This window comes from Allocoprobacillus halotolerans (assembly GCF_024399475.1).
Taxonomy (GTDB): domain Bacteria; phylum Bacillota_I; class Bacilli_A; order Erysipelotrichales; family Coprobacillaceae; genus Allocoprobacillus; species Allocoprobacillus halotolerans.
The window spans coordinates 2,647,476-2,762,355 of the sequence record NZ_CP101620.1; the positions used below are offsets into that span (position 1 = coordinate 2,647,476).

141 protein-coding genes, 1 other RNA gene, 11 pseudogenes and 1 riboswitch (1 of these 154 running past the window's edge) are annotated in these 114,880 nt (G+C 30.7%); of the genes and pseudogenes, 24 read left to right on the forward strand and 129 right to left on the reverse strand.

All coding sequences use genetic code 11. The features are described 5' to 3' along the window. The 5 genes from NMU03_RS15630 to NMU03_RS15650 form a co-directional block, all read right to left on the reverse strand. On the reverse strand, positions 1–903 hold the 5' portion of the coding sequence (locus tag NMU03_RS15630) for an ABC transporter ATP-binding protein (protein ID WP_290139716.1). The gene continues 228 nt to the left of window position 1, outside the view; only the first 903 of its 1,131 coding nucleotides appear in the window; the start codon lies at positions 901–903; the stop codon falls past the left edge of the window. Positions 904–913: 10 nt separating this feature from the next. Next, entirely contained in the window at positions 914–1,081 is a 168-nt protein-coding gene (locus NMU03_RS15635; protein WP_290139718.1) for a DUF6903 family protein, read from the reverse strand. Between the two features lie 12 nt (positions 1,082–1,093). Beyond that, positions 1,094–1,966: a carbohydrate ABC transporter permease gene (locus NMU03_RS15640; protein ID WP_290139719.1), complete on the reverse strand. Its 873-nt coding sequence runs from the start codon at positions 1,964–1,966 to the stop codon at positions 1,094–1,096. A gap of 10 nt (positions 1,967–1,976) precedes the next feature. Beyond that, the gene (locus NMU03_RS15645) at positions 1,977–2,873 is read right to left on the reverse strand and encodes a carbohydrate ABC transporter permease (protein WP_290139721.1); all 897 of its coding nucleotides are present in this window, start codon (positions 2,871–2,873) and stop codon (positions 1,977–1,979) included. A gap of 62 nt (positions 2,874–2,935) precedes the next feature. Continuing rightward, positions 2,936–4,333 carry a carbohydrate ABC transporter substrate-binding protein gene (locus NMU03_RS15650; protein ID WP_290139722.1) on the reverse strand — a complete coding sequence of 466 codons (1,398 nt, stop codon included), beginning with the start codon at positions 4,331–4,333 and terminating at the stop codon, positions 2,936–2,938. Between the two features lie 152 nt (positions 4,334–4,485). Here NMU03_RS15650 and NMU03_RS15655 point away from each other — a divergent pair, with 152 nt between their 5' ends. Further along, positions 4,486–5,364, forward strand: a complete 879-nt coding sequence (locus tag NMU03_RS15655; RefSeq protein ID WP_290139724.1) for a helix-turn-helix transcriptional regulator — start codon at positions 4,486–4,488, stop codon at positions 5,362–5,364. A gap of 12 nt (positions 5,365–5,376) precedes the next feature. On the opposite strand, the gene miaA is transcribed toward NMU03_RS15655, so the two are convergent. From miaA to NMU03_RS15760, 20 genes and pseudogenes are all read right to left on the reverse strand, one after another. After that, a complete protein-coding gene (gene miaA / locus NMU03_RS15660) occupies positions 5,377–6,303 on the reverse strand; it encodes a tRNA (adenosine(37)-N6)-dimethylallyltransferase MiaA (RefSeq protein WP_290139726.1) in 927 nt (308 codons plus the stop codon). After that, positions 6,296–6,541 (reverse strand): phage holin family protein, encoded by a 246-nt coding sequence (locus tag NMU03_RS15665; protein WP_290139728.1) that lies wholly within the window; start codon positions 6,539–6,541, stop codon positions 6,296–6,298. Before NMU03_RS15665 ends, miaA begins: the two co-directional genes overlap by 8 nt. Positions 6,542–6,653: 112 nt before the next feature. Then, positions 6,654–8,458 (reverse strand): annotated as a pseudogene (gene mutL / locus NMU03_RS15675) (DNA mismatch repair endonuclease MutL). A 9-nt stretch (positions 8,459–8,467) separates the two neighbouring features. Then, positions 8,468–10,956: pseudogene (mutS, locus tag NMU03_RS15680) on the reverse strand (DNA mismatch repair protein MutS). A gap of 96 nt (positions 10,957–11,052) precedes the next feature. Then, positions 11,053–11,217: pseudogene (locus NMU03_RS18275) on the reverse strand (outer spore coat protein CotE); the annotation flags it as partial. A 14-nt stretch (positions 11,218–11,231) separates the two neighbouring features. After that, on the reverse strand, positions 11,232–11,558 hold the full coding sequence (cotE, locus tag NMU03_RS18280) for an outer spore coat protein CotE (RefSeq protein WP_494337159.1): 327 nt from the start codon (positions 11,556–11,558) through the stop codon (positions 11,232–11,234). Positions 11,559–11,618: 60 nt separating this feature from the next. Beyond that, on the reverse strand, positions 11,619–12,245 hold the full coding sequence (locus NMU03_RS15690; protein WP_290139732.1) for a CatA-like O-acetyltransferase, family 2: 627 nt from the start codon (positions 12,243–12,245) through the stop codon (positions 11,619–11,621). A 40-nt stretch (positions 12,246–12,285) separates the two neighbouring features. Further along, a complete protein-coding gene (locus NMU03_RS15695; RefSeq protein WP_290139733.1) occupies positions 12,286–13,794 on the reverse strand; it encodes an IMP dehydrogenase in 1,509 nt (502 codons plus the stop codon). Positions 13,795–13,966: 172 nt separating this feature from the next. After that, positions 13,967–14,194: a YlbF family regulator gene (locus tag NMU03_RS15700; RefSeq protein WP_290139735.1), complete on the reverse strand. Its 228-nt coding sequence runs from the start codon at positions 14,192–14,194 to the stop codon at positions 13,967–13,969. Next, positions 14,187–15,629, reverse strand: coding sequence for a tRNA (N6-isopentenyl adenosine(37)-C2)-methylthiotransferase MiaB (gene miaB / locus NMU03_RS15705; protein ID WP_290139737.1), 1,443 nt, complete (start codon positions 15,627–15,629; stop codon positions 14,187–14,189). Before miaB ends, NMU03_RS15700 begins: the two co-directional genes overlap by 8 nt. Before the next feature lie 79 nt (positions 15,630–15,708). Then, positions 15,709–15,954, reverse strand: coding sequence for a hypothetical protein (locus NMU03_RS15710; RefSeq protein ID WP_205089026.1), 246 nt, complete (start codon positions 15,952–15,954; stop codon positions 15,709–15,711). A 61-nt stretch (positions 15,955–16,015) separates the two neighbouring features. After that, the gene (locus NMU03_RS15715) at positions 16,016–16,276 is read right to left on the reverse strand and encodes a stage V sporulation protein S (protein ID WP_290139741.1); all 261 of its coding nucleotides are present in this window, start codon (positions 16,274–16,276) and stop codon (positions 16,016–16,018) included. Between the two features lie 48 nt (positions 16,277–16,324). After that, positions 16,325–17,107 (reverse strand): TIGR00282 family metallophosphoesterase, encoded by a 783-nt coding sequence (locus tag NMU03_RS15720; RefSeq protein ID WP_290139743.1) that lies wholly within the window; start codon positions 17,105–17,107, stop codon positions 16,325–16,327. 41 nt (positions 17,108–17,148) lie between these two features. Then, positions 17,149–18,702 (reverse strand): ribonuclease Y, encoded by a 1,554-nt coding sequence (gene rny, locus NMU03_RS15725; RefSeq protein WP_290139745.1) that lies wholly within the window; start codon positions 18,700–18,702, stop codon positions 17,149–17,151. Positions 18,703–18,861: 159 nt separating this feature from the next. Continuing rightward, positions 18,862–19,893: a recombinase RecA gene (gene recA / locus NMU03_RS15730; RefSeq protein WP_290139746.1), complete on the reverse strand. Its 1,032-nt coding sequence runs from the start codon at positions 19,891–19,893 to the stop codon at positions 18,862–18,864. A 44-nt stretch (positions 19,894–19,937) separates the two neighbouring features. Continuing rightward, positions 19,938–20,393, reverse strand: coding sequence for a CinA family protein (locus tag NMU03_RS15735; protein ID WP_290139748.1), 456 nt, complete (start codon positions 20,391–20,393; stop codon positions 19,938–19,940). A gap of 1 nt (position 20,394) precedes the next feature. Then, positions 20,395–20,987, reverse strand: a pseudogene (gene pgsA / locus NMU03_RS15745) (CDP-diacylglycerol--glycerol-3-phosphate 3-phosphatidyltransferase). Position 20,988: 1 nt separating this feature from the next. Then, positions 20,989–21,927: a helix-turn-helix domain-containing protein gene (locus NMU03_RS15750; RefSeq protein WP_290139754.1), complete on the reverse strand. Its 939-nt coding sequence runs from the start codon at positions 21,925–21,927 to the stop codon at positions 20,989–20,991. 225 nt (positions 21,928–22,152) lie between these two features. After that, positions 22,153–22,468: RNase P RNA component class B (gene rnpB, locus NMU03_RS15755), an RNA gene on the reverse strand. Positions 22,469–22,508: 40 nt separating this feature from the next. Next, a complete protein-coding gene (locus NMU03_RS15760; RefSeq protein ID WP_290139756.1) occupies positions 22,509–22,841 on the reverse strand; it encodes a DivIVA domain-containing protein in 333 nt (110 codons plus the stop codon). A gap of 149 nt (positions 22,842–22,990) precedes the next feature. Here NMU03_RS15760 and recU point away from each other — a divergent pair, with 149 nt between their 5' ends. The 4 genes from recU to NMU03_RS15780 are packed head-to-tail and all read left to right on the forward strand — an operon-like array spanning position 22,991 to position 26,380. Continuing rightward, positions 22,991–23,584 (forward strand): Holliday junction resolvase RecU, encoded by a 594-nt coding sequence (gene recU, locus NMU03_RS15765; RefSeq protein WP_290139758.1) that lies wholly within the window; start codon positions 22,991–22,993, stop codon positions 23,582–23,584. After that, on the forward strand, positions 23,584–24,003 hold the full coding sequence (locus NMU03_RS15770; protein ID WP_290139760.1) for a hypothetical protein: 420 nt from the start codon (positions 23,584–23,586) through the stop codon (positions 24,001–24,003). The genes recU and NMU03_RS15770 overlap by 1 nt, the downstream gene beginning before the upstream one ends. Further along, complete coding sequence (locus tag NMU03_RS15775; protein WP_290139762.1) at positions 23,940–25,736, forward strand: transglycosylase domain-containing protein; 1,797 nt, start codon at positions 23,940–23,942, stop codon at positions 25,734–25,736. Before NMU03_RS15770 ends, NMU03_RS15775 begins: the two co-directional genes overlap by 64 nt. Further along, positions 25,733–26,380: a hypothetical protein gene (locus NMU03_RS15780; RefSeq protein ID WP_290139764.1), complete on the forward strand. Its 648-nt coding sequence runs from the start codon at positions 25,733–25,735 to the stop codon at positions 26,378–26,380. Before NMU03_RS15775 ends, NMU03_RS15780 begins: the two co-directional genes overlap by 4 nt. A gap of 32 nt (positions 26,381–26,412) precedes the next feature. Here NMU03_RS15780 and nth read toward each other — a convergent pair whose 3' ends face one another. The 6 genes from nth to spoIVA all read right to left on the reverse strand — a co-directional run bounded on the left by nth (position 26,413) and on the right by spoIVA (position 30,816). Continuing rightward, positions 26,413–27,069, reverse strand: coding sequence for an endonuclease III (gene nth, locus NMU03_RS15785; RefSeq protein WP_290139766.1), 657 nt, complete (start codon positions 27,067–27,069; stop codon positions 26,413–26,415). Beyond that, positions 27,062–27,661: a DnaD domain protein gene (locus tag NMU03_RS15790; protein ID WP_290139768.1), complete on the reverse strand. Its 600-nt coding sequence runs from the start codon at positions 27,659–27,661 to the stop codon at positions 27,062–27,064. Before NMU03_RS15790 ends, nth begins: the two co-directional genes overlap by 8 nt. Position 27,662: 1 nt before the next feature. Then, entirely contained in the window at positions 27,663–28,145 is a 483-nt protein-coding gene (locus NMU03_RS15795; RefSeq protein ID WP_290139770.1) for a hypothetical protein, read from the reverse strand. 68 nt (positions 28,146–28,213) lie between these two features. Further along, positions 28,214–28,930 carry a zinc metallopeptidase gene (locus tag NMU03_RS15800; RefSeq protein WP_290139772.1) on the reverse strand — a complete coding sequence of 239 codons (717 nt, stop codon included), beginning with the start codon at positions 28,928–28,930 and terminating at the stop codon, positions 28,214–28,216. A gap of 65 nt (positions 28,931–28,995) precedes the next feature. Then, positions 28,996–29,268, reverse strand: a complete 273-nt coding sequence (locus NMU03_RS15805) for an HU family DNA-binding protein (protein ID WP_087244188.1) — start codon at positions 29,266–29,268, stop codon at positions 28,996–28,998. A gap of 69 nt (positions 29,269–29,337) precedes the next feature. Then, positions 29,338–30,816, reverse strand: coding sequence for a stage IV sporulation protein A (gene spoIVA, locus NMU03_RS15810; RefSeq protein ID WP_290139776.1), 1,479 nt, complete (start codon positions 30,814–30,816; stop codon positions 29,338–29,340). A 135-nt stretch (positions 30,817–30,951) separates the two neighbouring features. On the opposite strand from spoIVA, the gene NMU03_RS15815 reads away from it, so the two are divergent. Next, positions 30,952–31,428, forward strand: coding sequence for a VOC family protein (locus NMU03_RS15815; protein WP_290139778.1), 477 nt, complete (start codon positions 30,952–30,954; stop codon positions 31,426–31,428). Positions 31,429–31,459: 31 nt separating this feature from the next. Here NMU03_RS15815 and NMU03_RS15820 read toward each other — a convergent pair whose 3' ends face one another. From NMU03_RS15820 to NMU03_RS15860, 9 genes are all read right to left on the reverse strand, one after another. Further along, the gene (locus tag NMU03_RS15820) at positions 31,460–32,053 is read right to left on the reverse strand and encodes a hypothetical protein (protein WP_290139780.1); all 594 of its coding nucleotides are present in this window, start codon (positions 32,051–32,053) and stop codon (positions 31,460–31,462) included. A gap of 84 nt (positions 32,054–32,137) precedes the next feature. Beyond that, positions 32,138–32,551, reverse strand: a complete 414-nt coding sequence (locus NMU03_RS15825; RefSeq protein ID WP_290139782.1) for a flavodoxin family protein — start codon at positions 32,549–32,551, stop codon at positions 32,138–32,140. 59 nt (positions 32,552–32,610) lie between these two features. Next, on the reverse strand, positions 32,611–33,429 hold the full coding sequence (locus NMU03_RS15830; protein WP_290139784.1) for an ATP-binding cassette domain-containing protein: 819 nt from the start codon (positions 33,427–33,429) through the stop codon (positions 32,611–32,613). Beyond that, entirely contained in the window at positions 33,429–34,073 is a 645-nt protein-coding gene (locus NMU03_RS15835; RefSeq protein WP_290139786.1) for an ATP-binding cassette domain-containing protein, read from the reverse strand. The genes NMU03_RS15830 and NMU03_RS15835 overlap by 1 nt, the downstream gene beginning before the upstream one ends. A gap of 211 nt (positions 34,074–34,284) precedes the next feature. Continuing rightward, positions 34,285–34,527: a stage VI sporulation protein F gene (locus tag NMU03_RS15840; protein WP_290139788.1), complete on the reverse strand. Its 243-nt coding sequence runs from the start codon at positions 34,525–34,527 to the stop codon at positions 34,285–34,287. Positions 34,528–34,563: 36 nt separating this feature from the next. Beyond that, the gene (locus NMU03_RS15845) at positions 34,564–35,568 is read right to left on the reverse strand and encodes an NAD(P)H-dependent glycerol-3-phosphate dehydrogenase (protein WP_290139790.1); all 1,005 of its coding nucleotides are present in this window, start codon (positions 35,566–35,568) and stop codon (positions 34,564–34,566) included. 1 nt (position 35,569) lies between these two features. Then, positions 35,570–36,877: a ribosome biogenesis GTPase Der gene (der, locus tag NMU03_RS15850; RefSeq protein WP_290139793.1), complete on the reverse strand. Its 1,308-nt coding sequence runs from the start codon at positions 36,875–36,877 to the stop codon at positions 35,570–35,572. 13 nt (positions 36,878–36,890) lie between these two features. Then, entirely contained in the window at positions 36,891–37,553 is a 663-nt protein-coding gene (gene cmk / locus NMU03_RS15855; RefSeq protein ID WP_290139795.1) for a (d)CMP kinase, read from the reverse strand. Between the two features lie 26 nt (positions 37,554–37,579). Further along, a complete protein-coding gene (locus tag NMU03_RS15860; protein ID WP_290139797.1) occupies positions 37,580–38,269 on the reverse strand; it encodes a hypothetical protein in 690 nt (229 codons plus the stop codon). A 107-nt stretch (positions 38,270–38,376) separates the two neighbouring features. On the opposite strand from NMU03_RS15860, the gene NMU03_RS15865 reads away from it, so the two are divergent. Then, positions 38,377–38,559 (forward strand): ferredoxin, encoded by a 183-nt coding sequence (locus tag NMU03_RS15865; protein WP_290139799.1) that lies wholly within the window; start codon positions 38,377–38,379, stop codon positions 38,557–38,559. 205 nt (positions 38,560–38,764) lie between these two features. Then, entirely contained in the window at positions 38,765–38,947 is a 183-nt protein-coding gene (locus NMU03_RS15870) for a ferredoxin (protein ID WP_290139801.1), read from the forward strand. A gap of 36 nt (positions 38,948–38,983) precedes the next feature. Here the strand turns inward: NMU03_RS15870 and NMU03_RS15875 are convergent, their stop codons facing one another. Genes NMU03_RS15875 through NMU03_RS15900 form a run of 6 tightly spaced genes read right to left on the reverse strand, consistent with a single transcriptional unit; the run spans position 38,984 to position 42,744 of the window. Then, on the reverse strand, positions 38,984–39,208 hold the full coding sequence (locus tag NMU03_RS15875; RefSeq protein ID WP_290139802.1) for a hypothetical protein: 225 nt from the start codon (positions 39,206–39,208) through the stop codon (positions 38,984–38,986). Positions 39,209–39,253: 45 nt separating this feature from the next. Next, positions 39,254–40,057: a pseudouridine synthase gene (locus NMU03_RS15880; RefSeq protein ID WP_290139804.1), complete on the reverse strand. Its 804-nt coding sequence runs from the start codon at positions 40,055–40,057 to the stop codon at positions 39,254–39,256. Between the two features lie 44 nt (positions 40,058–40,101). Continuing rightward, complete coding sequence (locus NMU03_RS15885; RefSeq protein WP_290139806.1) at positions 40,102–40,611, reverse strand: spore maturation protein B; 510 nt, start codon at positions 40,609–40,611, stop codon at positions 40,102–40,104. Further along, entirely contained in the window at positions 40,604–41,173 is a 570-nt protein-coding gene (locus tag NMU03_RS15890; protein WP_290139808.1) for a hypothetical protein, read from the reverse strand. The genes NMU03_RS15885 and NMU03_RS15890 overlap by 8 nt, the downstream gene beginning before the upstream one ends. Next, a complete protein-coding gene (locus NMU03_RS15895; protein ID WP_290139809.1) occupies positions 41,166–42,176 on the reverse strand; it encodes a D-alanyl-D-alanine carboxypeptidase family protein in 1,011 nt (336 codons plus the stop codon). Before NMU03_RS15895 ends, NMU03_RS15890 begins: the two co-directional genes overlap by 8 nt. Before the next feature lie 37 nt (positions 42,177–42,213). Then, the gene (locus NMU03_RS15900) at positions 42,214–42,744 is read right to left on the reverse strand and encodes a DUF5662 family protein (protein WP_290139811.1); all 531 of its coding nucleotides are present in this window, start codon (positions 42,742–42,744) and stop codon (positions 42,214–42,216) included. 106 nt (positions 42,745–42,850) lie between these two features. On the opposite strand from NMU03_RS15900, the gene NMU03_RS15905 reads away from it, so the two are divergent. Further along, positions 42,851–43,222: a hypothetical protein gene (locus NMU03_RS15905; RefSeq protein WP_290139813.1), complete on the forward strand. Its 372-nt coding sequence runs from the start codon at positions 42,851–42,853 to the stop codon at positions 43,220–43,222. Positions 43,223–43,275: 53 nt separating this feature from the next. Here NMU03_RS15905 and NMU03_RS15910 read toward each other — a convergent pair whose 3' ends face one another. The 9 genes from NMU03_RS15910 to NMU03_RS15950 form a co-directional block, all read right to left on the reverse strand. Continuing rightward, entirely contained in the window at positions 43,276–43,794 is a 519-nt protein-coding gene (locus NMU03_RS15910; RefSeq protein WP_290139815.1) for a transposase, read from the reverse strand. Between the two features lie 26 nt (positions 43,795–43,820). After that, the gene (locus NMU03_RS15915) at positions 43,821–44,300 is read right to left on the reverse strand and encodes a GNAT family N-acetyltransferase (protein ID WP_290139817.1); all 480 of its coding nucleotides are present in this window, start codon (positions 44,298–44,300) and stop codon (positions 43,821–43,823) included. A gap of 13 nt (positions 44,301–44,313) precedes the next feature. Then, complete coding sequence (locus NMU03_RS15920; RefSeq protein ID WP_290139819.1) at positions 44,314–44,745, reverse strand: hypothetical protein; 432 nt, start codon at positions 44,743–44,745, stop codon at positions 44,314–44,316. 222 nt (positions 44,746–44,967) lie between these two features. Next, positions 44,968–45,513: a Sir2 family NAD-dependent protein deacetylase gene (locus NMU03_RS15925; protein ID WP_290139821.1), complete on the reverse strand. Its 546-nt coding sequence runs from the start codon at positions 45,511–45,513 to the stop codon at positions 44,968–44,970. A gap of 139 nt (positions 45,514–45,652) precedes the next feature. Beyond that, positions 45,653–46,189 (reverse strand): metalloprotease family protein, encoded by a 537-nt coding sequence (locus NMU03_RS15930; protein ID WP_290139822.1) that lies wholly within the window; start codon positions 46,187–46,189, stop codon positions 45,653–45,655. Between the two features lie 69 nt (positions 46,190–46,258). Then, positions 46,259–46,792 (reverse strand): DUF3795 domain-containing protein, encoded by a 534-nt coding sequence (locus NMU03_RS15935; RefSeq protein ID WP_290139824.1) that lies wholly within the window; start codon positions 46,790–46,792, stop codon positions 46,259–46,261. A 23-nt stretch (positions 46,793–46,815) separates the two neighbouring features. Then, complete coding sequence (locus tag NMU03_RS15940) at positions 46,816–47,334, reverse strand: DNA alkylation repair protein (RefSeq protein ID WP_353956711.1); 519 nt, start codon at positions 47,332–47,334, stop codon at positions 46,816–46,818. Beyond that, positions 47,301–47,474 (reverse strand): DNA alkylation repair protein, encoded by a 174-nt coding sequence (locus NMU03_RS15945; protein ID WP_290139826.1) that lies wholly within the window; start codon positions 47,472–47,474, stop codon positions 47,301–47,303. The genes NMU03_RS15940 and NMU03_RS15945 overlap by 34 nt, the downstream gene beginning before the upstream one ends. A 109-nt stretch (positions 47,475–47,583) precedes the next feature. Beyond that, positions 47,584–48,048: a hypothetical protein gene (locus tag NMU03_RS15950; protein ID WP_290139828.1), complete on the reverse strand. Its 465-nt coding sequence runs from the start codon at positions 48,046–48,048 to the stop codon at positions 47,584–47,586. Positions 48,049–48,255: 207 nt separating this feature from the next. Between NMU03_RS15950 and NMU03_RS15955 the strand changes: the two genes are divergently transcribed. Together NMU03_RS15955 and brxF are read left to right on the forward strand one after the other, a co-directional pair. Next, the gene (locus tag NMU03_RS15955; protein ID WP_290139829.1) at positions 48,256–49,662 is read left to right on the forward strand and encodes an ROK family protein; all 1,407 of its coding nucleotides are present in this window, start codon (positions 48,256–48,258) and stop codon (positions 49,660–49,662) included. Positions 49,663–49,764: 102 nt separating this feature from the next. Beyond that, positions 49,765–50,193, forward strand: a complete 429-nt coding sequence (brxF, locus tag NMU03_RS15960; protein ID WP_290139830.1) for a BREX-3 system P-loop-containing protein BrxF — start codon at positions 49,765–49,767, stop codon at positions 50,191–50,193. A 9-nt stretch (positions 50,194–50,202) separates the two neighbouring features. Here the strand turns inward: brxF and mnmM are convergent, their stop codons facing one another. The 4 genes from mnmM to NMU03_RS15980 are packed head-to-tail and all read right to left on the reverse strand — an operon-like array spanning position 50,203 to position 53,665. Further along, a complete protein-coding gene (gene mnmM / locus NMU03_RS15965) occupies positions 50,203–50,724 on the reverse strand; it encodes a tRNA 5-(aminomethyl)-2-thiouridylate-methyltransferase MnmM (RefSeq protein WP_290139832.1) in 522 nt (173 codons plus the stop codon). Beyond that, positions 50,721–51,950, reverse strand: a complete 1,230-nt coding sequence (locus tag NMU03_RS15970; RefSeq protein ID WP_290139834.1) for a B12-binding domain-containing radical SAM protein — start codon at positions 51,948–51,950, stop codon at positions 50,721–50,723. Before NMU03_RS15970 ends, mnmM begins: the two co-directional genes overlap by 4 nt. Before the next feature lie 38 nt (positions 51,951–51,988). Then, complete coding sequence (locus NMU03_RS15975) at positions 51,989–52,354, reverse strand: cobalamin-dependent protein (protein WP_290139836.1); 366 nt, start codon at positions 52,352–52,354, stop codon at positions 51,989–51,991. 39 nt (positions 52,355–52,393) lie between these two features. Beyond that, positions 52,394–53,665, reverse strand: a complete 1,272-nt coding sequence (locus NMU03_RS15980) for a M15 family metallopeptidase (protein WP_290139837.1) — start codon at positions 53,663–53,665, stop codon at positions 52,394–52,396. Positions 53,666–53,825: 160 nt separating this feature from the next. Between NMU03_RS15980 and NMU03_RS15985 the strand changes: the two genes are divergently transcribed. Both NMU03_RS15985 and NMU03_RS15990 read left to right on the forward strand, forming a co-directional pair. Then, a complete protein-coding gene (locus tag NMU03_RS15985; protein ID WP_290139839.1) occupies positions 53,826–54,107 on the forward strand; it encodes a hypothetical protein in 282 nt (93 codons plus the stop codon). A 117-nt stretch (positions 54,108–54,224) separates the two neighbouring features. After that, complete coding sequence (locus tag NMU03_RS15990) at positions 54,225–54,464, forward strand: hypothetical protein (RefSeq protein WP_290139840.1); 240 nt, start codon at positions 54,225–54,227, stop codon at positions 54,462–54,464. On the opposite strand, the gene NMU03_RS15995 is transcribed toward NMU03_RS15990, so the two are convergent. The 20 genes from NMU03_RS15995 to NMU03_RS16085 all read right to left on the reverse strand — a co-directional run bounded on the left by NMU03_RS15995 (position 54,465) and on the right by NMU03_RS16085 (position 70,450). After that, on the reverse strand, positions 54,465–55,871 hold the full coding sequence (locus NMU03_RS15995; protein WP_290139841.1) for an alpha-amylase: 1,407 nt from the start codon (positions 55,869–55,871) through the stop codon (positions 54,465–54,467). It abuts the gene before it with no gap. A gap of 98 nt (positions 55,872–55,969) precedes the next feature. Beyond that, a complete protein-coding gene (locus tag NMU03_RS16000; RefSeq protein WP_290139843.1) occupies positions 55,970–56,233 on the reverse strand; it encodes a metal-sensing transcriptional repressor in 264 nt (87 codons plus the stop codon). Further along, entirely contained in the window at positions 56,233–58,737 is a 2,505-nt protein-coding gene (locus NMU03_RS16005; protein WP_290139844.1) for a heavy metal translocating P-type ATPase, read from the reverse strand. The genes NMU03_RS16000 and NMU03_RS16005 overlap by 1 nt, the downstream gene beginning before the upstream one ends. 179 nt (positions 58,738–58,916) lie before the next feature. Continuing rightward, positions 58,917–59,351, reverse strand: a complete 435-nt coding sequence (locus tag NMU03_RS18130; RefSeq protein ID WP_435372912.1) for an ACT domain-containing protein — start codon at positions 59,349–59,351, stop codon at positions 58,917–58,919. Continuing rightward, positions 59,348–60,247, reverse strand: coding sequence for an amino acid kinase family protein (locus NMU03_RS16010; RefSeq protein ID WP_435372913.1), 900 nt, complete (start codon positions 60,245–60,247; stop codon positions 59,348–59,350). Before NMU03_RS16010 ends, NMU03_RS18130 begins: the two co-directional genes overlap by 4 nt. 91 nt (positions 60,248–60,338) lie before the next feature. Continuing rightward, a complete protein-coding gene (locus NMU03_RS16015; protein WP_290139846.1) occupies positions 60,339–60,917 on the reverse strand; it encodes a xanthine phosphoribosyltransferase in 579 nt (192 codons plus the stop codon). Then, positions 60,889–61,437 carry a GNAT family N-acetyltransferase gene (locus NMU03_RS16020; protein ID WP_290139847.1) on the reverse strand — a complete coding sequence of 183 codons (549 nt, stop codon included), beginning with the start codon at positions 61,435–61,437 and terminating at the stop codon, positions 60,889–60,891. The genes NMU03_RS16015 and NMU03_RS16020 overlap by 29 nt, the downstream gene beginning before the upstream one ends. A 33-nt stretch (positions 61,438–61,470) precedes the next feature. Next, positions 61,471–61,950 (reverse strand): methylated-DNA--[protein]-cysteine S-methyltransferase, encoded by a 480-nt coding sequence (locus NMU03_RS16025; protein WP_290139849.1) that lies wholly within the window; start codon positions 61,948–61,950, stop codon positions 61,471–61,473. Position 61,951: 1 nt separating this feature from the next. After that, a complete protein-coding gene (locus tag NMU03_RS16030; protein WP_290139850.1) occupies positions 61,952–63,265 on the reverse strand; it encodes an amidohydrolase in 1,314 nt (437 codons plus the stop codon). Then, complete coding sequence (locus NMU03_RS16035) at positions 63,249–63,695, reverse strand: adenine deaminase C-terminal domain-containing protein (RefSeq protein ID WP_353956712.1); 447 nt, start codon at positions 63,693–63,695, stop codon at positions 63,249–63,251. Before NMU03_RS16035 ends, NMU03_RS16030 begins: the two co-directional genes overlap by 17 nt. Further along, entirely contained in the window at positions 63,593–64,954 is a 1,362-nt protein-coding gene (locus NMU03_RS16040; protein WP_290139851.1) for an amidohydrolase family protein, read from the reverse strand. The genes NMU03_RS16035 and NMU03_RS16040 overlap by 103 nt, the downstream gene beginning before the upstream one ends. 11 nt (positions 64,955–64,965) lie before the next feature. Continuing rightward, complete coding sequence (locus tag NMU03_RS16045; protein WP_290142371.1) at positions 64,966–65,268, reverse strand: hypothetical protein; 303 nt, start codon at positions 65,266–65,268, stop codon at positions 64,966–64,968. Then, entirely contained in the window at positions 65,193–66,008 is an 816-nt protein-coding gene (locus tag NMU03_RS16050) for an extracellular solute-binding protein (protein WP_290139853.1), read from the reverse strand. The genes NMU03_RS16045 and NMU03_RS16050 overlap by 76 nt, the downstream gene beginning before the upstream one ends. A 17-nt stretch (positions 66,009–66,025) precedes the next feature. Beyond that, a complete protein-coding gene (locus tag NMU03_RS16055; RefSeq protein ID WP_290139855.1) occupies positions 66,026–67,063 on the reverse strand; it encodes an ABC transporter ATP-binding protein in 1,038 nt (345 codons plus the stop codon). 11 nt (positions 67,064–67,074) lie between these two features. Continuing rightward, on the reverse strand, positions 67,075–67,620 hold the full coding sequence (locus tag NMU03_RS16060; protein ID WP_290139857.1) for an ABC transporter permease: 546 nt from the start codon (positions 67,618–67,620) through the stop codon (positions 67,075–67,077). A 14-nt stretch (positions 67,621–67,634) separates the two neighbouring features. Further along, positions 67,635–67,856, reverse strand: a complete 222-nt coding sequence (locus NMU03_RS16065) for an ABC transporter permease subunit (protein ID WP_290139859.1) — start codon at positions 67,854–67,856, stop codon at positions 67,635–67,637. After that, positions 67,856–68,692: an ABC transporter permease gene (locus NMU03_RS16070; protein WP_290139861.1), complete on the reverse strand. Its 837-nt coding sequence runs from the start codon at positions 68,690–68,692 to the stop codon at positions 67,856–67,858. Before NMU03_RS16070 ends, NMU03_RS16065 begins: the two co-directional genes overlap by 1 nt. Before the next feature lie 36 nt (positions 68,693–68,728). Continuing rightward, positions 68,729–68,829, reverse strand: a riboswitch (purine riboswitch). A 90-nt stretch (positions 68,830–68,919) separates the two neighbouring features. Further along, entirely contained in the window at positions 68,920–69,300 is a 381-nt protein-coding gene (locus NMU03_RS16075) for a desulfoferrodoxin family protein (protein ID WP_290139863.1), read from the reverse strand. 54 nt (positions 69,301–69,354) lie between these two features. Then, positions 69,355–69,873, reverse strand: a complete 519-nt coding sequence (locus tag NMU03_RS16080) for an O-acetyl-ADP-ribose deacetylase (protein ID WP_290139866.1) — start codon at positions 69,871–69,873, stop codon at positions 69,355–69,357. Positions 69,874–69,928: 55 nt separating this feature from the next. Next, positions 69,929–70,450, reverse strand: a complete 522-nt coding sequence (locus tag NMU03_RS16085; RefSeq protein WP_290139867.1) for a YcxB family protein — start codon at positions 70,448–70,450, stop codon at positions 69,929–69,931. Positions 70,451–70,624: 174 nt separating this feature from the next. Here NMU03_RS16085 and NMU03_RS16090 point away from each other — a divergent pair, with 174 nt between their 5' ends. From NMU03_RS16090 to NMU03_RS16100, 3 genes are all read left to right on the forward strand, one after another. Continuing rightward, positions 70,625–71,182, forward strand: coding sequence for a 3'-5' exonuclease (locus NMU03_RS16090; protein ID WP_290139869.1), 558 nt, complete (start codon positions 70,625–70,627; stop codon positions 71,180–71,182). A gap of 197 nt (positions 71,183–71,379) precedes the next feature. Then, positions 71,380–71,502 (forward strand): hypothetical protein, encoded by a 123-nt coding sequence (locus NMU03_RS16095; RefSeq protein ID WP_290139871.1) that lies wholly within the window; start codon positions 71,380–71,382, stop codon positions 71,500–71,502. Positions 71,503–71,524: 22 nt separating this feature from the next. Beyond that, a complete protein-coding gene (locus tag NMU03_RS16100; protein ID WP_290139873.1) occupies positions 71,525–72,415 on the forward strand; it encodes a DUF3737 family protein in 891 nt (296 codons plus the stop codon). Between the two features lie 62 nt (positions 72,416–72,477). On the opposite strand, the gene NMU03_RS16105 is transcribed toward NMU03_RS16100, so the two are convergent. The 3 genes from NMU03_RS16105 to NMU03_RS16115 form a co-directional block, all read right to left on the reverse strand. After that, the gene (locus NMU03_RS16105) at positions 72,478–73,047 is read right to left on the reverse strand and encodes a dehydroquinate synthase/iron-containing alcohol dehydrogenase family protein (protein WP_290139875.1); all 570 of its coding nucleotides are present in this window, start codon (positions 73,045–73,047) and stop codon (positions 72,478–72,480) included. Between the two features lie 50 nt (positions 73,048–73,097). Continuing rightward, positions 73,098–73,643, reverse strand: a complete 546-nt coding sequence (locus NMU03_RS16110; RefSeq protein WP_290139877.1) for an iron-containing alcohol dehydrogenase — start codon at positions 73,641–73,643, stop codon at positions 73,098–73,100. Positions 73,644–74,192: 549 nt separating this feature from the next. Then, the gene (locus NMU03_RS16115) at positions 74,193–75,149 is read right to left on the reverse strand and encodes an NAD-dependent epimerase/dehydratase family protein (RefSeq protein WP_290139878.1); all 957 of its coding nucleotides are present in this window, start codon (positions 75,147–75,149) and stop codon (positions 74,193–74,195) included. Positions 75,150–75,420: 271 nt separating this feature from the next. Between NMU03_RS16115 and NMU03_RS16120 the strand changes: the two genes are divergently transcribed. Next, positions 75,421–76,305: a MurR/RpiR family transcriptional regulator gene (locus NMU03_RS16120; RefSeq protein WP_290139879.1), complete on the forward strand. Its 885-nt coding sequence runs from the start codon at positions 75,421–75,423 to the stop codon at positions 76,303–76,305. A gap of 191 nt (positions 76,306–76,496) precedes the next feature. Here the strand turns inward: NMU03_RS16120 and NMU03_RS17855 are convergent, their stop codons facing one another. The 4 genes from NMU03_RS17855 to NMU03_RS16135 form a co-directional block, all read right to left on the reverse strand. Beyond that, positions 76,497–76,652, reverse strand: a complete 156-nt coding sequence (locus NMU03_RS17855; protein WP_353956713.1) for a hypothetical protein — start codon at positions 76,650–76,652, stop codon at positions 76,497–76,499. Positions 76,653–76,799: 147 nt separating this feature from the next. Beyond that, positions 76,800–76,967 (reverse strand): hypothetical protein, encoded by a 168-nt coding sequence (locus tag NMU03_RS16125; RefSeq protein ID WP_290139881.1) that lies wholly within the window; start codon positions 76,965–76,967, stop codon positions 76,800–76,802. A gap of 202 nt (positions 76,968–77,169) precedes the next feature. Next, positions 77,170–77,292, reverse strand: coding sequence for a hypothetical protein (locus tag NMU03_RS16130; protein WP_290139882.1), 123 nt, complete (start codon positions 77,290–77,292; stop codon positions 77,170–77,172). Between the two features lie 74 nt (positions 77,293–77,366). Next, entirely contained in the window at positions 77,367–77,552 is a 186-nt protein-coding gene (locus NMU03_RS16135; protein WP_290139884.1) for a hypothetical protein, read from the reverse strand. A gap of 177 nt (positions 77,553–77,729) precedes the next feature. On the opposite strand from NMU03_RS16135, the gene NMU03_RS16140 reads away from it, so the two are divergent. Then, positions 77,730–78,224: a hypothetical protein gene (locus NMU03_RS16140; protein ID WP_290139886.1), complete on the forward strand. Its 495-nt coding sequence runs from the start codon at positions 77,730–77,732 to the stop codon at positions 78,222–78,224. Between the two features lie 237 nt (positions 78,225–78,461). On the opposite strand, the gene NMU03_RS16145 is transcribed toward NMU03_RS16140, so the two are convergent. The 7 genes from NMU03_RS16145 to NMU03_RS16175 all read right to left on the reverse strand — a co-directional run bounded on the left by NMU03_RS16145 (position 78,462) and on the right by NMU03_RS16175 (position 82,320). After that, a complete protein-coding gene (locus NMU03_RS16145; protein ID WP_290139888.1) occupies positions 78,462–79,616 on the reverse strand; it encodes a site-specific integrase in 1,155 nt (384 codons plus the stop codon). A 22-nt stretch (positions 79,617–79,638) separates the two neighbouring features. Further along, positions 79,639–79,830, reverse strand: a complete 192-nt coding sequence (locus NMU03_RS16150) for an excisionase (RefSeq protein WP_227358912.1) — start codon at positions 79,828–79,830, stop codon at positions 79,639–79,641. A gap of 112 nt (positions 79,831–79,942) precedes the next feature. After that, complete coding sequence (locus NMU03_RS16155; RefSeq protein WP_290139892.1) at positions 79,943–80,290, reverse strand: type II toxin-antitoxin system PemK/MazF family toxin; 348 nt, start codon at positions 80,288–80,290, stop codon at positions 79,943–79,945. A gap of 465 nt (positions 80,291–80,755) precedes the next feature. Next, positions 80,756–81,172: a sigma factor-like helix-turn-helix DNA-binding protein gene (locus NMU03_RS16160; RefSeq protein ID WP_290139894.1), complete on the reverse strand. Its 417-nt coding sequence runs from the start codon at positions 81,170–81,172 to the stop codon at positions 80,756–80,758. Positions 81,173–81,261: 89 nt separating this feature from the next. Beyond that, on the reverse strand, positions 81,262–81,612 hold the full coding sequence (locus NMU03_RS16165; protein WP_290139896.1) for a recombinase family protein: 351 nt from the start codon (positions 81,610–81,612) through the stop codon (positions 81,262–81,264). 85 nt (positions 81,613–81,697) lie between these two features. Beyond that, positions 81,698–81,946: a hypothetical protein gene (locus tag NMU03_RS16170; protein ID WP_290139898.1), complete on the reverse strand. Its 249-nt coding sequence runs from the start codon at positions 81,944–81,946 to the stop codon at positions 81,698–81,700. Continuing rightward, the gene (locus NMU03_RS16175) at positions 81,943–82,320 is read right to left on the reverse strand and encodes a hypothetical protein (protein WP_290139899.1); all 378 of its coding nucleotides are present in this window, start codon (positions 82,318–82,320) and stop codon (positions 81,943–81,945) included. The genes NMU03_RS16170 and NMU03_RS16175 overlap by 4 nt, the downstream gene beginning before the upstream one ends. Before the next feature lie 123 nt (positions 82,321–82,443). On the opposite strand from NMU03_RS16175, the gene NMU03_RS16180 reads away from it, so the two are divergent. After that, positions 82,444–82,818, forward strand: coding sequence for a helix-turn-helix transcriptional regulator (locus tag NMU03_RS16180; RefSeq protein ID WP_290139900.1), 375 nt, complete (start codon positions 82,444–82,446; stop codon positions 82,816–82,818). A gap of 628 nt (positions 82,819–83,446) precedes the next feature. Beyond that, positions 83,447–84,283: a MurR/RpiR family transcriptional regulator gene (locus tag NMU03_RS16185; RefSeq protein WP_290139901.1), complete on the forward strand. Its 837-nt coding sequence runs from the start codon at positions 83,447–83,449 to the stop codon at positions 84,281–84,283. Between the two features lie 86 nt (positions 84,284–84,369). Here NMU03_RS16185 and NMU03_RS17860 read toward each other — a convergent pair. From NMU03_RS17860 to NMU03_RS17870, 6 genes and pseudogenes are all read right to left on the reverse strand, one after another. Next, positions 84,370–85,220, reverse strand: a pseudogene (locus NMU03_RS17860) (PTS system mannose/fructose/sorbose family transporter subunit IID). Beyond that, on the reverse strand, positions 85,186–85,989 hold the full coding sequence (locus NMU03_RS16200) for a PTS mannose/fructose/sorbose/N-acetylgalactosamine transporter subunit IIC (RefSeq protein ID WP_290139904.1): 804 nt from the start codon (positions 85,987–85,989) through the stop codon (positions 85,186–85,188). The pseudogene NMU03_RS17860 and the gene NMU03_RS16200 overlap by 35 nt, the downstream one beginning before the upstream one ends. Before the next feature lie 151 nt (positions 85,990–86,140). Beyond that, positions 86,141–86,506, reverse strand: a complete 366-nt coding sequence (locus NMU03_RS16205) for a PTS sugar transporter subunit IIB (protein WP_290139906.1) — start codon at positions 86,504–86,506, stop codon at positions 86,141–86,143. Beyond that, complete coding sequence (locus NMU03_RS16210) at positions 86,499–86,915, reverse strand: PTS sugar transporter subunit IIA (protein ID WP_290139907.1); 417 nt, start codon at positions 86,913–86,915, stop codon at positions 86,499–86,501. The genes NMU03_RS16205 and NMU03_RS16210 overlap by 8 nt, the downstream gene beginning before the upstream one ends. Positions 86,916–87,033: 118 nt before the next feature. After that, complete coding sequence (locus tag NMU03_RS17865) at positions 87,034–87,321, reverse strand: GH36 C-terminal domain-containing protein (protein ID WP_353956714.1); 288 nt, start codon at positions 87,319–87,321, stop codon at positions 87,034–87,036. Positions 87,322–87,372: 51 nt separating this feature from the next. After that, positions 87,373–89,023: pseudogene (locus tag NMU03_RS17870) on the reverse strand (alpha-galactosidase); the annotation flags it as partial. Between the two features lie 331 nt (positions 89,024–89,354). On the opposite strand from NMU03_RS17870, the gene NMU03_RS16230 reads away from it, so the two are divergent. Further along, a complete protein-coding gene (locus tag NMU03_RS16230) occupies positions 89,355–90,233 on the forward strand; it encodes an AraC family transcriptional regulator (RefSeq protein ID WP_290139911.1) in 879 nt (292 codons plus the stop codon). 168 nt (positions 90,234–90,401) lie between these two features. On the opposite strand, the gene NMU03_RS16235 is transcribed toward NMU03_RS16230, so the two are convergent. The 23 genes and pseudogenes from NMU03_RS16235 to NMU03_RS16360 all read right to left on the reverse strand — a co-directional run bounded on the left by NMU03_RS16235 (position 90,402) and on the right by NMU03_RS16360 (position 106,375). Continuing rightward, a complete protein-coding gene (locus NMU03_RS16235; RefSeq protein ID WP_290139912.1) occupies positions 90,402–90,671 on the reverse strand; it encodes an MFS transporter in 270 nt (89 codons plus the stop codon). Between the two features lie 35 nt (positions 90,672–90,706). After that, positions 90,707–90,898, reverse strand: a complete 192-nt coding sequence (locus NMU03_RS16240; protein WP_290139914.1) for a hypothetical protein — start codon at positions 90,896–90,898, stop codon at positions 90,707–90,709. A gap of 41 nt (positions 90,899–90,939) precedes the next feature. Next, a pseudogene (locus NMU03_RS16245) lies at positions 90,940–91,584 on the reverse strand (MFS transporter). Between the two features lie 47 nt (positions 91,585–91,631). Next, positions 91,632–92,474, reverse strand: a complete 843-nt coding sequence (locus NMU03_RS16250) for a histidinol-phosphatase HisJ family protein (protein WP_290139915.1) — start codon at positions 92,472–92,474, stop codon at positions 91,632–91,634. A 1-nt stretch (position 92,475) separates the two neighbouring features. Continuing rightward, on the reverse strand, positions 92,476–93,069 hold the full coding sequence (locus tag NMU03_RS16255; RefSeq protein WP_290139917.1) for an ROK family protein: 594 nt from the start codon (positions 93,067–93,069) through the stop codon (positions 92,476–92,478). A gap of 173 nt (positions 93,070–93,242) precedes the next feature. Further along, entirely contained in the window at positions 93,243–93,884 is a 642-nt protein-coding gene (locus NMU03_RS16260) for a PTS sugar transporter subunit IIB (RefSeq protein ID WP_290139918.1), read from the reverse strand. Between the two features lie 12 nt (positions 93,885–93,896). After that, complete coding sequence (locus NMU03_RS16265; protein ID WP_290139919.1) at positions 93,897–94,460, reverse strand: sugar O-acetyltransferase; 564 nt, start codon at positions 94,458–94,460, stop codon at positions 93,897–93,899. After that, entirely contained in the window at positions 94,450–94,920 is a 471-nt protein-coding gene (locus tag NMU03_RS16270) for an RbsD/FucU domain-containing protein (protein WP_290139920.1), read from the reverse strand. The genes NMU03_RS16265 and NMU03_RS16270 overlap by 11 nt, the downstream gene beginning before the upstream one ends. A gap of 9 nt (positions 94,921–94,929) precedes the next feature. Further along, positions 94,930–95,232: a PTS sugar transporter subunit IIB gene (locus NMU03_RS16275; protein WP_290139922.1), complete on the reverse strand. Its 303-nt coding sequence runs from the start codon at positions 95,230–95,232 to the stop codon at positions 94,930–94,932. A gap of 642 nt (positions 95,233–95,874) precedes the next feature. Further along, positions 95,875–96,756 (reverse strand): SIR2 family NAD-dependent protein deacylase, encoded by an 882-nt coding sequence (locus NMU03_RS16280; protein ID WP_290139924.1) that lies wholly within the window; start codon positions 96,754–96,756, stop codon positions 95,875–95,877. Then, positions 96,707–97,480 (reverse strand): protein-ADP-ribose hydrolase, encoded by a 774-nt coding sequence (locus NMU03_RS16285; RefSeq protein ID WP_290139925.1) that lies wholly within the window; start codon positions 97,478–97,480, stop codon positions 96,707–96,709. The genes NMU03_RS16280 and NMU03_RS16285 overlap by 50 nt, the downstream gene beginning before the upstream one ends. 4 nt (positions 97,481–97,484) lie before the next feature. Then, positions 97,485–97,799, reverse strand: a complete 315-nt coding sequence (locus tag NMU03_RS16290; RefSeq protein ID WP_290139926.1) for a 4Fe-4S binding protein — start codon at positions 97,797–97,799, stop codon at positions 97,485–97,487. Next, the gene (locus NMU03_RS16295; RefSeq protein WP_290139928.1) at positions 97,793–98,110 is read right to left on the reverse strand and encodes a pyridoxamine 5'-phosphate oxidase family protein; all 318 of its coding nucleotides are present in this window, start codon (positions 98,108–98,110) and stop codon (positions 97,793–97,795) included. The genes NMU03_RS16290 and NMU03_RS16295 overlap by 7 nt, the downstream gene beginning before the upstream one ends. 52 nt (positions 98,111–98,162) lie before the next feature. Next, positions 98,163–98,564 (reverse strand): pyridoxamine 5'-phosphate oxidase family protein, encoded by a 402-nt coding sequence (locus NMU03_RS16300; protein WP_290139930.1) that lies wholly within the window; start codon positions 98,562–98,564, stop codon positions 98,163–98,165. A 23-nt stretch (positions 98,565–98,587) separates the two neighbouring features. Then, entirely contained in the window at positions 98,588–99,016 is a 429-nt protein-coding gene (locus NMU03_RS16305; RefSeq protein ID WP_290139932.1) for an NAD(P)-dependent oxidoreductase, read from the reverse strand. Continuing rightward, positions 98,977–99,216, reverse strand: coding sequence for a Rossmann-fold NAD(P)-binding domain-containing protein (locus tag NMU03_RS16310; RefSeq protein WP_290139933.1), 240 nt, complete (start codon positions 99,214–99,216; stop codon positions 98,977–98,979). Before NMU03_RS16310 ends, NMU03_RS16305 begins: the two co-directional genes overlap by 40 nt. 158 nt (positions 99,217–99,374) lie before the next feature. Further along, positions 99,375–99,818, reverse strand: a complete 444-nt coding sequence (locus NMU03_RS16315) for an Rrf2 family transcriptional regulator (protein WP_290139934.1) — start codon at positions 99,816–99,818, stop codon at positions 99,375–99,377. A 371-nt stretch (positions 99,819–100,189) separates the two neighbouring features. Then, complete coding sequence (locus NMU03_RS16320) at positions 100,190–101,470, reverse strand: PTS sugar transporter subunit IIC (protein ID WP_290139936.1); 1,281 nt, start codon at positions 101,468–101,470, stop codon at positions 100,190–100,192. Continuing rightward, positions 101,463–102,951 (reverse strand): annotated as a pseudogene (locus NMU03_RS16325) (glycoside hydrolase family 1 protein). The gene NMU03_RS16320 and the pseudogene NMU03_RS16325 overlap by 8 nt, the downstream one beginning before the upstream one ends. A gap of 184 nt (positions 102,952–103,135) precedes the next feature. After that, a complete protein-coding gene (locus NMU03_RS16330) occupies positions 103,136–103,534 on the reverse strand; it encodes a nuclear transport factor 2 family protein (RefSeq protein ID WP_290139937.1) in 399 nt (132 codons plus the stop codon). A gap of 197 nt (positions 103,535–103,731) precedes the next feature. Further along, positions 103,732–104,664: a 3-hydroxyacyl-CoA dehydrogenase family protein gene (locus tag NMU03_RS16335; protein ID WP_290139939.1), complete on the reverse strand. Its 933-nt coding sequence runs from the start codon at positions 104,662–104,664 to the stop codon at positions 103,732–103,734. 31 nt (positions 104,665–104,695) lie between these two features. Beyond that, on the reverse strand, positions 104,696–104,965 hold the full coding sequence (locus NMU03_RS16340; protein ID WP_290139941.1) for an AtuA-related protein: 270 nt from the start codon (positions 104,963–104,965) through the stop codon (positions 104,696–104,698). Positions 104,966–104,967: 2 nt separating this feature from the next. After that, positions 104,968–106,375: pseudogene (locus tag NMU03_RS16360) on the reverse strand (acyclic terpene utilization AtuA family protein). A 101-nt stretch (positions 106,376–106,476) separates the two neighbouring features. On the opposite strand from NMU03_RS16360, the gene NMU03_RS16365 reads away from it, so the two are divergent. Next, positions 106,477–107,466 (forward strand): LacI family DNA-binding transcriptional regulator, encoded by a 990-nt coding sequence (locus NMU03_RS16365; RefSeq protein ID WP_290139945.1) that lies wholly within the window; start codon positions 106,477–106,479, stop codon positions 107,464–107,466. Between the two features lie 5 nt (positions 107,467–107,471). After that, complete coding sequence (locus NMU03_RS16370) at positions 107,472–108,254, forward strand: MurR/RpiR family transcriptional regulator (protein WP_290139946.1); 783 nt, start codon at positions 107,472–107,474, stop codon at positions 108,252–108,254. A 29-nt stretch (positions 108,255–108,283) separates the two neighbouring features. Here NMU03_RS16370 and NMU03_RS16375 read toward each other — a convergent pair whose 3' ends face one another. Both NMU03_RS16375 and NMU03_RS16380 read right to left on the reverse strand, forming a co-directional pair. After that, a complete protein-coding gene (locus NMU03_RS16375; protein WP_290139948.1) occupies positions 108,284–109,843 on the reverse strand; it encodes a lysozyme family protein in 1,560 nt (519 codons plus the stop codon). Continuing rightward, on the reverse strand, positions 109,843–110,223 hold the full coding sequence (locus tag NMU03_RS16380; RefSeq protein ID WP_290139949.1) for a DUF6075 family protein: 381 nt from the start codon (positions 110,221–110,223) through the stop codon (positions 109,843–109,845). The genes NMU03_RS16375 and NMU03_RS16380 overlap by 1 nt, the downstream gene beginning before the upstream one ends. An 80-nt stretch (positions 110,224–110,303) precedes the next feature. Between NMU03_RS16380 and NMU03_RS16385 the strand changes: the two genes are divergently transcribed. Next, positions 110,304–110,633: a hypothetical protein gene (locus NMU03_RS16385; RefSeq protein WP_290139950.1), complete on the forward strand. Its 330-nt coding sequence runs from the start codon at positions 110,304–110,306 to the stop codon at positions 110,631–110,633. An 85-nt stretch (positions 110,634–110,718) separates the two neighbouring features. Here NMU03_RS16385 and NMU03_RS16390 read toward each other — a convergent pair whose 3' ends face one another. The 5 genes and pseudogenes from NMU03_RS16390 to NMU03_RS16410 all read right to left on the reverse strand — a co-directional run bounded on the left by NMU03_RS16390 (position 110,719) and on the right by NMU03_RS16410 (position 114,638). Beyond that, positions 110,719–111,012 carry a hypothetical protein gene (locus NMU03_RS16390; protein WP_290139951.1) on the reverse strand — a complete coding sequence of 98 codons (294 nt, stop codon included), beginning with the start codon at positions 111,010–111,012 and terminating at the stop codon, positions 110,719–110,721. 1 nt (position 111,013) lies between these two features. Then, positions 111,014–111,463, reverse strand: a complete 450-nt coding sequence (locus tag NMU03_RS16395) for a DUF6674 family protein (RefSeq protein ID WP_290139952.1) — start codon at positions 111,461–111,463, stop codon at positions 111,014–111,016. Continuing rightward, positions 111,456–113,797, reverse strand: a pseudogene (locus NMU03_RS16400) (VirB4-like conjugal transfer ATPase, CD1110 family). The gene NMU03_RS16395 and the pseudogene NMU03_RS16400 overlap by 8 nt, the downstream one beginning before the upstream one ends. Further along, a pseudogene (locus NMU03_RS16405) lies at positions 113,748–114,154 on the reverse strand (PrgI family protein). The pseudogenes NMU03_RS16400 and NMU03_RS16405 overlap by 50 nt, the downstream one beginning before the upstream one ends. 250 nt (positions 114,155–114,404) lie before the next feature. Beyond that, positions 114,405–114,638: a hypothetical protein gene (locus NMU03_RS16410; RefSeq protein WP_290139953.1), complete on the reverse strand. Its 234-nt coding sequence runs from the start codon at positions 114,636–114,638 to the stop codon at positions 114,405–114,407. Between the last annotated feature and the right edge of the window lie 242 nt (positions 114,639–114,880).

Sequence of the window (114,880 nt, forward strand, 5' to 3'; positions counted from 1 at the left end):
TGACATGAAATAATGAGGATGCGTTGAAATATCTTCAGGACGAATACCCATTGTAATTGTTTTTCCAATATATCCTTTATCTTTTAAAATTTTAGCTTTTTCATCTGGTACTTCTAAAGTCATATCTGAAAGCTGAAGTTTGACTTTTCCTTCACTTTCAATAAGTTCACCATTTCTAAAGTTCATTTGTGGACTTCCAATAAATCCAGCCACAAATTTATTAATAGGATGTTCATACAAATATGTTGGTGGAGCAACTTGTTGAATACGTCCATCTTTCATAACAACAATTCGTGTTCCCATTGTCATGGCTTCTGTTTGATCATGTGTGACATAAATAAAAGTTGTTCCTAACTGTTGATAAATTTTCAAAATTTCTACACGCATCTGGACTCTTAACTTAGCATCCAAATTACTTAGAGGTTCATCCATTAAGAACACTTTTGGTTCACGAACAATTGCTCGTCCTAATGCCACACGTTGTCTTTGTCCTCCTGATAAGGCTTTAGGTTTACGATTCAAATATTCTTCAATATCGATTGCTTTTGCTACTGAACGAACACGACGATCAATTTCATCTTGAGGCACTTTGGCGATTTTCAATCCAAAAGCAATATTATCATAAACGCTCATATGAGGATATAAAGCATATGATTGGAAAACCATTGCTATATCACGATTTTTAGGTGCGACATCATTCATTAACTGGTCATCAATATATAATTCTCCAGCAGAAATTTCCTCTAATCCTGCAATCATTCTTAAAGTTGTTGACTTTCCACATCCTGAAGGTCCAACAAAAACAATAAATTCTTTATCAGCAATATCTAAATTAAAATCAAAAACGGCTTGTACTTGATTATCATATATTTTATCAATATGTTTTAAAGATAGTGTTGCCATATAATTCCTCCTACTTATATTTTCTATTATAGAGATATAACAAAACCAATAGTCCTGCCAACCCTACTAACTCCATTGCTAAACCGGCATAGCCAACTTGACTTTGTCCAAAGCAGACCAAACCAAATGAAACAATGAAAACAATCCCTGCAATAATATTTTTTGTCATTTGATTCATAATTTCACACTCCTAATCTTTCAAACCACCAAGTGTCATACCTTGAGTGAGTTTCTTTTGAACCATGATATATAAAATCAATGTTGGTAACATAACAATGACAAGCCCAGCATACAATTGACCATAATTGGCAGCTGCCATTTGTCCTTTTGATAATGTCACAAGACCTACCGGTAATGTCTTGGAAGCCCCTGGCATCAATGTCAAAGCAATAATATATTCATTCCAAAAAGCTAAGAAATTAAATAAAATAACAGTAATAATACTTGGTTTTGCCATTGGTGCCATGACTTTGACTAAAGTTTTAAAATAACCACAACCATCAATATAAGCTGCTTCTTCATAAGCCTTTGGTAAAGTTTTGAAATAGCCACTCAACAAATAAATTGTAAAAGGTAAAGCTGTTGACGCATAAACAATGGCTAAAACAACAATATTATCCAAGAAAAAGCTTTGACCAAAAATACTATAGAAAACATCATCCCAATCCAACAACATTAAGAAAATAGGCACAACAATATAGTTTACATTAATAAACAACCCTGCCATAAACAAAGTATTAATGATTTTTTTACCTTTAAAATCAAATCTTGCTAAAACATAAGATGCTGGCAAAGCAATAATAACAAGCAAAAATAATCCTAAAGCTGTTACAATCACTGAATTTAAGAAATATTCAGCCATTCTAGCTTTTTCAAAAGCATCAATAAAATTCTGAAAATAGAAACTCATTGGTAAAGTCCATGGACTTCCTTGAAATTCTTCGTTTGTTTTTAATGATGAAACAAACACCCATGCAACGGGTACGATAATAGAGATAGCTAAGGAAATCAAAGCAACATAAACGAATATTTTATATAATTTTTCTGTACTTAATTTTTTCATACGCAACCCCCTAGAACTCTAAATCATCACGTTCAGTAATCTTATTAATGACAGCACTTAATAAGAAAGAGAATAAGAATGTGATAGCCCCAATTGCCATTCCATATCCATAACTGGCATTATTATAAGCTTGATCATACAAATAGAATAGTAAAACACGACTCGCTCCATCAGGACCTCCTGTTGTCATGACTTGGACAAGTAAGAAACTTAAATTAATGGTACTAATAACAAAGAATGTCAATGTCGTACGAATATTTGTCCAGATTAATGGAAGTGTTATCGTAAAGAATTGTTTAACTTTACCGCATCCATCCAATTCTGCTGCCTCATAATAATGAGCAGGAATAGATGACATACTTGCCATATACATAACCATATAATAACCAATCGCTTGCCAAATCAAGGCAAAGGCAATGGAATACATAACAATTGACTGGTCGCCTAAAAACTGAACACCAATCCATCCTTCTTCATGAAATAAACTTAAAAAACTATTCAACAAACCATTTGTTGATGGATCATAAATAGCACTAAAAATGGCTCCAATAACAACAATTGATAATATATTAGGAATATAGAAAATAACTCTAAAGAAATTTTGTCCTTTGATTTTTTCTCTCACTAATATAGCAGCAAATAAAATGGCTAATGCCAACGTAAAGATTGTCACAATAACAATCACAAAAATTGTATTTTGAAAAGCACGAATGAAATTCATATCTTCAAACAAAATCAAAAAATTTTGAATACCTACAAAATCTTTAACATCAGAAAATCCACCCCATTTTAATGTTGACATCAAAAAGACATTAATTGTAGGATAGACCATAAAAACTGTAAAGAGAATAATAGCTGGAGCAAGACATAAAATGATAAAACGTCTCTTTTCTTTTGCCTTATTCATCAAATCCCTCCTATCAAAAGAGGCGGTGGGAACACCGCCTGCCAATTGTTTCATTTTTTTATTTATTTATCAGCGTTTGCATTTGCTTCAGCGATTTTAGCAACTGCATCAACAGATTCGTTATACCATTGATCAACTGTCTTATCACCACTCATAACAGAGTTTACAGATCCAAATAAGATACCAGTTTCACCAGTTAGAACAACACCTTCAACAGCTTCTGCAGCCATAAATGTTGCACTGTTTGTTTTCACACCATTTTTAGAAAGTGTATACATAAAACGATCAGATTCTGCGATTTTTTCTTCGCATCCTGTAATAGGAATTAAATATCCAGCTTTATAAACTTCTTTGTCAGCTGTTGAATTTTCTTCATCTTTAGCACCATACTGATAGAATAAGTCAGCTGCTTCATCACTATAACAGTAAGCTAAGAATTGTAAAGCTAATTCTTTATTTTCAGCTTTTTCAGGAACATACATTTGTTCAACAAAGTTTGTAGAATAACAATCACCACCAGGTTTAGCTGCTGGAATACCCATCATACCCCATTCAAAACCTTCAGGAGTTGTCGCACTCATTTCACCAGGTAACCAAGTTCCATTAGGAATAAATAATGCTTTTCCATCAATAACAGCTTGTTGGTTCTTTGTAAAGTTATCACCATTAGCATTAGCAACTGTCGTTGGTAATGTATAATCTTTTAATTTTCCAACAATTTCAAATGCTTCTTTCACTTCTGGAAGTTTCCATGCCTCAACATCATAAGCGATTAATTTTGCATAAACTTCAGGTCCAGCAGTTGCATTTAATAATGAAGTAAAGAAAGCGTCAAAGTATCCAGCAGTTGGATAAGTGAATAATGAAATACCTTCAGCTTTCGCTTTTTCACCTAATTCAAACATTCCATCCCAATCAGTTGGTACTTCCCAACCTTTTTCTTTAAATAATCCAGCATTGTAGAATAAACCACATGGTGCATTGTTTAAAGGTGCCAAACGTAAAGTTCCATCTCCATAAGGATCAGCAGTTGCCCCTTCAAAGAATGAAGTTAAGACTTTATCTTTGACTTTCACATCTTCACCAGGAATTGTTTCATCTAATAAAGCCGAAATATCAGCAATCTGTTTTTCTTTAATAAGTGTATCAGTTAAACCACCAACACCACCAACTGTTAAATAAATAACATCAGGAACATCTTTTCCAGAAGTCATTTTTGGTCTTAAGACATCACTGATTTTTTTATCAAAAGTATATTCTACTTTTGCACCAGTTTTTTCTTCGAATTTCTTAATAACTTCTTCCCAACCTTTTGTTCCATAACCACCATCTAATCCAGCGATTTTTAAAGTTTTGTTCTCACTGCCTGATGTGCTATTATCATTGCCACCGCAACCAGTCATTAATGTTGCACACATCAACAATGAAAGTCCTAAAGATAACACTTTTTTTATTTTCATATGTTATTTTCCTCCTCCATGATATCTTTCTAATAACAATATATCTAAATGTAAGCGTTTTATCTATATTGAAATTGTTTATTTTTTTATATATCTTGTTATTTTGTGTAAAAAAGGTATAATGAAGATAGAAAGTATCAGGAGGAAGGTCTATGAGCAGCAATCGTATTAATATTATTGATGATAAATTCTTTGATCATAAATCACAATTAATATATGTTTCTTATTCAAAATATGGCAAAGATTGGAAATCTTTAAAACATTTACACCCTTTTACAGAAATCTTTTACGTTCTCAATGGAAAAGGAAAATTTACAGTTGAAAATGAGACTTTTCCAATTAAAACTAATGATTTAATTGTTGTTTTTCCTCATGTCTACCACCATGAAAACTCACAAGAAAACGAACCTTTAGAATATGTTGTCTTAGGTGTTGAAGATTTAATTTTTCAAATGGATCATATCAATCCATATTATCTCTATCAGAATTTTGATAAAGATAACAGTGATGTCCTTTATTATTTTTCTCATCTTCTTTCAGAAAGTAAAACCAAAGATATTGGATATGATACGGTCTGCCAAAAACTATTAGAATTACTGATTTTAAAAATCATTAGAAAAATCAATGTTCAACTTCAATCCCAACAACCATCTTCACCAATTAGACGTGAAATTAAAATGATATGTCATTATATTGATCAAAACTATGCCAATAATATCACTCTTGAATCACTTGCTCAATCTATGAAAATGAACAAATATTATATGGCTCATGAATTTAAAAAGCACATGCATATTTCCCCCATTCAATATCTCATTGAAAGACGCATCAAAGAATGTCAATCATTATTAAAAACATCCAGTCTTTCCATATCAGAAATCTCTGAAGCTGTTGGTTTTTCATCACAATCTTACTTTGCACAAATATTTAAGAAAACAATTGGCATGACACCTTTACAATACCGTCAAAATAATATCCATGAAAAAGCCCCTGCACATATTCAAGAAAAATTTATTATTCAGGCAAAATAAAAAATGGATTGGCTAATCAATCCATTTTTTATCTTTTAAATCAGCTATAACATTTTTAACCGTCTGATCAAAATTATCTAAATTCACATCATACCAGTTAACAGAAAATTGATTACGAAACCACGTATATTGCCTTTTAGCATATTGACGTGAATGTTTTTTGATATTATCATCAACTTCATCACGACCAATTAAACCTTCAAAATAATCAAACCATTCTTTATAACCAATTGCTTTCATACTCTGATGTTTTCTTGTTAATCCTGTTTGATAGAGTTTCTTCACTTCTTCTTCTAAACCAAGTTGCATCATTTGATCAACACGTTGATTGATTCTTTGATACAACAGTACACGTTCCATTGTTAAACCAATAAAGTAAGCATCATATAAGCAAATATGTTCCTGACTATCAACAATATCACTTTTTCTTTGTCCTGTCTGTTCATAGATTTCAATGGCTCTTAAAACACGTTGACGATTATGAGGATGAAGTTCTTTAGCACTTTTTTCATCAATAGATTGAAGATATTGATATAATTCTTCATGACTGTAATGCTGATATTTTTGACGAAAGGCTTCATGATTATCCTCTGTTTCATTAAACGTATAATCATATAAAGCCCCTTTGATATAAAGTCCAGTTCCCCCAACAATAATTGGCATTTTTCCTCTTTTGACAATATCATCAATGGTTTGTCTTACCTGACTTTGGAAATCTTTGACACTATATGAGTCATATGGTTCAAGCATATCTATACAATGATGCACAACTCCCTGCATTTCTTCTTGTGTTACTTTTGCCGTTCCAATATCCATGCCTTTATAAATTTGCATCGAATCCCCACTAATGACTTCACCATTAAAATGTTTGGCTAACGCAATGCCCATTCTTGTTTTTCCAACACCCGTCGGACCAACAACAACTATGACTTTAATCATTAATCTTACCAATTCCAAGCAAACTATATAAAATAGAAATTACAATGGACATTAAGATTGTTAAACCAAAAGAAGGGATATAGAAATCAGGAGCCAAAATCATTTCAGCAATTTCTAAAACAAAGCCATTAATGACCAATTGAAATAATCCCAGTGACATAAACGTAATAGGAAAAGCAATAAAACTTAATATTGGTTTGACAAAAGTGTTTAATAAAGCCAAAACAATTGCAATCAAACAAGCAACACCAAAATCTTTGACATAGACTTCAGGAAAAAATAGGTTGTTAACATGATTACTGCACCACCTAAAATAAACTCTAAAATCAACTGAAAAATTCCTTTTCGCATTAAACCACCCTCTTAAATAATTTTTCTAATTCATAATCACTATAAAAAATAATCGTTGGTCTGCCATGAGGACAAACATAAGGATTATCACAACGCATTAAATTATCAAAAATAGTTTGCATATCATCCTGTGAAAGATATGTATTAGCTTTTAAAGAAGCCTTACAGCTTAATGTCGCAATCGCATGATCTTGTAAAGCCACAACATCCAAATGGTTTTTATGTAAAACTTCTTGAATCATTGTATCAACAAAAATATTTTCATCTATTTTTTTCATCCATAAAGGTAAACTTCTCACAATATAACCATGCTGTCCAAATACTTCCAAATGGATGCCAACTTGTTCTAAAAGTTTTTTCTTTCTTCCAAAATCAAAAACTCACTCATTGGATATTCGAATTGTAAAGGCACAAGCAGTGGCTGCATTGTTAAATCAAGATGAGCAAATTTATCTTTATAGTATTCATAATTAATACGTTCTTGAGCCGCATGTTGATCAACGAGATACATTCCTTTTTCATTTTCGCCAATCAAATAAGTGCCATGAATCTGTACTTTGGCATAGATTTTTTCTTTTAATGGTTTTCTTTGTTCTTGAATCGGCTGTGTTACTGATTCGATATTCTCTTGTTTTTTATCATCATGATTTTGATATGTGAATACGGGTTCTTGAATGATTTTTTCTTGAATGTCAACTGTTTTTTCTTCAACAGGTAAAACTGGAATTACAGGTTCTTCAATGGTAAAACTCATTTGATCAAGCTGTGGTTTAAAGACTTCCCTTTCGGTTTCTTTGTTTTTAGCCTGATATGTTAAATTCACTTGTTTTAAAGTATCACTAACACCATTATATATTAAATCTCGCAGTTCGTATTCTTTAGAAAAACGGACTTCCAGTTTTGATGGATGAACATTGACATCAACCAGATAAGGATCCACTTCAATATTCACCACAGTAATAGGATAACGATTATCTGCCAAGTAAGGGCGATAAGCAGTATTGATGGCATCAATACTCATCACATTTTTAACATAACGATGATTGACTAAAGTAATAATATTAGCTTTTGAAGCACGTGATGTATCAATCTTGCTGATATAGCCATCAATCGTAAATTCATCAGTCTGCAAATGAAGAGGCAACATATTTTTTGCTGTTGCAATTCCGTACATATTAGCAATAACCTCTAGTAACTGTCCCTTCCCATTGGTTTGAAAAATCAGTTTATCATTATGATAAAGATGAAAAGCAATATGTGGAAAAGCCAATGCCATACGTTCAACATATTGATGAATCGCAGCAAATTCACTATTGACTGATTTTAAATATTTTAAACGTGCTGGGACATTTTGAAAAAGACGTGTAATGGTGATTTGCGTTCCCTGTGGTAAATCACAGACACTTTCACTTTGATATTTACCAAATTCATAAACAATCGAAAAACCTTGTGAACCCGTTGAAGTTCTTAAATCAAAACGACTGACTGAAGCAATCGAAGGAATGGCTTCTCCACGAAAGCCAAGTGTCATAATATTAAACAAGTCCTGATCATCTTTAATTTTACTTGTCGCATGTCTAGAAAAACATAAACGTGCATCCACCGGTTCCATACCTTCGCCATTATCACATACTTTAATTTTTTGCATCCCACCATCTTCAATAAAAACATCTATTTTTGAAGCCTTGGCATCAATACTGTTTTCAACCAATTCCTTGACAACACTGGAAGGTCTTTCCACCACTTCACCAGCAGCAATCTTATTAGAAAGAATATCATCTAACTGTCTGATTTTTCCCATCATCTCACCACCTTATAATAATTTTTTTAATTCAATCAGTGTACTCAAAGCATCTAACGGAGAAAGTGCCATTGGATCAATATGCGCTAAAGCTTTTTCAACTGCACTTTCTTTAACAATCATTTGTGGTTCTTGTTTTTCACTAATCACTTTTTCAATATTATTATCTTCTAATGATTCTAAAATCACTTGTGAACGCTGAATGACTTCATCTGGTAATTTTGCAAGCTGAGCGACATTGATTCCATAAGAACGATGACTTCTACCTGGTTTAATCTTGTAAAGGAAGACAATATGATCATCTTCAATAGAAGCACTGGCATGAACATTTTGAATATGGAAAGAATCATCCATCATTGTAAGTTCATGATAATGTGTTGAAAACAATGTGATACATTGAATGGAAGATGCTATATATTCAATAATAGATTGAGCAATCGCCATTCCATCAAAAGTTGCTGTTCCTCGCCCAATTTCATCAAAAATAATCAATGAATCTTTTGTCGCATAACGCAAAGCATTATTTGCTTCAAGCATTTCTACCATAAAAGTAGATTGACCTGAAATCAAATCATCACTAGCACCAATGCGTGTAAATATCTGATCAAAAACAGGCATGTTGGCTTCATCTGCAGGTACAAAAGAACCAATCTGTGCCATAATAACACTTAAAGCCATTTGACGCATATAAGTTGATTTTCCACCCATATTTGGACCAGTAATTAGTAAAATCGACTGATCTTCAGGAATATGAATATCATTAGGTACATAATTTTGACGAGATATCACTTGTTCAATAACCGCATGACGACCATTAACAATATCTAAAGTATGATTTTGATTAAATACAGGTCGCACATACCCATTATTGCTGGCTTTAGAGGCGAGTGACTGATAAACATCAATCTGGGCAATCACTGCCGCCACATCTTGAATCAAATGGACATCTTTTTTCATATATTCACGCAATTGAACAAAAATTTCATATTCTAAAGCGACAATCTTATCATTGGCACTTAAAATCTTAGCTTCCATTTCTTTTAATTCAGGCGTCACAAATCGTTCAGCATTAGAAATACTCTGTTTACGTGTATATTCAAATTCATCCTTAATCATTGATAAATAACTCTTTGTCACTTCAATATAATATCCAAAAACACGATTATATCCAATTTTTAAACCTTTAATGCCTGTTCTTTCTCTTTCCTTTGCCTCAAATTCACTCAACCACTGTTTCCCATTTTCACGAATATATCTTAACTCATCTAATTCTTGATTATACCCCTCTTGAATCAATCCACCTTCTTTAACTGTAAGTGGTGGATTATCAATAATGGCTGTATCTATAGCTTGTGTTAAATGAGATAAATCAATCAACTGATCAGCCAATTCATTAGTATAAGATGTATTCAACGATAATAACTGATGCTTTAATTCTGGAATAACTTTTAAAGAAGAAGCAATCCATTTTAAGTCACGGGCATTGACATTTCCAAAAGCAATACGTCCTGCTAATTTTTCTAAATCATAAATATCATTAATAATATCTTTAATTATTTCTCTTTCAATAAAATTATCAATAAAGATTTCAATAATATCCATACGTTTTTCAATCTTTTCTTGATTTACTAATGGTCTTTCAATCCATTGTCTTAATAAACGACCACCCATTGCTGATTTGGTATCATCTAATAGCCATTGTAAAGTTCCATAATTTTCATTATTTAAATTCTTTGTTAATTCTAAAGATTTCTTTGTATATGAATCCATATAAATATAATCTTCTGTCTTCACTTCTTGAATCTTTTGAATATGTTCCAACTCTCTTTTTGGGTATCCAACATATAATTTAATAATAATGAACAAACTTTAATTTGTTTTAAATCCGTTACAGATTCAAAAATCTTTTTATATTTTTCATTAAAATGATCATTTTCAAAACGTGAAATAAACAAATCATCCATTGACCAATCTTGTGAAACAACAATTTCCTTTAAGCCTAGTGAATCAATATAATTTTTCAAAATATGCTCTTTTTTATCAATATTCACAACAAAGAATTCTCCTGTTGAAATATCACAATAAGCTAAAGTATAGTTAAAATCAAAGATGCCTAAAGCACCAATATAATTATTACGCTTTTCATTCAATGATGTATCCATAATTGTTCCAGGAGTAATAATCTGAACGACTCCACGTTTTACAATTCCTTTTTTACCTGGTTCAGATAATTGTTCAACAATCGCAACTTTATGTCCTAAATCAATTAATTTTTGAATATATCCACTGACCGAATGAAATGGCACGCCACACATAGGCACACGTTCTTTCACACCTGCATTTTTTCCTGTCAAAGCTAAATCCAATGCCTTTGAAACAACAATGGCATCATCAAAAAACATTTCATAAAAATCACCTAAACGAAACATCACTATAGCATCCTGATTTTGTTCTTTAATCTCTAAATATTGCATCATCATTGGTGAGTATTTTTGCTTCATGATATTCCTCCTTTATAACTTTAACATTATAGCATATTTTGTAAAATAAAGAAAAGATTTCGATATGAAAAAAGATGCAAAAAGCATCTTCTCACACTAACTCTTAATAAAATGCGGATTAATTTCAATATCCTCTAAATCATCCCATATTTCTTCTTCATCTTTTACTTCGACCTTAATACATGTTTCTCCACTAATTTCGATTTGCATTTCTTTTTCAATCTCTACAGTGACATCTTTTCCATTGTGTGATGCTGATAAACATTTTGGTGTTTCTAGACATCTTCCCTTGACCTGATCACTGTTTTCAAATTCGCGATCTTCTTTTTTGTCACTTGCATATCATCAATATAAGTCACCTGATGTTTTTCAACCATTGAATCCATTTCATCATGGTAACTATACCAGATATGAACGTCAAAAGTTCCTACAATTTTAGGAATCTTATTTTTAATGGCAGCTTCATAATGATGATTGGTAATCCAACATCCTAGTATATCATCAGGCAAATGATTCAAAGTAAAATTATAAGTATTCCTAGATAATTTCTTTCCTTTCGCCACAATCGCTTTAGTATAAATCTCTCTAATATTATGACTCATAAACCCACCTCTATATACTATATGATAAATCTAACGAATTACCACATTTTTTTGAGATATTTATTCATCCTCCCCTTTAAGATGTAAGATAAAATCTTGTAATGATTCTAAATATTGACATGCTTCTAACCCATCCATTTGTACATGATGGAATTGAAAAGAGATACGTAAAGTAAACTTTTTCTCCTTTTGACGATATTTTCCCCAAAGCAAAAAGGGATTATTATAGATACCACTATACATATTCACGATACCATCAATATCATATTGAATAAGACTCGATGTTCCAATAATCATAGCGTCTTCCATTTCATAATCCTCACAACTTTGATAAACCTGGTGTGTCAATGTTAAATAGTTTTGTTCAAAAGTTTGTAAATCATCATGATAAGGAATATCACATGTACTTAACTCTCCATTTTGGTTACGAATAATGACATTAATACCTATCTTTTCATAGGACATCATCGTTTCACCAACAGGCAATAAATAAAATTCTTTTTGACGTGAAGCGACATAACCAATACAATAACACATCAACATATTTAATTTATGTCCATTATTTTTTAATGCCATTAAGGGTGTTATATCTAAAGTCTTAAAAATAGTTACCATCGGCATGGGTGCTTGATGGTATAATGTCCAGCTTTTAGCACGAGGTGTCTGCAATGGATCAATCTCTTTCATCTTGATTCCTCCTTAAAAAAGATACTTCCAGCGAAGTATCTTATTGATTATGAGATGGTGTTGAATCTTTTAACACAACATCATGTGCGCCACCTTCAACAATACTTGTTGAAGATACAAGCGTAATTTTTGCTTTTTCTTGTAATTCAGGGATTGTTAATGCACCACAGTTACACATTGTTGATTTGATTTTCGCAAGTGTTAAACCAACATTATCTTTTAAAGGTCCTGCATATGGAACATATGAGTCAACACCTTCTTCAAATGAAAGTTTTGCATCGCCACCTAAATCATAACGTTGCCAGTTTCTAGCACGAGCACTTCCTTCTCCCCAATATTCTTTCATATATTGTCCATTGATATTGACTTTATTTGTTGGTGATTCATCAAAACGAGAGAAATATCTTCCTAGCATAATGAAATCGGAACCCATCGCTAAAGCTAAAGTCATATGATAATCATGAACAATTCCACCATCGCTACAAATAGGAACATAAATACCTGTTTCTTTGAAATATTCATCTCTGGCTTTGGCAACTTCAATAGTGGCAGTTGCTTGTCCTCTACCGATACCTTTTTGTTCTCTGGTAATACAGATAGAACCTCCACCGATACCGATTTTTACGAAGTCAGCACCACATTCAGCTAAGAATCTAAATCCTTCAGCATCAACAACATTTCCAGCACCAACTTTTACACTGTCACCATAATGTTCACGAATCCATTCAATTGTTAATTTTTGCCATTCACTAAATCCTTCACTTGAATCGATACATAAAACATCAGCACCAGCTTCCACTAAAGCAGGAACACGTGTTGCATAATCTCTGGTATTGATTCCAGCTCCTACAACATATCTTTTTGAATCATCTAATAATTCATTAGGATTAGATTTTCTTGATTCATAATCTTTTCTAAAAACAAAATATTCTAATTTTTGTTCATCATCAATAATAGGTAAAGCATTTAATTTGTTATCCCAGATAATATCATTAGCTTCTTTTAATGTCACACCGCTTTTTGCAGTTACTAATTTTTCAAATGGTGTCATAAATTCAGAAACTTTTGTATCTAAAGACATACGAGAAATACGATAATCTCTTCCTGTTACAATTCCCACTAATTTTCCATTTGGTGTTCCATCTTCAGTAACAGCCATTGTAGAATGTCCTGTTTTTTCCTTTAAAGATATAACATCCTGTAATGTCTGATAAGGTGCAATGTTAGAATCGCTTGGAACAAATCCAGCTTTGTAGTTTTTCACTTTTCTAACCATTTCAGCCTGCGCTTCTACAGTTTGAGATCCATAAATAAATGAAACCCCACCTTCTCTTGCTAAAGCAATTGCCATTGTATCATTAGATACAGATTGCATAATCGCTGATACAAGAGGAATATTCAATGATAATGCTGGTTCTTCACCCTTTTTAAATTTAACTAATGGTGTTTTTAAACTTACATTTTTTGGTTGACACTGGGCACTTGAGTATCCAGGTACCAATAAATATTCGTTAAATGTATGTGATGGTTCTTCAAAAAAATATGCCATAATTTCTCTCCTTTTCCCTTTTATTGTCATTTATTGAAGAAATTATATAGAGTTTTCGTTGTTTCGTCAACTCTTTTTCTTCAATTCCAAGTTAATATCATCTTGAATTTGATTTAATAATGTATTAACTTCAATCTTTAAAGCCAAATAATTATAAATAAGTGGATTTTCATCAAAATCCTTTTTTCATTTGATATTCCTGAATGATTTCTTGACAATCTTCTTGACGATGTTTTGCTTGAACAATTTGTCGTTGTAAATGTTTTAATTCTTCCTCTAAAGCCTTTAATTCTTGATTGTTTTGTACAAGTGTTTCATATCTTTGATATTCTTTAACAATTTCCTGATCTAAAATCCATTGATTTAAAGCTTTAGACTTATCTTGAATATTTTTATTCAATTTCTTCACCTTTTAAAGCCCATGTTTTCACTTCCGTAACACGCACTGGAACAATTTTACCGATATGTTGAGGATTACCTTTAAAATTAATTAACTTTTGATGTTTTGTATATCCTGTTAACATATCATCATCTCTTTTGGAAGTCCCTTCAACTAAGACTTCAACAACTTGATTGAGATACTTTTGATTTTGTTTTAAAGCTTTTTCATTAACCAAATCATTTAAACGATATAAACGCTGTTCTTTTGTATGAATATTAATATCATCATCCATTTTTGCTGCTGGTGTTCCAGCACGAGGAGAATAGATAAATGTATAAGCTAAATCATATTCACAATATTCATATAATGAAAGCGTATCTTTGAATTGTTCATCTGTTTCACCAGGGAAACCTACAATAATATCAGTTGTAATTGTACAATCTGGGATTTTTGCCTTGATTTTATCAAACAATTCTAAATAAGCCTCTCTTGTATATCTTCTTCCCATACGTCTTAAAACATCACTGTTTCCAGATTGAACTGGTAGATGTATAGCTGGCATGATATTGTCATAACGTGCAATGACATCAATCATCTGATCACTAAAATCCCATGGATGACTCGTTGTAAAACGAATACGTGGAATTTGTGTCTTTGCTACATCTTCTAATAAAGATGCAAAGTCATAATCATCATCAAAATCTTTACCATAAGAATTGACATTTTGACCTAATAAAGTAATTTCTTGATAGCCTTGTGCTTTTAATTCATTGACTTCTTCAAGAATCTCATCTTTTAAACGTGATCTTTCTTTTCCACGTGTATAAGGAACAATGCAGTATGTACAAAACTTATTACATCCATACATAATATTAACCCACGCTTTATAAGGATGGGCACGATGGCTCGGTAAGTTTTCAATAACATCTCCTTCTTTAGACCAGACTTCTAAAACCATTTCTTTATCCAACATCGCTTGTTTTAATAAAACTGGTAAACGATGAATGTTATGTGTTCCAAAAATCAAATCAACTTGTGGATGTTTTTCTAAAATCTTTTGAACAACAACTTCCTCCTGTGCCATACAACCACAAATACCAAAAATAATATTTGGATTCGTTCTTTTCACTTTTTTCAAATATCCAATTTTTCCAAAAACTTTTTCTTCAGCATTTTCTCTAATCGCACAAGTATTTAATAAAACAACCTGTGCATCTTTGATTTCATCAGTTGGTGCATATCCCAAACTTTCTAAAATCCCTGCCAAAGTTTCACTATCACGTTCATTGGCTTGACATCCATATGTTTGAATAAAATACTTTTGTCCTTGACCAATTCCCACCATATCAGCTGGTATTTCATAAGCATCTTTGATATGATGAATTTCATCTTTTCCTCTATGTTTGGCATCTTTTAAAGATGGACCTTTAAAATATTGACTATAATCTTTCATTTTCTCACCACTCTCTGCTCTATTATATCAAATAAATCAAAATAGAAAAGAAAAAAATAAGGACATTGTCCTTATTTTTTTATCCAAAGAATCCATCTGGTTGAATTGAGAAGTATAAAACTCCACCTTCAGGTGTTTTCTTAAATAATCCTTTGCAATATGAAGCTGCTTCATCAGGGCTTAATTCAGTTTCACATTCAATTTCAGCTTTGATTCCTGTTTTCTTTACAAATTTACATTTAACTTTATCATCTTCATACCCATCAAAAAAATCAATTAATTTTTGAACTTGAGCAGTAGACATTAATAATTTACATTTTGCCATAATATTTCCTCCTTAGTATCACATTTCTATTATATCACTTTACTAAAAAAATAAAGCCTTTTCATTTCATTTCTACATTTAAACGTAGCGATGTTATCACTTGATTATCAATTGTCAAATCATAGAATGAAGGGATGCAATAAATTTCATATCCACTTGGTGCTATATATCCTCTTGAAATGGCAATAGCTTTCATCGCTTGATTGAGTGCAGCTGCCCCAATCACCTGAATTTGAACTTTTTGATGTTCTCTTAATAAACTTGTTAATGCTCCTGCAACCTTACTTGGTTGAGAAGTCGACGATACTCTCATCATTTCCATAAAAATTCCTCCCTGCTTTTAATATATGAACAAGGAGGAAAAATATACTTATAATGAATGATTTGGATCAATACAAATTCTTTGAATTTGTGTACATTGGTTTTGGTCATTAAAGGTTAAAAGAGTCGCACGTAACTGCCCTTCACTTTCAGCAATCTGAAAAGGAGTCATAATTCCCATTTTCATACGTTTAATAATACTGTCAACATCACAACCAATCGCACTATGATAAGGACCAGTCATTCCCACATCGGATTGATAGGCCGTTCCTTTTGGCAAAATCTTTTCATCTGCCGTTGTGACATGTGTATGTGTTCCCAAAACAGCTGAAACCTTACCATCTAAATAATATCCTAAAGCGACTTTTTCACTTGTCGCTTCAGCGTGGAAATCAATGATATGGATATCACTTTGATCTTTGGCTAAGATGTCATCTATCGCTTCAAATGGATTTTGTGATTTTCCATCCATAAATGTAATACCCAACAAATTTGTAACTCTAATTTTACGATTTTTAAAAAGAATTTCTCGGCTTCCTATACCTGGTAAAGCTTTTGGTTGATTATAAGGTACTATCAAACGATCAGCTTCATCAATATAATCAAATAATTCTTTTTTCGCAAAAGTATGATTTCCCATTGTCATGAAAGAAATACCTTGAAACAAAAATTCGTTATAATGTTTTTTAATCAAACCTTTTCCATGTGTTGCATTTTCAACATTTGCAATGACAAAATCAATTTCATATTTTTCTTTCAACAAAGGTAAATATCGTTCAATCATTTCTCTCCCAATTGCTGAAAAAACATCTCCAATAAAAAGAATATTCATTTTCTCTCCTACTTTCTAAAAAAAGATAGGTATCCCTATCTTTATTTGGCAATTTCATTCGCACGTACTTCACGAATCACAGTCACTTTAATATGTCCTGGATATGTTAATTCATTTTCAATCTTATCACGAATATCTCTTGCTAATTGATGACTCGCTAAATCATCAACCTTATCCGGTTTCACGATGACACGAATTTCACGTCCAGCTTGAATCGCAAAGACTTTATCAACACCATCAAAACCTTTAGAAATTTCTTCCAGTTTTTCAAGACGTTGAATATAATTTTCAATTGTTTCACTACGACTTCCTGGTCTTGCAGCTGATAATGTATCAGCAGCTGCCACTAAAATAGAAATCACACTCGTTGGTTCAACATCACCATGATGTGATTCAATGGCATTAATAACAGTTGCATTTTCACCATATTTCTTAGCAAATTTGACACCTAATTCAACATGGCTTCCTTCCATTTCATGATCAACTGCTTTTCCTAAATCATGTAAAAGTCCTGCACGTCTTGCTAATTGTTGATTCAAACCAAGCTCAGCAGCCATCATTCCTGCAAAATGAGCCACTTCCAATGAATGTTGTAAAGCATTTTGACCATAACTTGTACGGTATTTTAATTTTCCAATTAACATCACAATTTCTTTATGAACACGTGATAATCCTAATTCAAAAATAGCATCTTCTCCTGTTTTTTGAATCACTTCACGAAGTTCATTTTTTGTTTTTTGAACGACTTCTTCAATACGTCCAGGTTGAATTCTTCCATCACGAATCAATGTTTCTAATGAAAGACGAGCAATTTCTCTTCTAATAGGATCAAAACATGAAATCGTAATGGCTTCAGGTGTATCATCAATAATTAATTCTACTCCTGTCGCATTCTCAATGGCTTTAATGTTTCTCCCTTCACGTCCAATAATACGCCCTTTCATTTCTTCACTTGGTAAAGCCACAACATTGACAGTTCTTTCAATCGTTTCTTCTTGTGAATAACGATTAATAGCTGCCGCAATAATATCTTTGGCATATAATGAAGCCTTTGATTTTGCTTCATCTTCTTGTTCTTTGATATAAGCTGTGACTTCTTTTGACATTTTTTGTTCAACTTGTTTAAATAATTCTTCCTTTGCTTCATTAGCGCTCATTGCTGCAATCTTTTCTAATTCTGAGATTTTCTCATCAATTTGATTTTTCAATTGAGCCTCTAATTTCCCTAGTTCTTCACTTTTCTTTTCCAATTGCACTGCTTTTTCTTCCAAGACATCTTCTCTGCCTTGTAAAGCAATATCTCGACGATCAATATTTTGTTCTCTTTGCAATAGTTTGTTTTCAAATTTAGTAACTTCTAAGCGTTGTTCCTTGATTTCTTTTTCAGCTTCAAGCTTATATTCATAAGCTTGTGTTTTAGCATCAAGAATAGCTTCCTTAACTATATTATCAGCCTTAGAGTTCGCTTCTTCAACAATTTTAGCAGCATCTCCATGAGCTTTTGATACGCCTAATTTTGTTAAAATAAAATATAAACCGAATCCTAAAGCGACACAAAGAACATAGGTAACAATAGTAAGAAGGTTTGCATCCATAATATTTTCCTCCTATTTCCTATGACAAATTTCTAGTTGTGCATCACACACATAAGATATTATACCGTATTTTTGTGAAATTGACAATAAAATATCAAAAGATTGCACATAACCTAAACTGATTATAAAACAAAAAACCAATATAGATGAATATATTGGTTAAGCTGCTTCAGATTCAAATATCTGAGTTTTAATTTTTTCTTCAATTTCAGACATAATTTCAGGATGTTCAGCCAAGAAAATTTTTACATTTTCTCTACCTTGGCCAATCTTTTCACCCTGATATGCATACCAAGCTCCAGATTTATCAATAATGTTATGAGCAACTGCTAAATCAATAATTTCTCCATCTCTAGCAATACCCTTACCATAGATAATATCTACTGATGTTGTTTTAAATGGTGGTGAAACTTTATTTTTAACAACCTTAATGTTCACTTTATTTCCAACAATATCACTACCATTTTTAATAGCTTCACTACGTCTAATTTCAATACGAACCGAAGCATAGAATTTTAATGCACGTCCTCCTGTCGTTGTTTCTGGATTACCATACATCACACCAATCTTCTCTCTTAACTGATTGATAAAGATAATCGTACATGATGTTTTGTTCATAAGCCCAGATAAACGACGCATAGCTTTAGACATCATACGTGCCTGTAACCCAACTGAGTTATCGCCCATTTCTCCATCAAGTTCTACTTGAGGTACCAATGCGGCAACAGAATCCACTACAACCAAGTCAATTGCATTACTTTTGACCAATGTTTCGGCAATCGCCAAACCTTGTTCACCACTATCTGGTTGTGACAAAATCAACTCATCAACATTAACGCCTAAATTCTTGGCGTAGACAGGATCAATTGCATGTTCAGCATCAATAAATGCTGCACGTCCTCCCTGCTTTTGAACTTCAGCAATCGCATGAAGTGTCAATGTTGTTTTTCCACTAGATTCAGGACCATAGATTTCAATAATACGCCCTTTGGGATACCCACCAATTCCTAATGCTGCATCCAATGTTAGTGAACCTGTTGGAATGACGTCAATGTCCACAGCCACACGATCACCAAGTTTCATAATTGAACCTTTTCCAAATTGTTTTTCAATTAAATGAATGGCATCAGTCAATGCTTTATCTTTTTTATCATCAACTGACTCTGTTTTTTTCACTTTCTTTTCTGTCATAAAATATTCCTCCTACTATTTATATACAACACTTTTTTTCGAAATTACTTCAAAATTTCTAAAATTTTTTCAATTCCTAACAAAATAGCCTGTTTTTGAATATCATCACGACCTCCAGAAAGATGATAACAAAAAGTATGAATATGCTTTTGATAAGCAATACCAATATAAATCAAACCAACTGGTTTTCCTTCCATTGCTGATGGTCCAGCATTACCAGTAAAAGAAATACAGAGATCACAATCAAACATCTTTTGTCCCTGTATGGCCATCAAGCCAGCAACCTCATTAGAAACAACTCCAAATTGATTGATGACTTTTTCATCAATATGCAAAACATCTCTTTTAATACGCGTCTGGTAGCTAACCAACGAACCACGATAAACAGCTGAAATGCCACTAATACTCCCTATCGCCTTCGCAAAACCACCTACAGTAAAACTTTCAACACTGCTAATGGAAATCTGTCTTTGTATCAATAATTGTGCCAATTCTTCCATCTTACATACTCTCCATAATATATTGGCGATTCTTCATAAAATAATCAACGCCACTCACAAAAGAAATCACTGTTGCCAGCCAGATCATGATCTGATCCATTGGAATATGCCAATAAGCAAAAACAATATTATTCAACAATAATAGACAAATTGCAATCATTTGTGTCATTGTCTTTGCTTTTCCTAAATAACTAGTAGCCAAAACAATATTTTTTGACTCGCCACCAAACGAATAGCATCGACAATGGTATCTCGAGAAATCATTATAATAGGAATGATAATATGAATATCTTGAGATGATGCCAATAATAACAAAGCTGTATTGACAATCAATTTATCAGCAATTGGATCAATAAACTTTCCAAAAGTTGTTACCAAATGATGCTTACGTGCAATATAACCATCAAGATAATCAGTCAAAGCTGACAAAGCAAAAATCAAAAACAAAACAATATCCAACAAAGACAAAGATGTGGATAAAATCTGAAAAACAGGTATTTCAATACCTAATGATTGATAAGGTATTAAATAAACAATAATAAATAATGGGACACTCACTAAACGAATCGTTGTTAATCTATTAGGTAAATTCATATTATTCCTTCTCTAATGTTAAAATCAAATCAACAGGACGATCCTGATTGGTATTCTTATCTTCATCAGTCAATGGAACTTCCTGATTATTAATATAATAACGATGTCCTCTATTATTACCATTACGTAAATCTAAACTTTCAAAATCATTCACATCAAAAGTCAATTCAACCGTTTCCGTTTCACTATCTTCATTTTCATGATATATCTTTGAAACAAACTGATCATAAACTTCATCATTGACTTTCATTTGAGCCCAACAAGGTGCATTGTATTCAATCTTTAATGTAAAAGTCGATGTTCCTGCTGGCAATTGGAAATGGTAATCTAAGAAATCATTTCTTGTAAACTGCACTGTTGCATTTTGCGTTGTTGGATTATTGGCATCTGGTTCATTTGTTGATGGTGTCTCAGGTTGCGTTGTTTCTACATTACCTTCCACTGTCATCTGATTTTCTGGTTTTGCAGGTTCACCACTTTGTGAACGTGTCGCATATAAACCATACCAAATAACAACAATAACAAAACATACCAAAACCAAAATGATAGCCGTACGAATAATTGTAACATGTGATTTATCTTCATAAACAGAAGGTTTTCTAGCTAATTGAGGTGTTTTAAAAGAAAATTTTTTCCCCTTATTCACAATTTCTTCATTATGATCTTCAGTTTTTTCTTTTTCTTTTAAATCTTCTAGCTCAATTTCTCGTGTCAATTCGATATATTGTTCTGTCAATTGCTGTGCATCCATATCCAAAGCCAGTGAAATCTTCTTCAAATACATCTTCACATAAGCTTCATCACCTTTATATCGATCAAATTTACCTTTTTCTATATCTCTTAATACAGCGACTGAAATTTTCGTTTTTGCTGATAAATCTTCAATCGTCATTTTTCTATTTTCTCTTTTTTGACGAATATTTTCACCTAAATTATCCAAAAAAATACCTCCTTATTTCCATAAAAATGTCCCTTCAATAATAAACATATTAAACCATAAAACCATTCTTTTGACAATACCAACACTATTATTTTATGAATTTATGAACAAGTTATGAATTTTTCATAACACACCCTATATTTTATTGATTTTTTTACAAAATTTACCTTTTTATATTTCAGGCAGAAAAAAGTCGACATTTCTATCGACAAAAATTGCTCACTCTGATAAGCCGAGTTCTGTTTTTCAACCGATTATTTATCTATGCATTGCATCTTCATGTTCGTTCGTTTCCTTACATGAAACTCCCCTACCATAATTTGGGTTTCATCCTTGCAGAGTTTACCTCTTTTCACTCTTTTTTCAAAAGACATAGTTTCTGTGGCACTTTATGACTTATCAACCATACCTGAATGGCTTAGGTCTTAGGTCTGTCGTTAGCTAAGCTACCTGCATTTATTAGATGCAGTACAAACACTACAATCATCACAGATTGTGGATGCCCGGACTTTCCTCTATTTCTAGCAATCGGTTCTCATGAGCATGTTTATTTTACTCAAAAAGTCATAAAAAAGCAATCATTATTTATTTTTATAAACTTCTTTTTCTAAATTAGAGATTCTTTTTAATAAATCTACATTAGATGAAAGATTTTCTTCCATAGAGCGTAAATTATCTTGTTGAATCATTTGATCTCTTTCCATATTTGCCATTTTCATTTTTAATGCTTCATTTTCTTTTTGAAGATTTTCAATCTGTTCATATGATTCATTCAACATATTTGCAAATGTTTCATAATCCTCTTTAACTGTATCTAAAAAATAATCTACTTCAGTTGCACTATAACCTTTAAAATCTATTTGAAAATGTTTGTTTAAAATCTTTTTTGGACTTAATTGTATTTTATTTGCCATATACATCACCTTTCCTCCACCATATTTTCACAAAAAATAATCGTAAATGCAAGATATTTTTAAAAAAAGATGATTTTCCACACAAATTAGACAAGATGGGAAAAATATATGTTATAATAAAATGGTAAATGTAAGAAAGGACATGATTTATGGTTAATTATCCCAATATGAAACGTAACTGGCAAACATCAACGATTATGACCAGTGATAAAAAACATTATACAGCTCATCGTGGAATGTCATTAGAAGAAGACATTTCTTTATCCAATCAATATTATCTGAGTCATGATGTGGCAGTGATTTATAAAAAACCAACGCCTATTCAAATTGTCAAAGTAGATTATCCACGACGTGAATCTGCAAAGATTGTAGAGGCCTACTACAAGACACCTTCAACAACTGATTATAATGGCATTTATCGAGGACGTTATATTGATTTTGAAGCCAAAGAAACAAAAGTCAAAACCTTTCCATTTGCAAATATCTCTAAACATCAAATTGATCATTTACAAAAAATTATCAATCATGGTGGGATTGCTTTTGTTATTATTGCATTTACCTCATTAAATGAGGTATACTTAATTGACGCAAGTCATATCATTAATGATTATTATCATTCCCAACGAAAATCAATAACTTATGAAAAAATCAAAGATTTGGGACATTTAATACCCCAAGGTTATCAACCACGATTAGATTATTTAAAAGTTATTGACGATTGGTATTTTAAGGAGGACGAATGATGAAAAAAATAAGTAAAAAGAAATCAACCAAAACAGGAAATCAAAGACAAAAAAGACGAATCATTAAAGTCATTTGTTTAATTCTTGCTGTTTTGATTACTTCCGGAGGGATGTATTTAGGATTTGGTATTTTTAAACAAGTTGAAGGTTTTTCTAAAGAAAGACTTGTTTCCGATGAATCATCTATTCTATGTACAACCGACGGTGAAGAATGGTTTTCTGTAGCCCGTGGTGGTGTTCAAAAGAATGTCACTTATAACGATATTCCACAAGTGATGATTGATGCAGTTGTTGCTGCTGAAGATTCTCGTTTTTTGAACATAACGGTTTTGATGCTCCACGTATTGTTAAAGCATTGCTTGGAAACATTGCTGCTGGAGGAATCACTTCAGGTGGATCAACCATTACTCAACAGTTAATTAAAAAATCTTATTATCCTGATGAAGAACAAACAATTGAAAGAAAAATTGGTGAAATCATTCTTTCAATAGAAGCCACTTCACAAACAACAAAAGAAGAAGTTTTAGAACTATATTTAAATAAAATTTATTTTGGCTATGGACCTCAAACCATTGGACTTTATGCTGCTTCAAGATACTATTTTGATAAATCAGTTCAAAATTTAACATTACCTGAAGCTGCTTTATTGGCTGGAACATTAAATTCACCTAATCGATTTGACCCATTTAAAAACTTGGATTTAGCTCAAGAAAGACGTGATAAGATTTTAGAATTGATGGAAATGCATGGTTATATTTCTCATGAAGAATGTGAAGCAACCAAAGCTGTTCCTGTTGAAAATACATTAAAATATAATCCAATCTCAACAACTGGACAATATCAGGCTTATGCAGATAAAGTTGTCCGTGAAGTCCAAGAAAAAACTGGATATGACCCTTATGAAACACCTATGCGAATCTATACATATATTGATATGGATGTTCAAAAAGAATTAGATAGTATTGCAAGTGGTGATTCCTATACTTTCCAAGATTCTAAGATTCAAGTGGGAGCTGTTGTTCAAGAATCAACAACAGGACGTATTATTGGTGTCCTAAGTGGACGTGATTATACGCCATTAGGATTAACTTATGCATATTCTTCTAAAACAAGAACTGAACAAGACTATGGTCAAAAAAATCAACCTGGTTCTTCATTAAAACCATTGATTGCCTATGCTGCAGCTTTTGAATATTTAGATTATTCAACTGCTCATTATGTTCATGATGTGCCTTATGAATATGATAATGGTTTTGTCGCAAGTAACTGGAATGGTAAGAAATATAATGGAGATATCTCAATTTCTAGTGCTTTAAGCAATTCTTGGAATGCAGCTGCTTTACAAACTTTTAGCGAAGTTGTCACTGGAATTGATTGTAATGGTAATAAAGTCGGAGATGGTATAGGTATTGATGGTGCAACAAAATACCTTGAAAGCTTAGGTTTTGATATGAGTGGTGAAGAAGTAAATATTGGTTATGCAATTGGTTCATGGATTAATGGTGTCACTCCTGAATCAGAAGCAGGTGCTTATGCTGTCATTGCTAATGGTGGAACATATATCGAACCACATACTGTTCAAAAAATTGAATTACTATCAACTGGTGAAGTGATTGAAATTGATGAACAATATCAACAAGATAAAACACAAGCTTTATCTGAAGAATCTGCCTATATGATCAGAGAAATCATGACAAATTATGTTAAATCCGGAACGGGAACATATCGTTTATTAAATTTAGGTTATCAAATTGGTGCTAAGACTGGAACTTCTAACCATTCTAGCGACAAATCACAAGTGTCTAACCCTAAATTAGCTGGACACAGTAAAGATGCTTGGTTATCAGCTTACTCGCCAGATTATACATGGAGTGTCTGGACAGGTTATAGCAGTGAAGATCAAAAAGATGGATATTATATAAAAAGCAATAAAGATACAAACAATATCTCGGCAAAGATTGCAAAACTATTGCATAAAGATGGTGTGAAAAACGAATATTCTTCAAAACCTTCTAGTTTAGTCGAAAGCAAATGTATTTCTGGTATTTATCCATACGTTTCCCCAGGAAATGGAGTTCCTAGCGATCGTGTTGTCTCTGGCTTATTTAAAAAGGAAACACACCTAGTGGAAGTGCTAGTGGTGCAAGTTTGAATAATCTTTCATCATTCACTGCACAATTCGCTGACAATAAACTTCAAGTTACATTCACTGAATATGATCCTAAGAGTATGACAGAAGATGCAACACCAACCAAATCATATAAAGTTGGAGGCACAACTTATACCCTTCCATATTTAGGTAATATTAATCAAATCTATGGAAAAGTCGTTTATAAAGTTGATATCATAGATACAAGTGGTAATGTGATTCACACACAGACACTTAATAGTGCCACTGGAGCAATTGATTATACACTTTCTCCTGGAACATATACAGTCACAGGATATTATGCCTTTACAAGTGGTGATGGTACATCTAACAAAATTTCTCAAACTATAACTGTAGAAGATACAACACCTGCAAGTTATACACGCGCTAGTGTCAATGAAACTTCGGCAACTTATCAAGTTACTGTTCCTGCTAAAACAACAGTTACTGCCTCATTAAATGGAGCAACTCAATCTTTACAACAAAGTGGAACAATTACATTTAGTCAATTGACTGCTGGAACAAGTTATACTGTCACATTTACTCACACTTTAGCAAATGGAGAAACTGTCACACTCGGTTCAGATACGTTCACAACAACATCTACCGAAACACCGCCTGTGACACCAACAACTCCAGCACAATAAAAAATAAGACTGAAATTCTCAAATGAGTGATTTCAGTCTTTTTTGATATTTAAATATTTTTTACGTTTTGGTTCTTTGCATATATCAATGAGAGAACAATGCTGACAATCTGGATTCACAGCTTTACAATGATATCTTCCAAAGAATATCATTTGATGATGAGTTTTAATCCATCTTTCTTGAGGTATGGCTTTTTGAAGTTTCTTTTCAACTATTAAAACTGTATCCTTCTTAAATGCTAATCCTAGCCTCTTAGAAATACGTTCAACATGCGTATCAACTGCAATAGCCGGGACTTTAAATCCTTCTGAAATGACAACATTTGCCGTTTTACGACCTACCCCTGGTAAAGTCTGTAAAGTTTCATGATCACAAGGTACTTTCCCATCAAAATCACTTAATAATTTTTGAGCCATTGCTTTGATATTTTTCGCCTTATTACGATAAAGACCAATTGTTCGCAAATCATTTTCTAATTGTGATAAAGGAGCATTTGCATAATCTTCCACACAACGATATTTTTGAAATAAACTTGCTGTTAATTTATTAACGCTGGCATCGGTTGTTTGTGCCGATAACATCACTGCAATCAATAATTCTAATTCATTTTGATGAACAAGTTCACATTTAGCATCTGGATACATTTCATCAAAAACATCTAATATACGTTTTACTCTCTCTTTATTCATGATCTTCCCACCATTTATAATCTTTTATACTTTGTTCCACATCCTGATGTGTTGATACATTGCTTGGAGCATAACGCTTTGTTACACCATAACGTGCCCAATTATCCAAAATCTTTTCAATATATCGAAAAGTGATAACCCCAGATTTCACTGATTCATTCAATGCATCTACAATCATTTCATCATCATAACCTTGACATTTTAAAGAATTAATCAACTGTACTTCTCGTTGACTCAAACTACGTCCAAATGCATCCTCAAAAATACTCACTAAATCGATATCTTGATCTGCCGTTTGTTCATTTTGATTCAACAACAATCTTTGTAATGGTTTTAAATTCAAAGAACCATTCTGTCTTGAAATCCAATGTTTATCAACAAGAGACATTAAAATATCATCAATTTTTTGAACAGATAAAGAACAAATTTTAGATATTTGTGAAGGTGTAATGGGTTTAACCCCAATTTCATCTAAAGTCATAATTAATAATAACACATAACACTGTTGATCAGAAATATGCATCTGTTTTGCTTTTAAAATCAATAATTTTTGAAAATCAACACAACGATAATCTAATAATTCATCCATCATACTACCCTAACCTTACTGCCTTTATAAACTCTCCAGTCATTAAATCATAATAAACATATAACAATGATTCATTTTCCTGATAACGTCCATAATAAACAAATCTTTCATTTTCATAACCAACTTCTAATTCATTTAACTTGACTTGATATTTTTGTTCAATCGCATCAATGATATCCTTTTCTAAAGCAACAACACCCTGATAAGTATCCACTAATTCTCTATCTTTATTATATGCAACATAAGATGCAATACTATTGATTTTAACTTTCATAATATAATATGTTTCTTTACCACGGTATTCACTAAAATAATCATCATATTCATATTGATTTGTCTCACAAATTTCATTTCTAATTTCATCTAATCCATGATGATATTGATAATACGGAACATGAACAAATAACATATAGAAAGAAACAACTGCTAAAATAATAACTAAAACAATAACTGATATAATAAATGTATGTTTTTTCAATCTGTTCACCTCCAGTGTTTTTATTATATAACAAAACGTATAAAATGCAAAATAAAATTAAAAAGACCTTGCGGTCTTTATTCATCTCTTGAATTACCTAAAATAAGCAAGAAAATACGTAACATACTCATTAATGTTGAAATCATGGCTGCCACATAAGTCATTGCAGTCGCTGATAGCATTTTTTTAGCACCTGCATATTCCGACGTTGTTAAATAACGCGACTTTAAAATGGTTAAAGCACGACCAGAGGCATCAAATTCCACTGGTAAAGTCACTAACTGAAATACTAAAATTCCACACATTGCGATAAAACCAAACCATGCAATATGAGTTTGACCTAAGACAAGTCCAATCAAAATTGCAATCCAACCTAAATATTGTCCAACATTAGCAATTGGTAAAATGGCATTTCTTAATGTAATAGGTATATATTTTTCTTTATATTGAATTGCATGTCCACATTCATGAGCTGCTACAGCCAATGATGCAATCGAAGTGCCATGATAAACATCACTAGAAAGATTAATAGTTTTTTTGCCAGGATTAAAATGATCACTCAACTGCCCTTTCACCTCATAAATAGCAATATCATATAATCCTTCACTATCTAAAATTTCTCTAGCTGCCTGAGCTCCACTGATACCTCGTGTATTTGCGATTTTGCGATAACGACTATATGTAGAGCTTACCTTCATTTGTGCCCATATTGCCAACAATGCAGCAAGTATAACAAAAATAGTTCCAATCATATAATAACGATTATAATAAATTCCATAATATGGCCAAAACATTTCTCTCACCTCAACAATTATAATATACCCATTATATTAACTCTATATGTCAAAAAAGATGCAATTTAATTCATTGCATCTTTTAATCTATTGCTTGGCTTAAATGAAACAGTTTTACTAGCTGGAATAATCATAGCTTCTTTTGTTTTAGGGCTAACACCTTTACGTTCTTTACGGTTATTCACTTTGAATGTACCAAACCCTGAAATCAAAACTTTATCTCCATTTAAGATACTTTCAATCATTGTATCAAAAACTGTATCTACTAACGCTTCAGCATCTTTTTTTGTTAAATCTTTTTTTAGTGAAACGATATCAATAAGCTCTTTTTTATTCATTTTGTATTGCCTCCTACTTAAATCTAAGTAGTAGTATAACATTTCAAATTCTTCAGTGCAATAACAAATTTATAAAACTATCGCAATCACATTTGACTTTCCTTTATTCACAATTTTACTTAAAATATCATGCACTCTTATACAAGCGGTTTCATTCATTGATGCAAGTTTTACACGCATTCCCTCATTAATCAAATCCCCTAATTTACGTCCAAAAACATCACAGTCAAAGATGGCTTCTTTATTATTTTCACCATGACTTTGTAAATATTGAATAAAAGCTTCAGCTTGTTCTTTAGAACCAATAATCGGTTCAAAGGTTGATTCAATATCCACCTTAATCATATGAATCGTAGAAGCCGTAGAAACAAGTTTCATACCATAGCGTGGTCCTTGTTTAATGACTTCTGGTTCACTCAATTCAATATCATCCAAAACTGGTAAAGCATAACCATAACCAGTCTGTTTTACCATCTTTATCGCACTTTGATAAGCCTGATATTCTTGACTCATCTGTTTCAATTCTTGAACCTGTCTTAAAAATAAAGCCGCATCAAATTTATCTTGTCCTAAAATTTCATTTAATATTTCTTGATATAAACCATTTCTTTCTTGAATACGTAAAGTAGCTGATGAAGAAGATGTATCAATTGATGATAAATAAGCTTTATTAATAAAATCAAATTCACTCATATGTGTTGCAATTTTTTCTACATCTCTAAAACGATGAATTTCTAACAAAGATTTTTCCAAGGATTCATCTAAAGTCTGTTTTAACCAATGTGATGAATCCATTAAAGCCATCCAACGCTGAACTTCTATTTTCACCTCATGAATAGGGAACTCATATAAAGCCTCTTTTAAAAGATGAGTAATATCTTCTTCATTCATTTCTGTAACTTTCAAAGCCAAAACTGGAACATCATGTTTTTCTTTTAAAGATTCTACAAGTTGGCTACATTGAAGACTTTGTGGTTCTTTAGAATTCACCACAATCACAAATGGTTTACCAATTTCTTTTAATTCATTTATCACATCATCCGTTGCTTGAATATAATCGCCACCAGGAATTTCACAAATAGAACCATCACAAGTCATCACAATACCAATTGTTGAATGATCTTGAATAACTTTTTGTGTTCCTATCCTCGCCGCTTCATCAAAAGGAATAGCTTCTAAATACCAAGGTGTTTTTACATAACGAATTCCTTGTTCATCCTGATAACCTTTTGCTCCATCAATCACATATCCAACACAATCCACAAGTCGAATATTCACTCCTAAATTATCTTCAACATTGATATGAGCAGCTTGGTTTGGAACAAACTTCGGTTCCACTGTCATAATCATTTTCCCCTCACCAGATTGTGGCAATTCGTCAGTGGCACGAATTTTCGCATCAGGATTATCAATATAGGGAATGACAGCCTTTTCCATAAAACGTTTAATAAATGATGATTTTCCCACCCTGACTGGTCCTACAACCCCTAAATAGATGTCGCCATCACATCTTTTACCAATATCTTTTAATATATCTATTGTCTGCATAGACTTCCTCCTTCTCACACATCAATATATGATTTTCATTTTTATTTAGAACATTTTTATAAAAAGTCAAAAAGTTCATCTTTTTGTGATAAAAAGATAATAGAATAAAATCATCTTAAAAAAAGGAAGGTTACTATGAAACTTAAAAATACTGTTTTTATTGTCAATGATTTAGAACAATCAAAAAAGTTTTACAAACAAATTTTAGGATTAAAAGTTTTATTAGTAGAATTTAACGGTTCAGTGACATTAACATCAGGTATTGTATTGCAATCCAAAGAAGTATGGAAAGAACTTATTCATAAAGACGATCAAGACATAATCATGTTGAATCATGCTGCTGCATTATCTTTTGAAACAGAAGATATTGACGCTTTTATGTTATTGTTGGATCAATATCAGGTCACTCTCGTTCATCCACCTAAGGAAGGAGCATGGGGACAAAGAGTTGTACGATTTTATGATCCTGATGGCCATATTATTGAAGTGGGAGAAAGTATGCGTAAAATTATGAAACGTCTTTTAAGTCAGGGATTTTCATATGAAGAATTGGCACATCGCTTACGTGTCCCTTTAGATTATATTAAACAAATCACTGAATCAAATTCATGACGATTCATGTATTAACTTAAAAGAAGTCACTTCAAGTGCGACTTCTTTTTATCTTTTTCGTATTTTCTTTATTAACCTTTTTTATTTCTTTATTCCAATATTGATTAGCTTTTTTCATAAATATACGATCTGTCAACATTGTTGTTTTGCCATAAAATTCTTGATGATTGATAATAGCTTGAGCAAATTTTTTCATCTCATTAGACACGACAAAACGAGATATTGTTTTCATAATAAAGAAAACAGATCCAATTTTTAAACTCCCTTTATATTGTAAATGCTCCCTACGACACCAATTTTGCAACACTTTCTCAGAAATATCACATTTTTCAGGTTCATATTCATCGCATCCAATAAAAGCATAGACTTCCGTATCACCTTTAGGTTGCGATTCTAAGCGTTCAAAAATTTCTAATGTAGATGAAGGAATAGAATTTAAAGCAACCATAAAAAGAAAGACAACTTGATCATACTCAAAAAAAGTACGTTCATCAAAAGTGGAAACATGACGAATATCTAAACAATCACAATGTTCATCCAAGTAAACTTCTAATCTTGATAAAAATGGTTTCATAAAGCTTTGCGTATGCTTTAATCCTGAATTCAACAAAAGTATTTTAGCCATGATCGACACCTCCAAAAGTACGAAGTACTTCATCTAACTCATTTTCTTCACAAAAATATGCATCAACAGAAGAATAAGAAAAGCCTAATGTTGAATCATCCAAAATATCTTTAAACAATTTCTTTTCATCCTCGCTGGCTTCACCATAGCCAATAACCAGTAATTTTTTCTTAACTGGCTTAAACCAAGATGACAAGTCTCTCCATCTACCATTGTATAATAAGGTTCATGATTGACAACGAGTCTTTCTAACATCTTTTTAAAAGGAATATCAAAACAACCATATTTGACTTTTGTAATATAGATAATTAATTGACAGTCATTTGTCCAATTAGAAATAATACTCATATCATCTTTAAAATGACAGGCACCTTCACATTTTAAACATGTCAATCCCCCTGTGCATGTTGAATAATGAATATTATTTAAATTGACAATCACTGAATTTTGAAAATAATGGGTTGAAATTTCTCTATCTGTTACAACTAAATTTTTCATGTGTGTTCTCCTTCACCTTTTATTGTATTATGGATACATCCCATTTGTCAAACCCGTTATTAAAAATCTATGACCTCTGTAGCAATTGTTTCTTGAAAATATTGATCATGTTCTACAAAGAGTAATGTGGGTTGATATGTTAAAATAGTCTTTTCAATTTGCATACGAGAAAAAATATCAATATAATTTAATGGTTCATCCCAAATATAGAGATGTGCTGGAGTTGCCAGTGAAATAGCTAACATGACTTTCTTTTTTTGACCTTGGCTTAAATTTTCTAAAGAAATATCGAAATGGGAACGTGAAAATCCTAATTTCCTTAATAAGGTTTTGACTAATGTTAAATCACAATCATATCGTTGAATCCAATCATCAAGTCGCCCATGTAAAAAAGTACAATCTTGGGGAACATAGGAAATTTTTAATTGACTACCTAGAACATATTGTCCTTGATATTGCATATTCTCACCTATAATAAAATGAATAAGACTTGATTTTCCACAACCATTTGGTCCTTTAAGTAAGACTCTATCATGATTATGAATGGTTAACGATAAATCTTCAAAGACTTTTTTATCATCATATGATAATGAGAAGTGTTGAAACTGAATCAATTGTTTTTGAAAATATTTTAAACAATGTATTTTTAAATCATCATATTTTTCAATATCCTTTAAAAGTTTCCTTTTTTCAGCAATGGCTTGTTTTTGGCGTTTTTCAATCACTTTGGAACGTTTCATCATTTTCGCTGCCATATGCCCTACATGGCCTTTATCAGCTGCACCTCGCTTGGATTTTTCAATCTGATGTCCCCAATTTTCCTTTTGTCTCCTTGAACTTTCCATTTTCACAATATCTTTCTTCAATTTCTTATTCATCATGATTCCTCTTTCATCTTTTTTCTTTTATCATCATACCAGCTTGAAAAATTTCCACTTACAACATCTATGGTCGTTGGATTAATAGCCATCACATGATTACAACAACTATCAATAAAATAACGATCATGACTCACTAACAAAAAACCTTTTTGAAGACGAAGATATTCAGCTATTTTTTGACGTGAATTTTGATCTAAGTGATTGGTTGGTTCATCAATCAATAAAAAAGCATGTTCTTTCAAGAATAAAAGAGCTAATAATACTTTGGTTTGTTCGCCATGAGATAAAGTTTCAAAAGGTCGATAAAAAATATCTAAACCATCCATATCTAACTGATGAAGTTCTTTTTCTAATTGCCATTGTTGTAAATTTGGACATATCTCATAACACACATCTAATGTTAACCATTGAGGATTTTCTACTTCATAAGGAAAATAACAGCACCCTTCACTCATCATTATTTGTCCTTGATATTCCAATTCTTTCATCAAAAGCTTTAAAAGTGTTGTTTTCCCTCTGGCATTGCGTCCAATCAAAGCTGTCTTAAATGTCGTGTCTAATGAAAACGATACATCATCAAAAATCAATTCATAACTTCCTTCATAACCAAATGTCAAATGTTGAACTTGTATTAACGACATTGATATCACTCTCCTTTTCAAAATAAAAACGACAAGAAAATAGATCTTGTCGTTATATACAAATATTCATGATAAAAAGAGAACTATTTTCTTGCATGCATAAAAAGATATGCTTATGTTAAATTTTTGCAAGAAAATTGATACATCCTTCCACTCCCTTTCATCACTTGTTATTATAGCTTTTTAGCCTTGTGATTTCAAGGAAAAATGACTATACAAGTTTTTGAATATCCGTAGGTACCTGATTATTTTGAATAATTTGAATGATTTTATCCATTTGTTCAGGTTTGACATGTTTATGGGTTAATTGTGAAATCTTATTCACAAAATCTCGAATATTTTGTTCATCCTTTAAATCTTTATTTTGTAAATCATTTGCAAGAGACAAAATATCAGCTTTTGATACATGTGTTTTCTGTGACACTTTATCTAATAATTTATCTTGTTTATCCAATTGAATCACCCATACTAATATATGCAAAATCAATCTCTATTGTTCTGCTTTTAAATCTCTTAACATTAATGAATCAATTGTTTCCTGTGGTAAAGCATTTTCATATAAGACACGATAAACAGCATCAACAATTGGAACTTCAATACCATAATCATGTGTAGCAACATCATCATGAATAACTTTACAAGTACGAATACCTTCGCAAGTTTTGGTATTATGAGTCATAAAATCTAAGGCTCGATTACTTTGTCCAATTTCTAAACCCGCCTGAAAATTACGTGAATGAATAGACGAGCATGTAACAACCAAATCTCCAATTCCTGTCAAACCAAAGAAAGTTTCACGATTAGCGCCTTTGACTGTTCCATACAAACTCATTTCATATAATCCTCTGGTAATCAAAGCAGCACGGGTATTATCCCCATAACCTAATCCTGCAATAATTCCTGAGGCAACCGCGATGACATTCTTATAAGCAGCGCCATATTCAGCACCTACTTCATCTGTTGAGGTATAAACTCTAAAATAATGATTAGAAAATAGTTTTTGAACATCCTTAGCACAGTCTTCATCCAATGACACGGCACAAACAACTGTCAACATACGTTCCACAACTTCTTCGGCATGGGATGGTCCAATCAATGAAACGACTGGATGAATCTCGGTCTTATCTAACACACTTCTAATTGTATCAGACATACGCATATTAGTATTCATATCAAAACCTTTTGCCGCATTAATCACTGTTACTTTTTGCGTTAATAATGGCTTCACTTCTTCTAGAACATGTCTAACATATTGTGTAGGAATTGTAATCAAAAGATACTGAGCATCTTTAACAACTTCTTTTAAAGAAGAAGAGGCAACAATCTGATTTTCTAATCTGACGTCTTTGAAATATTTATAATTACAATGTCTAATATTAATATCATCAATCTCATTTTGATCAATTCCATACATCATCGTACGATGTCCATTATCATTAAGAACTCTCGCTAAAGCTGTTGCCCAACTTCCTGTCCCTAAAATTGCTATTTTCATTCTAGTCCCTCTTTCTACAAAGAATATGAATTGGTGTTCCTTCAAAACCAAAGGCATCACGTAAACGATTTTCTAAATAACGTTTATAACTAAAATGTAAATATTGTGGATCATTGGTAAATAAAACAAATGTTGGTGGACAGATACTCACCTGATTTGCATAATAAATTTTTAAACGTCCACCATTAAATGTTGTGGTTGGATTCATTGTTTGAGCATCAATTAAAACATCATTTAAAACACTTGTTGCAACACGTTTTTGACTATTTGCATAAACTTCCTGAATTAATGGCAACAACAAATGAACACGTTTTTTATCTTTTGCAGAGACAAAAAGAATGGGTGCATAATCTAAATATTTAAACTGTTCACGAATTTGATTTTCCATTTTTTTCATGGTTTTAGAATCTTTTTCAATCAAATCCCATTTATTCACAACTAAAATAACAGCCTTTCCAGCTTCATGAGCATATCCAGCCACATGCTTATCCTGTTCAACAATACCTTGATGTCCATCAATAACCATTAATACAACATCACTCTTTTCAATCGCTGATAAAGCACGTAAAACAGAATATTTTTCAATATTTTCATAAACCTTCCCTTTTTTACGCATTCCCGCTGTATCGACAACACAATATTTTTGATTATCTTTTACAAATGCAGTATCAATCGCATCACGTGTCGTTCCTTCAATATCTGAAACAATAACACGTTCTTCTCCTAAAATAGCATTCGTTAATGATGATTTCCCAACATTTGGTCGTCCAATCACTGAAAAACGAATGATATCATCTTCCTTTTCTTCTTGTATGACAGGTAAAAGATGAATAATCTCATCTAAAACATCACCAATACCAATTCCATGACTTCCAGATACAGCAATAGGATCACCTATTCCCAAACTATAAAAATCATAAATATTATCTTTATGTATCTGATCATCTATCTTATTGACTGCCAAAACAATCGGTTTTCTAGATTTTTGTAATAAACGGGCAACAAAATTATCTTCTTTCGTTATACCTTCACGTCCATTTACAACAAATAAAATGACATCAGCCTCTTCAATAGCAATTTCAGCCTGCATTTTAATCTGCTCTGTAAATGAGGCATTTTCCAATTCAATTCCACCAGTATCAATAATTCTGAATTCACGTGTTAACCATGACGCATCTGCATAAATACGATCACGTGTTACCCCTGGTGTATCTTCTACAATAGAAATACGTTTTCCTACAATACGATTAAAAATTGTTGATTTCCCAACGTTCGCTCGTCCTACAATCGCAACGATTCCTTTTTTCATGATGAATCACTCCTTATATTCTCTGTTCTACAAGTTGCATCACTTTTGCAACAACTTCTTCTAATGACATATCAGATGTATCGATTTCTATCGCATCATCTGCTTTTTTGAGTGGCGAAATCAAACGTGTCATATCCTGTTCATCACGCATAGCAATTTCTTTTTGAATTGCCTCTAAATCAGATTCAATACCTCTTTGTAAGTTTTCTTTATGACGACGCAAAGCACGACATTCAATACTAGCTACTTGATAAATTTTAAGTTCTGCATCTTTTAAAACAACTGTACCAATATCTCTACCATCTAAAATAACACCGCCACCTTGTGCCATCTCTCTTTGTTTTTCAACCAAAAAAGTTCTAACAGCCTGATATTGGGAAACAACACTTGCTCCCATAGACACTTCATTTTCACGAATAGCCGATGTCACATCTTCATGATTTAATTGAATTGTTCCATCTGGAAACATGTCAATATCAATATCCTTTAAAAGCTTAGATACTGCCTGTTCATCCTGTACATCGACATGATTCAACCATGCATAATAAGCCACACAACGATACATTGCTCCTGTATCAATATAAGTATAATTTAAGTTTTTTGCTACCATCTTGGCAATTGTGGATTTTCCTGCAGCTGCGGGTCCATCAATCGCAATTGAAATTCTCTTTGACATATTCTACCTCTTTCCATTACTCACTATTAAAACAACAATTGTTTAACAATAAAGACTGCTAAAACAATAAACACAATAATAAAGACAATAATCACATAATTTAAAATTGTGACAAGTTTACTATCTTCTTCAACGTCCTCTTCTTCAACAATCGGTTCGTTTTGACGTTGTACTTGAGCCTCTTCTTGATGCTTAGGTTTTTCAACTTTTTCCGTCTTTTCTACTTTTTCACGTTTTGTTTTTTTCTTATCTTCCTTCATAAAATCAGCAACTGTTAAACCTTCTTCATACTTTTTCAATTCTTCTGCATCTTCTTCAGGCGACATAGCTGCTAATTTTTCTAATAAAGACATTTTCTTTTGAGGTTCTGTTGGTTGTTGTGTTTCTAAAGATTGTGCATGTTGAGGCTGATGTTCTTCAGATTGCTTGATTTTATTTAAAATATCTAAGCGGGTATTGTATTGTTCTTTTCCCACATTGACTTTAGCCTCATTTAAAGCAGTTTTTATTTCTTCATTATCTGGTTTTAAAGTTTCATATGATAATGGTTCCATCAAAGTATCCTGAATATCTTTTTGATGGTTATGTGGCAAAAATGATAAAAAATCATCCTCTTCATCTTCCTGTTCAAATGTCATTTGACGATCAATCGCCACTTCTTCTTTCATTTCATCTCTTAATTCTTTGTATTTATTAATTCTTGTTTGTTTCTCCATTTTACATCACCGTCCCCATTATAACATAACTATAAAAATTTATAAAATAAACTTTTAAAATAATTCGATTTAGTATATAATAGTCGTATGAATAGGAGGTAATAAAAATGTATAAAGTAAATGAAAATTGTATTGGTTGTGGTGCATGTACTGCCGTATGTCCAGAAGTTTTCGATTTAAACGCTGATAATGTAGCAGAAAACATCATTGGTGAAGTTCCTGCTGAATTAGAAGATGCAGCTAAAGAAGCTATGGAAACTTGCCCAGTAAGCGCAATTGTTAATGAATAAAACATAAGAACCTTCGGGTTCTTTTTTTCAAAAAGGAGAAAAATATGTTCAAAATTAATAAGGATCACTGTTTTGCATGTGGAATCTGTGAAGAACTTTAAAGAGCGATAACGCTCTTTTTATATACATTATTAACAATAATTAAAATCACTTTGAAAACTATTTTATTTTATATATAATAAATTTATGAATAGGAGGTCAAACAATGTATAAAGTAAATGAAAATTGTATTGGTTGTGGTTGGTGTGTATCCTTATGTCCTGATGTTTTTCAAATCAATGATCATGATGTATCTGAAGTCATTGTAGACGAAATCTCCGATGGTTTAGAAGAAATTATCAAAGAGGCACAAGTGGCATGTCCAATGCAAGCCATTGTGAAAAAGTAAAAGTATTTTAAATATGTCATAAAAAAGGAGCTGAAATCAGCTCTCTTTTTCGTCTTTATGTCTATGATAAGTATTCATTTCTATTTCAATTAAATGTCTTTTCATTTCATTTTCTAATGGTCTAAAAAAACTAATTGTATGACATTTTTTACACCATATAAAATGAACTCCTTCTAATTCTTTATATTCAATAAAGGGTTCTGTTGCCCCACAGATACCACAAACATTCGTTTTTTCTGGTTCTAAAACAACACTACGCATTTTTCATCCTCCTTGCTTTTTATTATAATCACTTTATTGTCTTCTTCAATAAACTTCATCATACAAATATCGACAAAAAAAGAATATCCTCATAAAGATATTCTCTATTATACTATTTTTTAGCATTTTTTTAGCCAAAGCCATTGCTTTTAATTCTTTGACTTCCTGTGGTTTTAACATACGATATTGTCCTGGTCTTAATCCTTTCAAATCAACACTACCAACACGTAAACGATGTAATCTTTTCACAGGATGTTCAACAGCTTCAAACATTTTCTTAACTTGACGATTCTTTCCTTCAATCAATTTAATCATCAACATTGTTGTACCATGTTCTTCATCTTTACCAACAATTTTAATACGACATGGTAAAGTTTTGACACCATCTAAATAGACTCCTTTTTCTAACTGATGCACTGTCAAACCACTAACTATTCCTTTGACACTGACTTCATAAACTTTTTCTAAATGTGATGAAGGATGCATCATTAAATTGGCAAACTCTCCATCATTACTCATCAACAATAAACCAGAAGTATCATAATCCAATCTTCCTACTGGATAAATACGTTCTTTAACATCTTTAAAATAATCAATCACTGTCTTTCTGCCAAGTTCATCACTTAATGAACAAATACATCCTTTTGGTTTATAAAAAACATAATAAACTTTATTTTCACCTTGAAGAGATTTCCCATCCACCATGATTAAGTCTCCTCGTTTCACTTTAAATCCCAGTTCACTGACGACTTCACCATTGACTTCGACTCTCCCTTGACGAATCAAATCTTCAGCTTTTCTTCTTGAAGTATATCCACTCGCCGCAATTGCTTTTTGTAGTCTTTCCATAGTATCCCGTCCTTTCCAGATACCATTATACATAATTTATTCAATTATACAAACATTTTTAAATAAATTATAATCGCAAAAATAACTGATAAACAATCCATTGTTAAACCAATGGGCAAAGCATATCTTGTTTTTTTCATATGAATCGAAGAAAAATAAAGTGTCACAACATAAAAGGTTGTATCACTGCCACTTTGAATAAGAGTTGCTAAAAGACTTAAAGGATGATCAACACCAAATATTTCATAAAAAGAATATAAATAAGATAATGATGCATTGGCACTGACTGGTCGCAATAAACCTAAAACCAATATATCTATAGGAATATGCAAAAGATTTAAAAGTGGAGAAAGAAAATGACTGAGTAAATCGATGGTGCCACTACTTTGGAGTAATTGAACAAAAATCATGAAAGCCATAAATGTCGTTAATAATGTTTTAAAGAGTTGAAAGGCATCTTTAACACCTTCTATAAAATAATCAAACAATGGTACACGTTTGATTAGACCATCAATAAAAACACATAACAATAAAATAAAAATGATTTTATTCATGATCAATCACCCTTTGAATGACAAGTCCAATCACAATAATAGATACGCCAATCAACAACATATAAGGATAAAAAGCATAAATTTCAAGTGAACCCATCTGTTGCCTGATCATAAAAAGTGTTGAAGGGAATAGACATAATCCTGCTGTATTCACAATAACAAGTGTCAACATGGCTCGACTAGGATATTGAGGATGAGCGTTATGATTCTGTAATGTTTGAAAAGCTTTGAGACCACTAATTGTCGCTAAAGTCCCTAATCCTAAAAGATTGGCTATCATATTTGAAGATAAATAAGTATAGACTTCTTTGTCTTTAATAATAGAACCATAAAGCAAATGAAAAAGAGGTTTCAATAAAAATGATAAATAATTCATAAAGCCTGTTTTTTCAATTATATTTAAAAAACCACCCCATAAACAAGCCGATAAAATAACATTTAAAAGTAAATCCCAAACCATATAAGGAGTATCCATCAATGCAACCATCATAGCTTCTTCTTGATGCCTTAACAACCCAATCAATAAGAAAATCACAACACACCATTTCCATATTCTAGCCATTGAAACATTCTCCTATTAACATCCTTGTATATTCAACAATCGTTGTCCAGAAACCTTTATGTGAAACTTGATATATGGGTGTTTGATCAATACACACTTTTAAAATATCACCTTGTGATTGTAAAGATACATTTTGACTTTCTTTACCACAATAATAAATATCTTGATCAATCAAAAAAGAATGTCCATGATATTGATAAATGCCTTTTGAAAGTACTAAAACATTTTGATACTTTTCAAAGCATTCTTCATATTTTTGTTGATGAAACTCAAAATCATTTCCACAATTAAAAGTCACAATAATTAATGAAATATCATCTTTAATAGCACGTGTTACCAGTGTTCTTTTGGCTTTTTTGGTATAACCAGTTTTTCCCCCTACACAATATTCATACTCATTTAAAAGCCTATTTTTATTATGCCATGTTCCCCCACCATCTTCACGATGGTAAGTTTCTTTCATCACAATATCATTAAAAATTGGGTTTTGACTACAATAGGCCATCAACAAAGCCATATCATAAACACAGGATTGATTGCCATTATCTTCTTCATCTAAACCCGTTGGATTAGAAAAATGCGTTTTCGTCATATGAAGCTCTTGTGCTTTTTGATTCATCATTTCAACAAACTCTTCAATGCTGCCTCCAACATTTTTCGCAATCACATTGGCTGCATCATTACCACTTCTTAATAATAAGCCATGTAATAAATCTCTAAGATTAATGCGGTCACCTATATGTATATAGATTCCACTTCCCCATGCCTCATTCACTTCTTCGCCTATTTCATATTCATCATCTAAATTACCATTTTCAATCGCCACTATGGCTGTCATAATTTTAGAGATGGATGCGACACTTTGGACATATTCTGTATTTTTTCCCTCTAGTACATTTTGATGTGTACTTTCCATGACAATATAAGCCTTACCTTGAAAATTCACAGCACGAACTTGAACAATACATAGTAGAAAACATAAAAAAAACACACATTTTTTCATCGTATCACCTATAATACTATATGAAATAAAAAGTGTGTTATGATTTTTTCTTCCATTCAGGATGTTGATTAATATATTTTATTGTAGCATCCAATCCATAATCATGAAGATAATGTAAAAGATGTTCCAAAAATCGACGTGTTTGAGGATGCATAATATAGGAATGTTTGCCATTTTCATAATAGGCCAAAGGAAAGGTATCTTTATATTTTGAACCTTGATATGTTTGGCTGGCTGCAACACGATCACAAAACATTTCTAAAACATAACGTGTTGGCATCTTTGCCGGTAATAAACCATCACGTGTAAAGTCAACCCAAAATTCCCAATGATGTTTATTTCTTCCTTTATGATGTAACCACGCTAATGAGTATCCTTTTTCACGACGTTCTACAGAATTAGGAGATTTATCCCCTTGATAATAATATATACCTGTTGAAAATTCACACCATGAATATTTTGACATATCATGTAGTAAACCTTGTTTATATAAACCAATACGAAAACATAGTTTCATAACTTTCCATTTATGTTTTGTGATAGTTTTGAAATGTCCTAAAATTTTCATCAAATCACCCGTATTTAGTATACAATGTTTTATATTTTATGTAAATCTCTTTATTTTTTTCAAACAGTGCTATAATGTAGTCAATGTGTAAGAGGAGGTTTGAGAGATGTCAATTAAAGTTGATGTTCGCACAAATATTAATGACTATGAATTAACACTTGAAAAATGCTCTGAAATTATTACATTATTACAAGACGCATATCAAAGCATTAGAAATGATATGTATGCTCGTTTTCTTAGTACAAGAACACTGATCAAAACATTAGCTGTTGTTGGATGTTTGATTGTTTTATATTTTTTAACACACAGTGCATTTTTCTTATATTCAACACCTATCTTTGTGATTGTTGCATTAATACTTGCGATAGGTTGTGCTGAATATATTATCACACAGACACGTAAAGAAATAATTGTTCAATTACAACATTATAAACAAGCACGTGAACAATTATTACAATACGAAAAAATCAAGTTTTAATGACTTGATTTTCTTAAACACCCTTTATTTGCTTTATGCAATTTATATACATTTCAATCCATTTGACAGGACTTCACAAAATTCTTCACAGAAAAATGCTTAGGATTAAGATATTGAACACCTTCATCAATCAGTTCAAATTTTTCATAATCAAATGGAATTCTTTCATTATATAAAAAATCATCATCTATCCACAAAGCAGGTAAAATATATTGACGATATTGTTCATCATTTTGACATTCAAGACATTCTTTATCTAACGAATCCAAAGATATGTAATGAATATCATAATCCAACGTATCTTTCATAAAAGTTTCAAGATAATCATTTAAAATAAAAGCGACTCTATTGTCATAATAAACATAACCGATTAAATTATGATCAATGATTTCTACACAATCATCGTGGCTATTTATTGATGCACCATAATAAACTGCATACCAATAAGAATCAGGATTTCCTGATTGAGATAGAAAATATTTTCCAACAATAGCTTCCAAATATCCACACAGTGATAAACTTTGCGTTCTTGTATGATGACTTAACGAAAAAATATGACTTATATCTATCATATAATCACTCCTATTACATCCATATATTATTTAGCAAGTTCATCTAATGTATCACCAGATATTCTATATACTGTCCAATCTGACATAGACTGGGCACCTAATGACAAATAAAAATCAATACTTGATTGATTCCAATCAAGACACCACCATTCTAAACGTCCACATTGGCGTTCTTTGGCAATCATAGCTAATTTTTTTAATATTGCCTTTCCATAGCCTTTTCCTCTATATTCAGGTAAAACATATAAATCTTCTAAATATAAACCAGCTCTCCCTAAAAAAGTAGAAAAGTTATGAAAAAATAATGCAAAGCCTATTTCTTTTCCATTGATACAAGCAAAGATAACTTCTGACTTTTGTTTATCAAATAGCCATTCTAAAAGAGTATCTTCATTGGCTATCACTTCATCTAACATTTTTTCATATTCAGCAAGGTCTTTAATAAATTTTAAAATCAAGCCTACATCTTCTCTTTTCGCATATCTAAATGTTAATTCTGTATTCATCTTATATCTCCTATCAAAGTGCATTTATAATCGTTATAACAATACCAATAATGGTAAGTGTTAATTTTCTCCATTTGTTCTCTTTAAATGATAAAATCATTATAGCAATAACATCAAAGCATAAGAAAAACTGCATGATTCTAGCAATCATGATAATTATATTGTTATTAACTTTTTCTTGTTTCACTTTTGTTAGATAAAACATCGAAAAAGGCATACTTCCAAGTAAAAATATATAACCATAAACATTAAGAGAAACGATTCCCATTGGTGCAGCAAAAATCATAAAAGGTACAGGGATAAAAGTCATAAAAAATAATACAATAGCCAAGAGTCCACCAAAGAGATAAAGAGGAATCAAACTATATTTGACAAGCACTGCACAATTCAATAATTCTTCTCTTGTCATTATATCTTTTTGAAATTTCATCATAATAAAACTCATAACACCTAAAAATAAAGGAAGAAAATTGATAATATCATTTGTATGTATGTCATGATTGAAGGATTGTTATTTTGTATTGTGATATGTTATGCAGGAATAAAAAGATATACATATAAAAGAATCACATACGCTAATGCCCACCAATATATCCATTTTGACATCAATGTATTCTTTTGATGATGCATGACATCACCCCTTACAATTTTTTATCAATATTATTTATTATAATTCTTCTAATACTTTTCTGACATTGTGCGCAGCATCTTCTTGAATTTCAATTACCCTTGCACCTCTTGATTTAGCAACTTCTCTTAAATCAACAGCAATGGCTGTATGAAATGAACATCCAATAACCAAAAGTATATCATCTGGTTCTAAATCATAAACCATTTGATAGGCTTTCGCATAATTAGGCGCAGGATCACCATATAATACAGGTTTATTATATAACATCCATGCCTCATCCATTTCATCATCTTCAGGTAAACCACCATGTAATTCTAAAGCATCACTTCCCGCTATTTGATGTAAACCATCAATATTCATTGTAATAACAGGTATCTTATATTGGGCTAAAGCGATATGAGCATCATTTGGTTTTGCCCCATTCATATTGGTTTTTAACTGTCTAATGACTTCATTATATTCTTCATGATGTGTATTGGCAAAATCTCTAAATAACTTTTCTCTAATATCAGGCCTTTCCATAAATGTAGGAATGTGAGACTGTTTACTAATCCCTGCTCCTGTAAATGCTATAATCTTCATTTTCATCACTCCTCGTTCCTTATTATATCATATTATCAAATTGAATGTTGATTAATTCTCTCAATCACAAAACATATTATCAAAAAACAACTACCATATTTGATAGTTGCTTATTTTAAACACTCTATTCAAAACAATTTCATTGATAATAAAACTGATGTCCATTAAGTTTGATTGTATGTATTTTTCTCTTATTTTTGATAATCATTAGAGCTTGTGATAAATCACTGAATGAACCTGTTATCATAATTAAGCTTATCAATCCATATATTTTCATATAAAGCGAAGGTGTCACAAAAAGAGAAAAAACAATATTAAAAATAATAAATGGTAAAGTGATAATTAAATTTGGTAATAACAAGGTATAAATCATACTCATTGGTGTTTTTTCTTCTATGCAATAAGTCATCATTGTAAAACCATGATACCAAATAGATACCTTTTCGTTTTTAGAAAAAGTGATAGCATGTAAAACTTCATGACAAATCATCAATATAACGACAATAAACAAACCTATTAAATCACCTATGAGCACATTTATAAGTTGTCCATTATAACGACAAATTAATAATTGAATACCACAAATCATTGGATATACCAAAATCAGTGCTGTAAGTACATAATCAATAGGACTCTGTTTGATTTTTGTATATTTCGATATATCTATTGTTTCCAATTGTTTTTCATCAACAAGTTTTCCTTTTCATTGTATAGCCATATAAAACACTCCACTTTCTTATATTATTTATTTTTTAAGTTTCAAAGATATATTATGAAACTTTGCTACTTTTTGAATCATGTCTACCACAAATAAACTTTTTTCTTTATCTGATAATGTGGATAAATTTTCTTTTTGAATAGCTTTCATAATCGTTTGAAGATCTGACAATTCCAATAAATTTACAGCTATACAAAAGAAGGCTTTTTTACGTCCATCATTATAATTTTTAAGTAAATCATAAAGAATTTTTATTTTTTCCTGTTGTTCTTGATTGTATGCATCGATTCCTATTTTTTGTGCTTTTTCTAAATCTCTTATTTGATGTTGATGCGTTATAAAAGAATCAAAATCATCAATATGTAAATATTTCTCACATGGATAAGAATGACATTCAAAACAATATTCAATACTTTTATGTTCTAAAGAACAACGAGCTATTTGGCAGGACTGATTGCCATTTCCACATCCTCCACAATGATTTAATAAATGCATAGGACATAAACCACAATTCAATCCACATAAAGATAAGAACTGATTGTTTCTTTGAAAACCTTTCATGAAATCAAACTTCTATCATCAATTTATATATATTTACTGCCTTCTTTAATACTTAATGAACTCATTTGATCTTGATGACGTTCAATAAAAGACTGAACCCATTGAGGATTGATTTTTGAATAATCTCTTAATGCCCAACCAATGGCTTTATTAATAAAAAATTCATCACTGCCTAGATTGTTGACTAAAATCTTTTCTAATAATTGTATATTAGTTTTGTCTTTACGACATAGTTGATGATCAATCGCGATTCTTCTCATCCAAATATCATTACTCTTTGACCAATCCAACATCAACTCATTCACACGTTGATCATGTAATCCTATATCACCTATGATTCTATCTAAAAAATCTACGCTATCCCACCATTGTTTGGTTTGTACATATTTTTGAATATAAGCAATATCTTCATACTTAAGAAAGGCTTTCATAGTCTGTAAATAATCACCAACAAGATATTGAAACTCTCGATGTTCATCTTGATAACATAAATTAAGAAATTCCCAGTCTATTTGTTTATTCTTTTTTCTTGTTTCAATAATTCTTTATAAATTTGTTTTCTTTGAGGTGTTGGTATACCATAGAAAACAAATTGATTACGCATATATTTTGCCATTTGTAATGCTTTTTCAGATTGTGCTTGAGATTCAAAAAGTTGCTTGATTTCTAAATATTTATCCATATTCTCTCCTCCATTACTACAATATTAGCTATTCTTAAACATGGTATAACTTTATAAACTGCATAATCATCATTTTTCATTTCCCTTTTCAATATCTACCCTTATTATATCATGTTTTGTATTTTTTAATATAAAGACAAGCTCCTTTCACAAAGAAATCATGACGTTTTTGAACAGCCTGCTCATCTTCTTCCAACCATATACGTTCAATCCACTCATGATGAAGATAAAAGATTTCACATAATTCCAACGCTTGATAGCTTTGATGTGTCAGTTGATATAACTTCATGATTCTTTGATCTAATAATTGATTATACTGATTTTTACTTGAAAAATTAGAAATATGAGTCATGATATCCTGACATTGGTGGTGTTGATAATAACGACAAGGCAAACAAATATCATCTCCAGTTATTGTTAATTGGCATTGTAAATAAGGATTTTGTATAATCTGATTAGCTATTTGATAAAAATTATGTCCCATTTTTTCATCTGGAACAAAGACTTCAATTCCTGATCCATATAATTTGATAACATCCAAAAAATGATGTGGTTTAATTGTAATTGTTTCCATCTCTTTAACCTCCTGTTATTATTATCATTATTTATCATTCAAAAGTTTAAAAATTTCCTTCATATTCTTTAAATAAAAACTTAAAGAAAAGAATTTATCAAAAAATGACCTTCAAAACATATTTTTTAAAAAAATATTTTCTACTTTAGCAAAATCAAAGCTTTTCTTAACAACACCTATTATAATAAAGATAAAGGGGGAATTTTTATGGATGAATTTTTAAGAGATATTCATACAATGATTTTTAAACAATGGATTCTCATTCAAAACCAGAGTCATTGTCACATTGAACTTGACAAAGAAAATGATAATATCATTCATATCACAACCAATTATAGTTCTAGTCAAGTTATCTTTAATCCATTAAATATTATAGAATTAAGCGTTACTAATACAATCAGTCAAAACATTGAATTTTATTTACATTTTCAAATGAAAACAATGAAACACGCCACTGAACTTTTCAATGAAATGATGAATAATATTTTACAACTCGTTGAAAAGCCAAAAATTAAAATATTATTAAGTTGTAGTGGTGGTTTGACAACATCTTATTTTGCCTCTAAGTTAAATGAGGCTGCGCAAATCTTAGATTATCATTATGAAGTGAAAGCCATTGGTTATACCGATTTATTTAATATCGGTAATGATTTTGATGTGATTTTACTGGCACCACAAATTTCCTTTATGCACGCTAAAGTCCAAGAAATACTCAAAGATAAAATTGTTTTAAAAATGCCTCCACAAGTCTTTGCGAAATATGATGTGGCTGAAACTTTAAAAATGGTGCGTCATGCTTTAGAACATCAAAAAACACCTGAACCTGCTAAAACTGAACATCGTGTTCAACCTTTACAGATGATTCCACACCAAGATACAAAAATTCTTGTTTTATCTATCTTTAGAAATAGTTTACGTGTGCATATTGCTTATCAATTATATGATGAACAAAATAAAGTGGTTGTAAGTAATGAAATCATCAAATTAAAAATCAGTATGGAAGATATTTATGATGTGATTGATACAATTTTATTACAATATAAAGATATTCGAATCATTGGTATTTCAACACCAGGAATTATTAATGATGGCTTTGTAACTTCTATGAACGTCTTTGGTTTACATGATGTCAATATGCATCAATTGTTAAAAGAGCGTTATCAAATACACATAGTCATTGACAATGATGTCAATACAGCCGCTGTCGGTTACTATGCTTCACAACAACAATTTTCATCATTTGTCTTTCTTTTCCAACCCACAAATTTTTTTGGTGGTGCCGGTGTGATTGTTAATGGTCAGTTAGTCAAAGGACATTATCATATTGCTGGTGAAGTCCAATATTTACCTTTGGATTATTCAGCTCCACCACGTACTTTAGCCAAAACACCAGAAGGTGCTTTAGAACTTGTTTCCAAAACAATTGCAGCTCTTTCTTCAGTGATTGGTCCTCAAGCCATTATTCTTTCATGTACTTTAATTCCTGATATTAAAGAATTAACAAAGATGTTAGCAAAGTACATTCCTGAAAATTATTTACCACAAATTATTAAAATTGAAAATATTCAAGAATATATTCTGCTGGGACAATTGATTTTATGTCTGCAACACTAAAAGCAAGGATAAAAAAAGCTTTTTTTACGATATACATAGAAAACGCTTACAGAAAATGCTATAATAATCTTAACAATAAAAACAGAAAAGGAGATTATAGCAATGGATTTGAATAAAAAAATAGAAGACATCAGTCATGCAGAGTACAAACTTTTATTAATTATTGGCCAACCTGGTAGTGGAAAATCAAAAGTCATTCGTGAATATAGCGAAGAAACAGGTGTTCCTATTCTTGATCTAGATAAGATTTTCTATCATACCCCAAGTGAAAAACTACTTCCTGAAATGAAAAATTTTTTAACAACTTATCATCAAAAAGTCTTATTATTAGATAATAAAAAACTTCTTTATGCTAAAAACAGCCAAATTGACTTATTAGCTTTCCTTAAAGAATTATCAAAAGATATCCCTGTTGTCGCAACATGGAACGGAAAAATTGAAGATGGGCAACTTTTCCATTTCCGTAGTGATTCTACAGAAGATCTTATTTATTCAACTGATAACAATGATTTTAAATACATCTTATGCTAGAAGCAGCACTTACTGCTTCTTTTCTATTTCAATCACATAAGGTGCTTTGTTTTTATTTAACATACGAAAACTAGAAACATGGAACTGATGGGAATCCAGTTGAGAAACAAACGCATCAATCCAGATACTTTCTTGATACCCTTCTTCATGACCAGGATAAACCACCACAAAAAGGGCTTGTTGCATATATTTTATTGCTTTTGTAAGTGCTTTTTGTGTTGAAGCAAGTGTCGTTGTAATATGATGTGAAGCTTGAGGCAAGTAACCCAAATTAAAGATTCCAACATCAAAGGTTGTCAGATACTGATCCATATTTTCATGACTATCTAAAATCAATTGGACATTAGATAGTGTTCCTAAACGCTGTTTCGTCATTTCTAAGGCCTCTTTTTGAATATCAAAAGCATAAACCTGTTGACAGTGTTGAGCTAGAAAAAGTGTATCATATCCATTTCCCATTGTGAAATCTACACCAATTTGAAAATCATAAGTTGCTATTCTTTGATGAACATATTCTACCATTGTTATCATACATTCACCTTCTTATACATCGTCCATTGACATTGATAATCTTTATAGATAACAACGAGATATTGATTTTGTATTTCTTCAACAATCGCATATCTAAAAAGCAATTCTTGATCCAAATGATATTGTTTTGCTAAATTTCTCATGACTTCTTTTCTTTGTTGAGGTGATAAAGAAGATGGATACCATCTTTTCGGTTTCACTTTAAACTGCAACAAATAATCCATAATTAATAAATCATGATACTTTTCAGGTAAATAAGCATCTAAATAACTATAAAGTTCATCCAACTGATAACCCATTGTTTTATAGTGATTGTCTTGATAAAAACAAGCCAAATCATAAAAGAGGGCAAAAGGTGAATCCACTTCATCCATCACTGCATTCATCGTACGTGTAAATCTTCCACTGTTCCAATATTTTTCAAGCATATCTTCTGCCATATGAATCTTATGCATATCTTCGTGATTTAACCATTTATTTTCTAACATTTCATAAGGTGGTTCCTGTTGATAAACATAACCATAGTCTTTAGCATCATTACGCAATGATGTCCCTCTTAATAGTTTTAAAAAACCTAGCTGTAATTCTTTAGCACGGAAAGCAAAAACATCATCAAAAGACTTTGCAAATCTTTCGTAAGTTTCATAAGGTAAACCAGCAATCAAATCTAAGTGTAAATCACATTTTCCATCTTCCATCAACATCTTGACAACTTCACTTAAACGTTCAAAGTTTTGAATTCTTTTGACAGCTCTATTGGTTGGTTCATAGGTTGATTGAATGCCTATTTCAAAACGTAATAATCCTGGAGGTGCATACTCTCTTATAAAATCGATAATTTTTTGATTCAAGACATCTGCATTGATTTCAAATTGAAACTGTTGTCCATGACGATAATGTTTAAAAATATAATCTAAAATCATAATCGCATGTTTAGCATCAGCATTAAAACTACGATCCAGAAATTTAATCGTCTTGGCTGAACTATTAAAAATAATATCTAATTGTTTTTTGAGATAATCTTCACTAAAAAATCTTAATCCCTGTTCCAATGATGATAAACAATATTGACATTGGAAAGGACATCCTCTGCTTGTTTCAAAATATAAAATGCGTTTGCCTTGGTCTTGGCGATCTTGTGGTAAATCATAAGGAGAATCCAAAGACTCTACATATTTTAAATTAGCTGCGGCTATCATTGATGAAATATGACCTTGATAACTCACACCGGGTAAATCAATAGGTTGATCTTGTTTTAAAGCCTTTAATAATTGCGGAAAACTTCTTCTCCTTCACCACTGATAATATAATCAACTGGAAATTGTTCTAGAAAGTGCTGTGGTTCATATGTAACTTCTGGTCCGCCTAAAATGATAATGATTTGAGGCTGCTTTTGACGTAATTGATGACATATTTTTTCAATATATTCAATATTCCATATATAACATGAAAAAGCAATAACATCTAAATGCATACCTAACAAATCATCAACAATATGGTCTAAAGAATCTTTAATTGTATATTCTTTAAAATCAATATCAAAATCATGATATGAGGCAACATAAAGTAGTCGTAGCGATAATGAAGTATGAATATATTTTGAATTTAATGTTGTGATTAATGTTTTCATAATTTTCTCCTAAAAAATAATCTAGGGATAGTCCCTAGATTATGAACCTTCTTTAATATCAGGGATAACCCCTTTGTTTAAACAATATTCTTCTAATGTCCATCCATTATTGAAGATTTCCTTAGCTGCTTCTTTACCAACATATCTAAAATGCCAAGGCTCATTTGCGATTCCTGTTATATCTGCCTTATCTTCTTCATATCTTAAGATAAAACCATATTTATAAGAATTAGCAACACACCATTTGTAGTCTGGCTTATAACCAAATCGACTGTTTTCAATACCATTTAACTTATCATCAATAACTGCTTGACATGTTAAATCAACACCTAATCCTGTTTGATGTTCACTGGCTCCAGGTTGAGCCACAAGACTTGCCGCTGTTACAGGATCATATTTTTTAAAGTAATCATCATATGTTGCTTTTTGTTTTGCATAAGAACGATAAGCACTATTGACAACCAAATCATAACCTTCTTGTTTTGCTGCTTCAAACATATCAACCAAAGCTTCAGCGGCTTCTTTTCTTAATCTTGAATCCTCACAATCTGATGCAACTTTCACTTTATTTGGATCAGGATTCGTCAAATCTTCTGGTTCATAATTAGCTGGTAAATAGAATCCTTTTTTCACCAATGATAAAATATCATCTGGGTTTTGAATCGTATAAGTTTTTTCAGTATCATTTTCAAAAATAATAAATGGATACGTTGTAATTAATACCGCATAATTATAATTTTTATTGTCTTTATAAACTTCCATATATTGATCAATATCTGCAAAAACAAAGCCTTTGACCTTCATAAAAGGTTCAATTTGAGCATAAGTATATTGCTTATCAACCAAATGTTTGACTTCATTTACACCCGCTGTTTTTAAGACTTCCCAAATCTGATCATTAGAATAATTTAAAGTTGTTAATTTAGGAACATAGTTTTCAAAAATATTATCAACAGTTGAAATAATTTCAGCCACTTCCATATCTTTATGTAAAGATAAATATTTTTCATATTCATCATAATATGACACTTTTTCACTTTGTGTTAGCCATTGTGTAATATGTTCCATCTTATCATGAGATAAGATTTCATCAACTTCATCACCATCTAATGCTAAAATATCACTTTGTTGGGAAAAAGAATACCCTTTAAAAGCCAATTGAATACGACTAAAATTAAACCAGACAATTACTCCTATAATAATCGCAATAACCACACCTATAATTGCAATTCTATCCCAACGTATTCTTGAACGTCTTGATGAAGAATACGAACTATAATATGTATATCTTTTACCTCTATTGAATCTCATAATCTACCTCTTTTCTATGCCTTATAGTTTATCATATTCATCGCTATAATTCTACATTTTCGGCAAAATTCACACGATTAAAAAACGACATATCATAATCTTATTGCAATCTTGCCTTAATTATGTTATTTTAATTGTTGTATATAAAGGAGGTTTCTCTATGCATTTTGTTATTTGTATGTTTATTGCATGTATCTGCCTCATTACTGCTGTATTATTTACAGAAGTCTTTCCAAAATGGTTCAAAGCTATTTTAGCTTTACTTGGAAGTGCTACTGCAGGATATGCAATCGCAATATTAATTAGAAAAATCGCAATGTGGACAAAAGCTTTCAGTAAACCTGAACTTTTACCAACAGCAGGTATTTGTGCCGGTATTATGCTTATTATTGTCATCGTTGTTGTGTTTATTCTGAATAAGAAAAAATCTAAAAAAGCTTAAAAAAACAATCTGAAATTTTTTCAAGATTGTTTTTTTATAATCTTTAGAAAAACTTAATATAAACTTCACTTCTCTTTTTTCCAATCTTGTATAATAAAGATATAAGGAAGTGAATTTATGGAAACAACATATAAAGAATATTATTTTGCTGGTTTGATGATGGCTTTTATTGCCTGTGTGGGTTGTCCTTTCAGTTTAATAAATCTCATCCCCATTGCAATATCATATCAACTCATTCAAAAAGCTAGTCAACATCAAATTCCAAAAACTTTATTAAAAAGGCTATTGATGATTTTTCAAATAGCCCTAGCACTAACCTTTATGACAACAATTCTTTATTTGAGTTTCCAGTGGTAATCATTTGATTGCCACTTTTTTTGAAATATAAACACTGACACTGCCATCTTTCACTGGAAAATTTCCATATCCCTGTTCATCAATCACAACAGTTTGTTCACAATTGTTTAAATAATCATAAAAAGTCTTTTGAGCAAATTGTTGTCCAACATACATTTTTAAAGAACCACCTTTTTGATTGGTCATAACGCACGCCAAACCATAAGTTTCACGTGTCCATCCAATGATATGTCGATCTTGAAAATAATCATTTTGTTTTCCATAAGCATAATGTTGACGTAAATACAATAAACGATCAAGGACTTGATAAAAAGCTGGTGTTACGGGTTGACTAATGCCATAATAATCACCATAAAAAACACATGGATAGCCATCTTTTCTAAGTAAGATTAAAGCATATGCCAATGGTTTAAACCAATCTAGTATCCATGACTGTAAACCTTGTTGGGGTTGGGTATCATGATTATCAACAAATGTTACCGCATGACCTGAAGCTTTTTGAACCAGTGTTCCTTCAAAGATTTGAGACATATCATATTGTCCAAAACTTTGGGATGCCTCATAAAAATGATAATGCAAAGGAACATCAAACAAAGACATTTGATAATCAACCGTTTGTAAGTAGCCTAATAATTTTTGAACATCTCCATGCCAATACTCTCCCACAGCAAATAATTCTTTTTGGATATATTGACGCATTTTTGAAAGCCAGTCACGATAAAAAGTTGCTCGAATATGTTTCACAGCATCTAAACGCAAGCCATCAATATGGGTTGTATCTAAATACCACTTTCCCCATCTTTCTAATTCTTCAATAACACGGGGATTAGAAAAATCTAGATCAGCACCCATTAAATAATCATAATTTCCATTTTCATCATCCACCTGTGTATCCCATGTCTTATCATGAAAAAGAAATGTCGCATGACGTTTTGTTTTCGCATCATAATCTATCCCATCAAAACAAGTCCAATCCCAAGTAAAATCACTATATTTTTGATGTCTTTGTGGGAAGGTAAAAAGTGTGGGTACACGTATCCATTCATCTTTTGTTTCCATTTGATAAGTATTATGCTGATTAACCATCGAAGCATTCACATCTTCATAGCCATCAGCACCCATACGATGATTCAAAACAATGTCACCATAAACTTGAATACCATACTGATGTAATGTATCAATGGCTTTTAAATATTCTTCTTTCGTCCCATATTTTGTGGAAATGCTTCCCTTTTGATCAAATTCTCCTAAATCATATAAATCATAAACACCATAGCCAACATCCTGATTACCCGCCATCCCTTTATAAGCTGGTGGCAACCATAAAGCCGTGATTCCTATCTCATGAAGATGCTTAGCATCATCAATAATTTTTGAAAAAGATGCGGTTTTGAAGGCAAATACCATTCAAAATATTGCATGAAAACACCTTGTTTCATTTCATCGCCTCCTACAATGAGTATAAAGAAAAAAGTGGAAACCGCAATAAGATTTCCAACTTTTCATTATTTCATTAACTGACTAATAATTGTCATCATTTCTTCAATTTTCAAATCAGCTTCTTCACTGCCAATCGCATCATGAACACAATGTTGCATATGCGCTCCAATAATTTCTTTATTCGCACGTTTTAAAATCGCTTGTGTTGCCATAATCTGATTAGATATATCAATACAATAACGATCGTCTTCAATCATTTTAATAATTCCATCAATCTGTCCACGAGCTGTTTTTAATAAGCGTGTAACTTGTTTTTGATTAGCCTGCATTATTGAATTCCTTTAACACTATAACCGGCATCTTCAACCGCTTGAATAAGAATACTGTCATCAATGTCTTTGTCCAATTGAAGATAAGCACAATTATTTTGTAAATCAACTGTTGCTTTGACTCCATCAATACTATTTAATGCCTTGTCCACATGTTTTTGACAATTTGGACACATCATCCCTTCAATATTCATAGTTTTTTCCATTTTATGTTCCTCCTGTTTCATAATTTGATTTTCCTGTTCAATCATTTGATTTTGATGTTTTGGTTTAAAGAATCTTAATCTTAAAGCATTGCTGACAACAAAGACAGAACTTAAACTCATGGCTGCTGCGCCAAACATAGGATCAAGCAACCATCCAAAGAATGGATAAAATAATCCAGCTGCAATTGGAATACCTATCACGTTATAGAAAAAAGCCCAGAAAAGATTTTCTTTGATATTTTTTAAAACCGCATGACTTAATTCAATTGCATTGACAACATCCTGTAAATCATTTTTCATTAAAACAATATCAGCTGAATCCATCGCAATATCTGTTCCTGAAGTCATCGCAATACCTACGTCTGCACGCATTAAGGCTGGTGCATCATTGATTCCATCTCCTACCATAATAACACGCTGCCTGCTGGCTTGTAAATCTCTAATATGTTTTTCTTTATCCTGTGGCAAGACTTCAGCAATAACTTGAATTCCTAATTCATCACCAATAGCCTGAGCAGTTAAACGATTATCCCCCGTTAGCATATAAATAGATAATCCCATTGCTTTTAACTGTTCAATGGCACTTTGACTTGTTTCTTTTAAGACATCACTTACCACAATCAATCCAACGATTTGTCCATCATAAGCATAATAAAGTGGTGTTTTACCTTGACTTGCTAAAAGGGCAGCTTCTTTTTCAACAGGTGATAAATCAATATCATGTTCCTTCATTAGACGTTGATTACCAGATAAGATTATTTTACCATTAACAGTTCCCTTTAATCCCTTTCCTGATAACATTTCAAAATGATCGAGCGTTTGTAATTCAATATGATTGGCTTTTCCATATTCTACAATCGCCTTCGCCAGTGGATGTTGTGAAGCTTGTTCAATAGAAGCCGCTAAAGTTAACAATTCTTTTTCATTCATACCGATAGGATATATTTGTGTCACCTGTGGTTTTCCTTTGGTAATGGTTCCCGTTTTATCTAAAACAATACTATCAGCTTTTGATAATAATTCTAGGTTTTCTGCTGATTTAATCAAAATGCCTAACTGAGCACCCTTTCCCGTTCCAACCATAATCGCTGTTGGAGTTGCTAAACCTAAAGCACATGGACAAGAAATAACCAACACAGCGATAGCACATGTTAAAGCAAAATGGAATGTCTGATTGCCTAATGTCATCCATAAAATAAAAGTGATAAAAGAAATTGTTATAACAATAGGTACAAAAATACCACTAATACGATCGGCTAATTTCGCAATCGGTGCTTTTGATGAACTGGCTTCTTCAACAAGTTCAATAATTTGAGATAAAGTCGCTTCCTGACTTGTATGTGTAACTTGTACTTGTATATAGCCTTCTACATTCATTGTGGCACCAATAACACGATCATTGACTGTTTTATCAACTGGCAAACTTTCACCAGTAATCATAGATTCATCAATTGAAGTATGTCCTTGAACAATCACACCATCTAATGGAATGCTTTGTCCTGATTTCACAACAACAATATCTCCTACCTGTACTTCTTCAATAGGAACTTCTTTTTCTATACCACCTTTCAATACTGTTGCGACTGAAGGCATAAGATGAATTAATTTTTCAATTGCTTCAGTTGTTTTCTTTTTAGAACGTGATTCTAAATATTTTCCTAAAGAAATCAATGTGAGAATCATGGCAGCTGATTCAAAATATAATTGCATCACATATTGATGAGCCTGATGCATATTTCCATGTCCTAAATCATACCCCATCATAAACACAGCATAAATACTATATAGAGCAGCAGCTGATGAACCCATTGCGATTAATGTATCCATATTAGGAGAACGATGCCATAATGATTTGAACCCTCTTTGGAAATAATAGCGATTAATATACATCACTGGTAAAGTTAAAAAGAGTTCAGCTAAGGCAAACACCATCATATTTTCTTCACCCGTTAAAAAGGCTGGTAATGGTGCTCCCATCATATGTCCCATTGAAATATAGAATAAAGGAATCAAGAAAATAAAAGATAAAATCAATGACTTTTTCTTATGATCAACTGTTTCCTCTTGTTTTTTTGCTTGTACAGTCTGTGTTTCTAATGCCGCTTTATATCCAGCATTTTCTACGGATTGAAAAATCATTTGATCATTGACTTTACTTTCATCATAGTCAACAACCATACTGTTACTTAGTAAATTCACGTTGACATCTTTGACACCATCAATTTGTCTAACGGCTTTATCAACATGGGCACTACATGCACTGCACGTCATCCCCATGACATCATATTTCTGTTTCATAAGATACCTCCTATACCCCTGTGGGGTATACTGTCATTATACGCTCTTTTTATAAAAAAACAAGTCATATGATAAAAAAACTATATCTTAACGATATAGTCTATGGAATAAAAATCTAATAACCTATTTCAAAATCAACTCAATTTTCCCTTCTTCGTACGTTTTCTAATATGAAAATCTCATACTGATTCCTTATCATTTACAATAAATTCTTGATAAATGGCTTTTATAGCTGGTTTAAAATAACAATTACGTACACCAATAATAATATTCAACTCACTTGATCCCTGATCAATCATTTTAATATTGATATTTTCTCTTGCTAAAGCTTTAAAAACACGTGCTGCTGTTCCTCGACTGGCTTTCATTCCACGTCCTACAACGGCAATCAATGATAAATCAGATTCAAGGACAATTGAATCCGGATGGACTATGCGATGTAATCCTGCTAAGATATCTTGTTCTTTATCAATAAAATCATCAGTATTGACAATCACAGTCATTGTATCAATTCCAGAAGGCATGTGCTCAAATGAAATATGATAATCTTCAAAGACCTGTAAAACTTTACGCCCAAATCCTACTTCTGAGTTCATCATATCTTTTTCAATCATGACAGTCGCAAAACCTTGTTTACCGCAATTCCAGTAATCACATGTGCTGGTTTATGGCAGGTACTTTCTACAATCAATGTTCCTGGATCTTCAGGACAATTGGTATTTTTAACGTGAATAGGAATCCCTTCTTTACGTACTGGGAAGACTGAATTTTCATGTAAAACAGAAGCCCCCATATAAGATAATTCTCGTAATTCTTTATAAGTAATGGTTTCAATCACATCAGGATTTTTCACAATGCATGGATCAGCAATTAAAAATCCTGAAACATCTGTCCAGTTTTCATATAAATCAACTTTTCCATTTTTCGCAACAATTGATCCTGTTACATCAGAACCACCTCTTGAAAAAGCTTTAATTTGACCACTGCCATCATTTAAAGAACCATAAAAACCTGGAATGACTGCATAAGGTGTCGTTTCTAATTTTTGTGATAAAATCTTGTCTGTTTTTTTCACATCATAACGTCCATCTTTATCAATAAAAATAACATCTTTGGCATCAATAAATACAAAATCAAGATAATTAGCTAATATTTTCCCATTTAAATATTCTCCTCGACTGACAATATAATCTTCACTGGCTCCATTTTCTAAAGCCTCTTGAATAATCTGAAATTCATCATCCAAAGACATATCTAAATGCAAACCATCAATAATATCTAAAAAACGTTCTTTCATCTGATCAAAATACAAATGAAATTCATTTTTTGTTTTAGCATAAAAAATCTTATATAAAAGGTCAGTCACCTTTGTATCATCTTTAAATCTTTTACCCGGTGCACTTGGCACCACATAACGCCTTTCCTGATCACTTTTAATAATCTCATAAACTTTTTGAAACTGTGTTGCATCTGCTAAAGATGAACCCCCAAATTTTACAACTTTACTCATCAAACCCCTCCATTTCTATCAATAGGATACATGATTCTTAGCTTTTATTCAATATTTAAACAAAAAATATCCCAGTTTCCTGAGATATTTTCTATCTAAAAGTAATTTCTCCTTTGACATCATCCATATGATCAATAATCGCGAGTGATTCTAAATGATAACCTAACTCTCTAATTTTTTGACCACCCACTTGATAACCTTTTTCAATGACGATACCAATTCCTTCAACAGTTGCACCAGCCTGATGAATCAAATCAATTAATCCTAACACGGCACATCCATTAGCTAAAAAGTCATCAATAATTAACACATGATCATTTTCATTTAAATATTGTTTAGAAATCACAACATCATTAGTATTTTGATGCGTAAATGAATCTATTGTTGTATGATAAAGTTCATCTGAAATGTTGGAAGATTTTGATTTCTTCGCAAAAACAACAGGTATATTTTGAAAATGTCTGGCAGTCATCACAGCAACACCAATCCCACTTGCTTCAATCGTTAAAATCTTAGTGATTGGTTGATTTTGGAAGAGTGTCTGAAATTCTTTTCCCATTTCATCTAAAAACGCAACATCAATCTGATGGTTTAAAAAACTATCAACTTTTAAAATATTTCCCTTTTTTACAATTCCTTCTCTAATAATTTTTTCTTCTAATGCTTTCATAATTCTCCCTTTTGTTGATACACAACTTCAAATATTTCTTTTTTATTTTTTGATATTTTTGTTCATCCATCATTTCTGGATAAGTCATCATATTTAAAATAACTGGTTGATCGCCTTGACGAAATGTTGGTTGAATATAATCATAAGGATTCAATATAAATCCCATTCGTTCATAAAATTGAATACGTCTTCTAGAAAAATCATCATATGGTTCTTCTACTTCTAAAAACAAAAAGTCGTTAACGTACATTTGACAAAACTGTTTCATTAAATCACTACCTAAACCTTGGCCACGCATCTTTTCATGAACGGCAAAATTTTCCAGATAAACACAATGCTTCAATTCCCAGACAATCATAGCGCCTTGCAGTTCCTGTTTAGAATAACATGCATAAATACAAAATAAACCTTGTTGAAATAAATCTTTCATATATTGATAGGGTCTTAATTCAGACGGTACAAAAGATTGTTGAAAAAGTGCATAGACATCATCAAACTGTGATAAAGAGATTTTTTTCATATCATCACCCTCCTCTATCATTCTAACATATTATTAAAATGATACCAAGTCTGGATTTTCATGATGAAGCAAGAATAACTTGATGTCCATATCACGACCATAACCACCTAATTTGTGTGAAGAACCAATCACCCGATGACATGGTATCAATAATGAAAATGGACATTCTCTTAATGCACTGCCCACTGCTCGATAAGCACGAGGATGACCAATCATTTGAGCAACTTCCTGATAACTTTTAGTCGTTCCATACGGAATTGACATCGTGGCTTTCCAAACTTTCTGTTGAAAGGCTGTACCTTTTACAAAACGATATTGAAAATCAAAATTTATCCTTGTTTTATCAAAATATTCATATATCTGTTTGGATATATCTTCTAAACATTTATTTTTTTCATAAATAGCATCTTTGATTTCAATAGGACTTCCACAATAAATGATGTGATTGTCTTGACAGGCAAGCATCAACTTTCCAATAGGAAATGAATATTCATAATAATATATTGAACTCATATTATAGTCCTTTGACATATTCTAAAGCCTGTTTTGAAAAAGTCGATGAATCCTGTTGAAGATTTTGTTTTAATTCTTCTAATGAAACTTTTTGTAAAGTCTTATCTTTCACTAAACATTCACCATTTACAAAAACTGTATTGACAAGCCCAGCATTTGCACTATAGACAAGTGCTGAATAAGGATCATAGAGAGGATACATAGAAACACTATCTGTATCCACAATGATAAAATCTGCACGTTTACCAATTTCTAATGATCCAACCAGATGATCGATATGAAGTGCTTTGGCACCTTGTAATGTAGCTAATGATACAATATCCTGGCAAGGAAAAGCATTGCGATCATGATTAACAGTTTTGTGAACACAGGCAATCATTTTCATCATGGAAAAAAGCTCTAAAGTATTACCACTAGATGGTCCATCCGTTCCTAAACCTACAAAAACATCTTTTTCTAATAATTGTTTTAATGGCATCACGCCTTTTCCAGCTTTTAAATTAGAAACCAAACAATGCGCTACAGATGCTCCGTTTTCTTTTATTAAATCTATATCATGATCATTGATATGAATACAATGAGCCAAAACAACATTTTTATTAAGAAGATGATAATGATTTAAAAATTCAGTTGGTGTCATTTGATATTCTTTTTGAAAATAGTCCATTTCATAATCAAGTTCACTGGCATGTAAAGAAAATGGTACATCATATTTTTGAGCCAATTGACTTGCTAATTGTAAATGTTTTAAATCATTGGTATTTGTCGCATGTGGCGCAACAAATGGTGTAATCAAAGGATGATTTTTCCATTTAGGTATAAACCATTGACAATAATCTAAACCACCATAGGCTTGATCACTATCACAGCTAGGAAAATCAACAATCGTTTCACCAACAAAAGCTCTCATCTTCATTTCATCAGCTGCCTTGGCAACTTCATTTTCAAAATAATACATGTCCATAAAAGTTGTAATTCCTGATAGCAGCATTTCTGCCATGGCATAACGAGAACTATGATAAACCAGTTCAGGTGTCATACATTTTGATTCTAATGGAAACAAAAAGCGACGTAAACGATCTGGACAGTCATCTCCTAAGCCACGAAAAGGAATCATTCCTAAATGTGTATGCGTATTAATCATACCTGGTAATAAAATACCTTGATGTCCATCAATACACTGATCATAAGTGCCTGAACATGTTTTCCCAATTTCAATAATTGTATCATCTTCAATCAACATTTCACCTTGTTGATACATATCCAATTGTTCATTCATGGTTAAAATTGTTACATTTTTAATCAGTGTTTTCATCATATTCCTCCATAAGTGGTACAATTGTTTGATGATAAGTATCCATCATTCCATAATCCGTTACCTTTAGTTCTGGTGAAACTGGTAAAGATAAAGTTGAAAAAGACATAATCGCATTATCATGGATATATCCTAAATGTTCCATAGCTTTTCTAACTTCACACAAATCTTTAGCAAGACAATCAAGTGGCTGATCACTGATAATACCACCTACATTCAACAGAGCATTGGCTTGAACTTTTTGATTTTCAACAACCAGATAACCACCTTGCTGATCTAACAGTTGATGTTGTGCCTTGATCATATCTTCTACATTATTTCCTAAAATCATGATATTGTGATGATCATGAGCCCAACTCGTTGCAATAGCTCCTTTTTTTGCAAAGTATTTTTCACCAAAGCATGTGTCACATGCCCATTTTTCCCATATCTTTCAAACACAGTTAATAAACTTAATCCTGCACTGGCATAATCCACATAACCATCTTTAACTGGTAAAGTCATCTTCAAATGTTTTGTAAAGGTAGAATGGGGTTGTACTTCCATCACATGGCAAAGCACTTCTTTTTGACAAGATGCAATCATAAAATCTGATGCACTTGCTTTTTTAGCATGTAATGAATGATAAAAATCTTGAGGAAACTGTGGCTCTGTTTCTTGAATTTCAATTGTTTTTGATTGATCATAGACACATTGTCCTCTTTTATAAACACGATCAATTGAAAATTCATACAAATCATCCAATAAAATAAAATCCGCTATTTTTCCAGGAGCAATACATCCCCGATCAATCATATGCATACGTCTTGCAGGCGTATAAGTTGCACAATAAATAGCTTTTTCAATCGGCATTCCTAAATCATAAGCCAATTTTACTAATAAATTTAAATGTCCATTTTGTAATTGATCAGCCATCACATCATCAGTTACCAAAGCAAAATATTCATAAAATTGATTGTCTACTAAAGTTTGAATATTTTCCGCAGTCATGGATTTACGTTGTATTTCTAAAAACATGCCATTTTTAATTTTTTCAACAATAGATGCTGGTGTCTGTTGGGTATGATCAGCATCAACCCCTTGATAAATATATCTTGCCAAATCAAGACCACTGATACGAGGACAATGTCCTTCAATAGGCATTTGCCATTTTTGTTCATGACAAGCACGAATAATACGATTAATGAGTGTATCTTCACCACCAATCAAATCTTTAAAATTCATGACTTCTCCTAAACATAAAATACGAGGATTTTTTAATAATTGTTGAACATCTTCTTCGCCAATCTTTCCTCCTGTTGTTTCTAATTGTTCATTTGTCGATGGAACAGAAGAAGGAATTCCATAAAAAATATCCAATGTCGTTTCATTGGATACTATTGTTTCAATTCCACGTACACCAAAAACATTGGCTATTTCATGGGGATCAGCAACTACCGTTGTGACCCCATGAGGTAAAACAGCCTTAGAAAATTCACTAGGAATTGTCATAGAACTTTCAATATGCATATGGATATCAATCAATCCAGGAATCATATACTTCTCTTGTCCATCAATCACATTTTCAACATCAAGAGGCTCATCATCACAAATATAATAGAATTTATCATCTCGAATATAGATATTCTTCTTTTCAAAACTTTGTGTAAATGTATTATAAAGCTGTACATTTTTAATGAGCTGATTCATGACAATATCTCCTAACTATTTAAAATACGTGTCCATTGATCAACCCAGTCTGTTAATAATGGGTTTACAAATTTATAATCAATGACTTTTGCTCTGGCAGCAACATCACCATAAGTTTTATTTAAAGCTTCTTCTTCAGTTAATTCAACTGTTTTATTAGTTGGTGCTTCATTTAAATCAGAAACAGCATCTTTATATTGTAAGTCTTTGCTTAAACGCCAATCAATATATTTATAAGCTAAATCTTTATTTTTAGAATTTTTATTAATTTCAATTGTATTGAAGTTTGCATATGTACCTGATGCTGGAACAATATATTCACAATTTGCATTATTTTTTGAATTAAGCTTACTCCAAAATCAGCCACAACTGCTACTGAAATTTCTCCAGCACTGAACATATTTGTTAAATCTGAAGATTTTGTATAAGTTTTCACAATATTTGGTTTTAACTCAGCTAAAGCTTCAAAAGCAGCTTTTCCATTATCAGATGTAATATCTACACCTTTATAATCACTTGCCAGATGTACCATAGCTGGTCCAAAAGTTGTTGTAATTTCAGGAATAGAAATTTGTCCTTTTAAACGACTATCCCATAAATCATTCCATTCTTTAATTTCAAAACCAACTGCTTCTTTATCATAAATAATACCAATACTATTTAATGTATATGGCACACCATAACCATTTTCATCTTTTAATTTTGCAGCTGCATCAATTAAATCTTTCGCATTACCAATTTTTGAATAATCTAATTTTTCAAACAAATCTGCAGCATATCCTTTTTGTGCTTCAGCTTGAGATAATTCAATAATATCTACTTCTGAACTAGGATTATTTGCAAATTTTGTATAACGATCAGAAGTTCCTCCTTCTTCCACAACAATTTCACAATTATTTTCCTTTTCAAATGGTTCATAAACATCTTTTTGAATAATATCTGCATTTAATCCCCAAGTTGAAATAACTAATTTTTGAGAATCACTCCCACTATTGCTAGAACATCCAACAAGAACCATTGCTCCAGCCATTAAACTAACCAATAACTTTTTCATTTTTCTACCTTCCTTTCCTAAACTAAGACAATTTTATTTGCTGGTAAATACATATGAATAGAATCACCAGGTTTGTATACTGTTGTGTTACCACCATTAACAACCAGTTTTCCGATTGGTGTTTCAACTTCATATTGATAACTTTTCCCTAAGAATGTACGTACATTCACAGTTCCAGTTACCATATTTTCATTTTTATCAGCAGATGGGACGATTTCAATATCATCAGGACGAATTGTTCCTTTACATGTTGAAAAATCACCATCATTGTCTACTTTCATCATTTCACCATTTTGATTTTGATATTGATTATCACCTATACGTGTTAAATCAAAGAAGTTTTCAAAACCAATAAATCTCGCAACAAATTCAGTTTTAGGACGAGAATAAATATTTTCAGGTGTATCATATTGTTCAATCACACCATTATTCATAACTGCCACCTTATCAGAAATAGAGAAACATTCTTCCTGATCATGTGTAACAAAGATTGTTGTAATCCCTAATTTCTTTTGTAATCTTTTGATTTCAACACGCATCTGAATACGTAATTTGGCATCAAGATTACTTAAAGGTTCATCTAAAAGTAATAATTTAGGTTCAATCACAAGAGCTCTCGCAAGCGCAACACGTTGACGTTGTCCTCCAGATAACTGTTTTGGTAAACGATCAGTTAACCCCTGTAAATCACAAACTTCCACAACTTCATTGATTTTTGCTTCCATTTCTGTTTTATCCATTTTTCTTAATTTTAAACCAAAAGCAATATTTTCTTTTACTGTTAAATGTGGAAATAATGCATAACTTTGGAATACCAAACCAAAATTTCTTTTATGAACAGGAACCTTTGTCATATCTTCATTATCTAAGATAAATTGTCCTTCTTGAGGATCAATGAAACCAGCAACGACACGTAAAGTCGTTGTTTTTCCACAACCTGATGGTCCTAAAAGAGAAACAAGTTCTCCTTTTTCAATATCTAAATTTAATCCTTGTAAAATATAATTTTTTTGATGATATGCAACTGCAATATCTTTTAAGCTTAAAAACGCCATCTTCATTCCTCCTATTTTGCAAGTGCTGAAATACCTAATGTTTTTTCAACAATGAACATAATTACAATTGTCGCTACCATTAATAATACAGATACAGCTGAAACAGTAGGATCATAATTATATTCAATATAATTCATTAATGTTGTTGGTAAAGTTGTGACCCCTGGTCCTGTTAAAAACATAGATACAGGAATATTATTGAAAGAATTAATAAATGACAACATAAATGCTGCACTAATTCCTGATGTAATATTTGGTAAAACAACTTTAAAGAATGCCTGTCCTTTTTGACAACCCAAACTCAAAGCGGCTTCTTCTATCGCAAAATCAAACTGATCCAATGAAGAACCAACAATACGAATCACATAAGGTAAAACAACTAAAAAGTGTCCTAATAATAAACTTTCAAAGACTGGGAAATGCAAAGTTAAAACAGTATACTGATATAATGCATACCCCACAACAATACCTGGAATGATTGTTGGTGATAAAAAGAAACTTTTTAAAAATTTCTTACCAATAACACTATATCTGGCAAGTGCATAAGCAGCTGGCACACCAACAAGTAAAGCTAATAACGTTGCAAGTAAAGCAATTTCCCGCTTAAAATAAGTGAACTCATAAAACTTTCTGATTCAAAAACATTAACAAACCATTGTAAAGAAAAACCATGAATAGGGAATGTAATCGTACTTTCTGAACCAAAAGCTGTCACGGCAATAATAATCAATGGTATAAATAGAAAAGCAAATACCAAAATAGAAATAACCATCAGCCCTTTATGTCTACGCATTAGACTTCACCTCGCTTATCTAATTTTGCTGCAATTGCATTCAATGCTTTCATAACAATCAATGTTGTTACAATCATAATCACTGCAAAAACACTGGCCGCTGTCCAGTTATTTAGACTCAGTGCCTGTTGTGAAATGAAAGTTGCTAAAACAAGATTCTTTGGTCCTCCTAATAATTGAGGTGTTGTATACGCACTTAATGAACCTGTAAACACTAATACACAACCAACAATAATACCAGGAACACTTAATGGTAAAACGACTTTCAAAAAAGCTTTGACACGATTTGCTCCTAGACTTTCAGCAGCTTCCATCATATCATTATCAATATTTTCCATAACCCCAACCAAAGTAATAATCATTAGTGGTAAAAACAAATAAATAGTCCCAATTAAAACAGAGAATTCTGTATATAACATGGTAATTGGTTCTTTAATCAAACCAACTGACATTAAAAAATTATTAATGACACCATTTTTACCTAATATATTAATCCAGGCAAAACTTCTGACAACCGAATTTGTTAACATTGGAAAAATCGAAATTGCCATTAAAATACCACGCCATTTTTTATCACATCGTGAAATAAAATAAGCTGTTGGTACACCTAAAATCATACAGACAATAGATGAAATCAAAGCAATTTTAACGGTTCTCATAAAAATCGTCATATAATATTCATCTTTAAAAAATGCTAAATAATTTGAAAAGCTAAAGCCACTTCCTTCAGGAAACAAAGTTGGAAATATAATTTGAATTAATGGCATCACCAAAAAAACAATCAATAAAACCAAACAAGGTACCAAAAGAAGATAATGCATTTTTTCTTCACTCAAGTCCCTCCTCCAATAAAAAAGTCTATCCCTCTGATAGACACAAAAAGTACCTATCATAGTCCCGTTATTTCCGGTAACAGGGTAGAAACGATTGGGCCAATTCCCAAACATATATGATACCACGTATCATTGTAACAAACGTCTATACTTTTGTCTAATATTTTTCAATTTTTTTCACATTTCATCATATAAAAAGACATTGGACTCTTTCATCCAATGTCTTGTCATTAAGCTTCAATTGTTGCTTTCCATAATCCATGTAAATTACAATATTCGTAAACTTCAATTGTTCCTTTATAATCACCAATCGCAAATGTTGCTTCAGGTTGATCACTAGGTGTTAACTGAGCACGTAAAACTTGATTTTTTAATACAACAATAATATTTGTAATCAAATGTTCTTCAGTCATTGGATGAGCAACTTCTCCAACTTTAACATGAAGTTTATCTCCATCAATAGCTAAAACAGGAACATGTTTTTCTAAAGCTCCATCAGTTGTGTTAGCAGTTAATTCAACCATTGGTTTTCCACAACAAACAACTGGTACTCCTTTATCTACGATTTTTTCTACAACATTTCCACATACTGGACATACATATAATTTCATTATTCATTTCTCCTTTCATGACAATCATATTTTATCACTTCTTTTTCATTATGGCTAATCATATGCACTTTTATTATTCTTTTTTAATAATTGACAATAAGTACGATATGTATAGTCATCAAAGCAGACAATATCTACTCTTTGAACATAATGTGCTTCAAACTGTTCAATTGTTTCCATCGCAATTTGAGCAGCTTGTGAAGTTGGATAGCGATATGCACCTGTACTAATAGACGGGAAAGCAATATGGTGGCATTGGTAAGCTTCGGCTTTTTCTAAGCATTTTTTATAACAAGATTTTAAAAGTTTCGCTTCATCATGTTGTCCATCACGATAAACAGGACCTACTGTATGAATGACATAACGAGCTGATAAACGATAACCTTTTGTCACCTTTGCATCACCAGTCGCACAGCCATGTAATGTACGACATTCCTCTAATAATTCTTTTCCTGCTTGACGATGAATAGCACCATCGACTCCTCCTCCACCAAGCAAACTATTATTGGCAGCATTGACAATCGCATCACATTCAATTTGCGTAATATCGCCTTGTATAATATGAATTTCCATGTTCTCACCTTCTTGATTACATTATATCAAAAAAAGCCATTTCAAAAAATGACTTCTAGACTTTTAACCATCTTTTAATTTTTGTATCTTTTTCCTTTAAAAATTGCATAAAATCTTGAATACTGATTTTTAAACAATCTTTTCTAATGATAATCATATCATTTTTCTTTGCTAATAAAATATAAGCATTATCTGTTTGAGATATTGTTTTTAAATGATGATAAGGTATTTTATTATCAATAGATGTTTGACAATTATGTACCACAACATAATCTTTTCCAAAGCTCATTGTATAAGTGATTTGATGATCTTCTGTTTCTTCCGTTATTAATTTCATCATTTCTTTATAATGACCATGAATCAAAAAGAAAATTTCACCAATACAAATAACACCTAACACCAAAAAGAGAACACCCTGCATAGTTTCTTGATGCATCAGATTAATGACACCTAAAGCAAAAGCAATGATTCCTGTTAATATTAATAAATATTTCTGCCATGAAGTAATCATATATTTTTTGACTTCTTTTAATAAACTTTCATCCACGACATTATGACTAATCTGTATTCTTTTCATATAACCCCTCCAACAATGCAACATTATCCCTAACAATTATGTCTTAGATATTAACTTTTACAAAATTTAATCAATAAAAACAAATTTCTCACATTTTTATTTTTTTATGTTTTAAGATATAACAATACCTTAAATTATGATATAATTTTTCTCATAAAATAGCGGGGTGGAATTATGGTTTATCGAAAATATTATCAACGTGGTCGTTACGTTAAAAAATTAATTGATGATTATTGTGTTTTAGATATTGAAACAACAGGATTATCATGGCAAAAAGATAAAATTATTGAAATTGGAATCTTAAAAATCAGAAATCAAAAAATCGTAGAACGTTATAGTCAACTAATTAATCCACAAATTCATATTAATGCTTTCATTACGCAATTAACTGGTATTGATAATCAAATGGTACAAGATATGCCATGTTTATCAAATATTCAAAATGATGTCTTACAATTTATAGGACAAGATATAATTATTGGACATAATGTGACTTTCGATCTAAATTTTATTGCCAATCGTTTTCAAGTGAATTTACCAAATGAATATATGGACACTATGCAGTTTGCTCGAAAGGTTTATCCTGCCTTGCCCCATCATCGTTTAACAGATATGGTTGAATTATTAAATCTTTCCACAAATGAACACCGTTCTTTAGCTGATTGTATCTCTACATATGAGCTATATGAGCATTTAAAAAATCAAATCATTGAACAAAATATATCTTTATAAATACCTGAAAAGCATAGCTAACTATCCATTATAAGTATTTGATATTTCTCCTTTTTCTTTATAAAATAAAGTCAAGGAGGCTAGGTTATGATTCAAACACTAACGAAAGAAGATATTAAAAAAGTTTACAGAACATAGGTTGTCCATCAAAACAGATTCAAGAGCTTGTTGATGATTTTGAACATCAACGTTTTCAAATGTTATTCCGTTTTTTACAAAAGAAAAAATTTGAAATCTTAGATGATGTTCATCAAAAACAAAAAGAAATTGATTATTTAGATTATCTTATTTATACATTAAAAAATCAAAATAAATCATAAGCTTTCTTAAGGAGGTCAAGTTATGCAAATAAAAAATATTATTGAGAATCAAACATTTGATGAAGAAAGAGCTTTATATAATATCCAAAACACAGAAGTTAAAAACTGTATTTTTGCAGGACCAGCCGATGGTGAATCCGTATTAAAAGAAACAAGACATATTAAAGTAGAAGATTGTTCATTTTCATTACGTTATCCATTGTGGCATGTACAAGGCTATCAATTAATTCATTGTTCATTAGATGAACTCACACGTGCTCCTATCTGGTATTCACATCATGGCTTGATTGATCATTGTGACATTCAAGGCATTAAGATTTTAAGAGAATGTCATGATACAGTTGTTTCTCATTGTCAAATTAATTCACCAGAATTTGGATGGTTTTGCCAAGATGTTACGATTAAAGATAGTGAAATCAATTCTGAATATATGTTATTGCATAGTAACCATGTGAAAATTGATCATTTAAAATTTAGTGGAAAATATTCATTTCAATATATGCATGATTTAGAGATCACTGATTCTTATTTAGATACTAAAGATGCTTTCTGGCATAGTGAAAATATCGTCGTGAAAAACTCTGTGGTCAAAGGTGAATATTTAGGATGGTTTTCTAAAAATCTAACTTTTATAAACTGTCAAATTATTGGAACACAACCCCTTTGTTATTGTGAAAATCTACAACTCATTGATTGTGAAATGATTGATTGTGATTTATCTTTTGAATATTCTGATGTTCAAGCAACGATTCATGGACATTTGGATTCTATTAAAAACGTTAAATCTGGTACAATTACAGTTGACAGTGTTGGTGAAATCATTAATGAAGATGCTGTGATGGAAACAAAGGGACAAGTCATTATTAGACAAGCACCTTTAGAAAAACAGACAAGATGTCAATGTTGTTGTTAACGTTAACTTGATTGTTAACGTTTTTTAATAAAAAAATGTTGGCGAAATACCAACATCTTCTTTTATAAACATTTCTTAAAAATTTGAATGATTTCATCACGTGTTAAGACTTTATATCCACCATTCATAATTAATGTTGAAGCAGCAATACCCTCAATCATTTCTTCATTGACACCTAAATCAGAGATATTCATGACTAATCCTAATTCATTCATCCAATCTTCCATTGCTTTTAGACCTTCTATTGCTACTTCTTCTTTTGATTTTCCATTTGGATTGACACCCCATACATGAGTTGCAAATATAACAAATTTATCTAATCCATAAGGCATAATATATTTGTAATATGGTAAAGATACAGCTGATAAAGTCATACCATGTGTGGCATCCGTATAAGCACCAACGGCTTGTCCTAACATATGCACCATCCAGTCCGTAGTTTTACCTTTTGCAACCAATGTATTTAATGCCCAAGTCGCTGTCCACATAATATTACTTCTTGCTTCATAATCTTGAGGATTTTTCACCGCAATACGACTTGAATGGATTAAAGATTTCATTAATCCTTCACTGATATAATCACTGGTATTATCATCATCACCAGAAAAATATTGTTCACAAATATGATTCATAATATCATAAATCCTGCAACCATTTGATAATATGGTAAAGTCAGTGTATATCAAGGATTCAAAATCGCAAATTTTGGCATAACATCTTCTCCAAATACATGACCGATTTTCATCTTTGTTTCATGATTAGTAATAACTGCTCCACCATTCATTTCTGAACCAGTTCCAACCATTGTCAAAACACATCCAACTGGAACAATTGGACAAGTTGTTTCTTCAAAACGAATATAGTATTTTTCCCAAGGATCCCCATCACAGTAAATAGATACAGAAACAGCTTTAGCATAATCACAGACTGAGCCACCACCCACAGCTAAAATAAAATCAATATCATTCTTTCTTGCAATATCAATACCTTCATATAATTTTTCTAATGTTGGATTGGGCATCACACCAGAAACTTCTGAAACAATTTTACCATTATCTTGTAAAATTTTCATTACTTCATCATAAATACCATTTTTCTTAATTGATCCACCACCATAAATAAATAAAATATTTGAACCATATTTTTTAAGTTCTTGATTAAGATAACTCAGCGAATCTTCTCCAAAATATAATTTTGTTGGATTACAATATTCAAAATTTCCTAACATTGATTCTTCCTCCTTTTCTATATGTTCATTTTAATACCACCCATCACAAATATCAAATATCTATATTGTACTCATATTTTTACACAAATGCCTTGATCATTGAACTTGACTTATATAGAACAAAGTTATACGAGATGTTTTTATTTGACACTCATTTATAATATGTGAAAAGTAGGATAATGAATCATTTTTTAACATATAAATGGGATGATGTGGTTCTGGTCATAGCTAGATTTTACCAAATTATCCAATATTTCTGAGATATCCTCAAAAGTTTTTTACGTTGAAGAAAAAACGATTAAAAAACACTAACAATCAATTAATCAAAATCTGTTTTTTATCATATCATGAAGTCTATTTATTCATTTAAATTTTAAAAATTGAATGAAAGTATTATTTGAGTTATGTATATACGATTTTTATATGTATTCATTGATAAAATTATCAAGGAAAGTTGATTCTATAAATAATCGTTTTAGACGAATTATAGGATTCAACAGTTCTACTTTTTTATAATGATATTGTTTATATATCTTATCAATGATTTTTTTATTTATCTTTTAAAACAATAATCCCTCTTGCAATATAACTTTCCATTGCTTCTTCAACTGTTTCTAAAGTTGTATATTTAGGATGATATTCTAATAATCTTTCAGCTTTTTCAATACTATAATGTCCACTTCTGGCAATATGATGATAACAATCATCTATATATTCTTCATTACCTAAATAATCACAGAATTTTTCCCATGATAAGAATCGAATCTTTGGTTCTTGATGAAAATATCTATATAAAGCTTTGGCATAGCCATATAATGTCATTGATTCTTTTGCAACTGCGTGAAAACTTTCACCCAAAGCATTTGTTCTATGTGTAATAGCTTTATAAAACATTTGAGCAACATCATAAGCATGGACATGATGTAATGTTTCCATCCCAAAATTTGGCAATACAATTTCTTCACCATCAGCAATCTTTTGGAACACACGATTATCCTTGGTTGCTTGTGGATTCATGATTGTCCATCCTGGTCCTGAAATCTGTCCTGGCATAATAATTGTTGCTGGAAATCCATGAATACGATATTGTTCTTTTAAATATAATTCACTGGCATATTTATCTTTTCCATAATGATCCAATGGTTCTTTTAAAGCATTTGGATCTTCTGGAATAAATTCAGCTCTTCCATGAGCCCATATCGAAGAACAATATAAATAATGTGATAATTTCGTATCTTTTAATGCCTTAACCATCTTTTTTGTATCCTCTATATCAAAATTAATTAAATCTACCACCACATCTCCGTTTATTTCAGCAATCTTTTGCGCAAAATCTTCTTGACTTCGATCAAGATAAACATTTTTTACATAATGCCACATAGGATCACTGACATAAGCTTGACTTTTTCCTCGTGTAATCGCAACGACATCAAAACCTCCTTTAACTAATTGTGGTACTAAATAAGTTCCAATGTGTCCACTTGCTCCAATAACAACAACTTTCATTTTCTTTCCTCCATTCTTGACACCTATACTTTATAAAAAATCTCATAAAAGATAAATATTCTATCAATCGTTTAGAAAGCATTTCTTATTTTTGTTTTTTTATAAAACAGGATTTGTAAAAATTTTTTACAAATATTCAATCTATTTTCACATATAAAATTCAAAATACATCTTATGAATATATCTTTTAAAAAGAGTAGGTAAATTATATAAATAAAAATTTTTGTAAAAGGCTTTCTAATTTTATATAATGTAACTAGAGGTGAGAGAAATGTTATTACAAGAAAAAATGAAAACTACAAAATTTTCACCAAGTGAAGCAGTTGTGGTTCAATTCATACTTGAAAAACAAGATCAAATTGAAAAATATACAACAACTTTAATTGCAGGAGAAACTTATACTTCTCCTTCTGTTCTTGTGAGAATATCAAAAAAATTAGGTTTTAATGGTTTTAATGAATTAAAAAAAGCTTTTTTAGATGAAGTCTATTATTTAAGAAATCATTTTAGTGACTTTGATGCAAATTTACCTTTTTTATCCACTGAATCTATTATGAATATTGCTAGTATTATCACCAAACTTAAACAAGAAAGTTTAAATGATACATTGTCTTTAATTCATCATGATACTTTACAGAAATCTATAAGAATGATGCAAAAGGCTGAATCAATTAAAGTTTTTGCCATTTCAAATCTCACATTTCAAGCTGAAGAATTTGTTTTTAAACTTAGACATATTGGTTTTAAAGCTGAAACCTATTCTATCAACAATACACTATATCAGGAAGCCAAAATGACAACTTCAAAAGATTGTGCCATTTGTATTTCATACTCTGGAGAATCTGGTGAACTAATCAGTGCCACAGAAATCTTAAAAAAGAATCACGTACCTATTATTGCAATTTCTAGTGTTGGAGAAAATAGCTTAACACGTTTAGCAGATGTTCATTTACAAATGACAACTCGTGAGAAATCGTATTCTAAAATTGCTGGTTTTACATCTTTAGAATCTATTTCTTTATTATTAGATATTTTATATAGTTGTTTATTTAGAACTGATTACTATAAACATTATGATTTTAAAGTTCAATTGTCACAAGCCACTGAATATAGAAACATTCAAAATGAAATTATTCAAGAAAATAAAGGCGAATGAAATGATGTTCACTCGCCTTTATTTTCTTGATACCACTGATTCTTTAATCACTTAAATCTTCACTATTTATTCCATGGTTTTAAATATCATTTTGTAAACATTATTTTAAATTTTATAAATAGTCTAACCATACAATTTCGAACTTATAAAAAAAGCTATTCAATTTTCAAATTGAATCACTCTACATTTTGTTATAAATTTATTCCTAATTTATTTTGATAATCCTCTAATTCATGGAATATTCTAAAAATAGTTATTTCCTTATTTATATCATCAACTAAATATACAAAGATATAGTGACGTATAATAATCTTTCTATAATCATATTGGTGACGTTTTAATATGATTGGATTAGACTTGGATAAATTCTAATTATTTTTAGATTTTCATCTATATCTTGCCTAAATTTTGTTAGAATATATGGATTTTTATATCCGGAAAGATAAGATAATATCTTATTCAAATCATTAATTGCTGAATCTGTATAAAATATTTTATAATTCAAATCCATACTTTTTACTAAACATCCCCCATACCTCTTCCTCAGTATGTGTTCTTCCTTCTTCATAATCTTTTTCTGCTTCTTTTAATTTATCCTCAATTGTTTCAGGGGGAATAACACTATCCTTGTTAACCGAATTAATATTTTTCATTGGTTTCATAACAATCAATCCTCCTTACAAATAGTATAGTATTAATTCAAACAAATATAAATAACAATAGAACTTATTCTTTTATAAACATCATATTTTTCATTTTAAAATTAGGATTTCTCTTACTCCTATTCTTTTTCAAAATCATTGATTATTATATATTTTTCTCTCATATTTTGTAATTTTGATAGATAAGTATTGATTTTTTTCATTATTCATCCATATCTTCATAAAGATTTAAATCCATTTCTTCCCACGTGATACCATAAGGTACACCCCAACTTATATATCCTGCAATGAAATAAAAATTATCATTCTGCTCAAAATCAAGCAATGATTCATCTTGTTTCTTTGTTGCTTTATACCCTTTTTTATTCTTTGCATTTTGTTCATCCGTTAACTTTACACCTAACGCTGCAATTCTTCAACTGCTTTTAGCCTATCAACAGCAAATTTCTTACGATAACATTTAATAATATTTTTATTTTCTTCATTATGAAATTGAGCCAACCATTTTTTAGCTTTGGGTTTTCTTTCCTCAAAACTCATTTGTTTTTTAGCCAACTTGCCTTTTTCTTTTTTATCAATAATCACACCTCTTTAAATGTCTTATAACATATATCACTACAAATGACAACTTATATTGATTCAATACTTTATAAAAAAATAGATATAACAGCAACAAAAAATATCCATTTGAAATCATCTTGTTCTAGTTTTTTAATGTGATATAATACGTACGACATCATCATATATGTATAACGAGAGGAAATGATTTATGAAAAAAGATTTAGAAGTTTATTAACAAAATTTCACTTATTAGCCAAACAAAAACAAAGAATTATAAAATGGTATCTTGTATCGCTTGGCATGATTTTTGCATACACTTTCATTAATCACCAGTTAGATGCTCGTAACTATTTTCGACCATTTATAAGTATAATGATCGAACTTTTTCTATTGATAGACGTTTTTCTTATTCCTTTTATTCTTGTGATTAAGGAAATATTGAGTGAAACTAAAAATTTTATATCTAGATTTATTCAAACCATTTTGTCGATTACAGGATTAAGCATAATAACAATTATTATATTTTTTATATTTTCTTTATCAAATAAATCTATCATAAACAGTAATACAGTTCATATTTCTTCTGAAGGTAATAATCTCTATATTGAAAATACAGTATGGTTAGAAAGTCGAAATCATATAGATATCTATCAGATTGAAAAGATCATTTTTATAAAATTAATCGGCAGCTACTAATTCATAAGAACTATCACTTGTACTTATAATAAAAAAGCAGAAATGCACTGATATAATCAGATGTTTTTCTGCTTTTACTATTTATTTAACAACAATGTTGACAAGATTGCTTTGTAAATCAAATTTATACCGTATAATCAACGTTTTTTTAATATCTACATCACTACTACACCACTTACTACACCACTTACTACACCATTGTTTGAATGAACATATAATAACTTACATGATGCACTCTTAAATGCTTTCAATAAGAACAATGTCATCATTAAATTGATCTATACTATTGTGTACATAATGTAATGTCATTCTTACTGATGTATGACCTAATAACGTACTTACAGTATTTGGTGTCATGCCTGCTTCCATACATCTTGTGGCAAAAGTATGTCTAAATGTATGTGGTGAAATATTTTTACAATCATATCTATACCCATCCTCAATTGCTCTATCTTTAATATACGCTAGCACTGAATGAAATCCTGCTCTTGTAAAACAGTCTCCTCTTGTATTAACAAAGATTAGTTCTTTGCTTATATCACTATGTTGTTTATAGTAGCGTTTATGTGTTCCTTCTTCAAGTTGTTTTTGACGTAATTTTATATTTCTTCTTAATATAATTAATGCTCTTTCATTCAAAGGAACATATCTCGCATTTTTTGTTTTTGTTTCTCTAAAAAAATAATTGCCATTGTCATCTGGATAATCAGAAATTTGATGTTTTATATATATAAATTTTTTATCTAAATCCACTTCATCAAATGATAATCCCAGTAATTCACTTATTCTTAATCCAGTATTAATGTTGAATTCAATCATATCTTTATGCAACTGATTGGTACAGCCTTTAAGAAGCATTTTTTCATCTCTCTTACTTAAAGGTTGTTTTATAGTTTTATTTCTAGGTTGTGCGTCTATACTTTTACATACATTTTTTCTAACAATATCATTGAGAAATGCCTTTTCCATCATTTGAGTTAATGTATGTCTAACTGTTTCTCCAGCAGTTTTTGACACTTTTAACGCTTTTTTAACTATTCTTAAAGCATCAATGTTTTTAAATTTAGTAATGTCAATATCTCCAACATCCCTTACATAAAGATCATAGTTATGAGAAATGTTTTCTAAATAACGTCGACTCATGCCTTCTTTTTTCTTATAATTTTCAAACCAAAAATCAAACCATTGATTTAATGTATAATCATATTCTAGACTTGCTTTTTCTTTATCTTCTTTTATTGCTTGCTTTAATAATTGTTTTATTCTTCTTAAATTTGAATCATAAATATATTTTCGTTTTCCTAATCTATTAACATATCTTGCACAATATATCCCATCTTTTCTTTGTGAAATACCTGCTCCTAATTCAGTACCATTTAGACCTTTACCCATATTATTTCATTCCTTTCTAAAACTAGATATACATTTCTTTTTGTAGCCACTCCTCAAACTGTTTTCTTTTAATCATTCTTTTATTTCCATTCCATATTACAAAATCACATTTTGAACTATCTGAAATCTCTCTTATTTTATTAATACCTAAGCCACTATATTTTGAAGCCTCTTTAACACTTAATAATAATGGTAATTCTTCACTTAATTGCATATGCATTCTCCTTTTTTAATTAATTTGGCTTGTCATGACACTAAAATCATACAAGCTTTTTCACAAAAAACAAAGATACGATTTTTATAAACGTACATTTGACAATTATATTTTATATAGCAATACTCACTCTAAGTGACATCTTTATACTTGCTGATTCCACTTGATTGAGTTTAGTTAATTTTCTGATTAATCTTGACTTGTCTATTGTTCTTAACTGTTCCATCATGATAATAGAATCACATTTAAGACTATCTCTTGCTGTAATAGCTATATGTGTAGGTAATTGTGGTTTACCTTCCATATGCGAAGTCATACAAGCAACAATAGTCGTATTACTGTAAATGTTCCCAATATCATTTTGAATAATTAGAACTGGTCTAACACCACTTTGTTCACTCCCAACAGCAGGATTAAGATTTGCTAAATATATTTCTCCACGTTTTATGTTTTCAATCATAATACTCACCTCGCTTTATTATGTAAAATTGAAAAGTATCAATTCTTGCTTAATATTAAAAATATTACCAAAGATACTTTTCAATATAATTTTTATAAGTTTATGCACTATTGATAGACTGCTTTGCCAGTACAGTTCCACAAGATTATATAATATATAACCTTATAGGATTTTCACCTATATAATGTCTTGCCTGCGACAGAATATAATTGCTCGGACTAGGACTCATTATGTGTATCATTATCCCCTTATACAATCATCGCCAATAGTTAGCTGCTATTTTGTTATCAAATATTAATCGCTAAGATAAAGCATTATCTATTTCGGCGTATTTATAACATGGGCTTATATATAAGGAACGTTATCAATACTGTTATTCAATTTTCAATGATCTATTTCAGAGATTTATTAACCCCTTCACTTATTAGCCCGTGAAAACCCTCAAAACGCACCCTAAATTGAAAATTATTTTAATTTTTTTCTAATATTAGATAATCTTTTTCTTACTATAGACTCACTTATATTCATTATAGATGCTATTTCTTTATTCTTATATCCATACATCTTGAGATATAAAATAACAAGATCTTGAATATGAGCTTTAATCATGACTTGATATAAGTTTTCATCTTCAATTTGATCTATGACATCACTCATGTCTCTAATTGGTAATTTTAATTCAGTAAATGGAACTTGATTTATAAAATTATAATTAGTTAATTGCCATTTCTTAAATCTTCGTTCAGCATTAAAATCTCTCCAATCATAACGACGTAATTCTAATATTTTATCATCAGTCATTCCATTTTCCTTTAATATTTGTTCTTCTTTTTGTTTCCACTTTTTCCATTTCTTTTCTTCAGATGCTTTATTATAGACCATGCAGCTTTCCTCCTCTTAATTTATTAATTAAGAAATGGAGGAGATCTGCATCTAAAGTCTATAAACCAATGACGAATAATCATGGTACATTACAACAATTGTATAGAACTTAATTCTCGCATATCTTCAATTGTTATAATTTCAACATGATGTTTATCGCAAATCATTTGAAATTCTGCATATAAATCATCAAATATACATATTCTTGTTTTATCATATACAAGTAAAGCATCAATTTTTTCATTTCTAATATAATGAATAAGTGTTTGCATTTCCCTCGTATATGAGTTTTTACCTTCTGATACTTCTTTAGCAACAGCAACCACATCTATATCAAAAGAATGTGCTAGTTTTGTAAGTACATCCTCCTGATAATAAAGTAAATTTTGTAAGTGCCTGTTTGATACACGACAATAAATAAATGCTTTTGAATCTTTCATATCTGTTTCCTCCTATGAAAAGCCAATGCTTTTCATACAAGACTGCAGAATCAAATTCGATTTAACAAAATTTTCTTTAATTTTTTTAATATTCTTTTTTCTGATAGTTTAATTTTTGCTGCGATATTCCTAAACTCTTAGCTACTTCATTTTCTTTCATATCAAGAAAATAAATACTATTTATGATGTATGCCTCATAATCATCTAATTCTTGCAATACTGTAATTAACAGTTTGTTTATATCTTCAATATAAAGCTCATTTATATAATCAAATTCTTGATAATGACCATATAAATCAATATTGTTAATATCTGAATAACGAGGATTATTCATATCTTTTTTATTTCATAATTCATTCTTTGATAACTATTTCTGCAAATTACATAGATATCTTTATTAACCTCTACCCATTGTTTTTGAATTTTTATGTAATAGATTTTTTTACCATTAATTTCTTTCACCCAAAAGTGATTTTTTCTATAATCATTCTTCACCTTATTTCTCCTTTCAATAATTTGAAAAAAGATATTTGGCGGAGCTTTGTTCATATAAAAAACGTACAAAAAAAGAACAAACTTATAAAAAAATTTGTTCTTTCTTTCAATACATTGAATTGTGATTAATAATGCACATCTATATCCTACTTTGCTATTAAGAATCCCTGAAAAAAGCAATAAAAATGTATGACTTACGCCATCAATTCTCATCAAAACCTCCTAATAGCAAATATGACTATATCTAATTATGAATTATCATGCACATTTTTGTGATTTATTAGGTTATATATTAAAGATAATGTAAACGATAGAATAATATAGAGGTGAACAATAATGCCTGAAAAAACATTAAAAAGATTAGGAAACTCAATTAGAGAACATAGAAAGCAGAAAGGTTATTCTCAACAAGATTTGGCCGAGATAACAGGAATATCACGACGCCATATTGCAAATATTGAAAATGGTATTGCAAATGCTTCATTTGAAATTATTACTATTTTAGTCAAAGAACTAAATATTTCTTTAGATAGCATTGTGTATATTGAACAACTTAGTTTTCAATCAACGATGATGAATTCTCTTTCTATTCAATTATCTCAATGTACTGATTCGCAACAAAAAATCATATTTAAAACTCTCAAATGTCTTATGAATGAATTTATCAGTTATAATCATTTTGAAAATGAAACAGTGAAGGCAGATTCATAAAGAATAATAGGACATAAGTTTTCTAGATATATTTCAACTAAACTTTAAAACTTTTCTATTTAATTTATTTTTTAATTCACCATTATATTTTATTTACCATTTTAAATTGTTTAATTATGTTTTTAATATCAGTTGTCTATAATGGATAAAAAAACAAAAGAATAGTAAATATTTATTTAACAATACAAACTATAAATGTTGTTAAATGATCAAATAAAAGATTAAAAAGCATATTAGTAATTCATAATAATTTATACATTTTATTAATAAAATTAATTATAAAGATATACAACCAAAAATCATCGATATTTTGTTAAAATTACAAACACCTCCTTACATTTTTCTTTAATAAACATTTAGAATAAATAAAAAGAGAATTATTTAGTATGGTTCGTACTTATTTTGGGGTGTTAATAAAATATGTAAATAATTAGAATAGATTCAAAACTATTGAATATACTCGTGGTTTTGTCCCTATAAGTTTATCTAAAATTATTTATTTACCCAACTTCGAGTAAGAACCTTTAGTATTAATACTTCTTTCTTACATTGAAATTATAAATATGTTTTGTTATGATTATAAAAGAATAATAATAAAATTTTAATTTCTCTATTAGGATGTGATAATATGAATATTTTTACAAAAATTAAGCAAATCGATCATTTTACGGAAAGTGAAAAAATTTTTGCAAGCTATATTATAAATTACCCTCATGAAGTTTTAACATTAGACCTTCAACAACTTGTTAAAAAATCTTATGTATCTTCATCTACAATTTATCGTGTTATTGAAAAACTAGGTCTTTCTGGTCTTAATCAATTAAAAGTTCAAATTTCATTACAATTAGAAAATAGAAAACAAGAAAAACAAGATGTTGATTATAACTATCCATTTCATAAATTAAATACCCATCATCAAATTATGTCTAAAATGTTATCTTTATATGATCAAACTTTAAAATCAACGTTTAATTTAGTTGACTTAGATGTTTTTTTAGAAGTTATTCAAACACTATATAATGCTAATAATATTATTATGTTTCCTTCCATAGGTAATTATTTTATGGTAGAAAGCTTTCAACAGAATATGTTAGAGATTGGTGTGAGTGTAGAAGTTGTTAAAGAGCGCTTTTATCAGCATTGGACAGCTCAATCATGTAAAAAAAGTGATGTTGTAGTTATTGTGAGTTATGCTGGAAAAACACCTTATCTTAATGAGATTGTAAAAACATTGAAAGAAAAAAATGTGAAAATGGTACTTATTTCTTCAACTGTTCATATTCCATTTGCCAAGTATATCGATTATCATTTGTACTTTTCTTCTTATGAAGCATCTGAAGAAAAAATCGCTTCATTTTCATCTCGTATTTCATTGCAATATCTATTAGATTGCATATATGCATGTTATTTTAATAGAGATTATGACAAGAATCTTGATTTTAAAATTAATAATTATATAGACTAAGGCCAACTTAACAGTTGGCCTTAGTCTATATGTAGATAGTACAAAAATCAAAAATCAATTTATATCTTGGGAGAAATAAAGTATGACTACCCACAAATTCCTAATAAACTTAATACAAAACTTACAACAATAATTCCGATAAGAATTAAGTTAGGACTTACTTTCTTCCTAATTAATCCAAAACACGTAAATGTTGCCGTTAAAGGTAACATACCCTTTAATATTTGATCTAATATTTCTTGAAGTTTATATTCAATACCACCTAAATTAAAATTTAGTGTTGTTGTTAAACCGACGGTTTGACAAATCATCCCTCCGACCATCATTAACCCAACTATTCCAACTGCTTTTGTGATAATGGACATAATTCCATTTTCATAAGCTTCTTTAATATATTTGCTTCCTAATGTAAATCCTAAATATGTACCAAAGTAGCGTGTAAGAATGTAAGGAATATTATATAATAACAAGAAAATAATAGGTCCTAAAACTGATCCATCTTGTCCTAATGAAATACCAATTCCAGCAGCAATTACTCTAAACGTTCCCCAAAAAACGAATCACCAATACCTGATAAAGGACCCATTAAACTTGCTTTTACTGCATTAATAGAATATGTATCAAAATCATCATTCTCACTATTTTCTTTTTCCATACTGGCGGTAATTCCCAACAAAAATGTAGATAAAGCAGAATTAATATTAAAATAATCTACACTTCGTTTCATGGCTTCAGTACGTTCTTCTTTTGTCTTATAATATCTGTTAATAACAGGTAGCATAGCATATTCAAAAGACAAACCACTTGCACGTACTTGATTCCAACTCGCAAATATAGTAAACGATCTTAAGAATACCTTATTTAACATTTTTTTATCTTCTTTAGATAAACCTTCTTTGATCCTAATCATTAAAGAAATCCTCCTCACTATTATCATTTTCAAAAGCCAATTCTGATCTTTTACTATTTAATGAATTATTTAAATCTATATCTTTATAACTTGTATACATAGCAATTACAACACCAATCAAACAAATCGCAATAAGTGGCAATTCTAAATAAGCATAGAGAACAAATCCAAGAACAAGAAATACAGCAATCTTTTTATCCCATAACATGTTTAATAGCATCGCCATTCCTAAAGCAGGGAGTGTTTGTCCCGCTACAGTTAAGCCATTCATAATAACATCTGGTATAGAATTAATTAATGAAGATATGACATCTGAACCTAGCATAATACCTAAGAAACCAATAACTCCAAATGCTAAAGGCTTTAAAATCATACAAGCCATCTGTATTACTACAACCCCTTTTTGATTACCTTCTTCATTAAATTTATCCACTTGAGGCATCATTGCTGCAAAACCAATATTGACAACAGTTGTAATTGTTGTAGCTAGCAAACTGATCGGTACAGCTAAAGCCATAGCTGCTTCTGTACTTTGATTAGATATAATTGCGAACGCTGTTCCAAAAATTGCTCCAGTAAATGAATCAGATGGTAGAGCACCACCAATTGATGTAATTCCTAAAAAGATTACTTCTAATGAAGCACCCATAACAATCCCCGAATGCAAATCACCTAAGACCAATCCAGTTAACGTTCCCATAACAAGTGGTCTTTTGATCATCGGATCACCTAATCCTGTGTCTGTTAACATACCTAGGAACATAAGTAACCCTATTAATAAAGCATCTACTAACATATTATATTTCCCTCTTCTTCCTTCTATTTAATTAACATACCTATTGGTTGTGCTTTATCAGTTGGTACTGGTTGATAATTGACATCTACGCCTAACTGAAGTAAATCATTAAATACCTTTTTATCTATATTTGTCACAAATAGATTCTTTGCTAGTTGTTCTTTTTTTCTTTATCTCCTATCAATTGAGACATACGTCCATAATTACCAACATTGATACTAGATATTCCTTGTACATTGTTCATCATTTTTAATGCTGTTTCTGGATTACTAACAATTAATAAGATTTTTAAATTTTCTGCACGTGGATCATTAAGTAAAGTGATTGCTTTATCGCACGAAACAATACTTGCTTTTACACCGCTAGGAACAGCCATTTTCAAAGCCATAAGTTGCATCTCATTTTTAATGACTTCATCATCTGCAACTACAATTCTATTGATTCCTAAGAATTTACTCCATACTACTGCAACTTGACCATGAATTAAACGTTCATCAATTCTCATTAATTTAATCAAAAAAATCACCACTTTCTTCTTTTTTATTTTCTTTTAATATCTCATTCACATAAACCATCGATGTCTTTCCTTCATCAATACAATTTAAAATACATTCAATTTCATAACTTGTACATAATGCCAACATAAGAACAAGAACAGTATTCATACCTGAAATCAAATGAACATTGCCTCGTCTTACAAGTGGTGTTAATACAGTATTAACACTACCTCCGGGTAAATCTGTAATAATAATAAATTCATCTTCAATATTAAGCATGCTCTCGACTTTATTGAATACATTCTTAACATCTTCTCCGTCATAAAATCCAACAGCAACTATATTATCATCAATTCCTGACAACATCTTAATTGTTGATTTCATTCCTTTTGCTAAATCCCCATGGGACGCTAATATAATTTTTCTCATATAAACTCCTCTCTAAGTTATCAATATGCATATTTCCTTTAACCTACTAATATTTTACCTTTATTCATTAATCCTTAAAATATATTTTCTTAATCTAAATATGGATAAAACTAATATTTTAGCAACTTTTAAAATGATATTCAAACACATGAAAATCTTCCTTAATAATAGGAACATAAAATCCTATCGATGCTAGTTCGTCACCGCCATAAATAAGATTACTTTCTTCTTCACAATAATCCATATCTTGATCAAGATATGGAATCGTAAATCTTTCATGCGATAATAATGGTGAATACATCTTTTGAAATATCATTACATGACATTCCGATCTATTTTCATTACAGATAGACCACATTTCATAATTTTTATTAGACATTTCATGTCGATAAAACACACCATTCATAATAAGTTTCTGTAATTTTTTATATGAAATTATTTGTTTGTAAATTTCATCTCGTTCTTCATTAGAACATTTTTCTAGATCCAGTTCATAACCAAAGTTATACATTTTTGCAACTTTATACCTTGCATCAAAAGTTGTCTCTCTTCCTGTTTGATGATTAGGTGTTATACTAACATGAGCCCCCATCGCTACTGGAGGATATAACATACTAAATCCTTTTTGAATTACTGTACGGTCAAAGCAATCGGTATTATCACTACACCAATTTTGTCCAACATAACTAAGAATACCCGGATCAAATCTCGCTCCACCACTAGAGCATCCTTCTATAAGAAGGTTTGGATATTTTCTAGTGATAATATCTAATATTTCATACAGACCTAATATATATCGATGGTAAATTTCTCCTTTTTGTGATTTTTTTAAAAATGAAGAATTCACATCAGTTAGTGGTCTATTCATATCCCATTTTATATAATCTAGATATCCTGGCTTCAGATATTTTTCTAATGAACAAATAATATAATCACGCACTTCTTTTCTAGATAAATCTAAAACATATTCATGTCGCCCTTCCATAGGTGTATATGACGGAACATGAAGAATCCAATCCGGATGTTGTTTATATAACTGACTATTTTTATTAACAACCTCTGGTTCAAACCATAATCCGAACTTCATACCTTTGTCATGAACCAATTGTGAAATTCTTTTATTCCTCCGGGTAATTTACTTTCATTACATTGCCAGTCTCCAATGCCAGATTCACTCGTATTTCCTAATCTAAACCAACCATCGTCTAGAACAAACAAATCAATTCCAAGTTCTTTTGCCAAATCTGTTTGTCTATCAATTTTATCGATAGAAACATCATAATACATTCCTTCCCAAGAATTAAGCAATACTGGTCTGCGTTTATCAATGAAACGACGAGGCATTAAATGGTATTGATATAACCAATGAAAATTTTGACTCATTTCATTTAAACCATTTTGAGAATAGTTTAGTATTGCTTCCGGTGTTGTAAAAGATTCACCAGGATGTAAAGTCCATTGAAAACTATCTGAATTTATTCCTATTTGCGAACGTACATTGCCAAATTGATCCATTTCAGCTTGAGCTATGAAATTACCACTATATATAAGTTGAAAAGCAAATATTTCACCATGATTTTCACTGGCACCTGAAGAAGCTAGTGCAAAAAGGGTTGATGTTGAGGACTACTACTTCCTCGAATACTTTCTATTTTTTGAATACCATGATGTAACGAGAATCTTTCTATATTGGCTTCTTGAGCATATGTTCCATACAATGATATCCAATCGTATTTTTGAAAAGGCAGATCCACTGACCAACTTTTTGCATCTTGAATAACAATATTTTCTTTACCATAATTTTCAATTTTTTGATGCCTCGCAATTACTCCTCTTTCTTTAAACAAAGAATAATACATAATTACTCTTATTTTAGCGATATCATCTTCACATATAATTTTCAATGTATCTACTTCATCACTCTCACCAAACGTACTTGGTAACCCCTCAAGTATAGGTTTATTTTTACATATTTCCCACTTCACAAAATTCAAATCAAGATAATCTACACCATTTTCGGGAATAATTGATAACATAGGAATTCTAAAATCTCCCCTACCTCTTGTTGGAATTTCAAAAGGAATATCATCAAAATAAACATTATTCAAACTTATGTCTCCTACAGTTGAATACGCTCGCTTAAAATCATATAAATTTTCATTACAATGATAATTTCTTAATGGACTCCTAAATAACGATGTACAAGATACTTATTGTCAACCACCTCAATGATGTAACTTAATTTATCATTTTTCATATGGGCAATACAGTTATTCTTCCTAAAAACTATACTCACTTATATTTACTCCTTTCAATTTCTAAAATTTCTTTTGCAAGAAATATCTTATAGTTTTATTTAACAACATACGTAAATAAATTAGTATGGTTATTCTACACTTATATATAGCAAAAACTAATATTTTGATATATAATTAAAATATGAAAGAATATAAAGAATCTCCAGAAAATCTATTGTACAGTTCTATATCTGACCTTTCCTTTTATAGCGCCGGTTACGAACAATGTGTCGCAAATCATAGTTGGGGTCCTAAATTAAGATCTTATCAACTTATTCATTTTGTTTTATACGGGAAAGGAGAGTTCACAATTAATGGACACGTATTTCATTTAGCCAAAGGTGACGCTTTTATCATTCCATCGGGAAAGGTGTGCTACTATAAAGCTGATGCAATAGAACCTTGGTGCTATGTTTGGATTAATTTCTCAGGAATAAAATCTCAAATTTATGCACATGAATTAATGCAATTCTCAAATGATGTATTTATTATTCATGATTTAGATATTGACAAATATAAAAATCCTATATTTGAAATTCTTAAATTAAATACAAATAAAACGAGTCGCTTTTTAAAATGCAACAGTATCTTATTAGATATCATGTCAATGTTATTCGAGAATCTTGAACTTGATGACAATTTAGTCAATTCTCCGTCAATAGCAGATGAGGCAAAACATTATCTAGATATCAATTATCCTGAAAAAATAAAAATCAAGGATATCGCAAAAGAATTGGGAGTTCATCCTAATTATTTAACAAAAGTATTTCATGACAAATTCGGAATTTCTCCAAAAAATTACCTTAAGAATTTAAAATTAAAAAAAGCAAAATCATTGCTAGCAACAACTACATTGCCTATTTCTGTAATAGCTGATTCCCTAGGGTTTGATGATCAACTTGCTTTTTCTAAAACATTTAAAAATAAATATAATCTTTCTCCTTCTCAATTTCGAAAAGAAGAAACACTAAAACTAAATCAACATAAAAATAAAAGGTACTCTAAAACTGAATTTTTTTAAAGGTCGTTCCAAAATTTTTAAAGGGAATTCTGATTGTAAATCGGAGTTCCCTTTAAATTATCTGTTGATTTTTGAAGACTAATAGATAACTCTTGATTGCCTCTCGTTAATTTTATTTGTTTACCTACACATTTAAAGAAAGCCAAACTTTTACATTATGAAGAATTTTTATGCTTTTTTTGTTGTAATCAATACAATAATTGAGCCAATCACAAAAATAACAACACCAATTAATAATACGGAACGTACTCCAACAATATCTAATAAAACACCACCAATAAGATTAGCGAAAATTTCTGATAATGTCATAGCCATTGTAACCAATGATTGACCTTTATTAATATCTGCAGCATACATTTTCTTCTTTACATAATAAACAGCTGATGGAATAAATAATGCATAGGCTCCCATTTGCATTAATTGAGCCACATAAATCATTGACATACTTGTCGCAAAATATGTTAAAACATGTTTTAAAGAGAAGATAATAATAGAACTTTAATTAAAGTTCCACAATTAACCTTTTGACTCAACTTATTGAATCCAGCCATTGTTGGTAATTCAAGCAGAGCAGCTAAGAAAACTGCCACACCCATATCGCCAGTATCACCACCAATAGGTATGATAATTTGAATAAAGAAGTTATTAAGAATTGTATGTGTCAAATAAACACCAACAAACCCTACAAGTAAAAAAATAAATTTTTTTACTTTGTACAGAAGGCAATAAATGATAGTTTTTTACCTTCAATAATTTCTTTTTCTACATCAACTTTCGTATCTTGATAATTTTTAGGTAAAACATATATACGAACGACAATATACATTAATGCCGAAAAGATAATATAGAATATTGGTATTAACAAAGCATCGTACATATTAACGATATTTCCTAATATTAATGAAGTAACAGCATAAGCAATAGAACCTAATCCTCTTGCTAAACCATAATTGACTTCAATACCATGATATTCAAACATAAATGCCATGGCATTCATTAATGGCATGATTGTATTCACCTATGAGAATATACTAACTACCATTATTAATAATACAACTTCTAATATCGATAAGAAATAAACAATTGCTGATAATGCTATAACAATTAACATCACATAACATACCATTTTATTAATAGGTATTTCTATATGATCATCTGCAAATGATGCTAACATCGGTTGTGAAAAAACCGCAATCATACTGACAATTGATAAAACAGCACCAATTTCAGAGTTATTAAATCCTCTATCTAATAAAAAAACAGAAGCATAACTCATCGTGGCACAAAACGTTGCATAATAGAACACTTGACAAGCAGTATATTTCAAATCTAGGCATAATACTTTTTTCATTACTTTATCCTGCTTTCATTATGTTTTTTCTAAATTATATAATCATTTTATAATTTATGAAATATTGGTTCCATATTTTTAAAAGTACAATAATATTCAAAACCTAAAGTTTTAAGTTCTTTTTTTGTTTCTTTAATATATGCTCCTAAATGCTCTTTTTTATGACTGTCGCTACCAATAGTTATAATTTTTCCACCAAGCTCTTTATATAATTTTAAAATATCTCTTGATGGTGTTAAATCTTTCAAATTATAACGATAAGAAGATGTATTTATCTCAATACCTTTTCCTTCTTGAATAACTATCTTTAATATTTCGGTAACAATACTTTTAATATTCTGAAAAGAATAATTTCCTGCTCGATCATATCTTGCAATTAAATCCAAATGTCCTAAAACACTATAATCTTTATATTGTGTTATGACATTCAGTATTTCTTGGTAATATCTTAAATTATATTCTTGTTGTGTTTTTCCTCTTTGAAAATCTTGGGTCCAAAACTCTTTATCTTCCACTTGATGACATGAAAGTATAATAAAATCAAAATCATATTGATTAAATAGTTTTTGAAATAATGGAATGGTATGTGTCTGAATTCCAAATTCCATTCCCTGTTTAATTGTTATTTGAGAATATATTTTTCTTAATCGTTCAATTTCTTTAAAATAATGAGAATAGTGTACATTCAAAGGAGCAAATTCATGTCCTTGAGAAAGTTTTAAAATTTCATCTTTTGTTAAGAATTCTTGATCAACTTTAATGCCATAATCAACATGATCAGTAAAACATATTTCATTCATATTCATTCTTATGGCATCTTTTATAACATCTTCCATAACATATTCACTATCATCACTAAAATGTGTATGTACATGATAATCACAAAACATTTTATTTTCCTCCTTTCATTTGTGAACATAAAACCATTTGTCCTAGTAGGATATACTCTAATACATTATCAATTTTAATTATTTCTGGAATAAATGTACAAGGTATACTTTTTTCAATTTCTTTTTTTAATTCATCTTCGTGAGTAATTAAATCACTAAATAATATAATTGCTTGAGGATCAATAATACACATTGCAGATAAAATAGTTTTAGAAACTAACTCAAGCGTCCCCTCAGGAGTACGAACAAGTTCTGATCTATCTTTTGATAAATCTAATGGTAAATATATGACTTCACCAGCAAAGTGATGACTGCCATCTAAAATCTTTCCATTAACAATAATTCCAGCCCCAGCTCCTATAGAAAGTGGTTGAAATAAAAACATAAATGTTTGATATTGTTTTTGTGATACATAATATCCTAAAGAGGCAGCATTCACATCGTTGGTAATGATAACTTTTTGTGTATATCTACTTGTAAATGCCATTTCTATATCATTATCTTTCACATCTTTAATGTACGAAGATGAAAGTAGACCATTATGAATAATTCCAGGAATTGACATACCAATCATAGATATATTAGGATAATGCAATATAATAGTATCTAAAACATCATATATATCTTGAATAGATATGTTATACTTAATGATTTCATTTTCTGTAAGAACTTGTCCTTTTTGATATAAGCGATAAGTAAGGTGGATACGTTCTTTATTTTTAAAGATAGTTAAACAAATGATTTGCCTTTGATCATTAATATCTAAGTTTATTGGTAATTCATTAGATTGAATATTTTCTGATTTTTTTTATTTTCATTTGCTTTAGTTATCAAGGAAATGATTTTTCCAACATCATACTTTGCGAAAATTTGTGGAGGTATATTTAAAACAATTTGATTTTTTAGAATATCATGAACTTTTGCATGTAAATATGAAATTTGAGGAGCTAGTAAAACGATATCATAGTTGGTTCCTATTTGATATAAATTGTTATGTCCTATTGCATCGACTTTTAAATCCAATCCTAATAACCGAATAACCTCATTAATTCTTTGGGCAAAGAATCCTGTTGTCAATCCACCTGAACAGCTCAATAAAACTTTAGTAACAGGTTTACTTGATAGACTGATAATACTTTCTATCATCTCGTTAAATAATTCTAGTGCATGTTTTATAGTTTTCATTTGAAAATGAAGATAGAAATTGACTTCTTTGGTTATTTTATTAGTTACCTTTAATTCAATGATATTTAGTGGATTAAAGGTAACTTCTTCTATACCATATTCCGTTTCTATATAGATAATATTCTTATCCTTTTCACTTAAATATATTTGAAATCTCTTGTTTTCTTGAATACATATCCATTTAAAAAAGAACAATGTATTTATATCTTGTAAGAATTCGTCCATATTTTTATCTCACTATTGTTTTATTTCCCTTATAATGCGAGCAGGGACACCTGCAACTAATGAATTAGATTTTATATTTTTGGTCACAACAGTATTTGCCGCTATAACACATCCATCTCCCACGATTACTCCTGGCATAATAGAAACATTTGCTCCAATCCAAACATTATTTCCTATTGTAATAGGTAATGCTTTTTCTAAACCTTTATTTCTGTTCTTATAATCCAATGGATGATTCGCTGTATAAAAGCCACATGACGGTCCTATAAAAACATTATCTCCTATTGTTATATCTGCTCCATCCATAAAATAATTATTGATATTGATGAATACATTCTTTCCAATATGAATATGAACTCCATAATCACAAGTAAAAGGGCTAAGTAATACTAAATCTTGTGGATAACATCCTAGAAGCTGACAAATTAACTTTTTTCTTTCATTTTCGTTACTTGGTTTTAATTGATTAAGTTCAAAACATAAATCTTGTGCTTTTATCCTTGTATCTAGTAACTCACTATCATTGTTAGCATCATACCATTGACCCATTTTCATTTTTTCTTTTTCACTCAGCATCTTCTTTCAATCCTTCCTTTAACCACTTCATAGGAATATCCGCACTTGGATAACCTGCAATTAAAATGGCTTGAGCATGAACACCATAATCACCAGTTTGAACAACTGCTTTACATCTATCTCTCATCTGATAATATTCAGGAATATAGTGCATAATGTGAATGTTTTGACTATCAAAAGCCTTTTTAACAATTTGAAAATCTTCATGGTTCAATTCTTTCATATCTTCAGTTACGATAGCACCTTCAAAATCACCACAATTGATTAAAGTAGTAAAAACATCTCTAAAACTAGGAGAACCAGTAACAACTCCTAAATCCAAATATTCTACATTTGTATCCAAAGGATACATTGCCTTAGCTGATGTACCACTTCCTGCATCTGCAATAAATATCATTTCACCATGTCTAAGGCTTGCAACAATAGCTGCTAATCTCTCATTTAAAATACGACTTTTCATTTTATCCTCCTATTTTTGATTAATGATTTGAATGGCTTTATCTAAAACTTTTTCACCATTCATCAAACCATAATCACGCATATCAATAATCTCAATTGGTGTATTTGTAGAACATTTTTTTAATTGGTTCAAGCAATGTCTAACTTGTGGTCCAAGCATAACAACATCCCATTCATTTATTTCTACTTCCGCCTTTGTTAATGGTACTGCTAATATTGTAGCATCAATACCTTTTGCTTTAGCAGCCTTTTCCATCCTAGACACTAGCATACTAGTTGACATACCTGCATTACATACTAATAAAATTTTCATCCTTTTTTCCTCCTCGACTTTAGTATTAATTAATGATAGAAGCTTTTCTTCATCACAAATGTATTATATCAATATTTATTAATTTAAAAATATAATAGGAAATGTTGAAAAATAATTCTCTAATAATTTATATTTCAACTGTATTTTAGATAATTCTTTATCTTATATTAAGTATGAAACTATTGCGTTGTTTATATAGTTAATATCATATATTCGCTCATGTAATTCAAAGGACACAATAGTTTAATTCTACTATATAATTTTAGTACTCCATAAAAAGAAAAAACGTATTTCAATATGATTATAAATGTAAAACACAAAATAGTTAAAAAGATATTTACAAATTTTTTTATATCAATAAATGAACTGATACCCTTCAAGCTATTACATCTAGTTTTTATCATATAATGGATTAGAAAGTTAAAGTAACCTGACAGGTGGAATATGGTATATTCCCAACCTAGAAGGAAGGTTGCTTTAAGTTTTATTATACGAAATCGTTTCCGTATGATAAAACGAAGTTTCTAATCCATTACACGAAATCGGAACGATTTCGTATAATAAGATTAAATATCCACTTCATCTAAAAATAATGGTTTATTATTTTAATAGAAAAGATTTTATTTTAGAGTATTTAACTACTTATAATTGTACCGATAATAAATCAACTAATACTTGCTTAATATCATTTTGTATACTGATTGTTCTCTTTTTTATTTGATCAGGATAATATATTTCACTATAATTGATACAAGCATAGACCGTATTTTTATTTTTTGAAGTCATATTCCAAAACGGGTATTTAATAATAGCAGGTGTGTTATTTCCAACTCCTAACTCTAGAAATAATATATGATCATTATCATGGTTTCTTAAAAATTCATTATATCTTTCTGAGGCATTATACCATCCCTCATCTTGCACAAATGTTCCATCAACACGTAAATTAACTGTCATTGGAGCTCCACAATGTGGACAATACGGAATTAATTCTAATGGTATTTTCATATCTTTTTGTGTTTCTATCATTGCCTTAATTTGTTCTTCGTTATCATATGTTTTTTGATGACATGCTTTAGAACATTGAAACAATCCGTAATCTCCTTGTGTATAAAATAATCGTTTCTTATCAAAACCAGCCTTTTGAAAACAATGGTCAACATTGGTTGTTAAAACAAAATAATCTTTATCTTTCACTAAAGACAACAAATCATCATAAACTCGATTAGGAATTGCTTGATAGCGATTAAGATAAATATGTCTGCTCCAATATCCCCAATATTCTTTCAGCGTTTCAAAAGGATAAAAGCCTGCCGAATACATATCCTGCAAACCGTATTTTTCTGCAAAATCCGAAAAATTATCATAAAAGCGTTTGCCACCATATTCTAGCCCTGCTGATGTAGACAATCCTGCCCCTGCACCAATGATAATAGCATCGGCATTTTCGATTTGTTCTTTTAACTCTTTTAGACTATCCCAATAATCGTTGGTAGATTTGATAATCTTCTTCTTTAAAAACATTAAAAATCACCTCTATTTCCGAATGTGTTTCTTGTAGGTATTCCGTTACTGTCTGAACCGCAATTTTCCCTGCTATATCATTTGGAAAATGAAATTCGCCCGTTGATATACAGCAGAAAGCCACTGATTTCAAATGGTATGCGTCTGCCAATTCCAAACAAGAACGGTAACAGGAAGCAAGTAACGAACAATCTTTCTTACGCAATGCTCCATGAATAATCGGTCCGACTGTGTGAAGTACATACTTTGCAGGCAGATTATATCCTTTTGTAATTTTTGCTTTTCCCGTTGGTTCAGGACTATTTTGCTGTTCCATGATTTTTTGACATTCTAAGCGAAGCTGTATGCCAGCATAAGAATGAATTGCATTATCTATACAACCATGGCAGGGGATAAAGCACCCTAATAAAGCATTATTTCCAGCATTGACGATTGCGTCTGCCTGCAATTTCGTTATATCGCCTTTCCATAAATATAATTGAGGTTTTAGTGGTGTTAAATCTTGGATAGAAATTATTTGTTGTCTTTTCAATTCTTCTTGCAAATATTCATCTTGAATTTTCAAAAACTCCCTTGAGATAGGCAAGGGTTCTCGAACATTCATAAGAGAACGCAATATCCTTTTCTTTTCATCTGTTGACTTTGGGATAGCAATTTCATAATATTGTTTATCTTCATTTATCAGATATTGAATGAGATAATCTAATCGTTTATTTTGTTCCATAATGCTACCTCTTTTCGATTGCACGGACAGGGCATACTTCATAGCAGTTCCCACAATGCAGACAATTTTTTTGAATAATTTGAACAGGTGTTGTTGAGTAGTCGATACACTTTTGAGGACATTTAGAATAACAAAGTTTACAGTTGATACATTGTTCATTGACAAAATATCCATGTATAGTTTCTTCATAACTTCCTATTTGAAAAGAAAATCTTTCAATCGGCTTCTTTGATAAATCAAACCATTCGCCCGTACCCTCATATATCTGAAAAACAGTTAAAGCATTTCTTGACTCAACAGTAGGATAAATTGCTAACATATAGGGATTTTTTCAAAAAGAGAAGTCAATCTGTCTGAGCCGATTTCTTTTACCTTTCCCTGCATAGAAACTGCAATGCTTGAAAGGGTATCTTGTCCTTTCATTCCCGTAAAAGCAATGTGAGAATTGTTTTTCAAGCGGTCATAAAAACTTTTTCCTTTTGCCGTCAAAAAGTACAATCCGTTTTCGTCATAGTCCATCATATCAATCGCACAGGTTATGGGATTGCTATCTTTGTCTACTGTCGCAAATACAGTAGAATGAATTTCATTTACAATATACGCTAAACATTCGTTACTTGTCATGTCCATACCTCCCTAGTAAGAAAGCCCAACTTTTCACGTCAGGCTTTCTGTCTTTAACTTATAAAGTGTATTCTTTTGGTGGATTGCCAGAAAAATCAGCAATCACAGCTTGTGCGTTTTCAAGATAGAATACTTCAAAGATAGGATTATCTGCTGTATTATACTGTCCTTTCACGATAGGATTGTTCATACAAAGTTCTTTCACTTCCATATCATTTTCAAAAACAGCTTTTCCGTTTAAGCGAATCCATGCGTAACTAGGACTGGAAACAGATACCTCTACATTCGGATTTTCCTGCATATCCTTATAGACATCTTTTGTATGGTTTGTGCAAAACCATAATTTTCCGTCTTTTTCAAAGCAGAACATAAATGGTCTGCACTTTGCTTTCCCGTCACGCCCGATTGTTGCCAAATACTGTACAGGGTTTTCTTGTAAAAATTTTACTACATCATTCATTTTGTATCTCCTCGTCTTTTTGCTTATTCAGAAACGACACTAATTCTCTGCTGAATATGATTTCCTTTTGTTGCTTCATCAATCATAGCAATCGCATAATCGGCATAGCTGATTACACTTTCACCTTTAGAATTTAGTGTCAATTCTTCACCGCCTAGAATATATTGTCCTGTTCTTTCCCCGTCAGCACGGAAGTCGCCTGCTGGACTGATATATGTCCACTTGACATCATTTCTGTTGCGAAGTTCTTTCAATGCTTTTGCCATTGCTGAAGCAAGAGGTTTAAATACCTCTGGAAAATCCGCACCGTCTGAAACACAAAGCGTATGTTCTTTGTTTACATATAAACTTCCAGCACCACCTACGACTAAAAGACGTTTTGCTGTATTGCTTACTAAATCACATAAGGCGTTTAATGAAGTGCTGTGAAGCGAAGTGTTTCTTCTGTCCATGCTCCAAAAGCGTCAATCACAACATCGAAGTCCTGCAAATCTTCTTTTGTCAAATCGAATAAGTCTTTCTCGATATAATGAGGTGCGTTGCTTTCGTTTTTCCCTTTGGCGATAGCGGTAACGTCAATCCCTCTTTCTACAGCTTCCTTTACAATCAATTTTCCTGCTTTTCCGTTTGCACATACTACTGCAATTTTCATTTTAAATTTCCTCCTGTTATTTTGTTTTTTTGATGTAACTACCTTTGTTACAACTAAAGTATACAACTTCCGGGTTGTAATGTCAATAGTTACAACGAAAATAATTTGATTTTTTCAAAAAGAAAACACGCCTTTGAAAACAGCGTGTTTCTATCGTTCTATTCATTCTCTTTCCCAATATAATATTGTGTATCTTTTATTACATCTGCTAATGTGATCTTTTGTAGTTCATCTTCAAGGGCTTTTTGTACTTGAGCTAATTTGTTGTCTAATACATTATGAATATTTCTTCCAACAGGGCATTTATGATTTGGATTTTCATGGAAGTGAAAAAGCTCACCATTATCAATACATTCCACTGCAAAATAAATATCACGGAAACTAATTTCTTCTAATGGCTTTGTGATAGAAGTACCGCCACTTCCACGTTGTACATCTACAAGCCCAGCAGTTTTTAACTGTGATAAAATTTTTCTTATAATAACAGGATTGACATTTACACTAGAAGCTAAAAAGTCACTTGTAATCTTAGACTCATCTTTGAAAATATCAATACAGGCAAATATATGAACAGCAATCGTAAATCGACTTGAAATCTGCATTATTATTCCTCGCTTTCTAATCTGTTTATAGAGTATATTATACTTATTCTTATTGTAATGTCAATGATTACAACATTGTTTTCTTGCTTATCTTTATCAAAAAACTTTTCAGATTGTGTCCTTTAAGAAAATTTCTTACTTATTTTAGTTAATCAAATACCCATTTTATGATTGACTATTTAACACAGTTAAAATAATAATGGTTTGATAACTTATAAATTTATCTTTATAAGCTTTTTTATTATTTAAGAAAATCTAAAAACTAATCAAATTTTAAAATAAAAACCCTACTCCTATTTTTTCATTAAAAAAATAAGTAGCAAAGAAAATGGGAGGTATTTTCTTGCTACTTATTTAATATTTCCTAGTTTCTAAATTTCTTTATTTCTCATTTTTACAAAAGGCAAATAAATAAGTGTAGAAACTATAATACAAATAATTTGTGTTAAAACTGTTCCAATATGTCCACCAGTTGCTAAGAATCCACTAACTATAGGTGGCAAGCACCATGGAATCATAATATATGCTTTAGCTGCAAATCCAATTAACGTTGCAAAATATCCAATAGAGGCACAAATCATAGGAGCTAAAATAAATGGAATTGCTAAAGTAGGATTAAGTACAATTGGTAATCCAAAAATTAGTGGTTCGTTAACTCCAAACAATCCAGGAGCAAAAGATAGTTTTGCAATTGATCTATCATCAGTTCTTTTACTAGCGATAAGAATTGCAAGTAATAAACCAATAGTACATCCAAATCCACCCATAGTTACATACATTGTCCAAAATGGTTTTGTAACAATTTCAGTAGGTGCTTGATTTGCTAAAACTAAATCTGCATTTGTTTGTAAAGCAGTAATAACAATTGGATTGATAACTCCATTTACAATTGATGCACCATGTAAACCACATACCCAGAAAATAGCACCAATCATTGCACATAAAACTATACCTATAGGATTTTGAAATGCTGCTGTTACTGGCATAGCCAATAATTTATAAATTGCTTCAGATAAATACATACCTGTTAATTGATTAAATGTAAATGAAACAATTGATACACCAAATAAGATAATAATAGTTGGAATCAATGCACTAAATGATTTAGAAACATTTGGCGGTACTGAATCAGGCATTTTAATTTTTAATTTATCAAATTTAGATAATTTACAATATAATTCAATACATATCATGCCAATAATCATAGCAACAAATAATCCTTTAGAATTAGTTACATCAACACCTATTCCACTCATCACAACACTTTCTTTTCCAATCATTCCTGTAATAGTTGTTGGAGCAGCACAAACAAATGCACAAACTGAAACCAATCCTTCAAAGTTTCCTTCTAAACCATTATGTTTTGCTAAATTACACCCAATATAATATGCAATCAAAATAGATAAAATATTCATTGTCGCATAATTAACTGTATCAAATAATGGAGCATATTGTGCTAACCATTCAAACCCGCTAAATTGAGCTATTCCATTTGTTGGCGAACAAACAACGCTACTAAATAATGTTCCAATTGATCCTACAATAATCAATGGAATAACTGACAAGAAAGAATCCTTGATAGTAATCAAATATTTATTACCATTTAATTTTGCAGCAAGAATTCCCATTTTCTCTGAAATTTTATCAAACATATTTTTCACCCTCCGTTTCTAATTTTTCACCATTTGATTGAATAACTTGCTTATACCAATCAAATGATTTTTTCTTTTTCTTTCCAAAGTTCCATTTCCTTTATCATCCATATCAACATAAATAAAACCATATCTTTTTTCATCTCACCAGTACCTGATGAAACAATATCAATACATCCCCAAGTTGTATAACCAATTAAGTCGACACCATCTTTTACAATCGCTTTTTTCATTTCTTTTATATGCTCTCTTAAATAATCGATACGATAGTCATCTTGAATTGAGCCATCTTCTTCAATATGATCTTCTGCACCTAAACCATTTTCAACAACCCATAATGGTTTTTGATAACGATCATATAATTCATTTAATACATATCTTAATCCAATTGGATCTATTGGCCATCCCCAATCCGAATGAGGTAAATAAGGGTTTTGTTCGCCCATTTGACCACCTGTATCTGTTTTATGGGGCATGCCATCTCTATAAACTGTAGTTCGATAGTAAGAAAAAGATAAAAAATCGGATGTATAACTTGCAATAATATCATCATCACCATCTTCTTTTTGAACAACAGCATTTAATTGTTCAAACATTGATTCAGTATAAGAAGGATAATATCCTCTCATCATTACATCGCTAAAAAACAAAGCTCGTCTCCTAAATTCTAAAGCTCCCATGACATCTTCAGGCTTACATGTAGCTGGATAAAGACCACTTAATGCCAACATACATCCAATTTGTGCATCTGGTATAATTTGATGTCCTAATTTTGTAGCTAGTGCATTAGCTATAAAAAGATGATGCATCGCTTGATATCTTGTTGTTGCATCAATTTGTTTGCAACCTAGTCTTGCATACCCTCGTAAAACATTTATTTCATTAATTGGTATCCAATACTTTACCAAATCTTTATATCTTTCGAAAATCACTTTACAATATCTTAAATAACAATTAATAGTTTCTCGCCCAGCCCAGCCATTGTAATGATCAGCTAAATAGGCAGGATTTTCAAAATGGAAAATAGTAACTAAAGGTTCTATATCATATTTTTTCAATTCTTTAAAAACGCTGTCATAAAATTTTAATCCTTCTTCATTTACTTCTTCACCCTGAATGCCACCTTTTGGAAAAATTCTTGTCCAAGAAATAGACATTCTGAAACATTTAAATCCCATTTCAGCCATCAATGCAATGTCTTCTTTATAATGATGATAAAAATCTGTTGCTTTGTGACTAGGATAATAAATATCTTTCATAATATAACCAACTGCGTCACTCGGCATTTCATTTTCACGATCCAATAACTCTGTTGTACCATTTAAATGTTTACAAGAAATTTTTCTTGGATTGCGATGACTCCCTTCAGTTACAAAATCATTTGTTGATAAACCTCTACCTCCTTTATCATACCCTCCTTCATACTGTGTAGCAGCTGTTGCTCCACCCCATAAAAAATCTTTTGGAAAACCTTTTCGCACATTCTTCACCTCTCTTTTTTCTTTTGTGAATGATCTTATGATTTCAATCTACGAGTTTAGTTTAACTAATAAAATAAATTAAATCTCGTAATTTCTATATATTTGAACAAAGTTCGAAATTATCGAACTTTAGAAATAAAAAAAGATTTAAACTCTTATACAAGCTTAAACCATTATTATTTATTTAATCACCTGATTTTGAATAGTGAATATGTAAAATTTTCCATTCGTTATTTTCTTTTATTATCATCTGTGTTTCTATCCCTTTAATACCATATTCTTCCAAAGTTTCACTTTTAATACATTCCGTATGGTATTGAAAGACAATAATAGCTAATTCATTATTTACAATATTTATTTTAATATCCTCTAAAATTAAATCAATTTTATTATAAATTCTATGAATAGTATCTTGTAGGAAATCTTTAAAAATAGATTCAATCCCTTCAAAATATTTATCTATAGATATAAGTGAGCAATGTTGAATTTGTGACCATACAGAATAAAAGTTTTCTTTATTACCTGTGCTAATACTATCTTTGTATCTTTGAATTAATTCCTCAATTTGTTCAATATCATTCATTTTTGGTCTCTCCTTTTTTTATTTTATAGTACAATTATAAAGTTTTACATTTTGTCTTTAAATCAAGTATATCAATATTATTAAAATAATCAACTCCATAGTATCGATAGCCTAATATAGATATTTTTATTCTTTATATAAAATTCCTATAAGAAATAGATATAAAACTTCATCTTATAGGAATTAATTGTAATTTTCTATTTATATAACGCTTCAAAAACTTTAAGAAGTTTTTCATCTCTTTGTTGTACAACTTCTAAATCTTTTCCATCTTGATAATCATAAAAACCTTTTTTAGCTTTTACACCGTATTCTTCTTTATCAAAATGTTCTTTTAAGCTTCTTGGTATTTCATGACTATCACATAAATCTTGCATCAAATAATCACTAATATGATAAAAAGTATCTAATCCTCCAAGATCTGCAACTTCCAAAGGACCTAAACAAGCATATCTAAAGCCAAGACCATATTTCATCACATCATCTATACCTTCTTTAGATATAACACCTTGTTCTACTAGGAATAATGCTTCTCTTAAAACAGCAAACTGTATACGATTAGCAGCAAAACCTAAAACATCTTTTTGAACAATAACTGGTTTTTTATGAATATCTAAACTTAATTGATAGATTGTTTGGGCGACATCGTCTCTCGTATTATCACCCTTTATGATTTCAATTAATAAAATCAAATGACAAGGATTAAACCAATGCATCCCAATAAATCTTTCTGGTTTATTCACTGAACTAGCAAGTTCATTAATAGAAATACCTGATGTATTTGTAGCAAGTATACAATTCTCAGAGACAATTTGAGATATGTCTTTATAAAATGATTTTTTTATATCTACATTTTCTATAATGTTTTCAACAACCAAGTCACAATCTTTAAAACAATCTTTACTTGTGGTATATGATAAATAACTCATTATCTCTTGACCTTGTTGACTTGTGATTTCTTTTTCATCTATTAATATATCTATATTTTCACTGATACGTTTTTTAGCATTTTCTATAGCTTTATCACTCAAATCATAAATCATGACTTGATAATGAAATTGAGCAAAGATTTGTGCCATAGAATATCCCATAGTTCCTGCCCCAGCAATAACTATCTTATTTATATTCATACTTAAATCTCCATTTCTAATAATGCACTGCCTAAAGTTTTTCCATGCATATCAATAGCAAGAGATCTTGTGACTCGCCACCCAATGCATCTTCCATAACAAAATTCAAAGCTGCAATACTGTCAATTTCATATCTTGTGATTGTTCCATGAACAATGTCTTTAAAGTATTCTTTTAATTTTGTTGATGTGACATTTTCTTTAATATATTCATAATCTTTTTCATCATAAGCAATAACAGATATAACAGATATATTCCCTTTATCTCCTGTTCTTGAATGAGCAATTTCTTTTAGCTTCATGTTTACACCTCCAAATATCCTACTGTAATATGAAAATCTTCTACTGGCACTAAAATAGAAGCAATGCTGATAATATCTTTAATATTCTTAACTGCTCCTCCTCCACCAGATGGTCCATTAGTATATAATGCTTCGACTTCATTTCCTACCAATTCTGCTTGTTTGATATCTTTGACTCTTGCAGCAACTCTTAATCTAACTTCTGTTGGTGTATACTCATTAATACAGCTAGAAATACTATCTTTATATAGAGAATTCATTCCTATAAAATCAAATCTTACTTCTTCATATTTTAACCCAATCATTTCAAAACGATGTTCTAAAACTTCTTTAGCTAATTTTGCTTTAGCAAGTGCATTTAATCCACCATAACTGATTTGGCCTTCTCCAATATAGCAATCATGATATCCGACACTTGTTTTATAATATCCATTTGCTTTATGTCCAGTTGCATGACTAATTTGAACAACATCTTTTTCTAATTGATGTACCTGTACTTTAGAAAAATCGCAATAACATCTGGAGTAAAATATTCCTTAGGATTTTGAATTTCATATAAAGTTTGTTCTTTTACAGTTTCAGTAGTAACGATCCCCCTGTATTTGGTAATTTTGTTACAATAGCATCGCCACTTTCTTCAACTTCAATAATTGGGAAACCAAGATTCCAAAGTTCTGGAACATCTTTATATCCAGGATCAGCAAAATATCCACCTGTTACTTGTCCTGCGCACTCTAATAAATGTCCAATCCAAGTTCCTTTGCCAAGTTTTTCATAATCATCCATTGCCCAATTAAATTCATAGACAAGTGGTCCTAATGCAAGTGAAGGATCAGCCACACGACCTGTAATGATGATATCTGCACCATTATTCAATGCTTCAACAATTCCTTGAATACCAATATAACCATTAGCTGACAATATCTCTCCATCAATATCATTTAAAGTTTTTCCTGTTTCGATAACTTGATAATCAAGATATTTATTGAGTTTATCACCAATATCATCACCTTCAACATAAGCAATTTTAAGATGGCTCAAACCTTTTTCTTGAGCCATGGCTTGACATTTATATGCAGCTGCTTTTGGATTAGCTGCTCCCATATTTGTCACAACCTTAACTGAATGTTGTTTTAAAGCATCTAAGATTTTATCAAAACGATACTCAAATAAATCATTATATCCTAACTGAGAATCTTTTTGTTTTGCTTTTTGTGCTAAAGAAATTGTTCTTTCAGCTAAACATTCAAAAATAATATAATCAAGATTTCCTCTTTCTATTAAATCAATAGCTGGTTCAATTCTATCTCCAGCATATCCTGCTCCTGATCCAATTCTTATTTTTTTCATTTTTCTCCTCCTTGTATAAAAGTAAAACGTTCTACGTAAATAAGTATAACGTTTTATCATTAAAATTCAAGTCTTTTTTCAAAAAAAGTAAAACGTTCTACTTATTCGTTGAAAATTATAATTTTTTTTGTTATTATTAGTACAAGCAAGGAGTGACAATAATGGCAACTATTAAAGATGTAGCAAAATATGCGGGGGTCTCTATAAGTACAGTATCTATTATTTTAAACGGAAAAGCACAAGATAGAAAAATATCCTTAGATACTCAAGAAAAAGTGGCAAATGCTATAAAATCATTAAATTATCAACCAAATTTATCAGCAAAAAAATTACGTTCTTCGTCCGAAAGAAAAACAATTGCACTTTTTTGGACAACAGATTTTCGTGAAGTTATGTTAGCTCGTTTTTTAAATGGGCTACACAAACAAATAAATAAATTAGGATTAAATTTCGACATTGTAATTTATACATATCAAAACGATGAACTGTACAAAGAAACCGAATTACAAGGTTCATCATCTTTTCATGGTGCAATCATTGCTAATGCAAGCACCAAAGATCTTCAATTTTTAAAATCATTTATTCCACTCATTCCAATTGTTTTATACAATCGTGAAGCTGATAATTATAGTAGTGTTATTGTTAATGATAAAAAAATTGGAGAAATTGCTGCTAATCTTTGTTTACAATTCCAACAAATAGCACTAGTCAAAGCCCCATATGTTTTTAATGGAATGAAAATTAGAGATAATGCATTTATAGCTCACGTTTCATCAAATATTAAAATTTATAACGTTAATGACCAAAATATTGCAGACGGTTTCCAAATTGCAAAAGATATCGATTTTAAAAATATTGATGTTCTTTTTGTTCCAAGTAACAACATTGCTTATGGAATTATGCATTATTGTTACCTTAATAACATATCAATTCCTGATGATCTATCTCTTATTTGTGTTGGTAATGGTCTTCCTGAATATGACAACTACAGCAATCCTGCTTTAACAGTAATTGAAGTTCCTATGGAAAATATGGCAGCTCTTTGTCTTGAAATACTAACTCAACTATTTTATAACTCTAATGTTGTGAAAAAAGTGATTGAACCAAATTTAATCATAAGAAACTCTTTTAAAATGCTCATGGAGGACTAATACTAATGGGAAAAATACGTGCAAGTTTAGCTGCAGTTATAGATAGCGAAGAAGTCAATTCTACATATTATAGAATTGCTAAATATCTATTAAAAAACAATTATATCGTCAATCATGTTTCAATTGATGATGTTGCTAATAATTGCTATTGTGCAAAATCTACTGTAAGTCGTTTCGCACGACAAATTGGTTATGATAATTACTATGAATTGAATCAAGATTTATATGTTTCTACAACAAAAAGCCAAGATAAATATGACCGATATTTATTAGAAGATTTTAAAGATACAAAAGATTTATTTTTTAATGATTTGATAAACAGTATTATTAAATCAAAAGATTCTGTAACAGAATCTTCTGTCAACAAACTTGTTTTACTTATTAATAAATATGAAGAAATTGGAATATTTGGTAATTTACAATCTCAAACAATTGCTCAAAAATTTCAAAATGATATGGGTTTATCAAGAAAAATAATGACCTCATCTTTATTACCAGAACATCAAAAGACATATATAAAAGAAGCTGATAATAATACTCTTGTAATAATCATATCTTTTTCTGGTGACTATTTCAGACATTTTATTCATCATAATTTTTCAATAAAGCAACGTCCTTATTTTGTTTTAATTACTTGTAATGAAAAAATGAAGGATGCTAAATATTATGATGATGTCATTTTTTTAGCATGTAATGATAACTATGCCGCTAGAGCACATATTATAAGTTTTTATTTGAATTTAGTTGCAATTGAATACGCAAAAAAATTAAAATCAGCCATAAAATAATCTTATTACGGAATTTGCCATTATATATATTATAATATCCCATATCCAAAAATATGATTATTTTTTTGTTTATATTTTTTACTTCTACATTCATCATTACTATTACCTTCGATTGTATAAATATAATTATTATCAATTTTTTCTATTATACCTACATGATCAGGATCATTGTCATTGTTCCAATCAAAAAAGATTAAATCTCCTGATTTAGGTATATAATTTTTATCCTGCCATCTACCATTATCTTTGTACCATTTAATCCCATCTTCAACTCTTGAAAATTTAGGCACTGTGATATTCAGCTGGCCACTTTCATTTGCACACCACGATACAAAGCATGCACACCATTCAACATGGCTGTCAAATCCATACCATGACCAGTATGGTCTGCCTCCAATATTCCCAACCTGTGATTTTGCTACGGCAACAATATCACCATTTCCTAGATGATAATACTGAAGTACGTGTGCTACATAATTAGGATCACCATATACTTCTGTCTGTAATTCTGCTTTCTTTTGGTCTGAATAGACTTTGGCATTTGCTTTCGTATAGCCATCAAAATGTTCAATAGCCCATGTAATGTATCCTTTTCCAAAGTTATATCCCTGCAATGCAAGAGATATATTTTTTGTATCAGAAATACTATTGACTTTTGCTAAAGTAAGGCAATCTGAAAAATAATGAACTCCACAATCAATGGAATATTCAGCTTCTGTAATTCCATTAGGCTCTTTTGGATATTTCTTATTATATTCACACTCACTTGACTGCATTGGGTCATTACCTTTACCACCACTTTCCTGCATCATCACTGCCTGTAACAATGGTACATAATCCTCAATGTTATACTGTTTTGCATATTTCCTGATTGTTTCTTCATAAGCTATAACTTCTTCATTTAAAGGCATCAATGACGTATTAGTGCTTGAATCATCACCTAATACTGCAAAGATACCAATGAATAAAACAATCACAATAATAATCAGCATACCTGTTCCTAAACTGATTAGCTTGTGAAGTCCACCAACTGTTTTTTTTACAATACTACCTGCACTCTTTACTGCTTTAGCTGAATGTTTTACTTTACTCTTTATCGTAGATGAAGATGAACTTTTACCTTGAAATGACTGTTTATATTTTTTCAAATAAGAAGATTTCATCATTGACTGATGATTCCTACTAACAATCGAAGATAGATAATTTATATTTTTTGTTTTTCTTGATAATTTTATCTTTGAAAGAGGTTTACCTTTTATATTATCAAGGTTATTATTACCTGTTGCTTGTAGTTTTGGGTTAAATTCACTAATATGATCTACCTTGTTTTGTTGTCTTTGCTTGACTTTTGAACGATACAGTTTCTTGCCTCTATATACAGTTTGACTGGCTGTTATCTTTTCACTTTTGATAACATTATTTACTGCCTTTTGATGAGGTGTTTGATTATCTTGTAATTGTTCATTATCATCTTGCACAAATCTTTTATCCTTGAAAGAAATCTGCTTTTTATAATGTCTTAGATTTTGATGCCTATCCATCTTGTTAATACTCTGTACTTTTTCTTTATCCTTAATTTTGACTGACATTAACGTATCACCTGCTTTTCCTTAAGTTTTGTCTGATTAGGATATCTTAATTTCACTGATTCAATAAAATAAAAACCATATTCACTTGAAAACAAGTCATATGGTGTTGATTCCTGATAATCTTTTTTATATACATATCCATTATATAAATTATAAGCTAATAGTGTACATTGCATAGAACCAGTTGTTTGCCATGGTTGATTAATGCCACTCAATTTTATTCGATAATTTTGAAAATCATATAGGTCATGAATATGACTGCGGCAGTCCTTATCTATGCCTAATATATAAAATAATGCCTGATGATAAGTATCTTTAATTCCAACACTTTTTATTGTCTGCTGATAAAATTTTTGATGTTCTTGATTGATATACTTCATTTGTGGTCACCCTTTCTTTATAATCGCACATTTGTAAAAAAATATTTTAATATTAAAATGAACAACAAGGAGGCAAGACTATGAAAACTTTAAAAGATATTATTGATGAATTTATATGTGAATCAGACTATGAATGCAACATAACAAAGTATCCATACTATAAAAGTGTTATGAAAAAACAAAGTAAGGCTCAAAAAGATTTATTGAATGCTATACAAAATGGAGAAAGCAATGAAGTTATTGAAGATATGATTGAAAAAGTTAATAACTCATTTTTAGCTGCTAATGAAATGTATCGCTATTACGATGTAAAAACTGCACTTGAAGCAGGTATTATTATCGGTATTGATGCTGCAAAAAATAAAAACAATGATCTAATCACCAAAATTGAAAAACTGCTGGAAGAGTAATTTTTTCATTAATCAAATAAAAGCATTTCTATTTAAATGAACTATCTTGGATAAGATCACTTGGTTATAGAAATGCTTTTTTATTTTATCTAGATTTTGTTATTTTCTTATTTATAGGCATATGTGTATCTTTTACGCTATTTTCTAAATATCTGATTTGACCTTTAACTGAAGGCTTTTCAAAATCTTCTAGTTTGTGTAGCATATTTGTCGTTTGAATTATCATTCTTTCAAGAGAGTGATATATAAAACGCGTACTTTTTTGAATCAGATTTAATTTACTGTAATCAGCTATCTTGATATGTGTTGGTTTTCTAAATAAAATATGCCCTACACTTTTCAAATGAGACTTTGCTTGTCGAACTTCTGATGTCAGCATATCAGCAGTTTGAACAAGATTTTGTGACTGCTTCATGGAATAAAAAAGATTTTCTTACACTCATCAAAGCTTCTTTAAAATGCAGGATATTGATTGTTTTAACAACACCTTCTTTACCTTTTTGCTTAAATGACTGAATGGAATCCTTCATTGATGAAATCATCTCATTTTTTATATTCATTACCTTATCAGTTCCATCTTTGATAATGACCTCTGTTTTTTCAATAGCGTTTTTCAATCTTGATTTTGTTTGAGGATTTTGCAATGAATACAATAGATTTTTTATTTCATTCAGTTCCTTGCTCATTTCATGATAGTGCTTTTCCATATGTGCTATATAATCAACTAATTCTTTAGTTTCCATATGCTCATTATATAATCCATGGTCAAGAAGCATTTTAAGATACTCCTTGACCACTTCATTGCTATTGATTGGTAATTGTTTATCCATTTGTTAAGACCTTCTTTCTATCCGATGGTTTTGTTGTCATCAGTTCGTATAATCTGGTATTGGTTGGGAAACGATTAACAAATGGCACTAATGACTGACCATATCTAATCAACCCACAACCTGCCTGTGCATTAGTAATATGAACCAGCTGTTCATCTGAAATATTTAATAAATCAGCTAATCTGTTTCTATCCTGGTAAGCCTGATTCAGCATAATAATAAACTCACTATTTGATAACATGGTACTTGCTTGTACACTATCTAAAAGATATTCAACATTTTGTGTAATTCCCGTTGGAAAGCCATCTCTCTTTCTAAACTGTCTCCATGCTGAATTGAAGAAACTTGCACTATATTCATTTTCAAAAACGATATGAAACTCATCAATAAAAATGTGTGTTCTTTTACCCTCTAGCCAGTTTTGGTTGACCTTATTGATGATTGCATCTGTAATGACCAATAACCCCATTGTTTTAAGCTGTTTCCCTAGTGAATGAATATCATAGGAAATAATACGATTATTAACATTAACGTTTGTATGATGCGAAAAGATGTTCAATGATCCTTCAGTAAACAACTCCAGCTTAAGTGCCAGTTTTCTTGCTTCTGGTTCTTTTTGATTAAGCAGCTTCATTCTTAATGTTGAAAGCGTTGGCACAATGCCACTTTTTTCACTATCTTCATAGACTTCTCTAACACATCTGTCAATGATACTATGTTCAATGGAGTCTACTCCCTTTTATCAAGCTGTTCAAACAGTGACATAATAAATTCAGATTTATCACTCAATGGGTCCTTGCTGTCACCATAGCCACTGCTCATGTCCATTGCATTGATATGGTCATTTGAGCCAGCTGCAATTTTAATCACTTCACCACCTAATTCTTTTACAAGTGGTGTATATTCTGACTCAGGATCAGCAATTAAAATCGTATCATTGGTCGCTCGTGCCAGCACTGCTATCTGTTCTTTTGTAATGAACGACTTTCCACTGCCTGGTACACCTAGAATAAAAGCATTAGGATTTAATAGATTTTCCTTATTGCAGATAATCATGTTGTTGGTGATTGCATTTTGACCAAACCATATTCCACCTTTATCCATGACTTCCTGTGCTCTAAAAGGCATAAATACTGCTGTGCTTTCAGTCAATAAGGTACGAGTATTAGTTATATCCCTTGCCCCAATAGGAAGAACAGTATTCAAGCCATCAAGCTGTCTTTGAGAAAATGAAAAAGGCTGTAACTCACACATATACTTTCTGGCAATTGCCATCAATGTTTCGTTATCAGCCTCTAATTCTTCTTTACTGTCTGCAAGATGTACCAACGTAATATTCGCAAACATCATCTTTTGATCTCTTACTGTTAAATCATCTAGAAACTCCTTTGCTTCTTTACGCTGAGCTTCCATATCATAGGGTATAACAGCACTGAAGTTGTTATTTTCATTCTGCCTTCTTTGCCAGTTTGCAATATTGGTTTCTACGTTCAATAATCTTTTTTCAACTTCTTTGACTGCTTCATCAGTCTGAATTGTCAATATATCCATAGAATACATAAGATGCTTATTGAAATCACAAAGTTCTGAAACGAAGTTATCCTTAACATAGGTTGCATAATTGGATAAGAACATTACACATCCATACTTGTTATTGAATTTAAAATGCTGATGATAAAATTCTGGTGCATAGGGACAAATGCTATCCTTGAAATGCTTTCCTAATCTCATTGAACTCTGCAAATCAAAATGAAATTCTTCAGTACTGTCTGAACGATAAAAATCATGAAGTATCTTCAATCGTTCATTTAAGCTCAGTTCTTCCAGTTTTGAACCCAATTTAGAAAAATGTGTCGACAACTCATTAGTCACTCTGCTAAAAAATGTTCTAGCATCCTTGATGTTATTCTTAAAAACAGAAACAGTTATATACTTTTCCTGTTCAATGCCATTTGACTTTTCAATATTATCCAAGAGCATCTGGTTATACTCATTAGATAAATCATCCTTGCCATCTCCATGCATCTTTATCAGAATATTTTCTTTGATCTGGTTTAAGTCAACTTTTCTATTGTTGATTGTAATCTTGGTTACTGTTGAACTATCTAATGAATTAAGAAGTTCACTGTAATTAAGAAACATTCCTTCTTTTTCTTCTTTTGAAGCAATGGCATAATTAATATCACTAAAACGATAGGTCTTTGTGTATTTATTTCCTACCTGAAAAATGCCATCCTTATGGATGACATCAACATGAACAATATCCTGTGCAGACTTAGGAACCTTATATTTTTGCTTTTCTTTCTTTTTTAATTTTTCGTAACTTTTTATCATCTGATAAGCTGTCCTCCTTTTGTTTTTTCATAATCATCGGTTTTAATAATTCATAATAAATATTCGTAGGCATGAAATATAGCTTTCTATGACTAAGTATCAGTGAACGTATAGCTGTAACAAATATTTCTTCAGCATTCATTCCCTGATAGGTTACAAAGCCTAAAGCTGCTAAAGGCATTGCAACCAATATACAAAGCCAGCTTGTTATTTCTATACCAAAAGTATCAATTGCATAAAAATATACTATAACTGCCCCAATACATGCGAGGACAGAAAAAAGCATTGTCTCATGGTCAAGCCAAAGAAAATGCTTTCTGTATACTCACGTATTTCTTTATTTAATTTTATTTCCATAATTACCTCTTTATTTCTTTATTAACTTTTTTACAAATACTAAGTTTTAAAAAGCTTTCTATTTCACTACGTAATTTAATACGGTCATCTTTCCATTCCTTATAAGTTTCTGATTTTTTAATAACGTCAACAGCTGACTCTTCACTAAAAAATGTATATTAATAGATGAATTAAACATCTTCAAATAATATGAATATATTCTCTCTATTTCATCTTCAATAGAGTGTCCAAACATATCTTCATATTCTTCCTACATATTATAATCACATCTATTCATTATTTTTTTTAAGTTATCCTCTAAAGAATACAAATCAGAAGGAAAATCATAATCAACTAATTCTCCATCTATTTCAATAGGTATAACATATACATTTATATTTTCCTTTTTTAATACATTTAGAAAAAAATCAAATAAAATATCTACACAAACATTATCTTCTGTTTTAACTATTGCTTTTTTATAAACGTTTAATAAAGAAAGCAATTGTTCTCTTTCTCTTTTTTTAAATATCGAACACTATAATCCTTTGATAATTTAACAATCTTTTGATAATTGTCATTGGTATATTGTCTCTTTAACAAATCAATTAACGGATAGATAACTGACATTTTTAAATTGTTCCTATTTCCAGACTTATTATCAATGATATTAATCCTGATAAACCAACAGTTATTAATGTAAAAATAATATTGTAAAAATCTGTATTATACCATTCAATAATTCCT

Bases quoted from the DNA above. Each gene is read 5' to 3' on its own strand.
- NMU03_RS15635 (WP_290139718.1), bottom strand. From the start codon at position 1,081: ATGAATCAAATGACAAAAAATATTATTGCAGGGATTGTTTTCATTGTT.
- NMU03_RS15640 (WP_290139719.1), bottom strand. From the start codon at position 1,966: ATGAAAAAATTAAGTACAGAAAAATTATATAAAATATTCGTTTATGTT.
- NMU03_RS15645 (WP_290139721.1), bottom strand. From the start codon at position 2,873: ATGAATAAGGCAAAAGAAAAGAGACGTTTTATCATTTTATGTCTTGCT.
- NMU03_RS15650 (WP_290139722.1), bottom strand. From the start codon at position 4,333: ATGAAAATAAAAAAAGTGTTATCTTTAGGACTTTCATTGTTGATGTGT.
- NMU03_RS15655 (WP_290139724.1), top strand. From the start codon at position 4,486: ATGAGCAGCAATCGTATTAATATTATTGATGATAAATTCTTTGATCAT.
- miaA (WP_290139726.1), bottom strand. From the start codon at position 6,303: ATGATTAAAGTCATAGTTGTTGTTGGTCCGACGGGTGTTGGAAAAACA.
- cotE (WP_494337159.1), bottom strand. From the start codon at position 11,558: ATGAGTCATAATATTAGAGAGATTTATACTAAAGCGATTGTGGCGAAA.
- NMU03_RS15690 (WP_290139732.1), bottom strand. From the start codon at position 12,245: ATGAAAGAGATTGATCCATTGCAGACACCTCGTGCTAAAAGCTGGACA.
- NMU03_RS15695 (WP_290139733.1), bottom strand. From the start codon at position 13,794: ATGGCATATTTTTTTGAAGAACCATCACATACATTTAACGAATATTTA.
- miaB (WP_290139737.1), bottom strand. From the start codon at position 15,629: ATGAAAGATTATAGTCAATATTTTAAAGGTCCATCTTTAAAAGATGCC.
- NMU03_RS15710 (WP_205089026.1), bottom strand. From the start codon at position 15,954: ATGGCAAAATGTAAATTATTAATGTCTACTGCTCAAGTTCAAAAATTA.
- NMU03_RS15715 (WP_290139741.1), bottom strand. From the start codon at position 16,276: ATGGAAATGATGAGAGTATCGTCGACTTCTCAACCAAGTAAGGTTGCA.
- NMU03_RS15720 (WP_290139743.1), bottom strand. From the start codon at position 17,107: ATGAATATTCTTTTTATTGGAGATGTTTTTTCAGCAATTGGGAGAGAA.
- rny (WP_290139745.1), bottom strand. From the start codon at position 18,702: ATGGATGCAAACCTTCTTACTATTGTTACCTATGTTCTTTGTGTCGCT.
- recA (WP_290139746.1), bottom strand. From the start codon at position 19,893: ATGACAGAAAAGAAAGTGAAAAAAACAGAGTCAGTTGATGATAAAAAA.
- NMU03_RS15735 (WP_290139748.1), bottom strand. From the start codon at position 20,393: ATGGAAGAATTGGCACAATTATTGATACAAAGACAGATTTCCATTAGC.
- NMU03_RS15760 (WP_290139756.1), bottom strand. From the start codon at position 22,841: ATGGCAAATAAAATACAATTAAGTCCAAAAAAGATTTTAAACAAACAT.
- recU (WP_290139758.1), top strand. From the start codon at position 22,991: ATGGTTAATTATCCCAATATGAAACGTAACTGGCAAACATCAACGATT.
- NMU03_RS15770 (WP_290139760.1), top strand. From the start codon at position 23,584: ATGAAAAAAATAAGTAAAAAGAAATCAACCAAAACAGGAAATCAAAGA.
- nth (WP_290139766.1), bottom strand. From the start codon at position 27,069: ATGAATAAAGAGAGAGTAAAACGTATATTAGATGTTTTTGATGAAATG.
- NMU03_RS15790 (WP_290139768.1), bottom strand. From the start codon at position 27,661: ATGATGGATGAATTATTAGATTATCGTTGTGTTGATTTTCAAAAATTA.
- NMU03_RS15800 (WP_290139772.1), bottom strand. From the start codon at position 28,930: ATGTTTTGGCCATATTATGGAATTTATTATAATCGTTATTATATGATT.
- NMU03_RS15805 (WP_087244188.1), bottom strand. From the start codon at position 29,268: ATGAATAAAAAAGAGCTTATTGATATCGTTTCACTAAAAAAAGATTTA.
- spoIVA (WP_290139776.1), bottom strand. From the start codon at position 30,816: ATGCAGACAATAGATATATTAAAAGATATTGGTAAAAGATGTGATGGC.
- NMU03_RS15815 (WP_290139778.1), top strand. From the start codon at position 30,952: ATGAAACTTAAAAATACTGTTTTTATTGTCAATGATTTAGAACAATCA.
- NMU03_RS15820 (WP_290139780.1), bottom strand. From the start codon at position 32,053: ATGGCTAAAATACTTTTGTTGAATTCAGGATTAAAGCATACGCAAAGC.
- NMU03_RS15825 (WP_290139782.1), bottom strand. From the start codon at position 32,551: ATGAAAAATTTAGTTGTAACAGATAGAGAAATTTCAACCCATTATTTT.
- NMU03_RS15830 (WP_290139784.1), bottom strand. From the start codon at position 33,429: ATGAATAAGAAATTGAAGAAAGATATTGTGAAAATGGAAAGTTCAAGG.
- NMU03_RS15835 (WP_290139786.1), bottom strand. From the start codon at position 34,073: ATGTCGTTAATACAAGTTCAACATTTGACATTTGGTTATGAAGGAAGT.
- NMU03_RS15845 (WP_290139790.1), bottom strand. From the start codon at position 35,568: ATGAAAATAGCAATTTTAGGGACAGGAAGTTGGGCAACAGCTTTAGCG.
- der (WP_290139793.1), bottom strand. From the start codon at position 36,877: ATGAAAAAAGGAATCGTTGCGATTGTAGGACGAGCGAACGTTGGGAAA.
- cmk (WP_290139795.1), bottom strand. From the start codon at position 37,553: ATGTCAAAGAGAATTTCAATTGCGATTGATGGACCCGCAGCTGCAGGA.
- NMU03_RS15860 (WP_290139797.1), bottom strand. From the start codon at position 38,269: ATGGAGAAACAAACAAGAATTAATAAATACAAAGAATTAAGAGATGAA.
- NMU03_RS15865 (WP_290139799.1), top strand. From the start codon at position 38,377: ATGTATAAAGTAAATGAAAATTGTATTGGTTGTGGTGCATGTACTGCC.
- NMU03_RS15870 (WP_290139801.1), top strand. From the start codon at position 38,765: ATGTATAAAGTAAATGAAAATTGTATTGGTTGTGGTTGGTGTGTATCC.
- NMU03_RS15875 (WP_290139802.1), bottom strand. From the start codon at position 39,208: ATGCGTAGTGTTGTTTTAGAACCAGAAAAAACGAATGTTTGTGGTATC.
- NMU03_RS15880 (WP_290139804.1), bottom strand. From the start codon at position 40,057: ATGGAAAGACTACAAAAAGCAATTGCGGCGAGTGGATATACTTCAAGA.
- NMU03_RS15885 (WP_290139806.1), bottom strand. From the start codon at position 40,611: ATGAATAAAATCATTTTTATTTTATTGTTATGTGTTTTTATTGATGGT.
- NMU03_RS15890 (WP_290139808.1), bottom strand. From the start codon at position 41,173: ATGGCTAGAATATGGAAATGGTGTGTTGTGATTTTCTTATTGATTGGG.
- NMU03_RS15895 (WP_290139809.1), bottom strand. From the start codon at position 42,176: ATGAAAAAATGTGTGTTTTTTTTATGTTTTCTACTATGTATTGTTCAA.
- NMU03_RS15900 (WP_290139811.1), bottom strand. From the start codon at position 42,744: ATGAAAATTTTAGGACATTTCAAAACTATCACAAAACATAAATGGAAA.
- NMU03_RS15905 (WP_290139813.1), top strand. From the start codon at position 42,851: ATGTCAATTAAAGTTGATGTTCGCACAAATATTAATGACTATGAATTA.
- NMU03_RS15910 (WP_290139815.1), bottom strand. From the start codon at position 43,794: ATGATAGATATAAGTCATATTTTTTCGTTAAGTCATCATACAAGAACG.
- NMU03_RS15915 (WP_290139817.1), bottom strand. From the start codon at position 44,300: ATGAATACAGAATTAACATTTAGATATGCGAAAAGAGAAGATGTAGGC.
- NMU03_RS15920 (WP_290139819.1), bottom strand. From the start codon at position 44,745: ATGAGTTTTATTATGATGAAATTTCAAAAAGATATAATGACAAGAGAA.
- NMU03_RS15925 (WP_290139821.1), bottom strand. From the start codon at position 45,513: ATGAAGATTATAGCATTTACAGGAGCAGGGATTAGTAAACAGTCTCAC.
- NMU03_RS15935 (WP_290139824.1), bottom strand. From the start codon at position 46,792: ATGAAAGGTTTTCAAAGAAACAATCAGTTCTTATCTTTATGTGGATTG.
- NMU03_RS15945 (WP_290139826.1), bottom strand. From the start codon at position 47,474: ATGGATAAATATTTAGAAATCAAGCAACTTTTTGAATCTCAAGCACAA.
- NMU03_RS15950 (WP_290139828.1), bottom strand. From the start codon at position 48,048: ATGGAAACAATTACAATTAAACCACATCATTTTTTGGATGTTATCAAA.
- NMU03_RS15955 (WP_290139829.1), top strand. From the start codon at position 48,256: ATGGATGAATTTTTAAGAGATATTCATACAATGATTTTTAAACAATGG.
- brxF (WP_290139830.1), top strand. From the start codon at position 49,765: ATGGATTTGAATAAAAAAATAGAAGACATCAGTCATGCAGAGTACAAA.
- mnmM (WP_290139832.1), bottom strand. From the start codon at position 50,724: ATGATAACAATGGTAGAATATGTTCATCAAAGAATAGCAACTTATGAT.
- NMU03_RS15975 (WP_290139836.1), bottom strand. From the start codon at position 52,354: ATGAAAACATTAATCACAACATTAAATTCAAAATATATTCATACTTCA.
- NMU03_RS15980 (WP_290139837.1), bottom strand. From the start codon at position 53,665: ATGAGATTCAATAGAGGTAAAAGATATACATATTATAGTTCGTATTCT.
- NMU03_RS15985 (WP_290139839.1), top strand. From the start codon at position 53,826: ATGCATTTTGTTATTTGTATGTTTATTGCATGTATCTGCCTCATTACT.
- NMU03_RS15990 (WP_290139840.1), top strand. From the start codon at position 54,225: ATGGAAACAACATATAAAGAATATTATTTTGCTGGTTTGATGATGGCT.
- NMU03_RS15995 (WP_290139841.1), bottom strand. From the start codon at position 55,871: ATGGTATTTGCCTTCAAAACCGCATCTTTTTCAAAAATTATTGATGAT.
- NMU03_RS16000 (WP_290139843.1), bottom strand. From the start codon at position 56,233: ATGCAGGCTAATCAAAAACAAGTTACACGCTTATTAAAAACAGCTCGT.
- NMU03_RS16005 (WP_290139844.1), bottom strand. From the start codon at position 58,737: ATGAAACAGAAATATGATGTCATGGGGATGACGTGCAGTGCATGTAGT.
- NMU03_RS18130 (WP_435372912.1), bottom strand. From the start codon at position 59,351: ATGATTGAAAAAGATATGATGAACTCAGAAGTAGGATTTGGGCGTAAA.
- NMU03_RS16010 (WP_435372913.1), bottom strand. From the start codon at position 60,247: ATGAGTAAAGTTGTAAAATTTGGGGGTTCATCTTTAGCAGATGCAACA.
- NMU03_RS16015 (WP_290139846.1), bottom strand. From the start codon at position 60,917: ATGAAAGCATTAGAAGAAAAAATTATTAGAGAAGGAATTGTAAAAAAG.
- NMU03_RS16020 (WP_290139847.1), bottom strand. From the start codon at position 61,437: ATGAAAAAAATCTCTTTATCACAGTTTGATGATGTCTATGCACTTTTT.
- NMU03_RS16025 (WP_290139849.1), bottom strand. From the start codon at position 61,950: ATGAGTTCAATATATTATTATGAATATTCATTTCCTATTGGAAAGTTG.
- NMU03_RS16030 (WP_290139850.1), bottom strand. From the start codon at position 63,265: ATGAAAACACTGATTAAAAATGTAACAATTTTAACCATGAATGAACAA.
- NMU03_RS16040 (WP_290139851.1), bottom strand. From the start codon at position 64,954: ATGAATCAGCTCATTAAAAATGTACAGCTTTATAATACATTTACACAA.
- NMU03_RS16050 (WP_290139853.1), bottom strand. From the start codon at position 66,008: ATGAAAAAGTTATTGGTTAGTTTAATGGCTGGAGCAATGGTTCTTGTT.
- NMU03_RS16055 (WP_290139855.1), bottom strand. From the start codon at position 67,063: ATGGCGTTTTTAAGCTTAAAAGATATTGCAGTTGCATATCATCAAAAA.
- NMU03_RS16065 (WP_290139859.1), bottom strand. From the start codon at position 67,856: ATGCGTAGACATAAAGGGCTGATGGTTATTTCTATTTTGGTATTTGCT.
- NMU03_RS16075 (WP_290139863.1), bottom strand. From the start codon at position 69,300: ATGAAATTATATGTATGTCCAGTATGTGGAAATGTTGTAGAAAAAATC.
- NMU03_RS16080 (WP_290139866.1), bottom strand. From the start codon at position 69,873: ATGGAAATTCATATTATACAAGGCGATATTACGCAAATTGAATGTGAT.
- NMU03_RS16085 (WP_290139867.1), bottom strand. From the start codon at position 70,450: ATGAAAAGAATACAGATTAGTCATAATGTCGTGGATGAAAGTTTATTA.
- NMU03_RS16090 (WP_290139869.1), top strand. From the start codon at position 70,625: ATGGTTTATCGAAAATATTATCAACGTGGTCGTTACGTTAAAAAATTA.
- NMU03_RS16095 (WP_290139871.1), top strand. From the start codon at position 71,380: ATGTTATTCCGTTTTTTACAAAAGAAAAAATTTGAAATCTTAGATGAT.
- NMU03_RS16100 (WP_290139873.1), top strand. From the start codon at position 71,525: ATGCAAATAAAAAATATTATTGAGAATCAAACATTTGATGAAGAAAGA.
- NMU03_RS16105 (WP_290139875.1), bottom strand. From the start codon at position 73,047: ATGAATCATATTTGTGAACAATATTTTTCTGGTGATGATGATAATACC.
- NMU03_RS16110 (WP_290139877.1), bottom strand. From the start codon at position 73,643: ATGTTAGGAAATTTTGAATATTGTAATCCAACAAAATTATATTTTGGA.
- NMU03_RS16115 (WP_290139878.1), bottom strand. From the start codon at position 75,149: ATGAAAGTTGTTGTTATTGGAGCAAGTGGACACATTGGAACTTATTTA.
- NMU03_RS16120 (WP_290139879.1), top strand. From the start codon at position 75,421: ATGTTATTACAAGAAAAAATGAAAACTACAAAATTTTCACCAAGTGAA.
- NMU03_RS16125 (WP_290139881.1), bottom strand. From the start codon at position 76,967: ATGAAACCAATGAAAAATATTAATTCGGTTAACAAGGATAGTGTTATT.
- NMU03_RS16140 (WP_290139886.1), top strand. From the start codon at position 77,730: ATGATTTATGAAAAAAGATTTAGAAGTTTATTAACAAAATTTCACTTA.
- NMU03_RS16145 (WP_290139888.1), bottom strand. From the start codon at position 79,616: ATGGGTAAAGGTCTAAATGGTACTGAATTAGGAGCAGGTATTTCACAA.
- NMU03_RS16150 (WP_227358912.1), bottom strand. From the start codon at position 79,830: ATGCAATTAAGTGAAGAATTACCATTATTATTAAGTGTTAAAGAGGCT.
- NMU03_RS16155 (WP_290139892.1), bottom strand. From the start codon at position 80,290: ATGATTGAAAACATAAAACGTGGAGAAATATATTTAGCAAATCTTAAT.
- NMU03_RS16160 (WP_290139894.1), bottom strand. From the start codon at position 81,172: ATGGTCTATAATAAAGCATCTGAAGAAAAGAAATGGAAAAAGTGGAAA.
- NMU03_RS16165 (WP_290139896.1), bottom strand. From the start codon at position 81,612: ATGAAAGATTCAAAAGCATTTATTTATTGTCGTGTATCAAACAGGCAC.
- NMU03_RS16170 (WP_290139898.1), bottom strand. From the start codon at position 81,946: ATGAATAATCCTCGTTATTCAGATATTAACAATATTGATTTATATGGT.
- NMU03_RS16175 (WP_290139899.1), bottom strand. From the start codon at position 82,320: ATGAGAATTGATGGCGTAAGTCATACATTTTTATTGCTTTTTTCAGGG.
- NMU03_RS16180 (WP_290139900.1), top strand. From the start codon at position 82,444: ATGCCTGAAAAAACATTAAAAAGATTAGGAAACTCAATTAGAGAACAT.
- NMU03_RS16185 (WP_290139901.1), top strand. From the start codon at position 83,447: ATGAATATTTTTACAAAAATTAAGCAAATCGATCATTTTACGGAAAGT.
- NMU03_RS16200 (WP_290139904.1), bottom strand. From the start codon at position 85,989: ATGTTAGTAGATGCTTTATTAATAGGGTTACTTATGTTCCTAGGTATG.
- NMU03_RS16210 (WP_290139907.1), bottom strand. From the start codon at position 86,915: ATGAGAAAAATTATATTAGCGTCCCATGGGGATTTAGCAAAAGGAATG.
- NMU03_RS17865 (WP_353956714.1), bottom strand. From the start codon at position 87,321: ATGAATGGTGTGTTTTATCGACATGAAATGTCTAATAAAAATTATGAA.
- NMU03_RS16230 (WP_290139911.1), top strand. From the start codon at position 89,355: ATGAAAGAATATAAAGAATCTCCAGAAAATCTATTGTACAGTTCTATA.
- NMU03_RS16235 (WP_290139912.1), bottom strand. From the start codon at position 90,671: ATGATTTATGTGGCTCAATTAATGCAAATGGGAGCCTATGCATTATTT.
- NMU03_RS16250 (WP_290139915.1), bottom strand. From the start codon at position 92,474: ATGTTTTGTGATTATCATGTACATACACATTTTAGTGATGATAGTGAA.
- NMU03_RS16260 (WP_290139918.1), bottom strand. From the start codon at position 93,884: ATGGACGAATTCTTACAAGATATAAATACATTGTTCTTTTTTAAATGG.
- NMU03_RS16265 (WP_290139919.1), bottom strand. From the start codon at position 94,460: ATGCTGAGTGAAAAAGAAAAAATGAAAATGGGTCAATGGTATGATGCT.
- NMU03_RS16270 (WP_290139920.1), bottom strand. From the start codon at position 94,920: ATGAAAAGTCGTATTTTAAATGAGAGATTAGCAGCTATTGTTGCAAGC.
- NMU03_RS16275 (WP_290139922.1), bottom strand. From the start codon at position 95,232: ATGAAAATTTTATTAGTATGTAATGCAGGTATGTCAACTAGTATGCTA.
- NMU03_RS16280 (WP_290139924.1), bottom strand. From the start codon at position 96,756: ATGTTTTTAAAGAAGAAGATTATCAAATCTACCAACGATTATTGGGAT.
- NMU03_RS16285 (WP_290139925.1), bottom strand. From the start codon at position 97,480: ATGGAACAAAATAAACGATTAGATTATCTCATTCAATATCTGATAAAT.
- NMU03_RS16290 (WP_290139926.1), bottom strand. From the start codon at position 97,799: ATGTTAGCAATTTATCCTACTGTTGAGTCAAGAAATGCTTTAACTGTT.
- NMU03_RS16295 (WP_290139928.1), bottom strand. From the start codon at position 98,110: ATGGACATGACAAGTAACGAATGTTTAGCGTATATTGTAAATGAAATT.
- NMU03_RS16300 (WP_290139930.1), bottom strand. From the start codon at position 98,564: ATGAATGATGTAGTAAAATTTTTACAAGAAAACCCTGTACAGTATTTG.
- NMU03_RS16305 (WP_290139932.1), bottom strand. From the start codon at position 99,016: ATGGACAGAAGAAACACTTCGCTTCACAGCACTTCATTAAACGCCTTA.
- NMU03_RS16310 (WP_290139933.1), bottom strand. From the start codon at position 99,216: ATGAAAATTGCAGTAGTATGTGCAAACGGAAAAGCAGGAAAATTGATT.
- NMU03_RS16315 (WP_290139934.1), bottom strand. From the start codon at position 99,818: ATGCAGATTTCAAGTCGATTTACGATTGCTGTTCATATATTTGCCTGT.
- NMU03_RS16320 (WP_290139936.1), bottom strand. From the start codon at position 101,470: ATGTTTGATAAAATTTCAGAGAAAATGGGAATTCTTGCTGCAAAATTA.
- NMU03_RS16330 (WP_290139937.1), bottom strand. From the start codon at position 103,534: ATGAATGATATTGAACAAATTGAGGAATTAATTCAAAGATACAAAGAT.
- NMU03_RS16335 (WP_290139939.1), bottom strand. From the start codon at position 104,664: ATGAATATAAATAAGATAGTTATTGCTGGGGCAGGAACTATGGGATAT.
- NMU03_RS16340 (WP_290139941.1), bottom strand. From the start codon at position 104,965: ATGAAGCTAAAAGAAATTGCTCATTCAAGAACAGGAGATAAAGGGAAT.
- NMU03_RS16365 (WP_290139945.1), top strand. From the start codon at position 106,477: ATGGCAACTATTAAAGATGTAGCAAAATATGCGGGGGTCTCTATAAGT.
- NMU03_RS16370 (WP_290139946.1), top strand. From the start codon at position 107,472: ATGGGAAAAATACGTGCAAGTTTAGCTGCAGTTATAGATAGCGAAGAA.
- NMU03_RS16375 (WP_290139948.1), bottom strand. From the start codon at position 109,843: ATGTCAGTCAAAATTAAGGATAAAGAAAAAGTACAGAGTATTAACAAG.
- NMU03_RS16380 (WP_290139949.1), bottom strand. From the start codon at position 110,223: ATGAAGTATATCAATCAAGAACATCAAAAATTTTATCAGCAGACAATA.
- NMU03_RS16385 (WP_290139950.1), top strand. From the start codon at position 110,304: ATGAAAACTTTAAAAGATATTATTGATGAATTTATATGTGAATCAGAC.
- NMU03_RS16390 (WP_290139951.1), bottom strand. From the start codon at position 111,012: ATGCTGACATCAGAAGTTCGACAAGCAAAGTCTCATTTGAAAAGTGTA.
- NMU03_RS16395 (WP_290139952.1), bottom strand. From the start codon at position 111,463: ATGGATAAACAATTACCAATCAATAGCAATGAAGTGGTCAAGGAGTAT.